Annotated in this window: 108 protein-coding genes and 1 pseudogene (2 of these 109 cut by a window edge); 52 read left to right on the forward strand and 57 right to left on the reverse strand. The window is 62.1% G+C overall.

The annotated features are described in order from the left end of the window. Nucleotides 1-302 carry the final stretch of a polysaccharide deacetylase family protein gene (locus V1273_RS24990; protein ID WP_334411224.1) on the forward strand. The gene continues 574 nt to the left of window position 1, outside the view, so the window shows 302 of its 876 coding nt (coding positions 575-876); the start codon falls outside the window, past its left edge; its stop codon occupies nucleotides 300-302. Between the two features lie 52 nt (nucleotides 303-354). On the opposite strand, the gene V1273_RS24995 is transcribed toward V1273_RS24990, so the two are convergent. The 4 genes from V1273_RS24995 to V1273_RS25010 all read right to left on the reverse strand — a co-directional run bounded on the left by V1273_RS24995 (nucleotide 355) and on the right by V1273_RS25010 (nucleotide 3114). Beyond that, nucleotides 355-909 (reverse strand): flavin reductase family protein, encoded by a 555-nt coding sequence (locus V1273_RS24995; protein ID WP_334363917.1) that lies wholly within the window; start codon nucleotides 907-909, stop codon nucleotides 355-357. Nucleotides 910-919: 10 nt separating this feature from the next. Further along, a complete protein-coding gene (locus V1273_RS25000) occupies nucleotides 920-2146 on the reverse strand; it encodes an acyl-CoA dehydrogenase family protein (RefSeq protein WP_334363918.1) in 1227 nt (408 codons plus the stop codon). 189 nt (nucleotides 2147-2335) lie between these two features. Then, nucleotides 2336-2764 carry a GNAT family N-acetyltransferase gene (locus V1273_RS25005; RefSeq protein ID WP_334411226.1) on the reverse strand — a complete coding sequence of 143 codons (429 nt, stop codon included), beginning with the start codon at nucleotides 2762-2764 and terminating at the stop codon, nucleotides 2336-2338. A 47-nt stretch (nucleotides 2765-2811) separates the two neighbouring features. Next, complete coding sequence (locus V1273_RS25010; protein WP_442894110.1) at nucleotides 2812-3114, reverse strand: hypothetical protein; 303 nt, start codon at nucleotides 3112-3114, stop codon at nucleotides 2812-2814. Nucleotides 3115-3450: 336 nt separating this feature from the next. On the opposite strand from V1273_RS25010, the gene V1273_RS25015 reads away from it, so the two are divergent. Both V1273_RS25015 and V1273_RS25020 read left to right on the forward strand, forming a co-directional pair. Beyond that, nucleotides 3451-4074 (forward strand): hypothetical protein, encoded by a 624-nt coding sequence (locus tag V1273_RS25015; protein ID WP_334411227.1) that lies wholly within the window; start codon nucleotides 3451-3453, stop codon nucleotides 4072-4074. A gap of 29 nt (nucleotides 4075-4103) precedes the next feature. Beyond that, nucleotides 4104-4325 carry a hypothetical protein gene (locus tag V1273_RS25020; protein WP_334368965.1) on the forward strand — a complete coding sequence of 74 codons (222 nt, stop codon included), beginning with the start codon at nucleotides 4104-4106 and terminating at the stop codon, nucleotides 4323-4325. A gap of 8 nt (nucleotides 4326-4333) precedes the next feature. Here V1273_RS25020 and V1273_RS25025 read toward each other — a convergent pair whose 3' ends face one another. Beyond that, nucleotides 4334-4687, reverse strand: a complete 354-nt coding sequence (locus V1273_RS25025) for a phasin (protein ID WP_057844519.1) — start codon at nucleotides 4685-4687, stop codon at nucleotides 4334-4336. A 285-nt stretch (nucleotides 4688-4972) separates the two neighbouring features. Here V1273_RS25025 and V1273_RS25030 point away from each other — a divergent pair, with 285 nt between their 5' ends. Continuing rightward, nucleotides 4973-5158: a hypothetical protein gene (locus V1273_RS25030; RefSeq protein ID WP_334363923.1), complete on the forward strand. Its 186-nt coding sequence runs from the start codon at nucleotides 4973-4975 to the stop codon at nucleotides 5156-5158. Here V1273_RS25030 and V1273_RS25035 read toward each other — a convergent pair whose 3' ends face one another. From V1273_RS25035 to mddA, 5 genes are all read right to left on the reverse strand, one after another. Next, nucleotides 5159-5365, reverse strand: coding sequence for a hypothetical protein (locus V1273_RS25035; protein WP_334363924.1), 207 nt, complete (start codon nucleotides 5363-5365; stop codon nucleotides 5159-5161). It lies immediately after the preceding gene. Between the two features lie 152 nt (nucleotides 5366-5517). Then, nucleotides 5518-6651: an alpha-hydroxy acid oxidase gene (locus V1273_RS25040; RefSeq protein WP_334363925.1), complete on the reverse strand. Its 1134-nt coding sequence runs from the start codon at nucleotides 6649-6651 to the stop codon at nucleotides 5518-5520. Between the two features lie 143 nt (nucleotides 6652-6794). Then, nucleotides 6795-8057, reverse strand: a complete 1263-nt coding sequence (locus V1273_RS25045) for a CaiB/BaiF CoA transferase family protein (protein WP_334411228.1) — start codon at nucleotides 8055-8057, stop codon at nucleotides 6795-6797. A gap of 295 nt (nucleotides 8058-8352) precedes the next feature. After that, nucleotides 8353-8775 (reverse strand): GFA family protein, encoded by a 423-nt coding sequence (locus tag V1273_RS25050; protein WP_334412262.1) that lies wholly within the window; start codon nucleotides 8773-8775, stop codon nucleotides 8353-8355. A 36-nt stretch (nucleotides 8776-8811) separates the two neighbouring features. Then, entirely contained in the window at nucleotides 8812-9591 is a 780-nt protein-coding gene (gene mddA / locus V1273_RS25055; protein ID WP_334411229.1) for a methanethiol S-methyltransferase, read from the reverse strand. Between the two features lie 143 nt (nucleotides 9592-9734). Here mddA and V1273_RS25060 point away from each other — a divergent pair, with 143 nt between their 5' ends. Continuing rightward, on the forward strand, nucleotides 9735-11291 hold the full coding sequence (locus V1273_RS25060; protein WP_334363928.1) for a winged helix-turn-helix domain-containing tetratricopeptide repeat protein: 1557 nt from the start codon (nucleotides 9735-9737) through the stop codon (nucleotides 11289-11291). A 20-nt stretch (nucleotides 11292-11311) separates the two neighbouring features. On the opposite strand, the gene V1273_RS25065 is transcribed toward V1273_RS25060, so the two are convergent. Next, nucleotides 11312-12364 carry a hypothetical protein gene (locus tag V1273_RS25065; protein ID WP_442894111.1) on the reverse strand — a complete coding sequence of 351 codons (1053 nt, stop codon included), beginning with the start codon at nucleotides 12362-12364 and terminating at the stop codon, nucleotides 11312-11314. 237 nt (nucleotides 12365-12601) lie between these two features. On the opposite strand from V1273_RS25065, the gene bamA reads away from it, so the two are divergent. After that, nucleotides 12602-14947 (forward strand): outer membrane protein assembly factor BamA, encoded by a 2346-nt coding sequence (gene bamA / locus V1273_RS25070; RefSeq protein WP_334411230.1) that lies wholly within the window; start codon nucleotides 12602-12604, stop codon nucleotides 14945-14947. Here bamA and V1273_RS25075 read toward each other — a convergent pair. Then, entirely contained in the window at nucleotides 14928-15503 is a 576-nt protein-coding gene (locus V1273_RS25075; RefSeq protein WP_334411231.1) for a DUF6456 domain-containing protein, read from the reverse strand. The two genes, bamA and V1273_RS25075, sit on opposite strands and share 20 nt — an antisense overlap. Before the next feature lie 214 nt (nucleotides 15504-15717). Next, nucleotides 15718-16248 carry a GcrA family cell cycle regulator gene (locus V1273_RS25080; RefSeq protein WP_334411232.1) on the reverse strand — a complete coding sequence of 177 codons (531 nt, stop codon included), beginning with the start codon at nucleotides 16246-16248 and terminating at the stop codon, nucleotides 15718-15720. Nucleotides 16249-16379: 131 nt separating this feature from the next. Between V1273_RS25080 and V1273_RS25085 the strand changes: the two genes are divergently transcribed. The 3 genes from V1273_RS25085 to V1273_RS25095 all read left to right on the forward strand — a co-directional run bounded on the left by V1273_RS25085 (nucleotide 16380) and on the right by V1273_RS25095 (nucleotide 18814). Further along, entirely contained in the window at nucleotides 16380-17018 is a 639-nt protein-coding gene (locus tag V1273_RS25085) for a S24 family peptidase (protein ID WP_334381258.1), read from the forward strand. A 167-nt stretch (nucleotides 17019-17185) separates the two neighbouring features. After that, nucleotides 17186-17461, forward strand: coding sequence for a hypothetical protein (locus tag V1273_RS25090; RefSeq protein ID WP_057844512.1), 276 nt, complete (start codon nucleotides 17186-17188; stop codon nucleotides 17459-17461). 177 nt (nucleotides 17462-17638) lie between these two features. After that, nucleotides 17639-18814 (forward strand): OpgC domain-containing protein, encoded by a 1176-nt coding sequence (locus tag V1273_RS25095; protein WP_442893658.1) that lies wholly within the window; start codon nucleotides 17639-17641, stop codon nucleotides 18812-18814. A gap of 42 nt (nucleotides 18815-18856) precedes the next feature. Here the strand turns inward: V1273_RS25095 and V1273_RS25100 are convergent, their stop codons facing one another. Then, the gene (locus tag V1273_RS25100) at nucleotides 18857-20158 is read right to left on the reverse strand and encodes a glycoside hydrolase family 3 N-terminal domain-containing protein (RefSeq protein WP_334381256.1); all 1302 of its coding nucleotides are present in this window, start codon (nucleotides 20156-20158) and stop codon (nucleotides 18857-18859) included. Nucleotides 20159-20531: 373 nt separating this feature from the next. Here V1273_RS25100 and V1273_RS25105 point away from each other — a divergent pair, with 373 nt between their 5' ends. The 3 genes from V1273_RS25105 to V1273_RS25115 are packed head-to-tail and all read left to right on the forward strand — an operon-like array spanning nucleotide 20532 to nucleotide 24272. Continuing rightward, complete coding sequence (locus tag V1273_RS25105; RefSeq protein ID WP_334363936.1) at nucleotides 20532-21944, forward strand: DUF4153 domain-containing protein; 1413 nt, start codon at nucleotides 20532-20534, stop codon at nucleotides 21942-21944. 34 nt (nucleotides 21945-21978) lie between these two features. Further along, nucleotides 21979-22683, forward strand: a complete 705-nt coding sequence (locus V1273_RS25110; RefSeq protein ID WP_334411234.1) for a response regulator transcription factor — start codon at nucleotides 21979-21981, stop codon at nucleotides 22681-22683. Beyond that, nucleotides 22683-24272 carry an ATP-binding protein gene (locus V1273_RS25115; protein ID WP_334384178.1) on the forward strand — a complete coding sequence of 530 codons (1590 nt, stop codon included), beginning with the start codon at nucleotides 22683-22685 and terminating at the stop codon, nucleotides 24270-24272. The genes V1273_RS25110 and V1273_RS25115 overlap by 1 nt, the downstream gene beginning before the upstream one ends. A gap of 36 nt (nucleotides 24273-24308) precedes the next feature. Here V1273_RS25115 and V1273_RS25120 read toward each other — a convergent pair whose 3' ends face one another. The 9 genes and pseudogenes from V1273_RS25120 to urtA all read right to left on the reverse strand — a co-directional run bounded on the left by V1273_RS25120 (nucleotide 24309) and on the right by urtA (nucleotide 33223). Continuing rightward, nucleotides 24309-25151, reverse strand: a complete 843-nt coding sequence (locus V1273_RS25120; protein ID WP_334411235.1) for an aldo/keto reductase — start codon at nucleotides 25149-25151, stop codon at nucleotides 24309-24311. A gap of 236 nt (nucleotides 25152-25387) precedes the next feature. After that, nucleotides 25388-26428, reverse strand: a complete 1041-nt coding sequence (locus V1273_RS25125; RefSeq protein WP_334411236.1) for an aliphatic amidase — start codon at nucleotides 26426-26428, stop codon at nucleotides 25388-25390. Nucleotides 26429-26467: 39 nt separating this feature from the next. After that, nucleotides 26468-26815, reverse strand: a complete 348-nt coding sequence (locus V1273_RS25130) for an FmdB family zinc ribbon protein (RefSeq protein WP_334411237.1) — start codon at nucleotides 26813-26815, stop codon at nucleotides 26468-26470. A gap of 89 nt (nucleotides 26816-26904) precedes the next feature. Beyond that, on the reverse strand, nucleotides 26905-28134 hold the full coding sequence (fmdA, locus tag V1273_RS25135) for a formamidase (protein ID WP_334411238.1): 1230 nt from the start codon (nucleotides 28132-28134) through the stop codon (nucleotides 26905-26907). A gap of 37 nt (nucleotides 28135-28171) precedes the next feature. Further along, nucleotides 28172-28861: an urea ABC transporter ATP-binding subunit UrtE gene (urtE, locus tag V1273_RS25140; RefSeq protein WP_334381251.1), complete on the reverse strand. Its 690-nt coding sequence runs from the start codon at nucleotides 28859-28861 to the stop codon at nucleotides 28172-28174. A gap of 66 nt (nucleotides 28862-28927) precedes the next feature. Next, a complete protein-coding gene (gene urtD / locus V1273_RS25145) occupies nucleotides 28928-29683 on the reverse strand; it encodes an urea ABC transporter ATP-binding protein UrtD (RefSeq protein WP_334381250.1) in 756 nt (251 codons plus the stop codon). 67 nt (nucleotides 29684-29750) lie between these two features. Then, nucleotides 29751-30896 (reverse strand): urea ABC transporter permease subunit UrtC, encoded by a 1146-nt coding sequence (urtC, locus tag V1273_RS25150; protein WP_334363943.1) that lies wholly within the window; start codon nucleotides 30894-30896, stop codon nucleotides 29751-29753. An 18-nt stretch (nucleotides 30897-30914) separates the two neighbouring features. Beyond that, a pseudogene (urtB, locus tag V1273_RS25155) lies at nucleotides 30915-31843 on the reverse strand (urea ABC transporter permease subunit UrtB). Nucleotides 31844-31963: 120 nt separating this feature from the next. Continuing rightward, a complete protein-coding gene (gene urtA, locus V1273_RS25160; protein WP_334381246.1) occupies nucleotides 31964-33223 on the reverse strand; it encodes an urea ABC transporter substrate-binding protein in 1260 nt (419 codons plus the stop codon). Between the two features lie 170 nt (nucleotides 33224-33393). On the opposite strand from urtA, the gene V1273_RS25165 reads away from it, so the two are divergent. Further along, entirely contained in the window at nucleotides 33394-36765 is a 3372-nt protein-coding gene (locus V1273_RS25165) for a hybrid sensor histidine kinase/response regulator (RefSeq protein ID WP_334411239.1), read from the forward strand. Next, entirely contained in the window at nucleotides 36755-37684 is a 930-nt protein-coding gene (locus V1273_RS25170; RefSeq protein WP_334411240.1) for a response regulator transcription factor, read from the forward strand. The genes V1273_RS25165 and V1273_RS25170 overlap by 11 nt, the downstream gene beginning before the upstream one ends. Before the next feature lie 161 nt (nucleotides 37685-37845). On the opposite strand, the gene V1273_RS25175 is transcribed toward V1273_RS25170, so the two are convergent. The 6 genes from V1273_RS25175 to V1273_RS25200 all read right to left on the reverse strand — a co-directional run bounded on the left by V1273_RS25175 (nucleotide 37846) and on the right by V1273_RS25200 (nucleotide 46167). Beyond that, a complete protein-coding gene (locus tag V1273_RS25175) occupies nucleotides 37846-40551 on the reverse strand; it encodes a molybdopterin-dependent oxidoreductase (RefSeq protein WP_334411242.1) in 2706 nt (901 codons plus the stop codon). Nucleotides 40552-40564: 13 nt separating this feature from the next. Then, nucleotides 40565-41782 (reverse strand): NAD(P)/FAD-dependent oxidoreductase, encoded by a 1218-nt coding sequence (locus V1273_RS25180; protein WP_334411243.1) that lies wholly within the window; start codon nucleotides 41780-41782, stop codon nucleotides 40565-40567. 33 nt (nucleotides 41783-41815) lie between these two features. Further along, nucleotides 41816-42610 carry an ABC transporter ATP-binding protein gene (locus V1273_RS25185; RefSeq protein WP_334363950.1) on the reverse strand — a complete coding sequence of 265 codons (795 nt, stop codon included), beginning with the start codon at nucleotides 42608-42610 and terminating at the stop codon, nucleotides 41816-41818. Between the two features lie 13 nt (nucleotides 42611-42623). Beyond that, nucleotides 42624-43532 (reverse strand): nitrate ABC transporter permease, encoded by a 909-nt coding sequence (gene ntrB / locus V1273_RS25190; protein WP_334411244.1) that lies wholly within the window; start codon nucleotides 43530-43532, stop codon nucleotides 42624-42626. A 62-nt stretch (nucleotides 43533-43594) separates the two neighbouring features. Continuing rightward, the gene (locus V1273_RS25195) at nucleotides 43595-44914 is read right to left on the reverse strand and encodes a CmpA/NrtA family ABC transporter substrate-binding protein (RefSeq protein ID WP_057843169.1); all 1320 of its coding nucleotides are present in this window, start codon (nucleotides 44912-44914) and stop codon (nucleotides 43595-43597) included. Between the two features lie 338 nt (nucleotides 44915-45252). Then, a complete protein-coding gene (locus V1273_RS25200) occupies nucleotides 45253-46167 on the reverse strand; it encodes an intradiol ring-cleavage dioxygenase (RefSeq protein WP_334381239.1) in 915 nt (304 codons plus the stop codon). Between the two features lie 127 nt (nucleotides 46168-46294). Between V1273_RS25200 and V1273_RS25205 the strand changes: the two genes are divergently transcribed. Together V1273_RS25205 and V1273_RS25210 are read left to right on the forward strand one after the other, a co-directional pair. Then, complete coding sequence (locus tag V1273_RS25205) at nucleotides 46295-47569, forward strand: serine hydrolase domain-containing protein (RefSeq protein WP_442894112.1); 1275 nt, start codon at nucleotides 46295-46297, stop codon at nucleotides 47567-47569. 139 nt (nucleotides 47570-47708) lie between these two features. Continuing rightward, nucleotides 47709-49217 (forward strand): sensor histidine kinase, encoded by a 1509-nt coding sequence (locus tag V1273_RS25210; RefSeq protein WP_334384177.1) that lies wholly within the window; start codon nucleotides 47709-47711, stop codon nucleotides 49215-49217. On the opposite strand, the gene V1273_RS25215 is transcribed toward V1273_RS25210, so the two are convergent. From V1273_RS25215 to V1273_RS25225, 3 genes are all read right to left on the reverse strand, one after another. After that, nucleotides 49218-50537, reverse strand: a complete 1320-nt coding sequence (locus V1273_RS25215) for a TRAP transporter large permease (RefSeq protein WP_334411245.1) — start codon at nucleotides 50535-50537, stop codon at nucleotides 49218-49220. Next, nucleotides 50534-51049 (reverse strand): TRAP transporter small permease, encoded by a 516-nt coding sequence (locus V1273_RS25220; protein ID WP_334411246.1) that lies wholly within the window; start codon nucleotides 51047-51049, stop codon nucleotides 50534-50536. Before V1273_RS25220 ends, V1273_RS25215 begins: the two co-directional genes overlap by 4 nt. Before the next feature lie 81 nt (nucleotides 51050-51130). Next, complete coding sequence (locus V1273_RS25225; RefSeq protein ID WP_334363956.1) at nucleotides 51131-52129, reverse strand: TRAP transporter substrate-binding protein; 999 nt, start codon at nucleotides 52127-52129, stop codon at nucleotides 51131-51133. 903 nt (nucleotides 52130-53032) lie between these two features. On the opposite strand from V1273_RS25225, the gene V1273_RS25230 reads away from it, so the two are divergent. Together V1273_RS25230 and V1273_RS25235 are read left to right on the forward strand one after the other, a co-directional pair. After that, nucleotides 53033-53428, forward strand: a complete 396-nt coding sequence (locus tag V1273_RS25230) for a helix-turn-helix domain-containing protein (RefSeq protein ID WP_028347342.1) — start codon at nucleotides 53033-53035, stop codon at nucleotides 53426-53428. A gap of 281 nt (nucleotides 53429-53709) precedes the next feature. Beyond that, entirely contained in the window at nucleotides 53710-54531 is an 822-nt protein-coding gene (locus V1273_RS25235) for an enoyl-CoA hydratase (RefSeq protein ID WP_334411247.1), read from the forward strand. A 96-nt stretch (nucleotides 54532-54627) separates the two neighbouring features. Here the strand turns inward: V1273_RS25235 and V1273_RS25240 are convergent, their stop codons facing one another. The 8 genes from V1273_RS25240 to V1273_RS25275 form a co-directional block, all read right to left on the reverse strand. After that, entirely contained in the window at nucleotides 54628-55710 is a 1083-nt protein-coding gene (locus tag V1273_RS25240; RefSeq protein WP_334363958.1) for an isocitrate/isopropylmalate dehydrogenase family protein, read from the reverse strand. A gap of 129 nt (nucleotides 55711-55839) precedes the next feature. After that, the gene (locus V1273_RS25245) at nucleotides 55840-56910 is read right to left on the reverse strand and encodes an alcohol dehydrogenase (RefSeq protein ID WP_334384176.1); all 1071 of its coding nucleotides are present in this window, start codon (nucleotides 56908-56910) and stop codon (nucleotides 55840-55842) included. Nucleotides 56911-57029: 119 nt separating this feature from the next. Beyond that, nucleotides 57030-58010, reverse strand: a complete 981-nt coding sequence (locus tag V1273_RS25250; protein ID WP_334381234.1) for an ABC transporter ATP-binding protein — start codon at nucleotides 58008-58010, stop codon at nucleotides 57030-57032. Beyond that, a complete protein-coding gene (locus V1273_RS25255) occupies nucleotides 58007-58987 on the reverse strand; it encodes an ABC transporter ATP-binding protein (protein WP_334411248.1) in 981 nt (326 codons plus the stop codon). Before V1273_RS25255 ends, V1273_RS25250 begins: the two co-directional genes overlap by 4 nt. 11 nt (nucleotides 58988-58998) lie before the next feature. Then, entirely contained in the window at nucleotides 58999-59871 is an 873-nt protein-coding gene (locus V1273_RS25260) for an ABC transporter permease (RefSeq protein ID WP_334381231.1), read from the reverse strand. Next, nucleotides 59858-60808: an ABC transporter permease gene (locus V1273_RS25265; protein ID WP_334381230.1), complete on the reverse strand. Its 951-nt coding sequence runs from the start codon at nucleotides 60806-60808 to the stop codon at nucleotides 59858-59860. The genes V1273_RS25260 and V1273_RS25265 overlap by 14 nt, the downstream gene beginning before the upstream one ends. A 7-nt stretch (nucleotides 60809-60815) precedes the next feature. Beyond that, nucleotides 60816-62357, reverse strand: a complete 1542-nt coding sequence (locus V1273_RS25270) for an ABC transporter substrate-binding protein (RefSeq protein ID WP_334411249.1) — start codon at nucleotides 62355-62357, stop codon at nucleotides 60816-60818. Nucleotides 62358-62507: 150 nt separating this feature from the next. Beyond that, entirely contained in the window at nucleotides 62508-63713 is a 1206-nt protein-coding gene (locus V1273_RS25275) for a CaiB/BaiF CoA transferase family protein (RefSeq protein WP_334411252.1), read from the reverse strand. A 199-nt stretch (nucleotides 63714-63912) separates the two neighbouring features. Here V1273_RS25275 and glgA point away from each other — a divergent pair, with 199 nt between their 5' ends. Continuing rightward, nucleotides 63913-65340: a glycogen synthase GlgA gene (gene glgA, locus V1273_RS25280; protein WP_334411254.1), complete on the forward strand. Its 1428-nt coding sequence runs from the start codon at nucleotides 63913-63915 to the stop codon at nucleotides 65338-65340. 6 nt (nucleotides 65341-65346) lie between these two features. Here glgA and V1273_RS25285 read toward each other — a convergent pair whose 3' ends face one another. Both V1273_RS25285 and V1273_RS25290 read right to left on the reverse strand, forming a co-directional pair. Then, complete coding sequence (locus V1273_RS25285; RefSeq protein ID WP_334411255.1) at nucleotides 65347-66510, reverse strand: patatin-like phospholipase family protein; 1164 nt, start codon at nucleotides 66508-66510, stop codon at nucleotides 65347-65349. 28 nt (nucleotides 66511-66538) lie between these two features. Continuing rightward, nucleotides 66539-67363, reverse strand: a complete 825-nt coding sequence (locus V1273_RS25290; protein ID WP_334411256.1) for a 3-hydroxybutyrate dehydrogenase — start codon at nucleotides 67361-67363, stop codon at nucleotides 66539-66541. A gap of 188 nt (nucleotides 67364-67551) precedes the next feature. Between V1273_RS25290 and V1273_RS25295 the strand changes: the two genes are divergently transcribed. The 5 genes from V1273_RS25295 to V1273_RS25315 all read left to right on the forward strand — a co-directional run bounded on the left by V1273_RS25295 (nucleotide 67552) and on the right by V1273_RS25315 (nucleotide 70797). Further along, nucleotides 67552-68454 (forward strand): LysR family transcriptional regulator, encoded by a 903-nt coding sequence (locus V1273_RS25295; RefSeq protein WP_334411257.1) that lies wholly within the window; start codon nucleotides 67552-67554, stop codon nucleotides 68452-68454. A 118-nt stretch (nucleotides 68455-68572) separates the two neighbouring features. After that, complete coding sequence (locus V1273_RS25300; RefSeq protein WP_028347356.1) at nucleotides 68573-68758, forward strand: hypothetical protein; 186 nt, start codon at nucleotides 68573-68575, stop codon at nucleotides 68756-68758. A gap of 513 nt (nucleotides 68759-69271) precedes the next feature. Further along, nucleotides 69272-69598, forward strand: a complete 327-nt coding sequence (locus tag V1273_RS25305) for an antibiotic biosynthesis monooxygenase family protein (RefSeq protein ID WP_334363969.1) — start codon at nucleotides 69272-69274, stop codon at nucleotides 69596-69598. Nucleotides 69599-69628: 30 nt separating this feature from the next. Beyond that, nucleotides 69629-70198, forward strand: a complete 570-nt coding sequence (locus V1273_RS25310) for a NuoB/complex I 20 kDa subunit family protein (RefSeq protein WP_334363970.1) — start codon at nucleotides 69629-69631, stop codon at nucleotides 70196-70198. A gap of 80 nt (nucleotides 70199-70278) precedes the next feature. Continuing rightward, nucleotides 70279-70797, forward strand: coding sequence for a hypothetical protein (locus V1273_RS25315; protein ID WP_334381224.1), 519 nt, complete (start codon nucleotides 70279-70281; stop codon nucleotides 70795-70797). A 33-nt stretch (nucleotides 70798-70830) separates the two neighbouring features. On the opposite strand, the gene V1273_RS25320 is transcribed toward V1273_RS25315, so the two are convergent. Together V1273_RS25320 and V1273_RS25325 are read right to left on the reverse strand one after the other, a co-directional pair. Then, nucleotides 70831-71547, reverse strand: a complete 717-nt coding sequence (locus V1273_RS25320; protein WP_334381223.1) for a peroxiredoxin-like family protein — start codon at nucleotides 71545-71547, stop codon at nucleotides 70831-70833. An 80-nt stretch (nucleotides 71548-71627) separates the two neighbouring features. After that, nucleotides 71628-71912, reverse strand: a complete 285-nt coding sequence (locus V1273_RS25325; protein WP_334381222.1) for a hypothetical protein — start codon at nucleotides 71910-71912, stop codon at nucleotides 71628-71630. A gap of 239 nt (nucleotides 71913-72151) precedes the next feature. Between V1273_RS25325 and V1273_RS25330 the strand changes: the two genes are divergently transcribed. From V1273_RS25330 to V1273_RS25345, 4 genes are all read left to right on the forward strand, one after another. Continuing rightward, entirely contained in the window at nucleotides 72152-72643 is a 492-nt protein-coding gene (locus V1273_RS25330) for a DUF302 domain-containing protein (RefSeq protein WP_334411258.1), read from the forward strand. Nucleotides 72644-72733: 90 nt separating this feature from the next. Then, nucleotides 72734-74095 carry a dihydrolipoyl dehydrogenase family protein gene (locus tag V1273_RS25335; RefSeq protein ID WP_334411259.1) on the forward strand — a complete coding sequence of 454 codons (1362 nt, stop codon included), beginning with the start codon at nucleotides 72734-72736 and terminating at the stop codon, nucleotides 74093-74095. Between the two features lie 242 nt (nucleotides 74096-74337). Then, nucleotides 74338-74829 (forward strand): cupin domain-containing protein, encoded by a 492-nt coding sequence (locus tag V1273_RS25340; RefSeq protein ID WP_334363975.1) that lies wholly within the window; start codon nucleotides 74338-74340, stop codon nucleotides 74827-74829. Between the two features lie 120 nt (nucleotides 74830-74949). Next, on the forward strand, nucleotides 74950-76179 hold the full coding sequence (locus V1273_RS25345; RefSeq protein ID WP_334363976.1) for an MFS transporter: 1230 nt from the start codon (nucleotides 74950-74952) through the stop codon (nucleotides 76177-76179). Here the strand turns inward: V1273_RS25345 and V1273_RS25350 are convergent. The 4 genes from V1273_RS25350 to V1273_RS25365 all read right to left on the reverse strand — a co-directional run bounded on the left by V1273_RS25350 (nucleotide 76148) and on the right by V1273_RS25365 (nucleotide 82061). Beyond that, nucleotides 76148-77440, reverse strand: a complete 1293-nt coding sequence (locus tag V1273_RS25350; protein WP_334368971.1) for an MFS transporter — start codon at nucleotides 77438-77440, stop codon at nucleotides 76148-76150. The two genes, V1273_RS25345 and V1273_RS25350, sit on opposite strands and share 32 nt — an antisense overlap. A gap of 45 nt (nucleotides 77441-77485) precedes the next feature. Next, the gene (locus tag V1273_RS25355) at nucleotides 77486-77983 is read right to left on the reverse strand and encodes a PRC-barrel domain-containing protein (protein ID WP_334363977.1); all 498 of its coding nucleotides are present in this window, start codon (nucleotides 77981-77983) and stop codon (nucleotides 77486-77488) included. A gap of 47 nt (nucleotides 77984-78030) precedes the next feature. Beyond that, nucleotides 78031-80229, reverse strand: coding sequence for an amylo-alpha-1,6-glucosidase (locus V1273_RS25360; RefSeq protein ID WP_334363978.1), 2199 nt, complete (start codon nucleotides 80227-80229; stop codon nucleotides 78031-78033). 68 nt (nucleotides 80230-80297) lie between these two features. Beyond that, nucleotides 80298-82061 carry an ABC transporter ATP-binding protein gene (locus V1273_RS25365; protein ID WP_334363979.1) on the reverse strand — a complete coding sequence of 588 codons (1764 nt, stop codon included), beginning with the start codon at nucleotides 82059-82061 and terminating at the stop codon, nucleotides 80298-80300. Between the two features lie 303 nt (nucleotides 82062-82364). On the opposite strand from V1273_RS25365, the gene V1273_RS25370 reads away from it, so the two are divergent. Beyond that, nucleotides 82365-83432 (forward strand): glycosyltransferase family 4 protein, encoded by a 1068-nt coding sequence (locus V1273_RS25370; RefSeq protein ID WP_334363980.1) that lies wholly within the window; start codon nucleotides 82365-82367, stop codon nucleotides 83430-83432. A gap of 177 nt (nucleotides 83433-83609) precedes the next feature. Here the strand turns inward: V1273_RS25370 and V1273_RS25375 are convergent, their stop codons facing one another. Both V1273_RS25375 and V1273_RS25380 read right to left on the reverse strand, forming a co-directional pair. Continuing rightward, on the reverse strand, nucleotides 83610-85556 hold the full coding sequence (locus V1273_RS25375; protein ID WP_334411261.1) for an alkyl/aryl-sulfatase: 1947 nt from the start codon (nucleotides 85554-85556) through the stop codon (nucleotides 83610-83612). Nucleotides 85557-85656: 100 nt separating this feature from the next. After that, nucleotides 85657-86898, reverse strand: a complete 1242-nt coding sequence (locus V1273_RS25380) for an acyl-CoA dehydrogenase family protein (RefSeq protein ID WP_334411263.1) — start codon at nucleotides 86896-86898, stop codon at nucleotides 85657-85659. 101 nt (nucleotides 86899-86999) lie between these two features. On the opposite strand from V1273_RS25380, the gene V1273_RS25385 reads away from it, so the two are divergent. Both V1273_RS25385 and V1273_RS25390 read left to right on the forward strand, forming a co-directional pair. Next, nucleotides 87000-87812 (forward strand): IclR family transcriptional regulator, encoded by an 813-nt coding sequence (locus V1273_RS25385; protein WP_334411265.1) that lies wholly within the window; start codon nucleotides 87000-87002, stop codon nucleotides 87810-87812. 63 nt (nucleotides 87813-87875) lie between these two features. Beyond that, complete coding sequence (locus V1273_RS25390) at nucleotides 87876-88874, forward strand: Bug family tripartite tricarboxylate transporter substrate binding protein (protein ID WP_334411267.1); 999 nt, start codon at nucleotides 87876-87878, stop codon at nucleotides 88872-88874. Nucleotides 88875-88928: 54 nt separating this feature from the next. On the opposite strand, the gene V1273_RS25395 is transcribed toward V1273_RS25390, so the two are convergent. Then, complete coding sequence (locus tag V1273_RS25395; protein WP_334411268.1) at nucleotides 88929-89933, reverse strand: ABC transporter substrate-binding protein; 1005 nt, start codon at nucleotides 89931-89933, stop codon at nucleotides 88929-88931. Between the two features lie 98 nt (nucleotides 89934-90031). On the opposite strand from V1273_RS25395, the gene V1273_RS25400 reads away from it, so the two are divergent. The 7 genes from V1273_RS25400 to V1273_RS25430 all read left to right on the forward strand — a co-directional run bounded on the left by V1273_RS25400 (nucleotide 90032) and on the right by V1273_RS25430 (nucleotide 96772). After that, the gene (locus V1273_RS25400; RefSeq protein ID WP_334411269.1) at nucleotides 90032-90679 is read left to right on the forward strand and encodes a TetR/AcrR family transcriptional regulator; all 648 of its coding nucleotides are present in this window, start codon (nucleotides 90032-90034) and stop codon (nucleotides 90677-90679) included. Between the two features lie 89 nt (nucleotides 90680-90768). Beyond that, nucleotides 90769-91539, forward strand: coding sequence for an ABC transporter permease (locus V1273_RS25405; protein ID WP_334411271.1), 771 nt, complete (start codon nucleotides 90769-90771; stop codon nucleotides 91537-91539). A gap of 14 nt (nucleotides 91540-91553) precedes the next feature. Further along, a complete protein-coding gene (locus V1273_RS25410) occupies nucleotides 91554-92591 on the forward strand; it encodes an NAD-dependent epimerase/dehydratase family protein (protein WP_334412264.1) in 1038 nt (345 codons plus the stop codon). Further along, a complete protein-coding gene (locus V1273_RS25415; RefSeq protein ID WP_334381209.1) occupies nucleotides 92578-93402 on the forward strand; it encodes a GNAT family N-acetyltransferase in 825 nt (274 codons plus the stop codon). Before V1273_RS25410 ends, V1273_RS25415 begins: the two co-directional genes overlap by 14 nt. A gap of 11 nt (nucleotides 93403-93413) precedes the next feature. Beyond that, complete coding sequence (locus V1273_RS25420) at nucleotides 93414-94469, forward strand: dihydrodipicolinate synthase family protein (protein ID WP_334411272.1); 1056 nt, start codon at nucleotides 93414-93416, stop codon at nucleotides 94467-94469. Next, nucleotides 94457-95245 carry an ABC transporter ATP-binding protein gene (locus V1273_RS25425; protein ID WP_334381207.1) on the forward strand — a complete coding sequence of 263 codons (789 nt, stop codon included), beginning with the start codon at nucleotides 94457-94459 and terminating at the stop codon, nucleotides 95243-95245. Before V1273_RS25420 ends, V1273_RS25425 begins: the two co-directional genes overlap by 13 nt. Before the next feature lie 132 nt (nucleotides 95246-95377). Then, the gene (locus V1273_RS25430; RefSeq protein ID WP_334411273.1) at nucleotides 95378-96772 is read left to right on the forward strand and encodes an MFS transporter; all 1395 of its coding nucleotides are present in this window, start codon (nucleotides 95378-95380) and stop codon (nucleotides 96770-96772) included. Between the two features lie 114 nt (nucleotides 96773-96886). Here the strand turns inward: V1273_RS25430 and V1273_RS25435 are convergent, their stop codons facing one another. Beyond that, nucleotides 96887-97315: a DUF1772 domain-containing protein gene (locus tag V1273_RS25435; RefSeq protein WP_057843208.1), complete on the reverse strand. Its 429-nt coding sequence runs from the start codon at nucleotides 97313-97315 to the stop codon at nucleotides 96887-96889. A 63-nt stretch (nucleotides 97316-97378) separates the two neighbouring features. Here V1273_RS25435 and V1273_RS25440 point away from each other — a divergent pair, with 63 nt between their 5' ends. From V1273_RS25440 to soxA, 9 genes are all read left to right on the forward strand, one after another. After that, nucleotides 97379-97837 carry a MarR family winged helix-turn-helix transcriptional regulator gene (locus V1273_RS25440; protein ID WP_334411275.1) on the forward strand — a complete coding sequence of 153 codons (459 nt, stop codon included), beginning with the start codon at nucleotides 97379-97381 and terminating at the stop codon, nucleotides 97835-97837. A gap of 181 nt (nucleotides 97838-98018) precedes the next feature. Then, the gene (locus tag V1273_RS25445; RefSeq protein WP_334363992.1) at nucleotides 98019-98468 is read left to right on the forward strand and encodes a (2Fe-2S)-binding protein; all 450 of its coding nucleotides are present in this window, start codon (nucleotides 98019-98021) and stop codon (nucleotides 98466-98468) included. Nucleotides 98469-98478: 10 nt separating this feature from the next. After that, on the forward strand, nucleotides 98479-100665 hold the full coding sequence (locus V1273_RS25450) for a xanthine dehydrogenase family protein molybdopterin-binding subunit (protein WP_334363993.1): 2187 nt from the start codon (nucleotides 98479-98481) through the stop codon (nucleotides 100663-100665). Nucleotides 100666-100717: 52 nt separating this feature from the next. Next, nucleotides 100718-101011, forward strand: coding sequence for a c-type cytochrome (locus V1273_RS25455; protein WP_334363994.1), 294 nt, complete (start codon nucleotides 100718-100720; stop codon nucleotides 101009-101011). Nucleotides 101012-101023: 12 nt separating this feature from the next. Then, a complete protein-coding gene (locus tag V1273_RS25460; protein ID WP_334411277.1) occupies nucleotides 101024-102307 on the forward strand; it encodes an FCSD flavin-binding domain-containing protein in 1284 nt (427 codons plus the stop codon). A gap of 13 nt (nucleotides 102308-102320) precedes the next feature. Beyond that, nucleotides 102321-102758 (forward strand): sulfur oxidation c-type cytochrome SoxX, encoded by a 438-nt coding sequence (soxX, locus tag V1273_RS25465; RefSeq protein ID WP_334411279.1) that lies wholly within the window; start codon nucleotides 102321-102323, stop codon nucleotides 102756-102758. A gap of 9 nt (nucleotides 102759-102767) precedes the next feature. Beyond that, complete coding sequence (locus V1273_RS25470; protein ID WP_334411280.1) at nucleotides 102768-103247, forward strand: SoxY-related AACIE arm protein; 480 nt, start codon at nucleotides 102768-102770, stop codon at nucleotides 103245-103247. Then, nucleotides 103247-103567, forward strand: a complete 321-nt coding sequence (soxZ, locus tag V1273_RS25475) for a thiosulfate oxidation carrier complex protein SoxZ (RefSeq protein ID WP_334363998.1) — start codon at nucleotides 103247-103249, stop codon at nucleotides 103565-103567. Before V1273_RS25470 ends, soxZ begins: the two co-directional genes overlap by 1 nt. Then, nucleotides 103564-104337, forward strand: coding sequence for a sulfur oxidation c-type cytochrome SoxA (soxA, locus tag V1273_RS25480; protein WP_334363999.1), 774 nt, complete (start codon nucleotides 103564-103566; stop codon nucleotides 104335-104337). The genes soxZ and soxA overlap by 4 nt, the downstream gene beginning before the upstream one ends. 37 nt (nucleotides 104338-104374) lie before the next feature. Here soxA and V1273_RS25485 read toward each other — a convergent pair whose 3' ends face one another. Next, entirely contained in the window at nucleotides 104375-105148 is a 774-nt protein-coding gene (locus V1273_RS25485; protein ID WP_334364000.1) for a ferredoxin--NADP reductase, read from the reverse strand. Nucleotides 105149-105293: 145 nt separating this feature from the next. Between V1273_RS25485 and V1273_RS25490 the strand changes: the two genes are divergently transcribed. The 5 genes from V1273_RS25490 (at nucleotide 105294) to V1273_RS25510 (ending at nucleotide 110856) form a co-directional block, all read left to right on the forward strand. Then, complete coding sequence (locus tag V1273_RS25490) at nucleotides 105294-106493, forward strand: amidohydrolase family protein (protein ID WP_334364001.1); 1200 nt, start codon at nucleotides 105294-105296, stop codon at nucleotides 106491-106493. A 230-nt stretch (nucleotides 106494-106723) separates the two neighbouring features. Beyond that, on the forward strand, nucleotides 106724-108286 hold the full coding sequence (locus tag V1273_RS25495) for an SUMF1/EgtB/PvdO family nonheme iron enzyme (protein ID WP_334411281.1): 1563 nt from the start codon (nucleotides 106724-106726) through the stop codon (nucleotides 108284-108286). 19 nt (nucleotides 108287-108305) lie between these two features. Next, nucleotides 108306-108731 (forward strand): DUF4399 domain-containing protein, encoded by a 426-nt coding sequence (locus V1273_RS25500; RefSeq protein WP_334411282.1) that lies wholly within the window; start codon nucleotides 108306-108308, stop codon nucleotides 108729-108731. Between the two features lie 55 nt (nucleotides 108732-108786). Then, a complete protein-coding gene (locus V1273_RS25505; protein WP_334381202.1) occupies nucleotides 108787-110187 on the forward strand; it encodes a selenium-binding protein SBP56-related protein in 1401 nt (466 codons plus the stop codon). A gap of 3 nt (nucleotides 110188-110190) precedes the next feature. Further along, complete coding sequence (locus V1273_RS25510; RefSeq protein WP_334411284.1) at nucleotides 110191-110856, forward strand: hypothetical protein; 666 nt, start codon at nucleotides 110191-110193, stop codon at nucleotides 110854-110856. Nucleotides 110857-110869: 13 nt separating this feature from the next. Here the strand turns inward: V1273_RS25510 and V1273_RS25515 are convergent, their stop codons facing one another. The 4 genes in view from V1273_RS25515 to V1273_RS25530 are tightly spaced (at most 28 nt apart) and all read right to left on the reverse strand, a layout consistent with a single transcriptional unit that may run on beyond the window. Then, the gene (locus V1273_RS25515; protein WP_334364006.1) at nucleotides 110870-111325 is read right to left on the reverse strand and encodes a MarR family winged helix-turn-helix transcriptional regulator; all 456 of its coding nucleotides are present in this window, start codon (nucleotides 111323-111325) and stop codon (nucleotides 110870-110872) included. A 28-nt stretch (nucleotides 111326-111353) separates the two neighbouring features. Beyond that, nucleotides 111354-112058 carry an ABC transporter ATP-binding protein gene (locus tag V1273_RS25520; RefSeq protein WP_334411286.1) on the reverse strand — a complete coding sequence of 235 codons (705 nt, stop codon included), beginning with the start codon at nucleotides 112056-112058 and terminating at the stop codon, nucleotides 111354-111356. Beyond that, nucleotides 112055-112846: an ABC transporter ATP-binding protein gene (locus tag V1273_RS25525; protein ID WP_334411288.1), complete on the reverse strand. Its 792-nt coding sequence runs from the start codon at nucleotides 112844-112846 to the stop codon at nucleotides 112055-112057. Before V1273_RS25525 ends, V1273_RS25520 begins: the two co-directional genes overlap by 4 nt. Beyond that, nucleotides 112843-113648, reverse strand: partial view of an ABC transporter permease gene (locus tag V1273_RS25530; RefSeq protein WP_334411290.1) — the 3' end only. 1084 nt of this gene lie beyond the right edge of the window; 806 of the gene's 1890 nt are visible here — the last part of the coding sequence; its start codon lies beyond the right edge, outside the window; the stop codon is at nucleotides 112843-112845. The genes V1273_RS25525 and V1273_RS25530 overlap by 4 nt, the downstream gene beginning before the upstream one ends.

Raw genomic sequence — 113648 nt, forward strand, 5'->3', positions numbered from 1 at the left:
GCGCCATCACAACGATCCCCTATTCGGTCGAAACCAACGACATCGTCATCCACGCACTACAGCATCTTTCTTCCGAGCAATTCCTGAAACGCTGCACCGACCAGTTCGATCGGCTGTATCTAGAAGGCGCATCGAACGCGCGGATCATGGCGATCTCAGTTCACCCGTACATCACGGGCGTGCCGCATCGCATCAAGTATCTGGAGGCGTTGCTCGACTATGTTCTGGGTCACGATGGCGTGGCCCTGATGACAGCCAGCGAGATTGGCGACTGGTATCGCGCAGAGATGGCAAAGATCTAGATTTGATGTCTGCCGCAGGATCGTCGAAGGTCCAACGAGCTTCGGCCGTTGCTCATGAGGCCTTACTGTCATCTCCAGCAATGAACCGGCCGAAACTACCGCGCGCAAACAACAAGGGTTCCTGCCGATTATAGGCATAGGCCTCGACGGCGCCGAGGAAGATGATGTGGTCGCCGCCGTAATACCGATTGGCCGCGCGGCATTGGAAATTGGCGACGCAATCGGTCAACACCGGCGCGTTGCCAAGCCCCGGCGTCCAGTTCACGCCGGCGAACTTGTCATCCGACGACTTTGCGAACTGCGACGCCAGCGCCTGCTGGGAAGCTCCGAGAACGTTGACCGCAAAATGGCTGGCGTTCTGGAAGATCGTAAGCCCCTGCGAAAACATCCCGAGACTCCACAACACCAGCGGCGGATTGAGCGATACCGATGCAAAGGAGTTGCAGGTAACGCCATACGGCTTCCCGTCCACGGTCATTGCCGTGACAATGGTGACGCCAGTGGCGAATGTGCCGAGCGCATTGCGAAAATCCCGCGGGTCAATCGCCGAGTTGCCGCTGGCAAGTTCATTGGCCGGATCGGCCGGATGTTTGGGTGCATCAGACATCCGCCGGGCCTCAGAGCGTCAGATTTTCGGACGGCAGGCCAAGCGCCACGCGTCCATAGTTGGTTCCTGCCGCATCAAAATTGAATGCGAGGTGCGAATTCACGGCGTGAGCGTCGCGGAACTGCCGCTGCAACGCGCCTGACGTGAACAGGCTGCGCGCGCCACTTGCCGCGAACAAAAGCGAGACCGCTTCGGTGCAGAGGTTCACTGCGAAGGCGCCATCCCGCCGCAACCTCGTCTTGACCGCAAGGCCTGGAATATGGCCGCGCCTCGCGTCGGCCATCGCATCGATGCAGTTCGTACGCATCACGAGGCGAGCCGCATCGATCTTGGCGGACGCCTCCGCGATCTTGATTTGGGTAGTCTGCAGATCGCTGAGTTTGGCCCGATTGTAGGTCGAGGCCCGATGGCGCGCGAATTCGACGTAATCATCGAGACAGGCTTGCGCATTGCCCAAACCCACGCCCGACAATACGTAAGGAAACAGCGAGAATACCGGTAGCGCATAGAGCGCGTTTGGATTGACGGCGCTTCCGGGCGTCGGTCCGCCGGTCAGATCGCTGACTGCGATGGTCATGTTCTCCGCAACGAAGCAATCCTCGACCCATACATCGTTCGACCCGGTACCGCACAGGCCCGTCGCATTCCAGGTGTCGTTGATCCTGTATTCGCTCCGGTTGAGCAGGAATATCCGGTATTCGATACCCTCGGCCTCATCGTCAGAGGACACCACGCCTGCAAGCATGTTCCAGTCGCAGGATTCCACACCCGAGGAGAACGGCCAATGACCGCGCAAGACGTATCCCCCCTCTGCCTTTCTCGCGCGCCCGGCTGGAAAGATGAAGGACGAGGCAATCAACGCATCGGCATTCCTGCTCCAAACCGCGTCCTGCGCATGCTTGTCGAACATGCCCAGCATCCAGTGGTGGCTGGCAAGGTTGGCGAAGTTCCATGCTACTGAAGCATCCGCCTGCGCCAATGCGTCGGAGCAATCGACCAGAGCCACATAGTCAAGCTCGGCACCTCCGACGCGCCTGGGCTGCACGACCCGGAACAAGCCGGCGTCATGCAAATCACGTTCGGTCTCGGGCGGCAGGCGGCGGAGCTCCTCCGTCTTTGAAGCGCGACCGCGCAATTCCGGAATCAAGGCCTTGGCACGTGCAACCATGGCGGCATAGCTGTCCGAGCCCGGCCCCGCGGGTGAACCTGCATCCGGCTTGCGGCCGTGCTCCGCCATGTGTTTCCTCGCCTGCTCCGTTGCGATACGCCGCCCGCGCTTTGCCAGTCTACCGGCTGATGGCCAATGATCAAGGCGGGCGGAGCATGGCTCTCCGCCGCAAGAGGCTGCTCAAAAACGCAAAAAAGCCCGGCGGCCGATGGCCACCGGGCGAGTAGAGGCATTTTGAGGCATGAAAGTGCCAAGCAGCTATTTCATGTCCTTGCGCCAATAAAGCGTGTTCGGCCAGGCCCAGGGATGCGTTGGGCTGAACAGGCGGTAACCCGCGCGAATGAAGTTGTTGGCTGACGAAATGTTATCCGTAGTGTCAGATACGATCGAACACCACCCATTCAGACGTGCACGCGCCTCCATGGCTCGCATCAGGCGCAACTGAAGCCGACGTCCGCAATGCTTGCCCAGCACGCCAACGCGGCAAAAATAGCCCGCTTTGAAAACGTGCGTCGACGGAATGACACCGGCGAAAGCGACAGGACTGGTTCCGCTAAGCGCAAGCCACCAGTGCCCCTGATCGAATTGCGGAACGGGTGCGGTCTCAAGAAACGTCAACTGATGAAGTTCTGCAAGTGTGTCCGCAATATCGTCCTCGCTCGCGTCAACCTCACGAATTTGATACATATCGCACCTGCATCTGAGTTCGTTTATGTGTGCGGCAAGTCAACCGATCATTTTCCGAGCGTCGCCTTGATGCCGAGCCACACGGCACCGACGAATCCCGTTACGATCATCGTGACGACTGCCTTGAAGGTATAGCTCTGCGCCTGCTCGACGCTTCTGCGCCAGCGCCGCAGGTGCTGAAAATCAGCGCGAAGCTCTCTTCGATCGTCCTCGTCTATCCCAAACGAAGTCAGTGTCGTTGCGACGGCTTTGAGAACCACTGCGTCGATATCGTCGTGACGAATCCTTTGCTGTTCGGCCAGCGTCTCGATGACGATGGCCCTGACATTCGCCGCCTGCATCCCGGTCATCGCTTGATAATCCGCGCCACGTTCTCAAAACCTCGCTTGGCGAAATAGAACCGCATGCCGGCCAATTGTGATGGAAGGTTCGGACGGCGGCCGCGCTCGTGACGCCCGGGCGGGGCGTTGGGAGTTGCGGCGTCGATGTGCGGCCGCCGTCCGATTCGAGAATCCCAAACAAAAAGCCCGCGACGGATTTCTCCGTGCGGGCTTTGCTATTTTCGCGATGATGGCGTTATGCCGGTGATTTGCCCGACATGTCAAATCGATTTCGGCCGGTCAACGAATTGCAGAAAATTCGACAACACGGCCTCGATAGTTTGAAACCGCCCTGGCGGAAACTCGATGAAGCGAAAAGCCCGCCACCGTTTCCGGCGCGGGCTCTACGATATTGGCGATGATGTCATCGTGCACCTGATTTGCCCGACACGTCAAGTACCGGAGCCGCGTCAAATCGAACGCAGCAATATCGAAACGAAATCGTTGGCCGTAAATGGTGCAGCCGCGACTCACGCTTTATTGCGGCGCCCGATTAGCCGGGTGAACCGGCTTTGGTACGGGCGGTTCAGGCTCCACCTCAAGCTTCGGTTCGGTTGGCATGACCTGCGCACCGGCCGCCCGTGCAGCTTCGCCGGTCGTGCTGTAATTGGCGATCGTTGGGTGCTGTACTTTCGGCTTGTTCCACGGCCCATGGTCAACGATCAGCATGCCGAGCACGCCGAGAATGGCGACCCCAATCGCAACCTTCAATGGCGCGCCACCGCTTCTGATCAATTGATCTTCAGTCAATTCTTTCGCCATCGGAAAATCTGCGTTGCTTCCCTCTTACCGAATCAAATCCGGACGATGCCGAAAGTTCCCATCGATCTGCCAGAGGTGATTGGAACAAATGTATTGGCCCCGCATTGTCGGAAACGTCAGCCGTCGGTCGGCGAACGCCAAAGCGATCGAGTGAGTTGCAAATTGTGAATGAAATCTCAGGACCATCCCAGCCCGGCATGGCGGAACGCGCCGTTGATACCGCGACCGATGTGTCACGCACTCTGACAGAAGTGTCCGCCGCGCTGCAGGCCGCGGTCGGCCGGCTAAGCGATGCAGTCACGGCGGCACGGAAGCCGGGAATGCCGCTCTCGACCATCAGCGCGATCACTCGCGAAGCGCCGCTGGCCAGTCTGTTCGTCGCCTTTTTGTTCGGTGTCGCGATCGGACGTCGCCGCTAGCAGGCGCCTCAGAACTTGCCCTTCGTCGAATCCTTTGCGGCGGACATGACGCCGCCGGTTATCTGTCGCATATGTTCGCCGGCGTTGGTGAACTGGCTGCGCAGGAATTCAGACTGGATCTGCATCGCTTCCTGGAGATCGGTCGCATGGACCAGTTTGCGGGCATGCTCGAACGCAGCCTTCATATTCTGTTCGGTAAACGACAGCGCCTGCTTGGAAATTTCCGTACCCGCCCCCGGCATCGACGTCATGGACTTTCCGGCGGCATCGAAGAACATGCCGAACGCCTTTTCTGCCTGATCGATGGTTCTCTCGGCCAGCTCGCGCAGCTCGGCCGGGACTTCGAGTTTCGGTTCGGTCATGGTCGCTTCTCCAATGTCGACATTGGCAGGTTAGCATAATTCCCGGCTGCGTCTGCGCCGTATTGGACCGAGCTCCGATATATGCCAGGGCGGCGGGTATGCGGCCGGCCCAATTTCAGAGAGACCCCAAGGAATGATTTCCTCCCCTCGCGGCCCGTAGCCGTACGGGTGCGGTGCCCGATTCCAATGGTGGCAACAGTGTGGCATAGTGATTCGGGCTTAGGGATCGGCTGTCGGTGGCGTTGCGTCTCTGGTTTTAAGTCTCTCTTGGGACATGGAGATAAGATGCTGCAAACATTTCGACCGACGCCGACCTGCACGCGCTTTCAAACCAGCATAGAAATGCCGTGCATGAAATGCGGGGCACAGATGCGGCTCGCCGCGATCGAGCCACGCGACCAGAATTACGACGTGCTGACCTACCGCTGCACACCTTGCGATTCCGGCGAGAGCTTCCTGAAGGCGCGCTGATTACGACCTGTTCAGCGCGGCGATTCCCGCCTGCGTTAGCACGATCCCCTCGTCGCGCACTTCGACCAGGCCGAGACCCGTCAATGTTCGCAAGTCTTCGTCGCTGACCGGCGACAGTTTCAGTCGGCGAGCCTGAATGTCCCGCAACGTCCAGCGGAGATCGATAGCCTTCTCGAGGCTAAACTCAGCGAAAGGATCTTCTGCCATTCGCTTCGCTTCCAACTATTGGACCATTGATCTGTCGTGGCTGCGGCACCCTGGACGCGATAATGCGGCAATCGACGTCAGGTTCCCGACGATGCGAAGACAGCACCGACCAAAGGTATTCGCGCTCCGGACCGGCCGCAGCTTTCGGCTCCTCAATAGCGGTAGGGCTCGATGTCCAGCAATGGAAAAGCGCTGAACACACTGGGTGGATTGGTCGCCGTAGCTGCATGCAGATAGGACTTGTCGAGCTCGCCCAAGCGGGTGACGCCGAGCAGCCCGAGGCAGCGGATCACTTCGTCTTCCAGCAATTCAAGCATCCGCACGATGCCGACCTCGCCTGCGGCCGCGAGTGCCCAGCATTGCAGACGGCCGATGCCGACCAGATCGGCGCCGGAGGCAATCGCCTTTACTATGTCGGTACCGCGGCAGAACGACCCGTCAACCATGATCCTGGCGCGACCGGCAACCGCGTTGACGATTTCCGGCAAGACGTGCATCGCGCCGCGTCCGTGGTCGAGCTGGCGGCCGCCATGGTTCGACACATAGATCCAGTCCACGCCATGATCGAGCGCGATGGCTGCGTCTTCCGCGGTGGCGATGCCCTTGATCACCAGCGGAATTTTATACTTGTCCTTGATCAGCTTCACCGTGCGCCATTCCAGCCCTTTCTGGAAGTCGCCGCCGGTGGCCCGGATACGGCTTTCGCGAACATACCGTTTGGCGATATCGCGCTCGCGCCGGCTGTAATGGGCGGTGTCAACCGTCAGGCAAAAGGCGGCATAACCATTCTCGATAGAACGGCTGACAACGTCTTCGACAAAGGCGTCGTCGCCGCGGACATAGAGCTGATAGATACGCAATGCGCCGGGTGCGGCTTTGGCCGTCGCTTCCAGCCCCGGCTCGGACACCGAGCTCAACATGTGAGCGGCGCCGAACTGCCCTGCTCCGCGCGCGACCGCGGCGCCTGAATCGGGATCGAAAATCTCCAGCGCACCGACCGGCGCAATCATGACAGGCAAACGCAGACGGCGGCCGAAAACCTCGGTCGAGGGGTCGACTTCCACGACATTGCGCAATACCCGAGGCCGGAATGCAATCTCGTCGAGCGCCATGCGGTTGCGACGCATGGTGGTCTCCGTTTCGGAGGCCCCGACGATATAGTCCCATGCGTTCTGGTTGAGGCGAGCGCGCGCTTTCCGGACGAATTCGTGGAGATTCTGGAATTCTTCGCCGCTGGCGCCGAGCTCGACATTTCTCGCCGACCGTATGGGGGTCCCGTCGTTCATGATGTTTCTCTCCCGCTTTGGCAGCACATTAGCCGCAGAAGAACGGAAAAAGCTACCGCTTTGAATGGGTTAGGCGTGGTGCAAACGCAGAGATGTCATTCGTTTGCGAGATACGTCGGCATAGAACGAGGGATCAGCGCCGCTCAAGCCGCGTTATCCGTTTTCCCGAAAGCCCCCGCCTCGGCCAGAGCCGCAATACGTCGCTCATCGTATCCGAGCGTCTTTTGGAGCACCTCTTTGGTATGCTCACCCAGCAGCGGCGCCACCACGGGATCGACGGTTGGCGTCAAGCTCATCTGCAACGGCGTTTCAATATTGGGGACGACGCCCGCGGTCGGATGCGGGATCCGGCTGAGGCGATGACGGTCGCGCACTTCCGGCGCGTTGAATCCTTCCTCTACCGTGCGCAGATAGCCAACCGGTATGTTGGCCTTCTTCATCTTCGCCATCCAGTTCTCAAGACTGTCTGTCGCAAAGACACCGGCGATGATGGCACGCAACTTTTCTCTGTTGGCAGTTCGGTTTTTCCTGTGCGCGAACTCGGGATCCGTGACGAGATCCGGCCGTTCAAGCACGTCCACTACAAGCCGGCGGTAGAGCCGATCATTGGCGCAGGCCATGTAAAGCGGTCCATCGGATGCCTGATAGACGCCGACGGTGGGCGAGCCGTTCGGCGAATTTCCGAAGCGGCCCGGGTTCGCGCCACTGATGAGATAGGCCATGCCATAGAAACCGGTCATCGACACGGCGGTATCGATCAGCGCGATCTCGACCTGCTGGCCGCGGCCGAGCCGGTCGCGGGCGATCAGCGCCAGCAGGATCGCGTTGCATGCCGACATGCCCGTCGCCATGTCGACGATCGGCGGACCGGTCCGCACCGGTTCCCCATCCGGAAAGCCGTTCAGCGACATGAAGCCGCTTTCGGCCTGCGTGATCGGATCGAAGCCCGGACGCAACGCGAACTCACCCTTGCGGCCATAGGCCGAGATCGAGCAATAGATCAACCGCGGGTTGGTCGGCTCGACGGAGGCATAGTCGAGGCCGAACTTCTTCATCACGCCGCCGGAGAAATTCTCCACCACGACATCCGCTTTCGCGATCAGTTCGCGAGCGACCTCGAGCGCCGCAGGATTGTTGAAATCGAGCGTGATGCCGCGCTTGTTGCGATTGAGGCTGAGGAAGGCCGCGCTCTCGCCGCCGATTTCCGCATGTTCATAGTGGCGGGTATCGTCGCCGCCATCGGGGTTTTCGATCTTGATCACCTCGGCACCGAAATCGGCCAACGTTTGCGTACAGGCCGGACCGGCAACGACCCTGGTGAAGTCGACGACCAGTAGACCGTCCAGTGCGGTCGGTACGCCCTTTGCGCGCGGCGTTCGCTCCGGCAATTGCGGTCTGGCAGTCATTTCCGGCATTTCCTCTTGTTTATTTTGCCTGGCGAAATGAAGGTTTTCGCCGCGACTTCAAGGCTTTCTTACCGGAACCGGATGGGCAACGCCAAACCCCGATTTTGCAGGGCGGGACCTGCCGCTGACATAGCTCTCAGGGCGAAAGACAGACGTGCAGCGTTGCCCGACCGTGTGACGGGCACCCAAAGGCCGCCGCCCGCCCCCGGATCGGGTCCGGGAGACGGGCGGCGTCTTATCGATGAGAGGCGCAGCGAACAGCGTCCGCGGAGCCGTTACGAAAACGCCGCTTCGCCTACTCGGCAATCATTTCACCGGAGCCGCCAAACTCAGCCGGGAAATCTTTCAGTTTTGGCAACCCATCCCGCATTGGCAGCACCGTCTCGGCGTAGTTGATGTGCACGCCGGGCGTGAAAGGTAGCGTCGGAAGGGTTGCGGCAAAGACATCGACCAGCCCGAGCGTCGGGTGGTTTGTCATCAGATGACCGCCGCATTCCGCACAGTACTTGCGCTGGCTCATCGGCGTCTTCTCGAACGTCGAAACATGTTGCGCACCTGCCGTGATCCGTACTGAATCCGGCTTCCACAGCGTGAACGCATTCACGGGTCCTCCGGACCACGAACGACAGGAACGGCAATGACAATAGCCCATTCCTTCCGGCGCCCCCGTGACCTGGACTTCAACCACACCGCAAAAACAGCTTCCAGTATGCTTCATCATTCTCCGTCTCCTATCCAGCCATTTGAAAAGTGGTTAGGTTGGTTTGTGCCATGGAAACAGCATAGAAACGCGCTCTCGATAACGGCGATATTCGTCGCCGAACATGCCGACGAGGTCGCGTTCCTCAAGCATTATACCAATAAAGATGTAGGCTGTGGTCACCGCTGCGAACAGCAGATGCCCGGCGCTCATCGTCGGGGCCGCCCAGAACGCGATGATAAAGCCGAGATAGATCGGGTGCCGGACAAACCGGTAGAAGAACGGCGTCCGGAAGACTGGTGCCGGCATTTCGCGGCCGACGAGATTGTTGGCGACCTGATGCAATCCGAACAGTTCGAAATGATTGATCAGGAAGGTGCTCGTGAACACGATGATCCAACCCACGAATGACAGCGTCGCGATCACCATGGCCATTTCAGGCTCTTGGACATTCCAGATGACGGCCGGTATCGGACGCCATTGCCAGAACAGCAACAGAAGCGTCAGGCTTGCACACAGCACATAAGTGCTGCGCTCGACAGATCTCGGAATAAACCGCGTCCACCAGTGTTTGAACGATTGACGTGCCATGACGCTATGTTGAATGGCAAATAGCGACATCAGCCCGAGATTGACGACAATTGCCTCGAGTATCCCCGATTTCGCGCCGGTATCGATCGTCTTCGGCACCGCGAGGCCCGACACGAACCCGATGGCGTAGAGAATCGTGAACAGAAATGTGAGATAGGCCACACATCCGTATAGAAATGCAGTGAATCTTAGCACTCGATTACCCGGCATCGCCGGGCCGAGGGTGGTTTGAGTTTCCGTCATGAAATTGGCTCCGCTCCGGGCAATGGGATTGGAACTCCCGATTTTGGCAGGATGCGCGTAGAACGGCGACAGGTCTTTGCCTGACGCTTGATCTCTTCATGAGACGGACTTGATTGTTTCTTGAGAACAGATGCGACGGGCAAGTGAGATTCAACTTCGATAATCACATCCTGGACACTGATCGTCGCGAGCTGCACCGTGGCGGCGATCTGGTTGCGATGCAGCCGCAAGTATTCGACTTGCTGGTTCACCTGCTGAAGCACCGCGATCGCGTGGTCAGCCGGGATGATCTCATTGCACTGGTGTGGGGTGGGCGGATCGTCTCGGACTCCACGCTGGACAGCCGGATCAACGCTGCCCGCAATGCGATCGGCGACAACGGAAAGGAACAGAGACTCATCCGCACCATTCCCCGCAAAGGGGTTCGCTTCGTCGGCGACGTGAATGGGCCGTACAATGCACAGGTCACACTGCCAATAGAGGCAGAACAGCCACCTGCGGGACTCGCGCTGCCCGACCGGCCGGCGATAGCTGTGCTGCCGTTCGATAATATGAGCGGCGACCAGGAGCAGGAGTATTTCTCCGACGGAATTAGCGAGGACATCATCACTGCGTTGTCGAAATTGCGCTGGTTCTTCGTGATCGCGCGCAACTCGTCATTCACCTACAAAGGCAAGCCGGTGCATATGAGGCAGGTCGCTGCCGAGCTTGGCGTGCGCTACGTAGTCGAAGGCAGTGTGCGAAGAAGCGGCGACCGCGTACGCATCACCGCGCAGCTCAACGACACGGCAACCGGCAGCCACATCTGGGCGGAGCATTACGATCGGGACCTGACCGACGTATTCGCGGTACAGGACGAGATCACGGACGCCATTGTCACCGCGATCGAGCCGCAGATTTACGCCGCGGAGAATTTTCGCAGCCGGCGCAAGCCGCCCAACAGCATCGATGCATGGGACCTGGTGATGCGGGCGCTGTCGCATCACTGGCGTGTAACGCAACCCGACAGCCTCGCCGCGCGAGCGCTGCTGGAACGCGCCATTGCGCTCGATCCGGACTATGGCCAGGCGCTGGCGCTGTTCGCGACCAACCATATGTTCGGCGTGCATCTGGGCTGGACGGATCTTGCAACCGCAGCACCCGTCGCCGAGCAGGCAGCATTGGCGGCGATTGCCGCCGACAGCGAGGATGCCTGGGCCCATACGGCCCTCGGCAGCGTGTATTTCTCCACGCGCCGGCTCGACCATTCGCTGGCCGAATTCGAACTGGCGCTCCAGCTCAACCCGAACTTCTCCCTCGCGCAGGGATATTATGCGCTGGGGCTATCCTATACCGGGCGATGGATGGACGCTTATGCGGCGACACAACGCGCCATCCGCCAGAGTCCCCGCGATCCTTCTTCCGCGATTTATTACGGCGTTGCCGCCTACGCCCAGTTCGTGGGACGGAACTATCAGGAAGCCATTGCACTGGCGCGCGAGGCGACGCGTCAGCGTGGCGACCTCACCGGCGCCTATCGGGTGCTGACGGTCGCCGCCGGCATGACCGGCCAGATCGAACTCGCGCGCGCTGCGCTGCAGGAATTGCGCCGGACCCAGCCGAATATCTCGCTCGCCTGGATCGCAACGCAGTTACCCTGGAAGCTCGATGCCGATCGCGAGCACTATCTCGAAGGCTTTCGCCGCGCCGGCTTGGAATGAGCTTCCGCGACCGGCCTCGATTACTGCTGCTTTTCCCAGAACGACAGCAATCCCTGCGAGGCCGAGCCTCCGATCACGCAGGGAATGCCGACTGCGACTTGCCCTAACGCAGCCGCAGAGACGCAACCGAGCGCAACCGCGCCGACGCCGACCTGACCCCAGAAGCTGAGATCGCGGCGGGTATCGGAGCCCTTGGTCTTGAGTTCCTCCACGGCGGCCAGGGCATCCTTGCGGAGAGCAGCGATCTGCACTGTGTCCGCCGCCTCAACCACTTCGGTAAGCGGTGCCTTGACTGCCGCCGGTTGCCTTGCAAGTTCACTACGGAGATATTCGCGCAAACTTGCATCACGAATCGCGTAGCTTGCCAGCGTATAGCGCGCCATGCTTCCGACCGTCAGCTTGTCGATCGTGTCGCGGCTTTTGCTCCATGGCAGCATCTGGATAATGCGCTGGATCGGGGCATGCGAGCCGGTTGCAAAATAGTAGCCCCACAGCGTGTCCAGCAAATCCTGGTTGCTTGCCAACGTGAGCGTCGTGTTCAGCTTGCGCTCTTCCTTGGCAAACGGATTCTTGGTGAAGGCGCCGCGCAACTTGTCCATCATGCCGGGCTTTACTTCTTCCAGCGGGATGTCGGTCAAGGTCGGCAGCTTGCCCGCCAGATAGCTGTCGATCATGACCCGCCTGCCCGGCATTCGTGGCGCGACCCGGCGCAAAACGTTTCTCCAGTCGGGCAGCCCCGAATAGGCGATGGCGCGGACGATCACCCATTCGTCTTCCGGCCGAACGGGGAAGAAACTGGCAATGAGTTGCTCGGCCTTGGCGGGGTTGGAGCCAATCGCACCGGCGATAAAGCCCAGGTAAATGCCGGCGTTCTCCGGCTCCTTGAATGTTTGCGAGTGAAACAGCACCCGCACGGCTGCGGGGACATGTGCATAGTCTGGCTTGGCGCGGTAGTTATAGATCCACTGCTGGACTACCCCAAGCGAGGCGCGCGGATCGACCTCCGGCGCCTTCTCTGCGAGCGCGGGCTGAATCAGCATGAGCGCAGCGGCAATGAAGGCGACATATCGCATGTGATGCTCCTGCGAGCGTCGATGCCTGCGCGGTTCCTGCGCGAGCGTCCGAGGCTCTCTCGATGGCGAAGCATGAAGCGTGCATTGCGACAATTCTGAGAAAATCGGCATTAACAGAAGGCGTCTAAATTGTGGCGCATCGCGAAAAACTCGCCCGCAACTCACCTTATCCCAGACATTTTTTCGCCCCGCGCCGGCAATTCGATCTCAGCCGATTAACTGGGAGTCCGGCGGGACGTGGAGATCAGACGCATCACGCAGCGCAACCGACCGCTCCGATCGGGGGTGGCCGTTTGCCGGCTTGCCGGCGCCCTCGGCTTGATTTTCGTGACGCCGGTCGTCACCGAAGCCGCGCCGCCATCGCAAGATACGATAATCGTCGAAGGCACCCGCCGCGTCGACGCCGAGACCGTGCGCTCACACTTTCACGCAAGCCCTGATGGGCATTTCGATGACGCTGCGCGTGATGCGGCGCTGAAAGCACTGATCGCAACCGGCCTGTTCGAGAAAGTTTCCATCGAACGCGCCGGTGATCGGCTTGTCGTGCATGTGTCCGAAGCGCCTGTACTCGACCGCGTCGCATTCGAAGGCAACAGGAAAGTCAAGGACACCGACCTCGCCGCCGCCATCGAATCCAAGCCGCGCGGCTCGCTGCAACGCGCCACGGTGCAGTCGGACGTCGGCCGCATCATCGAGGCCTACCGGCGTGTCGGTCGCGCCGAGGTCAGCGTCGATCCGCAAATCATCGACCGCGGCAACGGCCGGGTCGACCTCATCTATGCCGTAACGGAGGGCGCAAAGACTCCGGTACGGCGGATCGATTTCACGGGCAACAAGGCCTTCGGCAAGCGACAGCTCAGCGCCGTAATCAAGACCTCCGCCACCCATATGCTGAGTTTTCTGACCGGCGGTAACGTCTACGATCCCGACCGCGTCGCGCAAGACCAGGAACAGCTACGGCTTTACTACCGCAGCAAAGGTTACGCCGATGTCAGCGTCTCATCGGCAAAGGCGGAGTATGATCCGGCGGCGAAGGGGTTCACGCTGAACTTCGCAATCGACGAAGGCCCGCTTTATCACTTCCGGGAAGTCAGCGTCGCCTGCAACGTTCCGGGAATGGACTGCGACAAGCTTCGTGGCCTTCCCACCGCCCATCCAGGCGCGGTGTTCGACGGCAACGCCCTGGACAAGACCACGGAGCTGCTGGCGATCGAAATGGCAAAGCTCGGCTATCCCTTTGCCCAGGCGACGCCGCAACTCACCCGTGATTCCGCAGCGCAACGCATCGACGTTACCTTCGTGATCGAACAGGGGCCTCGAGCCTATGTCGAGCGGATCGAAATTCACGGCAACACGCGGACCCGCGACTACGTGATCCGACGCGAATTCGATATCGCCGAAGGCGATCCATACAACAAGACATTGATAGATCGGGCCGAACGGCGCCTGAAAAACTTGAACTACTTCAAGACGGTGAAAATATCGAACCGGCCGGGCTCGGCGCCGGATCATGTCATCCTCGATGTCGAGGCGGTTGACCAGGCAACCGGTGATTTCAACATCGCTGGCGGCTACTCGACTGTCGATGGTGCGCTCGTCGAGGTCAAAGTGGGCGAGCGAAATTTCTACGGCACGGGCAAGAATGTGCAGGCCACCTTCACGTACGGCCAATATGCGCGCGGCATCAACCTGGCCGCGTCCGAACCGTATTTTCTCGGCACCAAGGTCGCCGCGGGAATCGAACTTTTCGGTCGCCAGAACGACGCCAATAGCTACCAATCCTACGGCAGCAACACCTACGGCGCGAGGCTGCAACTGGGCACGCCGATCAACGAGGAGCTCGGCATACAGTGGCGCTACTCGATCTACAATCAGAACATCACGCTATCGCCGAACAGCTCCGGCCTGACGCCCTCGTTGGCCGTCCGGCAGGCGGCCGCCGCCGGCCCGACCTGGGTCTCCGCCCCCGGCAGTACGACGACCTACAGTACGCTCGACAACACAAAGAGCCCGACCAGCGGAATCAGATCGCAGCTCAGCCAGGATCTGGCCGGACTGGGTGGAGACGTAAAATTCCTGAAGACCACGGAAGACGTGCGCTATTACAAATCGCTCAGTAGCGACCTGGTCGGCATGGTGCGCGCCCAGGGCGGCTACGTTACAGGTTGGGGCGGCCAGCAGGTGCCGCTGATGAACAATTTCTTCGGCGGCCCGACCATGGTGCGAGGCTTTGCCCCGAACGGATTCGGCCCACGCGATCTCACGCCCGGCACCACGATGGATAATGTCGGCGGCAGCGCCTATTGGGCAACGACCGCCGAACTGCAGAGCGCGATTCCCGGCGTACCCAACGAATACGGCCTCCGGGCCACGGCCTTCGTCGACGCCGGCAGCGTATTCCGCTACAGCGGGTCGACGGCATCGCTTCAGGTCGCCAACAAGAATGTCGTACGCTCGTCAGTCGGTGCCGGCCTGACCTGGGCCTCGCCATTCGGCGCCTTGACCGTCGACTATGCCGTACCGTTGACGAAGGCAGCTTATGACGTGGTGCAGCCTCTGCGCTTCAGCGCGGGAGGGTTTTGACCGGAACGGGATGCTCCGTCGCGAACCCGTACAACAGCGCCAACCGGTCGAGGCATTCGCGCAATCGCCTTGAAAAATAGTCATGCCATCGCTTGGTGCGCAGCCCCCTCCGCTCGCCGACCTGTTCCATGGTCATTCGCTGGACCAGGACGTCATGCACCAGCGCCGAGCCGTCCGCCCCAAGTTCGCGCTCGGCACGGTTCAACCGCAGCACGGCCTTGCGTTGACCCTCGGTGATCGGTTCGCGTCGCTGCCCGCCATCGACATATTCCCGGCTCGGATCGACCGCGCGCGGGCCGCGCTCCGCCTTCTCCCAATCGCTCTGGAACGCCCTCCCCGCCTGGTACTGCGCCTCGTCGATCTGGCGGTGGGAATGTAACCGAGCGAGGGGATCGTTGCGAATCGAACGCAAGGCAACAATCTTCTCGCCCGGCTCCAACGCCAGCGGGTTGTCGACCTCGACGGTTGCGACTTCGGCATTGCGTGACAAATCGCGCGACCTTCGGTCATGCGCCTTGGCGGGATTGTATGGCTTTCGGCGTTTGGCTCTCGGCATCTGATGGACTCCTTGAAAGCAGTAGAATTCGGTATCGACCGGAAGATCTATTCGTTTGATGCGCTCGATATCTCGTCGCGCAGCAATTCGGACAATGCATCCCGCCGGCCGCAGCCCTCCGGCTGAAGTCAGATCAGCGCACGCAGGTGAGCGATCCGGTGGCGACGCGGCAGCCGTTTCAACCTGTCGGCCACGCATGTGACTGCAGCGTTCGTCATGCTGTCTCCAACATCCGCAGCAAAGCGCTCACCGCGTGTTCGGACGGCACGACCGGGTTGCGACTCAGATGAAAATGCGGCGTGCAGTAGGCCGAACCCGGGCGGCGCGGATGACCGCAGAAAGTAATGACATCACTCTCCTCATCGCCGCCATAGGGATAACGGCAGTCACCACTCTCCAGCTCGGTCAGGGAGACATGCCGTGGCTCGATCGCCGCGCAGCGCAGCTTGAGCGGCTTGATCTCCTTAAACAACGGTACCGGCCAGACAAGGGCAGACACCCTGGATGCGCTGGCACGAGGTTCTCCGATGTCGTGCAGGTCCGCCGGCTTGGTGGGCATAGACGGTTGCAGGCGATCGTCAGCTCCTAGTCCGAGGCGCCGTGCGCGCCCGAGCGCTGCACTGCGAGTGTAGAAGGTACTGAATCGTGAATTGATCGCTCGCGCGGCCTCCGAATAGCTCATGCCTTTGGCAAGAAATTCCCGCAGCGCGTCCGAGTGCTCGGGCGCCCAGTTCGACAGTTCCATCTTGTTGTCCTTGCTCTTGTCAACGCCGCCCGACGCCGGCCAACTAATTTCTGATATTCCGAAATGAAAGTCAAGCTTGATTTCTGATAATCGGAATTGCTATTGTTTCTGAAATTCGGAAAGGTGTGATCATGCTGGACATCAGGTTGATCGAGCGAGGCCTGGAGAAGCCGGGCAAGACCAAGGGCGGATTGGCTGCCGCGATGGGCGTTCGTCCCGGCGCGGTTTCCGAAATCCTGTCCGGGATTCGGCTGATCAAGGCGTCTGAAATCGCGCCGATCATCGAATATCTCGAACTGAATTCGGTCCCGATCATGGGTCGGGTGGGTGCCGGCGCCTCGATCGAGCCGGAACATGAGCAGGTGCCGCCGGAGGGCCTCGGTGAAGTCGAATTGCCGTTTCCGATCGCGGAAGAAACCATTGCCTTCGAGGTGGCCGGCGATTCCATGCTGCCAAAGTACGAAAATGGCGACGTTATCGTCGTCTATCGCCAGCAGCGCCATCCGCTGTCGAGCTTCTACGGCGAGGAAGCCGCGGTCCGCCTGAAGACCGGCGAGCGATATCTGAAGACGATCGAGCGCGGAAAATCCCCAGCGTCGGTCAACCTGACGAGCTTCAATGCCAAGCCGATCACCGGCGTAAAGCTGGAATGGATCGGCGAGATCTGCGTCACCCTGCCGAGGGGCCAGATCGAACGATTGCGCAACAAGGCGGCGGCCCGCTCGCGCAAGGCAGCAAGGGCGACCGGCGGACGCACGCTGGAAAAGTAATCAAGGCAGCTTGCGACTTCCGAATCAACAAATCCTGCTAAGGTGTGACCGCCTCGCCGACCTCGCCCAATTTCTGTTTTTCGGAATTTTTGCTTGACTTATTTCCGATTTTCAGAAATACTCTTTCTCGTAGATTCCGGCGCGCGGGATAAGGTCAGATCGCCAACATGCAATATTTCGTCGTGATGATCGACTACGGCCGCCGCGGTCGCGAGGCCATCGTCGATCCGGAAATCACAAGGCGCGAGGTCATCTCCCGGGTGGCGTCGGGCGAGTATAAGAATATCAGCTTCATCCACGAAATCGCAGATTGCTCGGTCGAGGACATCACGGCCGATATTCTGAGCGAGGCGGCCCTTCCCGACATCGGCGCGACGGGCGCCGATCTGCAGGCCAGCCATTTCGATCACATCCGCGATCTGCGCAAGCACGAGAGAGCGTGATCACGTTCGGTCACGCTATTCCCTCAAAACATTGTGATTACCGGGCGGGCTTTAATCGCCGACAACTTGCTTAATTATTCTTCACGCAAAGTCTATTCCGACGGCGCGGACGATCGCACTAGATTCGCGATTCGATTCCTCCGACATGTAAAGTCTTAGCCAAAAATGCATCCGTCAATGAAGGCCGAGCTCGCCGCGCGCGACCGCGATTTCCGACTCTGTCTCCTGCTTGGTATTGCGGCCTGGTTTCTCTTTCTAGATCATGTCCCGCACAATGCGGTGAGCCTGCTGACCATGCGCAATTTCGGCTTCAGCGGCGCCACCGATCTGTTTGTATTCATCGGCGGCTACACGGCCGCGATCCTCTATGGAAAGATGATGCTGGAGCGCGGTTTCGTGGTGTCGGCGACCCGCATTTTCAAGCGCCTGTGGCAGCTTTACGCCGCTTACGTCGTTTTGTTCGTGATCTATATCGAACTGATCGGATATGTCGCGCGCAGATCCCGCGCCCCCGAACTCATCGGCGAGTTCAATGTTACGGGGATCGTCGACCACGCGATCCGGACGCTGATTCACGGCCTGCTGCTTCAGGCCAAGCCGCTCAATCTCGACGTGCTGCAACTGTTCATCGTGCTGATGGCGTTCTTTCCGATCGTGCTGTTCGGCGTGATGCGGCGACCGAACCTTACGCTCGCCGGATCGATTGGTCTCTACTTCGCATCCCGCCTGCTCGACTGGAATCTGTCTTCGTTTCCGGACGGACGCTGGCATCTCAACCCGTTCTCCTGGCAGCTCCTGTTCGTGCTCGGCGCCTGGTTTGCGCTAGGCGGTGCCAGACAGGTGCACGCCATACGCACCCTTCAGGGCCTCGCAATCCTGCGCACCGCGGCATGGCTGTACCTGCTCTTTGCGCTGGTCGTCACCGTTGCAGGGAAGTTTCCGCAAGCTGGAATTGTGCCGGATTTCCTGCGCGACGCCTTTCCTTCCAACGATGGGGAAAACCTTGCTCCCTACAGGGTGCTTCATTTCCTGGCGCTGGCCTTTCTCTTTACCTACATGGTGCCGCGTAGCTGGCGCGGATTCCGATGGCAGGCGTTACAGCCGATCATGAAGTGCGGCGAGGAATGGCTGGCCGTGTTTTGCGCCGGGGTGTTTCTCTCGTTTGCCGCGCATCTCGTCCTGATCACAGGCCCGGATTCGCTTGCCCTGCATGTCCTGGTCAGCTTCGCCGGGATTTCGATCATGACAGCCATCGCCTACTATGTGTCGTGGTCCAAGCAGCAGGATCACAAGCCCGCATTCCGGACCCGGGGAATGGCGGAGCTGCCCAAGGAAAGCCGGTTCGCGAAGTAGTTCGCGCCGGCATCTTGCCTTCCCGCTCTGCATCGCGGTCCCTCAATCCACAGGGAACGCCCCTTTCAGCCGCATCTCACTGTCGCCCAACATGGCGGCGTCGAGCCTGCCTTCGGCCGACGCCGCCATGGCGCAGGTGAAGATGCGATAGAACTGCGCCCCGTCGAAGGCGACCAGCAGCAGATCGACGCCGGCATTGAGCGCCTCGACCACTGCCGTGCAGACATTGCGTTGATAGATTGCTCCCATCACGAGGTCGTCAGTCATGATGACGCCCTGATAGCTCCATTTTTTGCGAATGATGCCGTCGACGACGCGTTTGGAATGTGACGCGGCGCGGTCCGGGTCGACCGACGTCAGCGTCACATGCCCGATCATCAGTTGCGCTTTCGTGCCGGCCAGCACCTTTCTGAACGGAATCCAGTCCGACGCTTCGAGTTCATCGAGCGGCGCATCCAAGCCGGCGCTGAAATGATGAGTATCGGATCGCACGCGGCCGAGCCCCGGAAAATGCTTGACGACCGCTCCAACACCGGACGCTTCGAGGCCATTCACATAAGCTCGTCCGATCTCGGCGACGACCGCCGGATCATCGGAAATCGCGCGGCGGCCGATCAGAGTGTTGAAGTCGAGCCGGTTGCGCTTCAGTTCGGGTCGCAAGTCCAGCACCGGCGCAAGATTCAGGGTAACACCGAGCGCCGCCAGCTCCCGCCCGTGAGCGCGCCCGAATGCCTGTGCTTTCCCGGCGCGCACATCCGGCGCCACGCTCGCAAGCGTCGATAGAGCCGGCAGCTTGGTCAAAGGCGGCGCCAGATGCGATACGATGCCGCCTTCCTGGTCGGCCGCCACGATCAAGGGCGGCAGGCCGGCAGCGCGCCGCTTTGCCTGCAGCGCCGAAATCTCCTCTTTCAGATGCGTCGCCGACGATCCCGCGACATTGTGCTTGGTGATGTAGACGCCGGAGATCAGGCCCTTCTCGGCGAGAACTGAAACCTCCGGGAATGACGAATACCCAACGATAAAATGTTTTCCAAGGCTGCGCACCTGTGCAGCATCGGTCCGCAGGACCCGTTGCTTGCGCCATTCAAATGCAGCATGCGCACCAAGCATCGACAGCGATGGCAGGCACCACAGCAGTATGAGCGCCCTTCCCGCGATGCCTCTTCTCCAATAGCCGCGGCGGATGAGCAATACGGCGACAACCACGCTCGCGGTAGCCAGAGCGATGTTTCCCCTTCCCCGCAGCGAAATCAGATAGGGATCGTTTTTGTTCGCAGCAGCGAAAACGAAGGCTATTCCAGCGAGCCAGACCAGGATCAGGCCGATACGTTTGAGACTTTGCATGAGAATGATGGGAGTTTGGACAAGGGGGATCAGACGAGACCATTGCCCGTATCAAACTTGTCTCGCCGGCGCGAGCGCATAACCGCACCTGCACGGAAACTGCAGAAAAATCCTGAACTCTTGCAGACGGCGGTCCAACCAATTGCACAACCACGCCAGATAGTCCGTCTTGCAACTCAGCGGCGGTCTTCGAATGCCTGTTCCCACAAGATTAGCTAGCGACGGGTGGTGGCTATGCGAGCGACCCGCGACGGCGCTGATTTGCAATTCTCCCCTCCAGACAGGTAGCGGACCAATGACCGACCTCTCCACGCCGGCATCCGATGCAGGCTCCGCTCAGGCGAGCCCGATCCCGGTCAAACCCGCGATTGCCGTGGCGCTGGCGGCTCTGGCCGACTGGTTGTTCTACGGCCAACAAATCGGGATTTCTACGATCGTCTTTGCGCTCGCGCTGGCTCTGGGGTCACTCACCGCCAATTTCGCAACGTTGAACAGAAGTCGGATGCTGCTGGCCGGCGTGCTCGTGTTGGCCGGACTTGTACCGGCTGTCGAGGAATTCAACGCGGCTTCTCTGGCCTTCATGATTCTGGCGCTCGGCGTTGGTCTGTTGCTGACCACCAATCTGCAAAGCTACAAGCTCGGTGAACAGGCGGCGGCGCTATGCGATCTATTTCTGGTCGGCCCCTTCAGGTTTTTTCGGGACGCCATCGGCTTGTTCAATCTGCCGACACTGAAGACCGGTCTTACGATTTGGTTCATTCCCGTCGCCTTCGGCGGCATCTTCGTTATTCTGCTCGTCTCGGCAAATCCATTGTTGGAGAAGTGGATCCGGCTGATGAGCCCGGGCGACGCCGCCTCTTATCTGAGCCTGAGTCGGATATTGTTCTGGGCTACGGCTCTGTCGATCATATGGCCCTTCATCCATGTCTGGTGGCGTAGCAAGATGGCGGTTTCGTCCGCCTTGGTCGAACCGGCGGTTCTGGACCAGACGCCACGATCGGACCGAATGGAGCTTTTCGGCGTCGCGACGATCCTGCGTTCGCTGGTCCTGTTCAACGTGTTGTTCGCCGTTCAAACCATCCTCGATGCGATCTATCTCTGGGGCAACGTCGCCTTGCCCGCCGATATCAGCTACGCCACCTACGCCCATCGAGGCGCCTATCCTCTCATTGTCACGGCGCTTCTGGCGGCAGGCTTCGTTCTGGCCGCGATGAGACCAGGTGGGCCGGCCGGGCAGTCGAAAGTGATTCGGCCGCTGGTCTATCTATGGGTGGCGCAGAATGTTCTGCTGGTGATGTCGTCGATCCTGCGCCTCGATCTTTATGTCCAAATCTATCTGCTGACCTGGTGGCGCGTCGCGGCCTTCATCTGGATGGTACTGGTCGCGTTGGGCCTCGTGCTCATCGTCGCCCGCATCGTGCTGAACCGCTCGAATGATTGGCTGATCCGCGCCAACCTCATCACCCTGACGGCGACCCTCTACATCTGTTCACTGGTGAATTTCGCCGCCATCATCGCTGACTATAATGTCAGCCATAGCCGCGAAGCAGGCGGCAAAGGAGTGTGGATCGATATGAACTATCTGCTATCCCTCGGGCCGCAGGCATTGCCTGCCATCGACCGGGCCATCGCCCTTCGCGGGTTCGAACCGGCCCTTGTTTCCCGCCGTAGTTGCCTTGTAGAACAGCAAGCGAAAGAGACCGCTTCCTGGCGCTCCTGGGGTTTTCGGAGTTGGCGCCTCCAGCGTGCCCTGGAAGCCCAACCGAAGAGTTCGACCACAGGTTAGTTCGACTGCAAGCCGATTGCGCCGGGAGAGACGTTTGACGCACCGCATTCTCATCGTTGACGATGACCTTCATATACGCGAGGTCATCCGTGTTGCACTAAAGAAAGCCGGAATGACCGTCTTTGAAGCGCGCGACGGCAAGGAGGCTTTGACCCGCTTTGCTGCCGACAAGCCGGATCTGATCATTCTGGATATCGGCATGCCGGAATTCGACGGCCTGAACGTCTGCCGCGAAATAAGAAAAACCTCAGACGTTCCGATCCTGTTTCTCTCCGCGCGCGACGACGAGATCGATCGCGTACTGGGCCTGGAGATCGGCGGTGACGACTATGTCACCAAGCCCTTCAGCCCGCGCGAACTCGTAGCGAGGGTAAACGTCATCCTGCGCCGCATCACCTCGCGCGGGCAGGACGCAAAGGCGTCCTCGGCCACGCTGTCGCAGGGCAAGTTGCTCGTCGATCCCGGCCAGCATATTGCCGAGTTTGCGGGCAAGCCGCTGCGCCTGACGGCCATCGAGTTTGGAATCCTCAGGGCATTCCTGACACGGCCTACGCTCGTTTTCAGCCGCGAGCAGATCATGAGCGCCGCCTATCAGCTCAACATCCAGGTGTCGGACCGCACCATCGACAGCCATATCCGCAATATCCGCGCCAAGCTGTCCGCCGTGAACTGCGACAACGTCATCGAAACCATTCACGGTGTCGGCTTCAAGCTCGGGCGATGCGAGCTCCAGGCATGATGCCTCACAAGGCTCAAAAATGGCGGCCGTCGGTGGGACAGGTCATTTTTGCCGCGCTCGCCGCTGCGGCGACACTGCCGCTGGTCGGGCTATTCTTCTTCCGCCTCTATGACAATCAGCTCATTCACCAAACCCAGGCCGAACTGATCGCGCAAAGCCGGGTGCTTGCCGCGGTCTATGCCCGGGAAGTGGAAACCCGCCTTAACGCCGGCATTGCGCTCGGCGCCGAAATTCCGCCCGAGGCGCGCCTGGCCCGGGAAGACCAGCTTACGCCGATCCGACCCGCGCTCGATCTCGCTGCCGGCGCAGACCTGCTTCGGCGGCGGCCTGACGCACTTCCAGCAAGCGCGCCCGCATCGCAACCCTATGTCGAGATCGGCTCGCGGCTGACGCCGATTATCCGGGAAACCCAGAAAGTCACGCTGGCCGGCTTCCGCATCCTCGATCCCCAGGGTGTCGTGATTGCCGGCCGCGACGAGGTCGGCCAATCGCTCGCCCATATCGAGGAGATAGCCACAGCGCTCAAGGGACAATACCGGGCGGCCCTGCGGATTCGCAAACCCGACAAGCCTCCTCCTCCGATCTACTCGATCAGCCGCGGCGTCGGCGTCCACGTGTTCTCGGCAATGCCTGTTGTCGTCAACAACCGCGTCGCAGGGGTGATCTATACGTCGAGGACCCCGAGCAACATCTTCGACCACCTCTATCAGGAACGCGGCAAGTTCATTCTGGCGGCGCTTGCGGTTGTTTTCGCGACCATCGTTATCGGCCTGGTATTCTCCCGAACCATCACCCGCCCGATGCGCGAGCTGGTCGATCGCGCCGCGCGCATCGGGCGGGGCGATCGCGATGCATTTCGGCCCCTCGCCCATTACGGCACGCGCGAGTTTGCGCAGTTGTCGCACAGTTTTCTCGACATGGCCGAACAATTGTCGCGGCGGTCGGATTACATCGCGACCTTCTCAGCGCACCTTACCCACGAATTGAAGTCGCCGCTGACATCGATCAAGGGTGCCGCCGAACTACTGCTGGATTCCCTGCAGAGCAAGACAGACACCCTCACCCGGATGGAGCAGAAGAATTTCATATCGAACATTCTGGGGGACACCGGGCGCCTGGAAGCCATGACCCAGCGCTTACGCGAGCTGGCGCGCGCCGAGGCCGCGCCGCAGAATGAGCAGACCGGGCTTTCGCAGGTGATTGGCGGGTTGAAGAGCCGGTTTCCGGCACGCGCGATCGACGCAACGGGGTGCCTGGACCGCTCGATCGGCATGTCCAGCGAAAAGGCGCTGATCGTGTTGTCGCATCTGACCGACAACGCCATCCGTCATAACGCCAAGGCCGTGCGGCTCGAAGCGGCCGAGGAAAACGGATCCGTCAGGATGATAGTCAGCAATGATGGCGATCCGATATCCGAAGCGAACCGGGAGAAGATCTTCGACGCTTTCTTCACCACGCGCCGCGACACCGGCGGCACGGGAATGGGACTCTCGATCGTCCAGGCTATCATGACCAGCCACGGCGGATCGATCCTGCTCCTGCCGTCCGACAAGGGCGTCGCGTTCGAACTGCAGTTTCCGGCCGCCTGAAGTCCGTCAGACGCGCGAAGCGCGGGAAGAGAGAGGCTACAGCATCGGCAAACCCCGCGGCTTGGGGCCGCGCGGAAAAGCCTTGTCGAGCGCGCCAATCTCGACCTCGCTCAACCTCAAGTCCCCCGCCCGCGCATTCTCGGCCGCGTGTTCCGCGCTGGAGGCTTTTGGAATCGCGAGCACCGATGCCGTGCGCGTGAGAAACGCCAGCGCGATCTGGCGTGGGGTTGCCTTGTGTGCATCGGCGATCGCCTGCAGCACCTCACCGCCCTTGCTGCGCGGCGATGGAAAGTCATTGTGGCCGAACGGCGAATAGGCGACGACGGCGACGCCATGCCTCTCGCACCACGGGATCACGGCGTGCTCGATCGCGCGCTCCTGCAGATGATAGAGCACCTGGTTGCAGGCGATCTTGCCCTCGCCTGCGATATCGACGAGTTCATCGAGATCATCTGAATCAAAATTGCTGACGCCCCAAGAACGGATCTTTCCGCTCGCCACCAGCTCCTCGAACGCCGCCACCGTCTCCTCGAACGGATAGGAACCGCGCCAGTGCAGCAGGTAGCAGTCGAGATAATCGACCTTCAGCCGCTTCAGCGAGCGCTCGCAGGCGGTGATGGTGCCGCGGCGCGAGGCGTTGCTCGGCAACACCTTTGAGACCAGGAAGAGCATTTCCCTCGGCAGCTCCGCGATCGCGTCGGCAATCACCGGCTCAGCATCGCCATACATCTCGGCGGTGTCGATATGGGTCATGCCGGTTGCGATGCCACGGCGCAGGGCGGCAATCGCGGCCTTGCGGTCGCCGTGGTCGAGATACCAGGTGCCCTGCCCGATCACGGAGACGTCGGGGCCGTTGGTGCCGAATTTTCTTGTTTGCAAGGTCGCCTCGCTCGTCAAAAGTCGCAGGCGCGGATTTTAGACGAAACGGGCTATGATGTCTCCACAACGTCGTCCCTGCGAAAGCAGGGATCCATAACCACGAAGGTCAGATATGAAGGAAACTGCGGCCGCAGCGCCGCGCCACAACCCACATTTGTGATTATGGGTCCCGGCTCCTGATGCGCAATTGCGCATGAGGGCCGGGACGACATTCGAATGTGTGGCACGCTGACCGGCTAGTAATTACTCGCCGTCGCCTCGTTCGGAATCCCCTCGATCGGGCATTCGTCGGTGCCGACGGTCGAACGCGTCATCGCCTCGACCATCTCACGCGTCCCTTCGGGGTCGGCGATCCATTTCGCATAGAAATCGTAGGGACAGGCCGCGACGCCGCGCGCGCCTTCGCCGGAATTGATCATGCCGGTATAGCCGCGGTGCAGCAGCTTGAAGAGATGGTTCTGCGACTGGCCGTTGCGGCGCGCGTCGCGGATCAGGCTCTTCGACAATCCCGCGTATTGGATGCCGTACTCCTCCTCGCCGGTCTCGCCGAGTGTGCGGCCGTCGAAGCCGATGATCGCGGAATGGCCGAAATAGGAGTAGACGCCGTCGAAGCCGGCGGCATTAGCAACCGCGACATAGACATTGTTGGCCCAGGCCATCGCCTTGGAAATCAAGACCTGCTGTTCCTTGGCCGGGTACATGTAGCCCTGGCAACGCACGATCAGCTCGGCGCCCTTCATGGCGCAGTCGCGCCAGATCTCCGGATAGTTGCCGTCGTCGCAGATGATCAGGCTGACCTTCAACCCTTTCGGTCCTTCGGAGACGTAGGTGCACTTGCCGGGATACCAGCCTTCGATTGGCACCCACGGCATGATCTTGCGGTACTTCTGAACGATCTCGCCCTTGTCGTTCATCAGGATCAGGGTGTTGTAAGGGGCCTTGTGCGGATGCTCTTCGTGGCGCTCGCCAGTCAGCGAGAACACGCCCCAGACTTTTGCCTTGCGGCAGGCTTCGGCAAAGATCTCAGTCTCATCACCCGGGACCTGCGAGGCGGTCTCGTACATCTCCTTGGAGTCGTACATGATGCCGTGGGTGGAATATTCCGGGAAGATCACGAGATCCATGCCCGGCAGACCGAGCTTCATGCCGACGATCATGTCGGCGATCTTGCGGGCGTTGTCGAGCACCTCAGCCCTGGTGTGCAGACGCGGCATTTTGTAATTGACGACGGCGACGCCGACCGTGTCATTGCTGGAAGAAATGTCACCGTGGAGCATTGGGATCGCCTCTCTGGTTTGAGTTGGAAGGATCGAGCCTCAGTGGCTGATCATCCAGGGGCGCGCCGTTGGAAAGCCCTTGGCGCCGCCTCTGGTCTTGGTGATGAGCCGGGCCGGCTTCTTCTTGCCGGGTGAACAGCAGCCACAGCCGGGACCGTGCGAAGCCTTGTATTCCGCTGATGTCTTCGGCGCATGGGCACTGCGCTCGTTAGTGGCGATCGCCTTGCGCTTCTCTGATGGCATGCAGAAGAACGCCGGTGCAGTCAGGATCACGCGCGGTGATTCATTTTCGCAGTTCGGACAGTCCTGCGGGTCGTCGCATTCGGCCATCGGCCGCATGTCCGTGAACGAGCCGCAGTCGTTACAGAGATATTCGTAGACGGGCATCTGGTTTCCTCGCGATGTTTCCTCGTAGCTCCGCGACGGATGCGGCGCGACGTGACACGGCGCCGTCCCGCACCCTCCTCGCGCGGGAATCACTTGTCCGGCGAGATCGGCATCTGGATGTCGCCCTTGATGTGTTTGATCGGTCCGGCCGACGACGGCATGATGTCGAAGTCGAATATCTCGGTCGGCAGCCACAGCGTAGCGCAGGCGTTCGGCACGTCGACGACGCCTGAGATGTGGCCCTGGCACGGCGCGGTGCCGAGGATCGAATAGGCCTGCGCGCCGGAATAGCCGAACTTCTTAAGATACTCGATCGCGTTCAAACACGCCTGGCGATAGGCGATGTGGACGTCGAGGTAATGCTGCTTGCCGGCCTCGTCGACCGAGATGCCCTCGAAGATCAGATAATCCTTGTAGTTCGGCGTGATCGGCGATGGCTTGAACACGGGATTCTTGATGCCGTATTTGGCAACGCCATCCTTGATGACATCGACCTTCAGATGCAGCCAGCCGGCCATTTCGATTGCGCCGCAGAAAGTGATCTCACCGTCGCCCTGGCTGAAGTGCAAATCGCCCATCGAGAGTCCACCACCCGGCACATAGACCGGGAAGAAGATCTTCGAGCCGCGCGACAGATCCTTGATGTCGCAATTGCCGCCATGCTCGCGCGGCGGCACGGTGCGGGCGCCTTCGGCGCCGACCTTGGCCTTGGCATCGCCTTTGGCGCGGCCGGCATGCGCGGTCGCGGCGAACGGCGGATTGGCAAGGCCCGGCACGCGCGTCGGATTGGTCGCGATCAGCGCGGTCTCGCGCTCGTTCCAGGTCGCCAGCAATTTCGGATCGGGCAGGCAGCCGATCAGGCCGGGATGGATTAAGCCAGCAAAATTCACACCGGGCACGTGGCGCGACGAGGTGTAGAGACCCTTGATGTCCCAAATCGATTTCTGGGCCAGCGGGAAATGGTCGGTCAGGAAGCCGCCGCCGTTCTGCTTGGAGAAGAAGCCGTTAAAGCCCCACAGGCTTTCCTTCAACGGACCGACATCGAGCAGGTCGACCACAAGGAGATCGCCAGGCTCGGCGCCCTTGACGCCGATCGGGCCGGACAGGAAGTGCACGATCGAGAGGTCGATGTCGCGCACATCATCGGCGGAATCGTTGTTCTTGATGAAACCGCCGGTCCAGTCATAGGTCTCGATGATGAAATCGTCGCCTGGATTGACCCACGCCACGATCGGAATATCGGGATGCCAGCGGTTGTGGACCATGTCGTTCTCGTAGGCCGATTTCGAAAGATCGACCTTGATCAGTGTCTCTGGCATCGATAGCTCCCCTTTTTTGACAGCACGGTTTGCGGGTTTACACGGACAGGAATTTCGAGACTTGCGCGGCATCGACGCTGTCGCGCGGCTCGTCGCGGACGATCTCGCCGTTCTCGATGACCAACACGCGGTCGGCGATGTCGAGCGCAAAGCTCAACACCTGTTCGGAGACGACGATCGACAGGCCGCGCTCGTCGCGAATGCGCTTCAGGGTGCGCGCCATGTCCTTGATGATCGACGGCTGGATACCCTCGGTCGGCTCGTCCAGCAGCAGCACTTTTGGCTTGGTGACGAGCGCGCGGGCGATAGCGAGCTGCTGCTGCTGTCCGCCGGAAAGATTGCCGCCGCGCCGGCCTTTCATCTCCAGCAGCACCGGGAATAATTCGTAGATGTCCTCAGGCACCTCCGAGCCGCCCGACACCACGAGGCCGGTCTCGATGTTCTCCTTCACCGTCATGGTGGAAAAGATCATGCGGCCCTGCGGCACGTAGGCGAGGCCCCTGGCGACACGCTCGTAGCTCGGCAGCGTGCTGAGCTCTGCGCCTGCCATGCTCACCGAGCCACTCTTGGTCGGCACGATGCCCATCAGCGACTTCATCAGCGTGGTCTTGCCCATGCCGTTACGGCCCATGATCGCGACGATCTCGTTGGGCGCGACCGAGACGTTGAGGCCGTGCAGAACTTCGCTCTGACCGTAGGCGACGTGAAGATCCGAAATAGCCAGCATGAGCGCTCCTTATTTGTTGCGCATGATCTTGTCCGGAAACCGGACGCCACTTTCCGGGATCATGCGCTAGTGCCCGAGATAAACTTCGATCACTTTCGGATCGTTCTTGACCTTCTCCATCGTTCCCTCCGACAGGATCTGGCCCTGGTGCAGCACCGTGACCTTGTGAGCGATGTCCTCGACGAATTTCATGTCGTGCTCGATGACGAGCACTGAGCGGTCCTTGATGATGCGGTTCAACAGTTCGGCGGTCTTCGCGCGCTCGCTGACGCTCATGCCGGCGACGGGCTCGTCGAGCATCAGGAGTTCCGGATCCTGGATCAGCAGCATGCCGATCTCGAGCCATTGCTTCTGGCCATGGCTGAGCTGATCGGCATAAGTGTCGAGACGATCCTTCAGGAAGATCATCTCGGCGACTTCCTCGATGCGCTGCTTGACAGCATCATCGCGCTGGAAGACGAGCGAGCCGAACACAGTGCGGCCGCGCGGATAGGAAATCTCCAGATTCTCGAACACGGTCAGATCCTCGAACACCGACGGGGTCTGGAACTTGCGCCCGACGCCGGTCTGTACGATCTGGTTCTCCTTCAGCTTTGTCAGTTCCTTGCCGCGAAACTGGATCGAGCCTGAGGTCGCCTTGGTCTTTCCGCAGATCAGGTCGAGCACGGTGGTCTTGCCGGCGCCGTTGGGGCCGATGATGACGCGGATCTCGTTCTCCTCGACATAAAAGGAAAGATTGTTCACCGCCTTGAAGCCGTCGAACGACACCGTGAGCGCTTCGACCGCGAGCAGGAAGGGTTTAGGCTGGTGACCGATGAGCATGATCTATCTCCTCATTTCGCCAGTGTGGCATCGGCAACCGATATGACGGACGAGCATGATGTCCTCCTCACTCTGCCGGCGCACCGTCGGCGACCGAATTACTGGTCCAGTCGCCGGACTTCTTCTTGATCGAGCTGATCAGGCGATCGATGCGCGACTGGACGTGATCCGCCCAGATGCCCGACAAGCCGTTCGGGAAGGCCAGCACGACCGCGATGAACAGCGCGCCGAGGCCGAACAACCAGAGCTGCGGGAAGGATTCCGAAAGGCCGGTCTTGGCAAAATTGACCAGCAGCGCCCCCCACACCGCGCCGAAGATCGACGTCCGTCCGCCGACGGCAGTGTAGATCACCATTTCGATCGACGGCACGATGCCCACAAAGGACGGCGACATGAAACCGACATTGAGTGCGAACATGGCGCCCCCTATCGCTGCGAAGATCGCAGCCATGCAGAAGGCGAAGATCTTGAAATTGGCGACGCTGTAGCCGGAGAAGCGGACACGATCTTCCTGCTCGCGCATCGCCACCAGGATGCGGCCAAGCTTTGTCAGCCGGATGAACTGCGCGATCAGGATGCAGCCGAACAGCAGGAACACTTCAAAGAAGTATAGAACGACCTTGGCGTGGTCCGGCCTGATGTCCCATCCCTTCAGTGTACGCAGGTCGGTCATGCCGTTGATGCCGCCGGTATAACCCTGCTGCCCGACGATCAGAATGGTGAGGATGGCGGCGACGGCCTGGGTGATGATCGCGAAATAGGTGCCGCCGACGCGGCGCTTGAACATTGCCGTGCCGATGATCAGGGCGAAGAGGCCTGGGACCAGGATGATGGCGAGAACGGTGAAGGTGAGACTGTGGAACGGCTGCCAGAACAGCGGCAGCGCGGTGATCTGATTCCAATCCATGAAATCCGGAATGCCGGGCGTGGACTGGATCTTGGTGTTCTCGACGCTGGATGCCTCCAGCTTGAGGAACATCGCCATGCAGTAGCCGCCGAGGCCGAAGAACACGCCCTGCCCCAAGCTCAGGATGCCGCCATATCCCCAGCACAGCACGAGGCCGATCGCGACAAAGGCGTAAGTCAAATATTTCGCGACCAGATTGAGACGGAACACATCCAGCGACAGCGGCAGGATCACGAGCAGAACCAGGCCCAGTGCAACGAAGCCAATGAGCTCGGATCGATTGAAGAAGCGCGAGTTGATGATCATGATCGTGCTTTCTTGTTCTTACTTGCGAACCTTGAGGCTGAAGAGACCCTGCGGCCGCAACATCAGGATTCCGACGACGGCGAGCAACGTGAGAACCTTGGCCATCGAGCCCGACATGAAGAATTCGAGCGTCGATTGTGTTTGCGAAATCGAGAAGGCCGACGCGATGGTGCCGAGCAGGCTCGCGGCGCCGCCAAACACGACAACCAGGAACGTGTCGACAATGTAGAGTTGCCCCGAGGTCGGACCGGTCGAGCCGATCATGGTAAAAGCGCTTCCCGCTATCCCGGCGATCCCGCAACCGAGGCCGTAGGTGTAGCGATCGACTCTTTCGGTATTGATGCCGACGGCGCCGGCCATGATCCGGTTCTGCACGACAGCGCGGACCTGCCGGCCCCAGCGCGACTTGTAAATGACGTAGGCAACCGCGCACGTGATCGAAACGGTGAGACCCATCACGAAGATGCCGTTGATCGGCACCTCGATGCTGTCGGTCACCTTGAGCGATCCCAGCATCCACTGCGGCAGGTCGACGCCGACCTCGCGCGCGCGCCGAAGACGGAGCGATAGGCCTGCTGCAGTATGAGGCTGAGGCCCCATGTGGCGAGTAGCGTGTCGAGCGGGCGCTTGTAGAGGTGCCGAATCAGCCCCCACTCCACCAGCATTCCGAGCGCGCCGGAGGCGAGGAAAGCCAGCATCATCGCGAGAAAGAAATAGCCGCTGAAAAGACCTGGCAGATAGCTCTGGAACAGATTCGACGTCATCCAGGTGACGTAGGCCCCCAAGATCATGAACTCGCCATGCGCCATGTTGATGACGCCCATCTGGCCGAAGATGATGGCAAGGCCGAGCGCCATCAGCACGTAGACGGAGAACAGGATCAGGCCCGCAAAACCCTGCATGACGAAGATGGAGCCCAGATCGCCAATCGAATAGTCGCCGAACATCTGACTTCTCCGCCGGAGGAAGGTCCCGCGTCGCGAGCGAATTCGCGACGCGGGGTCGTGAAGCGCGGATTGACGGTCCACGCCAGGGAGCGGTTGGAACGTTGCGGGAAGGCTCCGGGCTTATTGGTAGCCCTTCGGGAACGGATCGGGCTCGATCAGATCCGCGGTCTCGAAGATCAGCTCGAACTGACCATCGAGCTTGGCGCGCCCGACGCGGGTCTTCGACCAGAGGTGATGGTTTTCGTGGATGCGCACGTAGCCTTCGGGCGCCTCCTTGAATTCCACGCCGGGCGAAGCGGCTGCGATCTTGTCGACGTCGAAGCTACCGGCCTTCTCGCAGGTCAGCTTCCACAGCCACGGGCCGAGATAGCCGGCTTGCGTCACGTCGCCGATCACGGTCTTCTCGCCCCACAACTTCTTGAACGCCGGAACGAACGCCTTGTTGTTGGCATTGTCGAGCGACTGGAAGTACTTCATGCAGGCATAGGCGCCCGCGATGTTCTCGCCGCCGATGCCGTCGATTTCATCTTCGGTCACCGAAATCGTCAGCAGCGCCTGCTTCGACAGGTCGACGCCGGCCGCCTTGAGCTGCTTGTAGAAGGCGACGTTCGAGCCGCCGACCACGTCGGTGAAGATGACGTCGGGCTTGGTCAGCTTGATCTTGTTGATCACCGAATTGAACTGGGTGCTGCCGAGCGCGTAATATTCCTCGCCGACGACCTTGCCCTTCAGTACGTTCTCGACGTGCTTGCGCGCGATCTTGTTCGAGGTGCGCGGCCAGATGTAGTCCGAGCCGATGAAGAAGAACGATTTGGCGCCCTTCTCCTTGGCGATCCAGTTCAGGCCGGCGAGGATCTGCTGGGTCGCTTCCTGACCAGTATAGATGACGTTCTTGGACTGCTCGAGACCTTCATAGAAGGTCGGATAGTACAGCATGCCGTTGTACTGCTCGACGACCGGCAGCACCGCCTTGCGCGATGCCGAGGTCCAGCAACCCATGATCGCTGCGACCTTGTCGTTGACGAGAAGCTTCTTGGCCTTTTCCGCAAAGGTCGGCCAGTCGCTGGCGCCGTCTTCCTGGATGAACCTGATCTTGCGCCCGAGCACGCCGCCGGCGGCGTTGATCTGTTCGATCGCGAGCTTTTCGGCTTGGATTGAGCCCGTCTCCGAGATCGCCATCGTGCCGGTGGCCGAGTGCAGGATGCCGACGGTGACCTCCGTATCGGTGACCGCGAGCCCCGTGGTGTTGACGGTGGCGGTTGCGGGACCTGCCCCGAATGAGGGCCGAGGAAGAATCGAGACGAGCGGCAGTGCCGCCGCGCCCATCAGCAGTTTGCGGCGAAGCGGAGACTGCAAGCCCTTGTTTGGTTCGTCTGACATGAGCACCCCATTTTTGTTCGAAACGCTTATCGGTCAGGCGAGGATTGCCCAGAATTGTGCACTGCACAGATACGTGGGATTGCGTATATTGCACCGCAAAATAGCGACGTAGTTTTTGGTACGGAGTTTGCTGGGCCAAGCGGGTCGGTCGAACTGGGCAGGAGCAGCAAGTGGCAGGGCGGCAGCGGATAGACCGCGTCAGGCGCCAATATAACCAATGGGTCGCCAACCAGACGCTGGAAGACTACGCGCTGCGCTTCACCGCCAAGAGCGCGCGGCGGTGGTCTGCCGCACGCGTCGCCAATACCGCGCTTGGCGCGATCTCCTTTCTGGCGCTGGAGGCGATCGGCGGCACCATTACGCTTAATTACGGCGCGGCCAACGCCACATCAGCCATTCTTGTCGTCAGCGTCATCATCTTCCTCTGCGGCCTGCCGATCGCCTATCATGCCGCAAAATGCGGCATCGATATCGATCTGCTGACCCGCGGCGCCGGATTCGGCTATATCGGCTCCACCATCACCTCGCTGATCTACGCCTCCTTCACCTTCATCTTCTTCGCGATCGAGGCTGTTATCATGGCCGCGGCGCTCGAGATGTGCTTCGGCATCCCGCGCCCGATCGGCTATCTCATCAGCGCCGTCGTCATCATTCCCTTGGTGACCTACGGCATCACCCTGATCAGTCGCTTTCAATTGTGGACGCAGCCGCTCTGGATCGTGCTTCACATCCTGCCCTTCGTGGCGATCGCCTACGCCAACCCGCAGTCGTTCACGGAGTGGCGCAAATTCGCGGGCGAACATGGCGACGCCGGCGGCCATCTCGATCTGCTGCTGTTCGGCACCGCCGCGTCGGTGGTGTTTTCGCTGGTTGCGCAGATCGGCGAGCAGGTCGACTTCCTGCGGTTTCTGCCCCGCGATCGTCGCACCTCGCGAACGTCGTGGTGGATCGCGCTGCTCAGCGCCGGCCCCGGCTGGATCATTTTCGGCGCGCTTAAGTTGCTCCTGGGCTCGTTTCTCGCCTACTTCGCGGTGAGCCATGGCGTCTCCAGCGAGCAGGCCGCCGAGCCGGCGCACATGTATCTCGAGGCCTTCCGCTACGTGTTGTCGCAGCCGGACATGGCGCTGGCGCTGACCGGCACCTTCGTCATTCTCTCGCAGATCAAGATCAACGTGACCAACGCCTATGCCGGCTCGATCGCCTGGTCGAACTTCTTCTCGCGGCTGACCCACAGCCATCCCGGCCGTGTGGTGTGGCTCGTCTTCAACGTTCTGGTGGCGCTGCTGTTGATGGAAATCGGCGTCTACAAGGCGCTCGAGCAGACATTGGCGCTTTATTCCAACGTGGCGATTGCCTGGGTCGGCGCGCTGGTTGCCGATCTCATCGTCAACAAGCCGCTCGGCTTGCGCCCGCAGCACATCGAGTTCAAGCGCGCGCATCTCTGCGATATCAACCCGGTCGGCGTCGGCGCGATGACGATCGCGACCATCGTGTCGATCTCTGCCTTTTACGGCCTGTTCGGGCCGACGGCGAAGGCGCTCTCCGCCTTCGTGGCGCTCGCGGTTGCCTTCGTCACCGCGCCCCTGATCGCCTGGGCGACCGAGGGCAAGTATTACATCGCGCGCAAGCCGAAGCGGAGCTGGCAGAACCTCGAATCGATCCAGTGCTGCATCTGCGAGCACTCGTTCGAGCCGGAGGACATGGCCTCCTGCCCGGCCTATGCCGGCCCGATCTGCTCGCTGTGCTGCTCGCTCGATGCGCGCTGCCATGATCTCTGCAAGCCGCACGCGCGCGCCGGCGCTCAGGTCTCGGACATGCTCGGGAAACTGTTGCCGGAGGCGATCTACGCGCGGATCAATTCGCAGTTCGGGCACTATCTAGGCGTGTTCGCGGTCTCCGCGGGTCTGGTCGGGCTGACGCTGGGGCTGATCTACCTGCAGACCTCGGCGGCAATGCCCGTCGAAAATTTTGCGCTGTCGGACGTACTGTGGAAGGTGTTCTTCGCGCTCACCATCATCATCGGCGTGGTGACATGGTTGTTCGTACTGGCGCAACAGAGTCGCCGCGCGGCGGAAGCGGAGACGCGGCGGCAGACCGCGCTCCTGATCCAGGAGATCGATGCGCATAAGCGCACCGACGCCGAACTGCAACGCGCCAAGGAAGTCGCGGAATCGGCAAACCTCGCCAAGAGCCGCTATGTGGTGGGGCTGAGCCATGAACTGCGCTCACCGCTGAACGCCATCAGCGGCTATGCGCAATTGCTGGAGCAGGATTTCAACCTCCCCGCAAAGCCTCGCGACCAAGTGCGCGTGGTCCGGCGCAGCGCCGACCATTTGTCGGGACTGATCGACGGCATCCTCGATATCTCCAAAATCGAAGCGGGCCGGCTTTATCTGTCGCGCGACGAGGTCCGCCTGAGCGAGTTTCTCGATCAGCTCGTCGGCATGTTTCGCGTTCAGGCCGCCGCCAAGGGTATCGACTTCATCTTCAAGCGGCCTTCGGTGCTGCCGCTCGTCGTCTATGCCGATGAGAAGCGGCTGCGGCAGGTTCTGATCAACCTGCTGTCGAATGCACTGAAGTTCACGCAGACCGGAAACGTGCAGTTCGTCGTGCACTACCGCAGCCCCGTTGCGGAGTTCGAGGTGATCGATACTGGGCCCGGCATCCAGCCCGACGACCTCGAACGTATCTTCGCACCCTTTGAACGCGGCGCGCTCGGCGTCTCGCAGCCGCAGACCGGCACCGGGCTTGGGCTGACCATCAGCCGCCTCCTGGCGGGCGTAATGGGCGGCGACATCAAGGTGACCAGCCAAGTCGGCAATGGCAGCACGTTTCGAGTAAAAATCCTGCTGTCGGAAGTCACGAATCCGACGCGCATCGCGCCGGTGGAGGCGCCGATCTTCGGCTATCACGGCCCCCGCAAGACGATCCTGATCACCGACGACGACCCGACCCACCGCGATCTTCTGCGCGAGGTGCTGACGCCGCTCGGCTTCATTTTGCTCAGCGCGCCCGATGGACCCGGCTGCCTCGCGCTGGCGCAGCATTGCCGGCCGGATTTGTTCCTGCTCGACATCTCGATGGCCGGGATGGATGGCTGGACGGTGGCGGAAACGCTGCGCGCAAGCGGCCATCACCAGGCGCGTATCCTGATGGTATCGGCGAGCGCGCTTGAAGCGCATGGCGCGCCGCTGGCGCAGCCGTTCCACGACGGCTACCTGATGAAGCCGATCGATATTCCCAAGCTGCTCGAAACCATCCGACAATTGCTCAAGATCGAATGGCAGTATGAGGCAGGCGATGTCCCTGCCCCGCATTGGAGGCCGGAGACCGGCTCGCGGCCGCCAGTGAAACATGTCGAGGAACTGATCGGGCTCGGGCAACTGGGCTACGTCCGCGCGATCCAGGTCAAGCTCGACGAGATCGGAAATGACTACCCCGAACATGCCGACTTCGTGTCGCAAATGCGCGCCTTGATCGACCGCTTCGATCTCGATCAGTACATGGCGACCCTGAAAGCCCTGCACAGCTATGATCACTGAACCAAAAAAGCGCGACGTCGCCCTCGTCGTCGACGACTCGCCCGAGACGCTGCGGCTACTGACCGATGCGCTCGACGGCGCGGGCATGACCGTCGTGGTCGCGCTCGATGGTGCTTCCGCCATGCGGATCGTCGACCAGATCACGCCCGACATCGTGCTGCTCGACGCTGTGATGCCGGGGATGGATGGGTTCGAGACCTGCCGGCGGCTGAAGCGCGACGCCGGGCTCGACCATGTTCCGATCATCTTCATGACGGGGCTGGCCGAAACCGAACACATCGTGCGCGGGCTCGAGGCCGGCGGCGTCGACTATGTGACAAAACCAATCGCGGTCGAGGAGATGCTGGCGCGCATCCGCGTCCATCTCGCCAATGCCCGCCTGACCCAGAGCGCGCGCGCCGCGCTCGATGTCTCCGGCCGCTATCTGCTCGCCGTGAATGCTGCAGGCAAGATCATGTGGGCAACACCGCAGGCGCAGAAGCTGCTCTCCGACTCGCTCGCCGCCGACGGTGACGATGACGTCGTGCTGCCCGAGCCGATTCCGCGATGGCTCGATGAGGCGCGCAAGGGTAAAGCCGCGGCAAAGGCCGCGGCCATGCCGACGCGTCACGGCACCGAGCAGCTTCGCCTGCAATATATGGGGAAGCTCGGCACGAACGAATTCCTGCTGCGGCTGGCGAAAGATTCCGGCGCGGAGGCGCCAGTGGAATTCTCCAGCGAGTTGGGGCTGACGACGCGCGAGGGCGAAGTGCTGTCATGGCTGTCCAAGGGCAAGACCAACCGCGACATCGCGCAGATCCTGGGACTCTCCCCGCGCACCGTCGACAAGCACCTCGAGCAGATCTACTCCAAGCTCGGCGTCGAGAACCGCACCGCCGCGGCGGCGATCGCGGTGAATGCGAAGAACAGGAGGGGGTGAAGGGGCTGGCTGCCGCTCCCTCTCCCCGCAAGAGCAGGGCGAAGGAGAAGAGCCGGCGCGTCCAATGTCCGTCATTGCGAGCGCAGCGAAGCAATCCATCGCTCCACAAGCGGAGGCATGGATTGCTTCGTCGCTTCCCTCCTCGCAATGACGCGGAGAAGTCAATGCGTCGCCGCTAGCTTCCGCCGTTCGGCATCGCTCGGCGCCATCTGCGTAATCAACCGCTTCAACTCCGGAATGCAGGAGCCGCAATTGGTGCCGGCTTTCAGCTTCGTCCCGATATCGGCCGCCGAACGCGCACCCGCTGCGATAGTGTCGCAAATCGTGTTGCGGCCGACGCCGAAGCAGGCGCAGACGATCGGGCCGGCGTTGGCGAGGCCGTCGATCGATTTTCCCGACAGCAGCATGCGGCGCTGGTCGTGGTTCAGCGTATCCGCGGCAAACAGGTCCTTGACCACGTTCCAGTCGCCGGCGTCGCGCGCCGGGCCGATGAACAGGCTGGTGTCGATACGGTCGCCGTCAAAGGATGCGGCGCGATAGACGCCGCCGCCAAAGTCCTTGTATTCCGCGAGGTCATCGTGCGCGATGGATTTCAGCCAGGATTGCCAGCCTGCGACATCGGCATTGTCGGCGAACAGGTAGCCATGGCCGCCTTTGACGGCAACGCGCGCCACCCAAGCATGCGCGGGCAGTTCGAGTGGCTTGCGCGACAACGCAAAGCCGCGGAAGACATATTCGTACGGCACGATCGAGGCCGGCGTCGCCTTGTTCTCGGGCTGGCCCGAGAACGGATCGGTGACGGGCGCCACCAGCGAGCCGACGCGTGCGCCGGTCGCATTGGCCTCGCTCCAGTGGATCGGCGCGAACAGCATGCCGCGCTGCTGGCGTTCGCTGACGATGACGCGGAGCGTGCATTGCCCATAGTCGGTGGTGACGCGTGCGAAGTCGCCGTCGGCGACGCCGTATTTTGCGGCATCGTCAGGATGCACTTCGACGAACGGCTCGGGCAGATGCTGGCCGAGCCGCGGGCTTTCCCCCGTGCGGGTCATGGTGTGCCACTGGTCGCGGATGCGCCCGGTGTTGAGCCGCAACGGCCGCGCCGCGCTGGTCTCGGTCCGCAGCGCCGGAATTTCCGGCGCGATGAAACGGGCTCTGAAATCGTTGGCGAAGAAACCGCCTTCGGCGAAGAAGCGCGCTTGCGGCTCGGTCCCCTGCCGGACCGGCCATTGCACCGGCGCCATTGCGTCGAAATCGCTGTCCGACAGCGACTGCAGCGCGCCGATATCGAAGTCGCGCGCGCCCGCGTTCTCGAAGGCCGAGAGCGCGGCGTGCTCGCGAAAAATATCCGCCGCCGAGGTGAAGCTGAAGGCCGCGCCGAAGCCGAGGCGCCTGGCGACTTCGCCCATGATCCACCAATCGGGCTTGGCCTCTCCTGGCGAGGGAAGAAACGCGCGCTGCCGCGAGATGCGCCGTTCCGAGTTGGTCACCGTGCCGGATTTCTCGCCCCAGGCCTGCGCCGGCAGCAGCACATGCGCGCCCGCGTCCACCGTGTCGTTCGAGATCACGTTCTCGGAAATCACGAACAGCTCGAGCTTCTTGAGGGCTTCGCGAACACCGTCCGCGTTCGGCAGCGACACCGCCGGATTGGTGCCCATCACCCACAACGCCTTGATCTCGCCGCGCGCAATCGCCTCGAACATCTGCACCGCCTTCAGGCCCTCATGGGTGGCGATGCGCGGCGCCTTCCAGAACCGCCGCACGCGATCGATATCCGGCGGCGTGAATCCCATATGGGCGGCGAGCTGGTTGGCGAGCCCGCCGACCTCGCGGCCGCCCATCGCGTTGGGCTGCCCGGTCAGCGAGAGCGGCGACGCGCCCGGCAGGCCGATCCGCCCGGTCGCGAGGTGGCAATTGAGGATGGCGTTGACCTTGTCGGTGCCCTGCGCCGATTGATTGACGCCCTGGGAATAGAGGGTGACCACGCGCGGCGTATTGGCAAACATCTGGAAGAATGTTGCGACGTCCTGCTCGGACAGGCCTGTCGCCAGCGCCGTCGCGCCGACGCTGCCGGTGATGCTGCGCGCGCGGGCGATGGCATCGTCGAAACCGGTGGTGTGGAGTTCGATGTAGTCGCGGTCGAGTACGCCGTTGCCCGCGAGGTAAACCAGCAACCCGCTGAACAGCGCCGTATCCGTGCCCGGCCTCAATCCCAGGAACAGATCGTCGTCGCCGACGGTGTCGGTCCGGCGCGGGTCAATCACGACGATGCGCGCGCCGCGCTTCTGCTTGTTGGCGATCATGCGCTGGTACAGCACCGGATGGCACCAGGCCGCGTTGGAGCCGACCAACACCAAGAGGTCGGCCTCGTCGAGGTCCTCGTAACACCCCGGCACGGTGTCGGCGCCAAAAGCGCGGCGGTGGCCGGCGACGGAAGAGGCCATGCACAGCCGCGAATTGGTGTCGACATTGGCGCTGCCGACAAAGCCCTTCATCAGCTTGTTGGCGACGTAGTAGTCTTCCGTCAGCAACTGGCCGGAAAGATAGAACGCGACCGCGCCCGGACCGTCGCGCGCGATGATGTGCTGAAACCTGTGCGCGACATGGTCGAGCGCGTCGCTCCAGGCGACCCGCTCCATGGTTCCTTTGCCGCAGCGGATCATCGGATAGAGCAGCCGGTTCGTCAGCCCGAGCGTCTCGCCAAGCGCCGAGCCCTTCGAGCACAGCCGGCCGAAATTGGCGGGATGATCGGGGTCGCCCGAGATCGCCGCCCCGCCCCGCCCGTCCGGCGTCGCCAATATGCCGCAGCCGACGCCGCAATAGGCGCAGGTGGTTTTGACAGCGCGGAGATCGGGATCGACAACCGTCATGTAAGCAATCCGATCATGCCGCCTCGGAACGGATCGCGAGCGAGCGGCCGAACATCATGTCGGCGCGAATTCGGGCCGTCGGTTGACGGGTGCGGATCAATTCGAGATACCAGAGCGCGTCGGCGACATCGCCGATCAGCACCGCGCCGGTCAATCGCCCATCCGCGATCACGAGCTTCTTGTAAGTGCCGTGGTTGATGTCGGAGAGCACGATGGCCTCGCTGCCGTCGCAGCCCATAAAATCACCGGCGGAGAACACGCTGACGCCGGAAACTTTCAGATTGGTCGCAACGATGCTTCCGCTGTACGACGCTACACGCCCGGCGAGATGCCGCGCCAGCACCCTCGCCTGTTCATAGGCCGGCTCGACCAGGCCGTAGCAGAGGCCGCGATGCTCGGCGCACTCGCCGATGGCGAAAATACCGGAGGCGCCGGTTTGCAGATGATCGTCGACCACGATGCCGCGGTTGACAGAGATACCGGCTTCCCTGGCGAGCGCGATGTTCGGACGAATGCCTGCGGCAAAGATCACGGCGTCGGCCTTAAGCAGGCGTCCGTCCGCCAGTTCGACGCCTTCAACCTGCGTCTCGCCATGAATTCTCGCCGTGTTGGCGTTGAGAAGAATTTCGATGCCCTTGCTCTCGACGAGGGACTTCAATAGCGCCGCCGCAGGCGCGTCGAGCTGTCGCTCCATCAGGCGGTCCATGAGATGCACCAGCGTCACCGGCGCGCCGGCCTTGGCGAGGCCATAGGCCGCCTCTAGGCCCAATAGTCCCCCGCCAACCACCACCACGCGCTTTTTCTGCGCGGCCAGCGTCAGCAGCAAGTCAACGTCGCGGCTGTCGCGGAACGTATGCACGCCGGCGAGATCGGCGCCGGGTACATTCAACCGCAGCGGCGACGAGCCTGTGGTCAGCACCAGTTTCGAGAACGGAATGCTCTCGTCGTTCTCGATCTTGAGCTCGCGGCGACCGACATCAATCTCGGTCGCCACGCAGCCATACTTCAGGGTGACGCCGCGGTCGCGCCACCAGGACGCCGGCCGCAGCTCGATGTCCTGCGAGGTGGTCTCGCCGGCCAGCACTGACGACAGCAGCACGCGATTGTACGCAAGCCGTGGTTCGTCGCCGATCACGGCGACGGCGTAGCGGCCCAAGGCCACCTTGGCGAGTTCATCGACCAGACGGGCAGCGGCCATGCCGTTGCCGACGATGACAAGCGGTTCGCTCATGGCACGTCCTCACCTAGCCGCTTTCGTACGGACCTACGCCGCCTCGACGAAGCGATGCCGCTCGTAGAGGAATTCGAGCACGCGTTGCCGGCACTTGAGGTAGCCGGGGTTGGTCGCGAGCTCGAGTCGCTTGCGCGGACGAGCCAAAGGCACTTCCAGCACCTCGCCGATCCGCGCGCTCGGGCCGTTGGTCATCATCACGATGCGGTCCGACAGCAGCACGGCCTCGTCGACGTCGTGCGTGATCATCACGATGGTGTTGCCAAGCTTCTGGTGCAGCGCCATCACCGAGTCCTGCAGGTGCGCACGTGTCAACGCGTCAAGCGCACCGAACGGCTCGTCGAGCAAAAGCACTTTCGGCTCCATCGCCAGCGCACGGGCAATGCCGACGCGCTGCTTCATGCCACCTGAAATTTCCGACGGGCGCTTGTCCTTGGCGTGCGCCATCTGCACCAAATTGAGATTGTGCATCACCCAGGCGTCGCGCTCCGTGCGGCTCTTGGTCGACGAAAACACCTTGTCGACGCCGAGCTTGACGTTTTCGTACACCGTCAGCCACGGCAGCAGGCTGTGGTTCTGGAACACCACCGCGCGATCCGGTCCCGGCGAATTGACCTCGCGGTTCTCCAGCAGCACGCCACCATTTGTGGCGCCGGTGAGGCCGGCGACGATATTGAGCAGCGTTGACTTGCCGCAGCCGGAATGGCCGATGATCGAGACGTACTCGCCCTTCTCGATCGTCAGGCTGATGTCCTTCAGCACCTCGGTCGTGGCATTACCGCGAGTGAAGGTCTTGTCGATGTGGTCGAGCTTCAAATAGGCCTGCATGACATGTTTTCCTTCAATTCGCCGCGGTACCGTGGGTCACGAACTTGGCTAGTCCCGCGATCATGCGGTCGAGCACGAAGCCGATGATGCCGACATAGAACAGCGCCAGGATGATTTCGCTGATGTGCGAGGAATTCCAGGCGTCCCAGATGAAGAAGCCGATGCCGACGCCGCCGATCAGCATTTCCGCCGCGACGATCGCAAGCCACGACAGGCCGATGCCGATGCGCAGGCCGGTGAAGATGTAAGGCGCCGCCGCCGGGATCATGATCTTCCAGAAAAATTCCAGCGGATTGAGCTGCACCACCGCCGCGACGTTGCGGTAGTCCTGCGGGATGTTGCGGATGCCGACCGCGGTGTTGATGATGATCGGCCAGACCGAGGTGATAAAGATGACGAAGATCGCCGACGGCTGTCCATCACGGAACGCGGCCAGCGACAGCGGCAGCCAGGCCAGTGGCGGAATGGTGCGCAGCACCTGGAACAGCGGATCGAGTCCGCGCATCGCCCACACCGATTGTCCGACCAGCGTACCCAGCGCGATGCCGACGATGGCGGCGATCGAATAGCCATACGCGACGCGCTGCAGCGAGGCGGACAGATGCCAGAACAGGCCCTTGTCGATGCCGCCATTGTCGAAGAACGGATCGAAGATCAGTTCCTTAGTGTCTTTGAAGACGCGCGACGGCGGCGGCAGGGTCGAGCCGGTGCGACGGCAGACCAGCTCCCAGAACAACATCAGGAGCGCTAGCACGATCAGCGGCGGCACGACGCGTACCGCGATCTCCTTGCCCACCTTGACGTATTTTTCGGCACGCGGCGCCGGCTTCGGCGTCATCGTCACCACCGGCGCCGCAGAGGTCGGCGAAGCGGTCGGAATGGCCACCGCGGTGGCTTCAGCTTTGATCGCAGGCATCGTCATTGAAAATGCATCTCCGTGTTCAATGAGCGGGCCGCCCGCAACCGCGCGCAGCCCGGGCTTGATCAGACTTCAACGCGCTTAATCGAAAGGGACTTCAGGTACGCAGCCGGGTTTTCCGGATCGAACACCTTGCCGTCGAAGAAGGTCTCCTTGCCGCGCGAGGTCGAAGTCGGAATCTCTGCGGCGGGGACGCCCAGCGTCTTGGCGGCTTCTTTCCAGAGATCCTCACGGTTGACCTTGGCGACCAGCGCCTTGCTGTCGAAGCCCGCTTCGTATTTGCCCCAACGGATATCTTCCGTCATGAACCAGAGATCGTGGCTCTGGAACGGATAGGAAGCGAAGTCGCGCCAGTACTTCATGATGTGCGGCGAATTCTCGACGACCTTGCCGGGGATGCCGTAGTCGAACTTGCCCGCCGAACGGTCATAAACGTCGTCGACAGGACAATTCATCCACTGCCGCTTGCCCATGATGGTGGCGAGCTCTTTCTTGTTCTCAGCCTTGTCGGCCCATTGCTGCGCCTCCATCACAGCCATCAGGATCGCCTTGGCGGCCTTTGGATACTTGTCGACCCAGGCTGCGCGCATGCCGAGCGACTTCTCCGGATGCTTGTTCCAGAGCTCGCCGGTGTTGACCGCGGTGTAGCCGATGCCCTGGTTGATGAGCTGCAGATTCCAGGGTTCGCCAACGCAGAAGGCATCCATCGTGCCCACTTTCATGTTGGCAACCATCTGCGGCGGCGGCACCACGATGGTCTCGACGTCCTTGTCGGGATCGATGCCACCGGCGGCGAGCCAGTAACGGATCCACAGATCGTGCGTGCCGCCCGGGAAGGTCATCGCAATCTTGGCCGACTTGCCGGCGGCCTTCTTCTGCTCGAACACGGCTTTGAGCGGTGAAGAGTCAGTCCCGATCTTGAGGTTGGCATACTCCTTGGCAATCGAGATGCACTGCGCATCGAGATTGAGCCGAGCCAGAATGTACATCGGCGTCGGCACGTTGTTTTGCGTCACCTTGCCGGCCGAAATCAGATAGGGCATCGGCGTCAGGATGTGCGCGCCATCGATGCCGTTGCCTTCCGAGCCGAGCACGAGGTTGTCGCGGGTGGTGCCCCACGATGCCTGCTTGGCGACCTCGACGTCGGGCATGCCGTGCTTGGCGAAGAATCCCTTGTCCTTGGCGACGAACAGCGGCCCGGCGTCGCTGAGCGCAATGAACCCGAGCGTCGCCTTGGTCACTTCCGGACCCGCGCCTTGCGCAAACGCGCCGGCCGGGAAATTCAGCTTCGCCGCGGCGAGTAACGCCGCCGTGCCGCCGGTGGCCTTGAGGAGCTGGCGGCGGCTGAAACCGCGGCGTGAGGTCGGATGGGTAGGCTTCGTCATGGGCGTCGTTGTCCTTTGCGTCGGTGCGTTGAACGGGGCCGTCCGATTGGTGTCACCGCGCCAGGCGCAGAAGGGCGCGTTCCAGGGAGGCCCCGGAATGGCGGCGTCACAATTCGGATGAGTGGTCTCGAGGGACGGCTTCAATGGCGTCGACACAAGCTATTCAAGCTTCGTGCCAAGCCTCCCGCAGCGCAAAAATTATAATTATATCAATGTATTATTCATCTACCGCCGCTAAATCCGGCAACCAAAGAGAAACCGGTTCCGCATCCAAAATTTGCGATTCGCCCAATTCTTGTGCGGCGCACAAGAATTGGGCAAGCACAGAAACAGACGGCTTACGCGTCCTCTGAGGTCTTCGCCATCATCGGTTTCGGCGCGCTTCCCTCGCCTGGCTTCATGCGGAATTCGTAGCTCATCAGGTGCCACGGCTCGCCCGCGGGCTTGCCGTCCGGCATCGTCGGATCGGTACGCTTTTCGATTCTGGCGACCAGCTCGTCCTTGACCCCGAACACCACGTCGGAATCGAGATATTTGTCGCCGTCGATGAAGACGTGGGTGATCAGCGGCTGATAGCCGGGCGCATCGACCAGGAAATGCACGTGCGCCGGCCGCATCGGGTGACGGCCGGTCTGCACGATCATCTCGCCTACCGGACCGTCGGTCGGAATCGGGTAGCTGCACGGCAGGATGGTGCGGAAGAAGAACCTTCCATCGGCATCGGTAATGAAACGCGCCCGCGACGACGGCCCTTCAGTCGCATAAGCCGGCTTCTGGGAATCATAGAAGCCGTCATCGTCGGCATGCCAGATGTCCACCGGCACGCCGGCCAGCGGCTTGCCCTCGAGGTCGGTGACGCGGCTCTGCACGAACATCCGCTCGCCGGGTAGCGTCGCCGAAATATCGGTGCCGTGTGGCATCACCTTGTGCTCGCCGACATAGAACGGGCCGAGCACCGTGGTCTCGGTGGCGCCCTCGCGCTCCCGGTGGTTCACGGCATCGACCAGCATCGATACGCCGAGCACGTCGGACAGCAGAATGAACTCCTGCCGGATCGGGGTGCACTTCTGGCCGGTCCGCGTTAGAAAATCGATCGCATATTCCCATTCCTCGAAGGTGAGGTCGGTCTTGCGGACATAGTCGTGGAGTGATTTCACCAGTTCCTGAAGCAGGAATTTGGCGCGCGTATCCGGCGTATTGTCGAAGCTGCGGATGACGGCGGCGGTCAGTTCGGTCTCGCTGAATTGGCGCATTTTTGCTGTCCTGCGGAGATATGCGATGGCTGGAGTCAGCCTATATCACCCTTCCAGCCCACAGAAGCACGGGCCGTTGGAACACGGGACACTTTTCGGCTATCAAGGCCGCAGTCGCCAGCCGGAGATGCCGATGTTAGCCCCCGCCTCGCCCGAATCCGCCGGAATGTCCAAGGCGGCCCTCGATCGCCTCGAAAATCATCTGAAGCAGCGTTACATCGATGCCGGCCGCTTCCCGGGGACTCAGCTCCTGATCTATCGCCGCGGCAAGGTCGTCCATTCGTCCGCGCAGGGCTTTGCCGATCTCGAGCGCAAGGTGCCGGTCAAGGACGACACGATCTTCCGCATCTATTCGATGACCAAGCCGCTCACCTCCGTCGCCTTCATGATGCTGGTCGAGGAAGGCCACGTCGCGCTCGATGAGCCCGTGCACAAATACATTCCGGCATGGAAGAACCTCGGCGTGTTCGTGGCCGGTACGCACCCGGCCTTCCTGACCCGACCGCCGTCACGGCCGATGCTGATCGTGGATCTGTTGCGGCACACCTCCGGCCTGACATACGGCTTCCAACAACGCAGCAACGTCGATGCGGCCTATCGCGAGAACAAGATCGGCGAAGTCATCAAGGCCGGCACGCTGCAAAGCATGATCGACGACCTTGCAAAAATTCCGCTGGAATTTTCGCCGGGCGAGGCCTGGAATTATTCCGTCGCCACGGACGTGATCGGCTATCTCATCGGTTTGATCAGCGGCAAGCCGTTCGAGCAGTTTCTGAAAGAGCGCATCCTCGATCCGCTCGGGATGAATGATACCGACTTCTTCGTGCCCAAGGACAAGGCGCATCGGTTCGCGGCGTGTTACTCGGCCGATCCGCAAGGCGGCTTCAACCCGCTCGCCGCAGAGCGCAAGGGCACGTTGACGCTGCAGGACGACCCGGCGACGAGTTCATTCCTGTCGCCGCCCTCCTTCATCTCCGGCGGCGGCGGCCTGTGCTCGACCACGGCCGACTATCTCACTTTCTGCCGGGCGCTGCTCAATGGCGGCGAGCTCGGCGGTATCAGATTGTTAGGTCCGAAGACGCTGAAGCTGATGACGTCCAACCATTTGCCCGGCGGGGTCGACCTGCCGACGATGTCGCGCTCGCTGTTCTCGGAAGCGGCCTATAACGGCATCGGCTTCGGGCTCGGCTTCGCCGTCACCATGAACCCGGCGCAGACCTTGATTGCCGGCAGTCCCGGCGAGTTCAACTGGGGCGGTGCGGCGACAACGTCGTTCTTCATCGACCCGGTGGAAGAACTGATCACGATCTTCATGACTCAGGTGCTGCCGTCGAGCGCCTATCCCTTGCGGCGCGAGCTGCGCACCATGGTGTATGCGGCGATCACCGACAGCAATCTTTGAGGTCGGCGGCCGGGCCACACGGCGGAACCCGGCCGCTTCTCCAGTCGGCTGAATATCTTACGTATCCTCTTATTATTCTTGGCGAAGTTCGGCGGCTTCTCCTATGCTTGCCCCGATTGGCGCCGATCCGGGGCTTGCGTTGCCGAAACTCTCACTGCCAGTGCGTCTTGTTCTTCTGGTCGCGGGAACAACGCTGCCGTTGATTATTTTCGCCGCCGGCATCGTCTTCAACCATTACAAGCAGGACCGCCAGAACGCGACGCAACGGGTCCTTGAAACGGTTCGCAGCATTCGCCTCGTGCTCGACTCGGAGATGCAGCGGATCACCGGCGCACTCCAGGTGCTATCGCTGACAAACGCACTGCGCGACGGGGATTTCGAGGCATTCCGCCGCATCTGCCAAGGCTTCCTCGACCAGTATGGCGAAGGCGGCGTCGTGCTGGTTGCGAACCGCGAAGGCCGTCAGGTGTTCTCTTCGCTGACGACTGATACGGCAAACCTGCCGTTGCGCAACAACCTCGCCCTGGTCGGGAGGGTCTTTGCGGAGAAGAAGCCGGTCTATTCCAACCTGTTCTTTGGGTCGGTGAAGAAGCGGCTGATCGTAACGGTCGAAGTGCCCGTCATCGTCGATGGCGAAGTACTCTACGACATTTCCTTCAGTCCACCGATCGAGATTTTCCAGGCGATGGTCGAGCAGCAGCGGCCGAGCAAGGACTGGACGATCTCGATCTTCGACGGCGAAGGCACCAATTTCGCGCGCGTGCCTAACCCACAGGATACTGTCGGCAAGCGTGCATCGCCCTCGCTCTATACGGAGATGTTCAACAATCCGGAAACCACCCTGCCGACGGTATCGCTCGAGGGCGTGCGGCTGATTACGAGCTTTACCCGCTCCTCGCTCACCGGCTGGACCGTTGCCGCCGGCGTGGCCGAAAGCTCGCTGGTCGCGCCGCTCTGGCGCAACCTCGCGATCACGAGCGTAATGGGTGCCATACTGCTGATGGTTGGGCTCGCGTTCGCGGTGCGGATGGCAACCCAGATTGCCCGCGGCGAGATGCTCCACAATCTCCTGATCGAGGAGCTCAACCATCGCGTCAAGAATACGCTCGCGGTCCTGCAGTCGATCGCCACCCAGACCTTCCGCAGCGCGAGCCGGGCGGAGCGCGAGAAGTTCGAGGGAAGGCTCGGCGCGCTGGCGGAGGCACATAATTTGCTCAGCCAGGAGAAGTGGCAGGGCGCGGAGCTGCGGGAAGTGATTGCGCGGGTGCTGCAGCCCTACCTGCTCAACAATCCGGAGCGGGTGCGGATGTTCGGACCGCGGGTCCCGCTGTCGCCGCGGCTCGCCGTCGTGCTGTCGATGATCGTGCACGAGATCGCAACCAATGCAGCTAAATACGGCGCGCTATCGAACGACACCGGAACCCTCGCGGTGGACTGGGAAATCCTCGAAGAAAGCGACGGGCGCAAGTTGCGGTTGATCTGGACCGAGGCAGGCGGCCCACCCGTCACGGCACCGGTGCAGCGTGGCTTCGGCTCGCGGCTGATCGAGCGCAGCGCACGCGACCAGCTCGGCGGCGAAGCAACCGTCGACTTCCTGCCGCGCGGCGTCGTCTACACCGTAAGCTGCGCGCTCGACAGGGAAGAATAGCTACTTAAGCATCTCCGGCACGATCAGGCGCGGCAGGAACAGCGATACGCTTGGCCAGATAATGACGGCGGCCAAGACCAGCAGCATCGGTATCAGCATGATCACAGTGTCTTTCAGCGCGTAGCGCAGCCGCACGCCGGCGATCGAGCACGCGATCATCAAGCACAGGCCATAGGGTGGCGTCACCAGTCCGAACGCCAGCGACACGATCGAGATGATCGCAAACTGAACGGGGTGCAGGTCGACCGACTTCGCTAAGGGCTCCAGCACGGTGCCGACAATTACGATCGCCGGAATGGCGTCGAGGAAACAGCCTACGACCAGGAAGCAGAACGCGATGAAGAAGCCGGCCGCGACCGCGCCCATGCCCCAGGTCGAAACGTTGGCCAAGAGCTCCTGCGGTATCTTGTAATAGGCCAATAGCCAGCCGAACGCGCTCGCGGTGCCGACGCAGAACAGCGCAACACCTGCCAGGCGCCCGGTGTCGAGTAGCGCCTTGTAGAGTTCGCGCGGTCCGGTTTCGCGGTAAAAGAACGCCGACAGCACCACGGAATAGAGCACGGCGACGCAGGCGGATTCGGTGGCGGTAAACCACCCGAGCAGGATGCCGCCGACGATGATGAACGGCGTCATCAGCGCCGGTATCGATCGCCAGATGGCGTAGCCGATGTCGGCCCAGCTCGATTTCGGGTAGGTCGGATAGCCGCGGCGCACCGCGTAGACATGGACGGTGGCCATCTGCGCGCCCGCGATCAACAGGCCCGGGACGATGCCGGCCAGATACATCGCTGCGATCGAGGTCGAGATCAATCCGCCCCAGACGATCATCAGGATCGAGGGTGGGATGATGACAGCGAGCACCGCCGATACCGCCGTGATGGCGATCGAAAACGAAAGGTCGTAACCTTCCTTGGTCTGGGCATCGATGAAGATCTTGGACTGGCTTGCGGCATCCGCAGTGGAAGAGCCGGAAATGCCGGCAAAGAATACCGACAGCACGACATTGATCTGCGCCAGCGAGCCCGGCCAATGCCCGACCATCGAGCGCGACAACGCCACCAGGCGGTCGGTGATGCCGCCGATGCCCATCAGGTTGGCGGTCAAGAGGAAGAAGGGCACGGCGAGCAGGATGAACGAGTTGTAGGCGTTGAAGGTCTCCTGCGCGAGCGACATCATCGACAGGCGGGGTTCGATCAGCAGGATCGGTACGCAGGCAAGACCGAGCGCAAACGCCACCGGCACGCGCACGATGAGCAAGCCAACGAAAACGCCAAACAGGACCAGTGCGGCCTCTCCGGCGGAAAGTACATTACCGTTCATCGGCTCGCCCCGACCAGAATTTTCAATTCGTCGATGATCTGTTCGCCTGCAAAGACGATCCACGTCACACCCGCCACGGGCCATGCGACATGAATCATCCAGAGCGGTAGATCGGCCAGTTCCGACGTTCGGTTCCAGGCGAACCGCGTGAATTCCAGGCCAGCCCACACGAATACCAGCGCCATCGCCAGCACGCCGAGGCGCGCGACGATCCGCACCGCGGCTTCCGCCCGCCGCGACAAGGTGGGCCAGACGTCGACCTCGAAATGCTGCGCCTCCCTGATTCCGACCATGGCGCCGATCATAATGGTCCAGATGAACAGGAAACGCGCCATCTCCTCGGTCCAGATGTAGGACGGAATGAACGGCGTGTAGCGCGAGATGACCTGCAGGGTGACCGGAACGACCAGAATGCCGACACATGCCGCGAGCAGGATTTCGAGTAATTTCGCATAGGCCGCCGTCGCTCGTCGCCACAGCGACGGGTTCGGCGGCATCGACATTTCAGTCATCATGGCTCCGGAAGGTAACGATCACGGAATGGGGCAAGCCCCATGGCTTGCCCCACCTCCTGTCGCTCGGCGCGACAATTATCAGGCGACGTTGATCTTCTCGAAGATGGCCTCGGCGCCGATTTCCTTGGCATAGGTGGCCATCACGGGATCGGCCAGCTTCTTCATGGCGTCGCGCTCTTCGAACGGAACGCGCTTGAGCTTGCCGGCCTTTTCCAGCGTATCGAGCTTGACGACCTCCTCGCTCGACTCCAGTTGACGGCCATAATCGCCGGCTTCCTTGCCGGCCTTCATGATCGCGTCCTGCAAGTCCTTCGGCAGGGTCTTCAACGTCTTCACCGAGAAGCAGATCGGCCGGATCGATACTGCGTGCTGCGTCAGATTGAGGTGCGGGGCGACTTCGTAGAACTTCATCGCCTCGACGCCGGCGGCCTCGTTTTCGCCCGCCGAGATCACGCCGTTCTGGATGGCGTTGTAGACCTCGTTGTAGGCGATCACCGTCGGGCTCATGCCGACGGCTGCAAACGTCTTCGACCAGATCGGAGCGCCCTGCACGCGCACCTTGAGGCCTTTGAGATCGGCGAGGTTCTTGAGCGGCTTGTTGGCAAAGATGTTGCGAATGCCGCCGCCCGCATAGCCGATCAGGACGACCTCCGCCTTGGTCGCGATTTCGTCGGCCACAGGTGCCAGAATATTCTTTTCGACCACCTTATTCATGTGCTCGATGCCCTTGAACACAAAGGGTGCATCGATGAAGGGAGCCGCCTTGGCGAAGGTCGACATGTGGGCCGGCGAGACGATGCCGTAATCGACTGCCTTGCCCTGCGACATGTACTCGAAATACTGCTTCTCGAGACCGAGCGACGAATTCTTGTGCAGCGTGAAGTTGACCGGCTTGCCGTAGTACTTCTTTACCAGCTCTTCGAACCTGGTCAGCGCCTTGGTGAAGGCGTGATCGTCGTTGAACTGCACCGCCCCGTTGAGGGTAACGGGCGCCTGTGCCCTGACGATCGATGGCACGCCCAGGACGCCGGCCGCAGCCGTCGCACCAAGGCCCGCAAGTAGGGTTCTTCGTTTCATAGCTTCCTCCCCAGTAACGCCCGTCCCTTGTAAGCGGGACTTTGGCCTGGCCGACGACGCGGCCACTACCGCAAAGCGTATGCAAAACGGTGCGATGGTGGAAGCCAATTTAAGTAGTACCCCAGGCCAATAAGCCGCAGACGGCCAGGCCGATGATTGCAGCTATTTTGGGCAAATCCCGGCTCGAGCCGAGCCTTGCGTTCCCCAGCGCCAAGAGCCGTAAAGCGCCCGACACGGCATCGCGGTATGGGCGTCGCCGCGCGACATCGGTCTATCCGTGGATGCCGCCGGCACGGTGCAACCGACACGCCGCAAATATTGCGCGATGTCGGATCCGGCCCGTCCCGCGTGCAAGGCGTTCCCTTCGAATGAGGCTGCGCCATATCGATTTGCAGAATTCCGATAGCGTGGCGAGCGCGCGGCTTGCTGCTATTTCCCAGCACGACAGATCCGAAAGCGGAGCTGAACTCTGCTGCATTTTATCAGGCATCAGTGTCCGCGGAAACTTTTAGCAACACCGCCGATGCGCTGCGAACGACTGCACGATCAGCCCGCGCTCCCCGTAGAAATCCGGTACTTGATCGCGACACAGTAAGCATGCCGGCCAAAATCTGTGGCCATTGAACTCGCGGTGGTTGTGGTTTGTCGAATATTTTGCCAAATGTAATGGGCGGGGTTTTGTCAACACGCCCCGGGCGCCGACAGCTTTAGGTAGTTGGCGGCGCCGGTATCAGGATGCTTCCAATGCGCAAAAGCGTTTGGCTACCATCCCGCAATCTCTCAGGAATTCCGTGGTTCCCTATACCAACTCACGGACCGGACTGACTTTAACGCGGTACATATGGATGAGCCCCTGGCCTACTTTTGCCAGGGTTTCCCGAATTGAAGGACGGTAAAACCAGAATGAACAGATCAGCAGCGAAAAAGATGAAACAGCGCAGCGCCGGCAAACCCGATATCGAATTGGGCAAGCGGATTCGCCTGCGGCGTGTGGAACAGAAAATCTCGCAAGCGGAGCTTGGCGACAAGCTCGGCGTCAGCTTCCAGCAGGTTCAGAAGTACGAGAAGGGCGTCAATCGTGTCGGCGCTGCTCGTCTTCAGCAAATCGCTACCGCGCTCGACGTGCCGGTGACGTTCTTCTACGACGGCGACGGCAAGGCGCGGGAAGTCGAGAGCCTGCTCTTCCTGGACAGCGCGTTCAGCCTGAGGCTGCTTCGTGCCTACAGCAAGATCAAGGACCAGACTGTACAGCGTCAGTTGGTGTCGTTGATGGAATCGATCGCCGCCAACGAGGGCTAGGCATAATCTCGCCTGGATCGCAGCACCGCGGACCCGATCATTCGCGCGAGAAATCGCCGGGTAGCCTGTTGCTGCGCTGGGCCAAATCTTGAGCTGGCCGGGACCATACCCGTGCGACGCCATCAGGATGGGGATGGCGGAGTCCGGACGCACCGCAGCGAAAAGCCGACGCGGCAGGTCTCTGACGACTACCGCTGGTCGCACGTGCAAAGGCGGCAATTGACCTCGGCGCGACGCTTGTCCGACAATGGACGAAGCCTCACGCGTGAAAGCCGCAACCGATGCTCGACATCGCCAAAACTGCCGAAATATCCTATGCCGACGGCAAGATCCTGCAGAGCGTCAGCGATGGCGTCGGCGTCATCACCTTCAACAATCCCGACAAGCGCAATGCGATGTCGCTCGAAATGTGGGAAGGCCTGGGCCACGCGCTGACCGAGCTGCGCGACGACGCCGACGTGCGCGTCGTGATCCTGGTCGGCGCCGGCGACAAGGCCTTCGTCTCGGGCGCCGACATCAGCCAGTTCGAAAAGACTCGCCATAATGCGGCGGCGTCGGAAGAATATTCCAAGCGGAGCGAGGCGCAACGCGCGCTGCTCGCAAGTTACCCCAAGCCGACGATTGCCTGCATTCGGGGATTTTGCCTCGGCGGCGGCATGCAGGTCGCGATGCTCACGGACATCCGGATCGCCTCCGACAACAGCCAGTTCGGCATTCCAGCCGCCAAGCTCGGCATCGCCTATGGCTATGACGGCCTCAAACATTTGGTCTCGCTGGTCGGGCCGTCCTGTGCGCGGCTCATCATGTACACGGGCATGCGGATCGAGGCCGCCGAAGCCCTGCGGATCGGGCTGGTCGACCGCGTGCTGCCGGACGGCGAATTATGGGACGCCACCATGGAGATCGCGCGCACCATCTCCGGCAATGCGCCGCTGGCGATCAAGGCCGCCAAGATCACCATCGCCGAGGTGCTGAAGGACGAAAGCAAGCGCGATATGGATGCGATCAAAGAGATCGGCCGCGCTTGTATGGATAGCGAAGATTTTCGCGAGGGCCGAACGGCTTTCATGGAAAAGCGCAAGCCGCAGTTCAAGGGGAAGTAACGCTCACAAAGGGCGAATGAGCGAAATCCTATCCGCGTCATTGCGAGCGAAGCGAAGCAATCCACTTCTCCGCTCCAACAACGGTGGGGCCGCCTTTTACAACGCAGCCAGCACCGCCTTCGTGATATCCGCCGTGCCGTTGTTGCCGCCGAACTCCATCGGCCTGATTCCTCCCGCATAGGCCTTGTCGACCGCGCGTTCGATGCGTTCACCGGCCTCAGTGGCGCTTTCCAGCCCGTGCTTGTCGGCGAGCCAGTCCAGCATCATCGCGGCCGACAAGATCATCGCGGTAGGATTGGCCTTGCCCTGCCCCATGATGTCGGGCGCGGTGCCGTGGCACGGCTGGAACACGGCGTAGCGGTCGCCGATATCGGCCGAGGGCGCCATGCCTAGCCCACCGATCAGGCCGGCGGCGAGGTCGGAGAGAATGTCGCCGAACATGTTCTCGGTCACCATCACGTCGAAATCCCAGGGCCGCTTCACCATCATCAGCGAGCAGGCATCGACATAGAGCCGGTCGGCCTTGACGTCCGGATGGCGCTTGGCGGCTTCATCGAACATCTCGCGAAAGAACGCGAACGCCCTGAACACGTTGGCCTTGTCGACGCAGGTCAGGCCGCCATTTGCCTTCCCGCGCGCCTTGCGGCGTTCGGCGAGGCGGAACGAGAATTCGAACAGCCGCTCCGAGGTCTTGCGGGTGATGACGAGCGTCTCGCGCGCCTCCGCGTCCGTGACGACGCCCTTGCCCATCGAGGCGAACAGGCCTTCGGTCGATTCCCGGATCAGCACGAGGTCGATGCCGCGCTGATCGGCGCCGACGATCGGGCTCGGCACGCCCGGGATCAGCCGCGCCGGGCGCACGCCGGCATAGAGATCGAAATGGAAGCGCAGTTCGATCTGCGGGGCGATCTCGGTGTTGTCAGGGTAGCGTACCGACGGCAGGCCGCAGGCGCCGAGCAGGATGGCGTCCGCCTCTTCGCACAGCCGCACGGTGCTGTCGGGCATGGATTTTCCGGTCGCGAGATAATTGTTGGCGCCGGCCGGTGCCTCGGTGAAGCGAAACTTCAGCTCGCTCGTCGCCTCGATCTTGCGCAGAACTTCCAGCGCCGGCGCCATCACTTCAGGGCCGATGCCATCGCCGCCGAGCACGGCGATGTGGAGTGCGTTATTCGCGGACATGGGGGTTCCTTAGAGTGTTCGGACAGAGGTATTCCCGTCATTGCGAGCGAAGCGAAGCAATCCATCTCGCGGTATCACGGATCGATGGATTGCTTCGTCGCTTCGCTCCTCGCAATGACGGCGGGGCTTCTACGGCGTCAGCACCGCGCGGCCGACCAGTTTGCCCTTCTGCAAATCGGCGAGCGCTTCGTTGGCTTTCGCGAGCGGCATCGTCGTCACTGGAATCGGCGCGATCATCTTGTTTCGAACGAGCTCGAGCAATTCCTTGGTCTCGCGTAGGTTGCCGACATAGCTGCCCTGGATCGTGATCGCCTTGATCGGGATCAGCGGCAACGCAAAGGTCGCGCCGCCGCCGAACAGGCCGACGATGACGAGCTTGCCGCCCTTGGTGAGGCAATCGAATCCAAGCTGCGTGGTCTGCGCGTTGCCGACGAGATCGATCACGGCGCGAATGGGTTCGCCGGCCTTTTTCGCGAGCTGCTCCAGCGCGTCCGGCGCCTTGCCGTCGACGGTTGCAAGCGCACCGGCGGCCTCGGCCGCTTCGCGCTTGCGCGCATCGATGTCGACGACGATGGCGCCCTTGCCGCCCATCGCCTTTAGCAGCGACAGCGCCATCAGGCCGAGGCCGCCGGCGCCGAAGATGACGATCGGCGAGTTGAACGCGAATTCGACCTTCTTCAGCGCGCTATAGGTGGTGACGCCGGAACAGGCATAGGGCGCGGCGGTGACGGGATCGAGTCCCTTCAGGTTCAACAGATATTTCGGGTTCGGCACCGTCATGTGGTCGGCATAGCCGCCGTCGCAATAGACGCCGAGCGAGTTCGGCTTGACGATGCACATGTTCTCGTCGCCGCCCACGCAGGTAGCGCATTTGCCGCAGCCGAGCCAGGGATAGACCAGCGCGACGTCACCGACCTTGAGATCGCCTTTGTCGGCAGCGGTAACGTCGGGCCCGAACGCCACGACCTCGCCGACCGTCTCGTGGCCCATCGTGCGCGGCAGCGATACGCCGCGGTCCTTCAGCGACAGCGGCTTGCGGCCATGGCCGAGATCGTAACCGCCTTCCCAGATGTGGAGATCGCTATGGCAGACGCCGGCGGCCTTCACCTTGATCAGCACCTGCGTATCCGTGGGCTGCGGCGTCTCCTGATCCACCTCTTTCAGCGGTGCGTTGAACTCAGCGACCTGAAAACTCTTCATCGCTTCTCTCCCGTCATTCTTGTTCTTGAACCATTTCTTGGGCGCTAGATACTTCTTGAGAACGGACATTGCCACGTCCGTCCCATCGAGACAAACGCGGACGGCGCTCCCCGGGGTATTCAGATCAGCGGGTGATGGCAAGCCACGAACTGGCCCGGCGCCACAGTGCGCAGTTCCGGCATCTCGTCGCTGCATCGTTGATCCGCGCGGGGACAGCGGGTGCGAAACCGGCAGCCGGACGGCGGCGCGATCGGCGACGGCGGCTCCCCCACGGGTACGGTCTCGGCGGGGCGCACATCCGGGTCGGGCATCGGAATTGCCTCGATCAGGAGGCCGGTATAGGGATGCGCCGGCCTGGCGAAGAGCTGCTCGGAGGGACCAACCTCGCAGAGACGCCCCAGATACATTACCGCGACGCGGTCGCTCACGGCTTTCACCACCGCGAGATCGTGCGCAATGAACAGCAACGTCAGCCCGAACCGGACCTTCATCTCCTCGAGCAGATTGAGGATCTGGGCGCGTATCGATACATCGAGCGCCGAGACCGGCTCGTCGCAGACGATGAACTCGGGATTGAGAATGAGCGCGCGCGCGATGCAGATGCGCTGGCACTGGCCGCCGGAAAATTCATGCGGCAGCCGTCCGACGACGAGCGTCGGGTCAAGCCCGACCGCGCTCAGCACCTCGTAGACAAGCCGCTTGCGCTTCTCCGGATCCTTCACACCCGCGATCACCAGCGGCTCGGCGACGATATCGCCGATCTTGCGGCGCGGGTTGAGCGAGGCGATCGGATCCTGGAAGATCAACTGCACGCGCCGGCGCATCAGCCGCAAGGCATCGCCTTGCATCGTCGTGAGATCGTGGCCATCGAACAGCACACGCCCGGCGGTTGGGCGGCGCAGTTGCAGGACGGCGCGGCCGAGCGTCGATTTCCCGCAACCGGATTCGCCGACCAGACCCAGCGTTTCGCCGCGGGCGATCTGCAAGGAGACGCCGGACACGGCGTGAACGATCCTGGAACCGACCGGATATTCGACGACGAGATTGTCGACTTCGAGCAACGCGTCAGACGAAATCGATGGAGCGGATTGCGGCATCATGCGTTGGCATCCGCGTGGGCTTCTATCGGGTGGAAACAGGCGAACTGATGGACCTTCGTCTCTGCCGCCTCGAGCTCCGGTTTCTCGTTCTGGCAGCGGGCCACCGCGTAGCGACAGCGCGGCGAGAACGAGCAGCCCTTCAGCGGCCGCGTCGGATCTGGCGGACGTCCCGATATCGCCGGCAGCGGCGTGTGAGGCGCGGCATCGAGTTTGGGGAGCGCCGCCAGAAGCGCTTCGGTATAGGGCATCCGCATCTTCTTGAACAAGGCAGGCGTCGGCGCGCGCTCGACCACGCGGCCGGCATACATCACCGCGACCTCGTCGCTACGCCCGGCGACGACGCCGAGATCGTGGGTGATGATGATCATCGCCATGTGCCGGCGGCGCTGCTCCCGCGCCAAGAGATCGAGGATCTGCGCCTGGATCGTGACGTCGAGCGCGGTGGTCGGCTCGTCGGCGATCAGGAGTTTTGGTTCGCACGACAGCGCGATCGCTATAGCAACGCGCTGCCGCATCCCGCCGGAGAGCTGATGCGGATACTGCGCCAGCCGCTGCTCCGGCGCGGGGATGCCGACCGCCGCGAGTAGTTCGACGCTGCGTCTGGTGGCGGCGGCGTCGTCCAGTTCGAGGTGCTCCTGCAATGTCTCGATCAACTGCGTCCCGATCGTGAGCACCGGGTTGAGCGAGGTCATCGGATCCTGAAATACCACCGCCAGCGACCGGCCGCGCAGCTTGCGCAGTTTCTCCGGCGGAAGCTGCAGCAGGTCCTGCCCGTCGAACATCACCCGGCCGGAGAGCTTTGCCTTCTTCGGCAGCAATTGCAGGACCGCCCGCGACAGCATGGTTTTGCCGCAGCCGGATTCGCCGACGATACCGAGCGTGCGCCCGGCGCCGACGGTGAGGTCGACATGATCCACCGCGCGCAGATTGCCGCGCGGGGTCGGAAGGTCGACGACGACATCTTCGACAGAAAGCAACACGTTGTCCGTCACAGCGCGCCCTGCCGTGGATCGGTAAGCGCACGCAGCGCGTCGCCGATGAGATTGAATGACAATACGGTCAGGAACATCGCAATCGCCGGAAAGAAGGCGAGCCGTGGCGCGACTTCGAGGCTCTCGCGCCCCTCCCCGATCATACTGCCCCAGCTCGAGATCGGCGGTGGCACGCCCAGCCCGAGGAAAGACAAGGCGCCTTCGACCACGATGAGGACTGCAACGCCGAGCAGGAAGAAAGCCAACAGCGGCAACATGACATTGGGCAAGAGTTCGCGCAGCAGGATGCGCGCATGTGTTGCCCCCAACGCCTGGGCCGCGATCACGAATTCGCGCCGCGCCAGCGTGAGAGTCGCCGCCCGCGCCACGCGCATAAAGGCGGGAACGCTGAGCACACCGAGAATGCAGGTCAGATAGAAGATCGATTGCCCGAGAAAGGCGGTCACGGCCAGCGCCAGGATCAAAGGCGGAAACGCCAGCAGCACATCCATGCTGCCGACCACCATCGTTTCGAACCGTCCACGGAAGTAGCCTGCGAGCATGCCCAGTGCGCCGCCGATGATGAGCCCAATCACCGACGCGCATATCCCGACCACCAGCGAAATCCGCGCCCCGTAAATCAATCTTGATAGCTCGTCGCGGCCAAGGCCGTCGGTCCCCAACCAATGCTCAGCAGAGATTGGCGCACGCCGCTCCAGCATGTCCATGTCGGTTGGGCTCGGCAGCGGCAGCACGGGCGCAAGGATCGCGACCGCGAACATAAAGACCACCCAGCCGATTGCGATCCAGAACAGCGCTCCCAGCCGGCGTCCCCGCTTTGCCGGTTGCGCAGCCGCGCCTTCGTCGATCGTGAGTTCAAGCGTGGCCATGGCGAATCCTGGGATCGAGAACGGCGTAGAGCAGATCGACGATGAAGTTCACGATGACGAAGCCGGCAGCGACCATCAGCACCACGCCCTGCAGGATGATGAGGTCGCGGGTATAGATGGCGCCGACCAGCAGCCGGCCAATTCCCGGAAGCGCGAAGATCGTCTCGACGATGACGGCGCCGCCGATCAGCCGCCCGATATTGATGCCGGTGATCGTAACCAGCGTAAGCGACGAAGGTTTCAACGCATGCACAAACAGGATGCGCGAGGCCTTCAAGCCCTTGGCCTTCGCCAGCGCGATATAGTCTTCCTGCAGGGTTGCGATCATGTCGGACCGCAGCACGCGCATGATGCCGGGCCATTCGGCGAGCGCCAGCGTCAGCGCGGGCAGCACCATGAAGCGTAGGTTTGCGGCCGGGTCTTCGGCAAACGGCACGTAGCCCGTCGCAGGCAGCCAACGCAGCTCCACCGCAAACAGATAGATCAGCAGGATCGCGGAGAGGAAAGCCGGCACCGAAAGCATGGCAAAGGCGCTGCCGGTCATGAAGCGGTCGAACGCGCTGCCGCTGCGGGCGGCGCACACGATCGCCAGGGGAACGCCGATGACGAGGCCCATGATCTCGGCCAGGATCATCAGTTCGAGCGACACAGGCAATCGTTCGGCGACGGCCTGCAACACGGTTTGCCCGGTGCGGAACGACCGCCCGAAATCGCCCTGCAGGATGTTACCGAGCCAGCCGAAGTAACGTATCCAGATCGGCTGATCGAGTCCCATGTCCTTGCGAAGCGCCGCAACATTCTCCGGCGTCGCCTGATCGCCGAGGATCGTATAGGCGAGATCCCCCGGCAGCAACGAGGCAATCAAGAACGTCAACAGCGATACAGCGATCAGGACCGGTATTAGGTACAGAAGCCTGCGCGCCACAAAGAGCAGCATGGAAAGATTATTCCAGCCAGGTGTTAGATACGTCGATCACTCCGCTGTACATTTTTGGCAAGCCCTTAAGCTTGGCGCTCGACAGCGCGTAATAGGTGTTCTGGAAGGTCCAGAACCAGATCGCTTCTTTGTTGATGATACGGCTGATAGCGCAATAGTCCTCGATGCGCTTGTTCGTATCGGCCGTGGTGCGTGCGCGCTCGAGCAGTTTGTCGAGTTCTGGATTCGAATAGTTGGCAAGCGCAACCGGGCTGCCGGTGCGGAAATTGGCATACATCTGGATGTCAGGATCGGCGAGATCGATGATTCGCCAAGGAGTCAGTTGAAACTGGCGCATGAACGCACGCGGCGGGATGGTGGCCTGATCGACCTGTTCTATCTCCATGTTCGCGCCAGCCCGCTTCCAGAACTGTTGCAACACCTGGCCAACGGTTCGCCCCCGTGGCGTCGCCGTAACGAGCATCTTGAAATCGACGGGCTTGCCATACTCCTTGATCAGCGCCTTGGCCTTCTCAAGGTCTTCGGGAAGTGCACCATCCTCTTTGCATTTCACCCAGGAGCCGTCGCCGTAGGGGTTGCTGGCAGGTTTTGCGAGGCCATTGGTGATCGCCTGCGACATCTTCTTGCGGTCGAGTGCCATCACCAGCGCCTGGCGCACGCGCACGTCGTCGAACGGTGCGACCTTGGTGTTGAAGGCGTAGACCTGCGCGCCGGAGCCGACATAGGTGTGCACGGTAAGCTTCGGATCCTTCTGCGCCTTCATGATGTTGTCGGCATCGTATTCGTCGTCCCAGATGATATCAGCTTCGCCGGATTGCAGGCTGGCAAAGCGTGACTGCGCGTCCGGCAGCGGCTTGAGGACGATGCGGTCGAGATAGGGGCGGCCCTTGTTCCAGTAGTCCGGATTTTTCTCAAGCACCATGCGGTCGCCCGCGCTCCATGACTTCAGGATATAAGGACCGGTGCCGACGGGATTGCGGTTGTAGTCATCGCCCTTGGTCTTCCACGCGGTTGGCGATTGCACCGAATTGTTGACGCTGGCAAAGCTCACAAGTGCCGGCATGTTCACCTGTGGGTCGTTCAGATTATAGACCAGCGTCAGCTCATCGGGCGCCTGCACGTTGTTGACGTAGGCGATGTAAAAGGCACAGCGGCACTTGTTGGCAGGGTCTTTCTGCCGATCGAAATTTTCCTTAACCGCTTGGGCGTTGAAGGGTGTGCCGTCGTGGAATTTAACGCCAGGTCGCAGCTTGAAGGTCCAGGTCTTGAAGTCCTCGGAAGGAGTCCAGGACAGCGCGAGTTTCGGTTGCACAGCGCCCTTATCGTCCAGAGTCGTTAGCGTGTCGAAAATCGCCGCTGCTGCAGCTCCGGCCGAGGTATCGAATACGCCGACTTTCAGGGGATCGAAACCGGGGATATCAAGCTCGAGGCCGAAGGTAATGCTTCCGCCCTTTTTCTGCGCGCTGGCAGGCATTGCTGACAACGCCACAGCAAATCCCGCCACAAGAAATATTCGCGCGAGCGCGCTCGAACGGATCGCCGCTTTCATGGATGTTCCCTCCGATATGCCGTTCGTCCGGTATTCCGGATCGTCGATGTCTATCGGAGATTGTCCGGAAACGCCGTCGCGGGCAAGGGCGTTTGCAAGCCGCGGATGAAAAGCCGCAGCATCGACACCCTTGCGTCGCGACGCGCGCCGTCAGACGTTCGCAGACACCTGCGCCTTTCCGGCGAAGGATGCGATTTCATCCTCCGACAGACCGGTCTCTTTCAAGTAGGCACGCGTGTGCTCGCCGAGCGTCGACATGCGCTTCGCCGCCGACACGTTGGCGCCCGACATGCGGAACGGCAGATTGAGGACCTTGAAGGTGCCGCCACCGTCCTCGACCTCCGCCAACGCACCGCGATGGGAGATCTGCGGATCGCGGAGCGCCTCGGCGACCGTGCGATAGGCCGACGAAGGCACGCCGTACTCATTGAGCGCAGCAAGGCACTGGTCGGTCGTCACCGTGCGCGACCATGCCTCCACGCCTTCTATCAGGCTCGTCCAGTTTTCCCGGCGGTCGGAATATTTCGCAAAGCGCGGATCGCTCACCCACTCCGGATGACCGATCACCTGCATCAGGCTCTGGAAGGTTTTCTCGCTAGCGATCGCCATCATCACATAGCCGTCGGTCGTCTCGATCGGGCCGAACATCGGCCGTTGCGTCGGCTTCACCTCGAATTGCGACCATTGCAGTTCGTTCAACGTCAGGCTCAGCATGGATTCCAGCATCGAGACGTCGATATGCTGGCCCTGCCCGGTTGCCGTGCGCTGATACAGCGCCGCCGAGACCGCGCCGAATGCGTAGACTCCGGTGAGCACGTCGGCGTGATAGATGCCGCAATAGTCCGGCCGGCTTCGTCCCGGCTGGTAGGCCAGATGCGCCATCTCATAGCCTGATGCCGCGTGAATCACCGGCGCATAGGCCGGCAGCTCCGCCGACGGCCCGGTCTGGCCGTATCCGGAGATCGAGCAATAGACCAGTTTCGGGTTGAGGCCGTGCAGCGAGGCATAATCGAGCTTCAATCGCCGCATCACGCCGGGGCGAAAATTCTCCACCAGCACGTCAGCGGTCGCGACCAATCGGCGAACGGCCTCGACGCCCCTGGGCGATTTCAGATCGAGCACCAGGCTGTTCTTGCCGACGTTGAGCTGACCGAAGGCGGTCGAACAATTATTCCGCACCGGCGGACGAGTCCGCATCGTCTCGCCATCCTCGGTTTCAATCTTGATGACCTCGGCGCCCATATCGGCTAGCATGCGCGTGCAGTGAGGCCCGGCAATCGTGGTTGAGAAATCGAGGACGCGCAGGCCTGCGAAGCTGCCTGTCACATTCCTCTGCTCGTTACCGGCTATCGTCATTCTCGTGTAGCTCCTTGGGCCTAACGGCACTTGTTGTTGGCGCGGCGTGACCCTAATGGGCGCCGCCGCGGCAGGAAAGCCTTTCGCATTAGGAACCGATAGCTAGGGCCCGGCATTATCGACAGTAGACTGGACCCTTAGAGTAAACTGGACCCTTTCTTGCATTTCCTCTCATCAGAGGCGGGTAGAGGGCATTCCTTTGAGAGTCTTATTCATCACTACGGAAATGGATGATTTCGTCAGGGTAGGCGGGCTTGCCGCCGTGTCCGCCGCCCTGCCCCGGGCGCTTCGCCGACGAAGCGACGTCAGGGTCATGCTGCCCGGTTACCGGGACGTCGTCGAGCAGCTCTCCCACGTTGATATTGTTGGACAATGTGACGCGCTGGCGGAGATGCCGGCCTGCTCGGTCGGGCGGGCAGCGACCAAGGACGGCCTGCCGGTCTACGTCCTGCTCTGCCCGCAATTGTATGACCGGCCCGGCAACCCCTACGGCGATGAATCCGGCCGCGACTGGCCCGACAACGACATTCGCTTTGGGCGGTTTGCATCCGCTGCCGCCGAACTTGCCTTGGGCAAGGTGGACAAGAATTGGGCAGCGGATCTGGTGCACGCCAATGACTGGCAGGCTGCATTGACGCCGGCCTACCTGGCCTGGAAGGATGCAAAAGTTCCTTCGATCCTGACCATCCACAACCTCGCCTATCAGGGACTGTTTCCAGCGGACTCGCTGCGCCGCATCGGGGCGCCCGAAAGCTCCTTCCACATCGACGGGCTCGAATTCTACGACCACGTGTCGTTCCTCAAAGGCGGTCTCGTCTATGCCTCGCATCTGACCACCGTCAGCGCGACCTACGCAAAGGAGATCACGACGCGCGAGCTCGGCTGCGGGCTCGAAGGCCTGCTGAAGCGCCGCTCGGACGCCAACCAACTGACCGGCATCCTGAACGGCATCGACGAAAGCTGGGATCCGCGCGCTTGCGCACAATTGGCGCAGACCTTTGGCGCCGGCGATTGGGAGGGCAAGCAGGCCAACGCGAACTATGTCCGCAAGCAGTTTGGCCTGGCGGTGTCACGCGGGCCGATTTTTGCGCTTGTCGCCCGCCTCGTCCACCAGAAGGGCGTCGACCTCGTATTGTCAGCCGCCGACAAAATCATCGATGCCGGCGGCCAGATCGTCGTGACCGGCAGCGGCGAACCCCACATCGAGAAGGCGCTGGTCGAGGCACATCTGCGCCGGCCGGACGCGATCGGTGTCGTCATCGGCTTCAACGATGGACAGGCGCGGCGGATGTTTGCCGGCAGCGATTTCACGCTGATGCCGTCACGGTTCGAGCCGTGCGGGCTGAGCCAGATGTATGCGCAGCGGTTCGGATCGCTGCCGATCGGTCATCAGACCGGCGGGCTGGCGGAGACCATCAAGGACGGCGAAACCGGATTCCTGTTTGCGAAGCCGTCGCCGGAGTCGTTTCTCGGCGGCGTGCGGCGGGCGTTCGAAGCCTTCCGCGCCAAGGACCGGCTCGACACGATGCGACGCAACGCAATGGCACGATCGTTTAGCTGGGACCTTTCGGCCGCCTGCTACAACGCGCTCTACCACAAGACGGTCGCGCCTTCGATCGCCGCGTAACTCGATCTACTCCGCCGCTTCCGGCATCGCCTCCGTCTGCTCATGGAGGATGACGCCGGATAGCGGATCGAACTCGCCGAGCCAGGGCTGCTTCTCGAGCACCGCTTTGGTATGGCGGTAACCGGCGTCCCAGCGCTGCATGATGCCGGATGGGCTGAAATCGATGTCCTTGGTGTGGTCCTCCCGGCTGAGCTGCGGAGCGAGCAGCCGCACCACATGCATCCGGGTCGGGCAGCCATAGCCCGCGAGTTCCCTCACCGCCTCGCTGTTGCGCTCGGCCTCAGGCAGGCGCGCGGCGAGCTGGTTGATGACGTGGCGCAGGCGATGCGCCTGCTGCTGGCGGGCGATGTGGCTGGCGATCCGGCTTGAATACTGCACGTCCTTGTGCCGGTTCAGCACCTCCGCCATCGTGGTCGGCTCGGCGCCGGACGGATTCCAAAGATGCACGGCGAAGATCAGCGAATTCTTGCGCGGATTATCGTCGAAGACAGCCTCCGTCGGCGTATTCGATAAGATGCCACCATCCCAGTAAAGCTCGCCGTCGATGCGGATCGCCGGGAATGCCGGCGGCAGCGCGCCCGACGCCATGATGTGCCTGATGCCAAGCTCGCAGTCCCGGCTGTCGAAATAGCGCATCTGGCTGGTGCGGACATGGGCGGCGCCGACCGTCAGGCGTGGCGAGCATTGATTGACCAGCTTGAAATCGACCAGGTCGCTCAAGGTTCGCTCCAGCGGCGCGGTCGAGTAGTAGCCGGCATTGTCGGCGCCGAGCGGATAGGAATCGCCGGCATGGGCCAACGGGTTTGGCCGAAAGAAGCCGGGAATGCCGTTGGTCACGGTCGACCAGTAGGAGAGCTTTTCGTTGAAACCTGGAAAGATGTCGCGAAAGGTCCAGACCGGACTCTGTTCCATCTTCTTCCAGAACTCGCGAAGGCGCGACAATCGGTTCTGCGGCGCGTTGCCGGCGATCAGGCCGGCATTGATCGCGCCGATTGAGGTGCCGATGATCCAGTCCGGTTCGATTCCGGCCTCATGCAGCGCTTGATAGACGCCGGCCTGATAAGAGCCAAGTGCGCCGCCGCCCTGCAGCACCAGGACGATCTGACCCGACTCGGACCTGGCCAGCGATCGCAAGTTCGGCGAAGAACCGAAATCCTGAACGTCCTTCATGTCACGCTCCCTCGGATTGTTTGTCGCGCTAGTGCGCGGTCCAGCCGCCGTCGACCGGCAGCGCGATGCCGGTGATCGACGCCGCCGCGTCGCTGGCAAGAAACACCGTCAGCGCGCCGAGCTCTTCGACAGTGGCAAAACGCTTGTTCGGTTGCTGCGCCAGCAACACGTCGTGGATGACCTGCTCGCGGGAAATACCGTGCGCCCTGGCCTGGCCGTCGATCTGCGCCTCGACCAGCGGCGTGTAGACGTAACCCGGGCAGATCGCGTTGCAGGTGATGCCCTCTTCCGCGGTCTCCAGCGCCGCCACCTTGGTCAGGCCGACGATGCCGTGCTTGGCGGCAACATAGGCCGCCTTGAAAGGCGAAGCGACCAGGCCGTGCGCCGAGGCGATGTTGATGATGCGGCCGAACCTGTTCTGGCGCATCGCGGGCAATGCGAGCCGCATGGTGTGAAATGCCGATGACAGATTGATAGACAGGATCGCATCCCACTTCTCAACCGGAAACTGATCGAGCGGCGCGACGTGTTGAATGCCGGCATTGTTGACCAGAATATCGAGCCGGCCGTGACTGGCGATCGTGCCCGCGATCATCTCGGCGATTGCTTCCCGGCTCGTCATATCGGCCGCGGAATAGCTGACTTCGACGCCGAAATCAGCGGTAAGCTGATCGCGGGTCTTGGCAATCTCAGCCGCGGGGCCGAAACCGTTCAGCACCACGGCCGAGCCGGCTTCCGCCAACGCCCGGGCGATCCCGAGCCCGATACCGCTGGTCGAGCCCGTGACCAGCGAGACCTTGCCTGTCAGTGACCGCAAGGCCGAAGCACCCTGTGTCTTGAGCTGAATATTCATGGGCCGCCCTTTCGTGTGGCTGGTCAACGTCGTAACGAAACCATTTCCGCCGCAGTCTGCACGCTTGGCACGGCTTCAAGGAAATGCCCTTTGGCTTCCAAAACCATACGCCCGCGCTATGGCGGTTTGGGTAGTCATCGGGGGGCGCCATCGGGTAGCTTTCCTGCACGACAGACCGAGGCACGATCATGGAGATGCATCAGGTTCGCTACTTCCTTGCGGTCGCGCGCGTGCTCAACTTCACGCGCGCCGCCGACGAATGCAACGTCACGCAGCCGTCGCTGACGCGGGCGATCAAGCAGCTCGAAGCCGAACTCGGCGGCGATCTGTTTCGCCGCGAGCGTCCGGCAGCGCAATTGACCGAGCTCGGCCAGCGCATGCATCCGCTGCTCAAGCAATGCTATGAGGCGGCGACCGGCGCGCGCGAACTTGCCTCATCCTTCAAGAGCGGTGAAGTCGGCGCGCTCCGGATCGCGCTGACCCATTCGGTCGATCTGTCGCTGTTGATTCCGCATCTCGACCAGATCAAGCGGATGTTCAATCGTCTGGAGTTTCGTTTCTTGCGCGGCAACGCCCGCGAAGTCGCTGAATATCTCAAGAAGGGCGAAGCCGAACTCGGCATTGCCGCCGAAATCAGCGAAGAGTGGGACCGGCTCGATACCTGGCCGCTGTTTACCGAAAACTTTCAGCTCGTCATCAACCGGAAGCATCCGCTGGCAGAGCGCGATAAACTCGACTTCGGCGATCTTCGCGCCGAACAATTGCTATCGCGGAACTACTGCGAGCATGCGGCGCGGGTGAACTCTTCGCTTCGCGAACACGGCCTCGACGTCGATCGCAGCCACGAGATCGCATCCGAGCGCGATCTGATCGAGCTGTTGGAGGCCGATATCGGCGTCGCCGTGGTGCCCGATACAGCGTCGATCCCGCCGACGCTGAAGCGCGCCAGCATCGAAGGGCTGGATGCGCGGCGAACGGTAAATCTTTACGGCGTGGCCGGACGTGAACGGACTGCGGTGGCATCCGCCGTGATGCGGATGCTGCGCAGCACCAACTGGCAGCAAATCATCGACAGGAATGGAACTCCTTGAGGGCTCCGGCTGGATCGGTTCCCCTCGCTTTCCGTCGCATTTCCGCTGGGTACGGATCCCCTTAAAATCCAGGACGGCCGCCCCATATTAGGGATCTGGCTGGGAGTTGGAGGGACCGATGAAATCTCATCCGCGCCCGAACCGCAAAGATTGGGAGCAGATCGCCGAGGATTTACAGGAGACAGCGGATAAGCTGCCGCCCGGCGATGATAAGGAAGCCGCCAAACGCAAGGCGTTGCAAATGAGGAAGGCAGTCGAGATCAGAAATTGGCTGACTTCCCCAGGCATGCAACCACCCCGCTGATGCAGTGCTCCGCCCGGTGGAACCGCGGCGCATGCCTGCAGCTAGGGTGAATGTCTGCTCGACAAAGAGCGACCCCGCCATTTGAAATCGTAAAATGACGGGGCCGTCGGAGCATTTCATCTTCTATGAAGAAGATTACTTGCTCCTTAGGAACATAACCTTCGACGCGCGATCACGTTCCGGGTTTCTTCGAGATTTTTCTTTCCCGGAGATTTCTCTTCCCCGAAGTTTCTCCACCGGTTCCACTACCTGCGCTTTGCATCCGGTCGGCCGGCCACCGGCCTTGTGCGGCAGCGATCCTGTTCGCGCGAGCTGCACGCCCTCAGGCAACTCTCGGAACCGCTTCCCCTTCCCGGAATTTCTGTAGCTGAGGCGAGGTCGCCATGACTGGACTGCTCGCCGGCGTCGTCGAGCTCGCGGATACCGGCCTGGGCCAGCCACGCTGGGGGACCTGCGCCAGGCGCGGCACCACGAAGCTGCGCTGAATTCGGTCTCGATCAAGGGAGATCAGCCATGCCGCAGATCCACGCCGATAAACAACCCGTTACCCAGATCACGATCGTCGAGTCGGAGCCCGAGAAGCAGGCGGAGGCGTTGTCGGTCATGACCGAGCGCGCCCGCTTCATGGCGCGCCAGCCGGGCTTCATATCGATCAGCCTGCATCGCAGTCTGGATGGGCGCCGCATCGTCAACTACGTGCAATGGCAGAACAGCGATCTGCTGCGATCGGCCCATCAATCGCCGGAGTTTCGCAGGCAGTGGGGCCACCTCGACGAAATCACCAGCGAGATCGATCCACATCTGTATGAAGTTTCTGTAGTCATGGACGGAAAAGCGTAAGCCTCGCAAACAACCCGTGGGAGCAGCCCGATGTCGGACTCCCGACCATTGATCACGCCCTCCGGAACGGGAATCTTGGACCCGGGGACCGGCGCTCCCATGCGTGACGAGTACTTTTTTGCTGGATTGAACAATGAACTCAGCGACAAGGGCTTCTTCGTTACCGCGGCCGATGACTTGATCACGTGGGCCCGCGGCGGTTCGTTGATGTGGATGACATTCGGCCTCGCTTGCTGCGCAATCGAAATGATGCAGATGGCGATGCCCCGCTACGACGCCGAACGGTTCGGATTTGCACCGCGTGCCAGTCCACGGCAGGCCGATGTAATGATCGTCTCCGGTACAGTGTGCAACAAGATGGCCCCCGCGCTGCGCAAGGTCTACGATCAGATGCCGGAGCCGCGATATGTGATTTCGATGGGTTCGTGCGCCAACGGCGGCGGCTATTATCACTATTCGTACTCGGTCGTGCGCGGCTGCGACCGCATCATTCCTGTCGACATCTATGTTCCGGGCTGCCCGCCGACCGCCGAAGCGCTGCTGTACGGCGTGATGCTATTGCAGAAGAAGATTCGGCGTTCGGGCACCATTGAACGTTGACATCGATCGCCCGGAAAACGGGAACCTTGCCAGAATCCTCGTGTTGACAATATGTCGGAACCAACAGTGAGGAGTTCACGATGGCAACGGCAAAGCAAAAGGCCGCAGCGAAGAAGAACATTCGCAAGGCGCGCACAGCATGGCGCGGCATGTCGGCGCAAGCCCATGCGAGGGCTCAGCCCGAGGGGCGCCGCCGCGCCAAGCCCGGAGCCCGCAGCAGCGGTGGTTTCTTCCATATCGAAGTGCGGCCGCGGCGCGAATTCAAGACGTTCCGGACCCAGGATATCGGAAAGAAAGGCGGGATCGAACGAGTCGCCGGTAAGCGCGTCAGCGGTTCCTGGGATACTCAGAAATGGCTGATCAGCAAGGAGCATGCCCATCGCGTCGGCGCCCGTCTGGTGCCGGATACCGCGGATGCGCGAAAGATTCTGAAAACGCTCGGCGCACCGCCCCGCCATCTTTCCGGCGACCGCTTCAAGGCGACGGATCGGCCCAACGTACCCGAACGCTCCAAGCCGACGCCGGCCATGCGGCGCGCGCGGACCCGCAATATACGCAAGGCTCAGGCGACGAAGCGCAAAAAAAGCTCCTCCCGCTAGGCGCAATGCGAAGACGGCCAGGATGGGCTCGGGCTATCGCTCCTCGCCTGCACTCCTCAACGCGGCGATCAGGTCGTCGATCTCCATGCGCTTGCGGAAATCGGGATCGACGAAGCGGGCTTTTACCAATCCATCGCGGCCAACCACGAAGGTAGCCGGGATCGGCAGCACCCAGCCGTCATTGCCCTGAAAACTCGCCATATCCTGATACGAAAGCAGCCGCTGGATTTCGGTGCCGAGCCAGATCGCGAGGTTGAGCGACAGCGCGTAGCCGTTGTCGAGATCGGTCAGCACCGGGAACGGCGCTGCGGCTTCGGATTTGAATTTCTCGGCATAGGTCTGCGTCTCCGGCATGATCGCAACTGTCTGCGCGCCCAATGCCCTGATCCGGTCCTGGGCCTGGATCACCGCCCTCACGTTCAGCCGGCAGTAAGGACACCAATGGCCGCGGTAGAACATCACGGCGACGGGCCCCTGATCGAGGAGCGAATTCAGGCTGACCAGCCGGCCGGTCTCGTCCGGCAACAGGAACGGCGGCATCACCTCGCCCGGCCTCGGTGCGTTTTCGCCGCCGCCGTTCGCATTGAGCCGCGCCACCAGCCGGTCGACCGCTTCGCCATAGGCCGGAAAGATCTCCCGCCCAGCCTCGGCGTAGGCCTCGAGCTGCTCGCGCAAGGTACCCTCCATGTCGCGGCATTGCTGGAACGCCTCCTTGAGGCGTTCGGCGTTCGCTGGCGATAGCGTCGTCATGGCTTGCTCCGGCATATCCGTATTATTTTCCGACTCGGGCCGCCCCGCAAGGGCGGCCCGAACGCTGCAGCGCTCCCGCTTCAGGGCAAGTAGAAATTGCCGGTCGGGTCGAGCATGCCCGAGGTCGAATAGAGCTGGCCCTTGTCCATGAAGAACACGGTGTTGTTCGGCACCTTCTTGGCGTTCTTCATCATTGCGTCGTGATTCTTGGGCGTCGCCGCCATGGCCATCGCCGACATCTTCCCCGGACCGGCATACATGTAGGCCATGCCCGGATTGAATTCCCAGGGAACCTGCGAGAAGGCGGTCGTTGCGACGGCAGCAAAGGCCGCGGCGGCAATCAGGGTCTTGGAAAGGGTGGTCATGGGAAATTCCTCAAGATTGACATCGCGCCCGCCAATCGGACGCTGGCCCATCAGAGGATGGACTTCCCTTGATTTGAAATGCCGTTGCACAATCGGTTCGATAGCCATGGCCTATTGAGGGGCACCGATAGTCCGCCGCTATCGACTTGAGAGCGGATGCGCATTTCATATCGGCCCGCCGAACGTTCATCCTGTCCTCGAAGGCATGCGGAGGGTGCGCCACCGACAGGAGGTTTTCCATGACACGCCATCTGACGAACCGCTTTGCAAATTTCCTTGCCACACTGGTGCTGGCGGTGCTCGTGCTTTCCGTCGTCTCGGCAGCACGGGCGGACAGCGACGATGGTATCGTTCGCGTCAAGAGCACGGTGCCGATGCCGGAGGCGATCAGCCGCATCAAGGCGGATATCGCAGCCAAGGGCATCCAATTCTTCAGCGAGATCGACCAGTCGAAACTCGCGGCCGACGCCGGCATCAAGCTGCGTCCCTCGACGCTATTGGTGTTCGGTAATCCGCCGCTCGGGACGCAGTTCATCACCTCGAATCCGAACGCCGGGCTTGACTGGCCGGTCCGGCTATTGCTGACGCAGGACGACAATGGCGACGTCTGGGCAGTCTGGACCGATTTCGGATGGATCGCCAGGCGTCACAATATCAGGGACCGTGTGGCGCAGTTCGAGATGGCGACCAAGGTAGTGGGCTCGATCATTTCGACCATCACAACCAAGTAACCGTGTCGCCCCGCTTGCCGTAAGCTCATCAGGCTGCGCCGCCGGCGCGGCCTCATCGCATCCGGCGTTGCCAACAGAGGAGTTCGTCCGATGACACCGGAGAAATTTGACGTTGTCATTCTCGGCGGCGGCAATGCCGGCATCGGTGTCACCGGACCGGTCCGGCGCGCGGGAATGTCGGTCGCGATGATCGAGGCCGATCTTCTCGGCGGCACCTGCCCGAACCGCGGCTGCACGCCGAAGAAGGTGCTGGTCGCCGCCGGTCACGCGCTGCACGAAATCGAACGCGCACCCATCCATCACATAGCTGTCGGCAAGCCGAAACTCGACTGGGCCGCGCTGATCGACCGCGAGAAGGACATGATCAAGGACATCCCTGCCAATCTCGCCCGCGCAATGGCCAAGCGCAATGTCGAGGTCATCAAGGGCCACGGCGCGTTCACAGGCTCCAATACAATCCGCGTCGGAAGCCGGACACTCGAGGCCAGGCATATCGTGATTGCGACGGGATCGAAGCCGCGGCCGCTGCCTATTCCGGGAGCCGAACTCATGATCACCTCGGACGAAATGCTGAGCGAGCGCGAACTGCCGGTTTCCGTGATCTTCATCGGTGGCGGCGTCATCTCGCTCGAGTTTGGCCACATCTATGCGCGCGCCGGTGCTGCGGTCACTATTCTCGAAGCGCTGCCGCAGCTATTGCCTGCCATGGACGCCGACGCCGTCGCGCGCTTGCAGGCCGAGAGCGAGCGCATCGGCATTCGCATCAGAACTGCAGTGAGCGTCAAGCAAATTGAAAGGGCGAAGGACCGCCTGCGCGTCGTCTTCAGCCATAACGGCGCCGAGCACACAGCCGAGGCCGACCGTGTCGTCAACGGCGCCGGACGCGTCGCCAATGTCGATACGCTGGATCTTGCCGCGGGCCAGGTCGAGCAAGCCAATGGCCGCGTCGCGATCGACCGCCATTTGCGATCGACCTCCAATCCCAACGTATTTGTCTGCGGTGACGCGGTTCCGACCTCGCCGCAACTGTCGCCGATCGCGACCTATGAGGGCGACATCGTCGGCCGAAACATCGTCGAAGGCGCCAAATACAGCCCGGACTACGCGAGCATGGCGACATCGGTCTACACGGTGCCGCCACTCGCCTCGGTTGGCCTGACGGAAGCCGCCGCCAGGCAGAACGGTCTTGCGATCGACGTCCACGTCAACGACATGCTCTACTGGTTCTCCGCGAAAACCTATGCCGAAACGGTGGCGTGGTCGAAAGTAATCGTCGATCAGGCCACGGACCGCATCCTTGGTGCTCATTTCGTCGGGCACTCGGGGCAGGAACTGGTGAACATCTTCGGATTGGCAATGCGGTTCGGCATTACCGCGAGCCAGATCCGGGAAAACGTCTACGCCTATCCGACCTTCTCCTCCGACATCAGACACATGCTCGGCCACGGCTAGAGCCCTTTTCGTTTGAGTCAGAACCAGGCTCTTGCTTTGACGCATCTTCGTGACGCGAACCGGTGTCCACCCCGGATCAAGTCCGGGGCAGGCTTTCGCTTGAAAAGGCTCCAGCCGCATAGCAGGGAGCTATCGAGTCAAAAGCCAACCGGCATTTCCTCTCGTGCGCCATTTCCACGATGGTGGTGACGTAGCCGGCCGGACCATCCGGGGCCAAGGCAAAAACCAGAGGAGACCACGACATGTCCAAGTCCAACGTCACGTCGCGCATAGTCTGGCAGAGTCTCGCGCTCGCCGGAATGATCGCAGGTTCGGTTGCGACCGCCTCGAGCGCCGTGGCCGGCGAATGCCCGGCCGGGAAGATGCAGGCAAATGTCCGCCCGATGGTCGACCACAAGCCGGTCGGCGTCACCGACGTCACGCTCGGCTCGATCAACCTCGAAAAGCAGCCGGCCAACATCAGGGATCGCGAGCTGCGCTTCCGCAAGCTGACCATCGAGCCCGGCGGTATCGTGCCCTGGCACAGCCATGACGACCGGCCTGCGCTGATCTACATCCAGCAGGGCGAGATCGTCGAATACGCCAGCAACTGCTCGGAGCCGATCGTGCACAAGGCCGGCGAGATCAGGCCGGAAGTCGCCGGCACCTCGCACTGGTGGAAGAATCTCGGCAAGGAGACCGTCATTCTCTATGTCGGCGACGTCCGCAAGGATCCGCACGACCACAATATGTAAGGAGCTGTAACGAGCGCTACCCGACGTCTCGTTGCCGGATGTGACGGCCTGGGGTCCCCGTGTCGCCCCACACGCCCAGGCGTCACATCCTTCTTTCTCGATAAGACATTGAGAAGCGCCATGACCGGCATGTCCGCGCCGATGAAATCCCAAGCGATGGAAATGCATGGTCACTCACCGGGCGTAGCCCTGCGATCCCTGATCATTGGCCTCACGGCGTTTCTGACCGTGGTGGATCTGTTCGCGACGCAGGCGATCCTTCCCTCGCTGACTCGGCACTACAATGTAACACCGGCCGCCATGGGTATTGCAGTCAATGCCAGCACCATCGGCATGGCCGTTGCCGGCCTCGTTGTCGGCTTCCTGAGCCCGCATATCGATCGCCGGCTCGGCATTCTCGTCAGCCTGGTCGTGCTCGCAGTCCCCACCACGTTGCTGGCGATCGCGCCTGATCTCACGACGTTTACGGCGCTTCGCATCGCCCAGGGCCTTTGCATGGCCTCGGCATTCGCGTTGACGTTGGCCCATCTCGGCGAGCAATGCAGTTCGATGGATGCGGGCGGCGCGTTCGCGGCCTATATCACCGGCAACGTCGCAAGCAATCTGATCGGCCGGCTGGTGTCGGCAGCGGTGGTCGACACGCTCGGGCTGGCCTCGAATTTCTATTTCTTCGCGCTGCTCAATCTCGCCGGTGCGGTGCTGGTTTATTTCACCATCCATCGGGTCAAGCCGATGCACGCGGTGCACGCAGCACGATCGCCGCTCGCGGCAACAATCGAGCATTGGTGTAACCCGGCGCTGCGTTCGGCTTTCGCTATCGGCTTCTGCATCCTGTTTGCCTTTATCGGCACCTTCACCTTTGTCAATTTTGTGCTGGTCCGTGCGCCGCTCTCGCTCGGACGGATGGACCTCGGCCTTGTGTATTTCGTCTTCGCGCCTTCCGTGGTCACGACGCTGTTTGCCGGCAGGGCTGTCGCCCGGTTTGGTACGCGGCAAGCGATCTGGGGAGCGCTGGCGGTGGCAGCCAGTGGATTGCCTTTGATGCTGTCTTCCCACCTGCCGCAAGTATTGGCCGGCATGGTACTGGTCGGCGTCGGCACGTTCTTTGCGCAGGCCTGCGCCACCGGCTTCGTCGGCCAGGCCGCCAGCGACCACCGCGGCATTGCCAGCGGAACCTATCTTGCCTGCTATTTCCTCGGTGGTCTCGTCGGCAGCGCCGTGCTGGGCCAGTTGTTCGACCGCTTCGGATGGAGTGCCTGCATCGCCGGCGTCGGCGCGTCGCTGGCCATCGCGGCGCTATTGACCGTGGGCCTCACGCTTAAACCTCGGTCCGCCGGGTCTCCGGCATGAACGCCCAGATCACCGTCAAGCCAAGGGCTGCGATCCCTGCCAGCCCGATGAACGCGACGCTGCTGCCGAAGATATCGCTGATATAGCCCGCCAATACCGTGCTCAGCGAAGCACCAATGCCGGTCGCGGTTCCGACGATCCCCTGCGCCAGGTTGAAGTGGCCGCTGCCGTAGGCGACATCGGCCACGATCAGCGGCACCATCACGCTGAGCACGGCCGCGGTAATGCCGTCGAACACTTGCACCAGGACCAGAACATAGGGATCGCGAACCACCGCAAACAGCAAACCACGGATCGCCAGCGCAGCGAACGCCAAGAGCAGCAGCGGTCGCCTCCCCCACGCTTGAGCCTTGCGCCCGACCGAGGGTGAGGTCAACGCGACGATCGCTTGAGGCACGATGATGCAGGCCGCAATCAGCACCGGCGCCCATTGAGCCGATCGCGTCGTGACCACGCCGGCCATCAGCGGCAGCATGGCGGCATTGGCGAGTTGAAACAGCAACACTCCGCCGGCGAAGATCAGCAGCGGGCGCTGCCGAAGGAGATGAAGCACACTGGTCGCCTCCTTGTCGGCGGCCTTGGCATCATCGCCGTCCTCGCTCAAGGCACCGTGCGCCTGCGCCACGTTGATTTCCTGGCCACGAATCCGGGCAAGCGCCAACAGGGTCGGGATTGTAAGAAAGAAGGTGACGAAGAAGACCGACTGGCTTGACAACAGATAGCCGGATGCGCCCATCAGTGCCGCCGCTGAACCATTACCCAGGGACGCGAAACGGGCATTGCGCCCGAGCCGCTCCCCGATCGCAAACGGCCCGACCAGGCCGAGGCTGATCGCGGCGATTGCCGGACCCAGCACGCAGCTCGCAAGCGCATGCAAGATGGCGGCCGCAGTCACGACCGGGAAGATCGGCCATAAGGCGTAGGCCAGCGCGGCGCAGCCGATGGTGGCGACAGCGAGCCCCGCCACCAGCCGCTCGGAACGGGCGGCATCGACAACGGCTCCGCCCGGCATCTGCCCGAGCAGGCCGATGATCCCGCCGATCGACAGCACGAAGCCAATCTCAACCTGCGTCCATTTCTGCGTGGTGAGGTAAACCGCGATAAACGGACCGAATCCGGTCTGCACGTCGGCGAGAAAGAAGATGAACCAGTCGAGGCCGCGCTGGCTCTCGCGCGACGGTTTGGGCCGCTTGGTGGGCGCGGGCGGCGCCGGCACAACATTACCCTCGCCGGCGGATCGCCGATGGCGATCGTCGTTCATCGGATCGAGCGACTGGGACGGACGCACGATCAGACCGTTTCTCCTTTATTTGTCGAAATCCCACGGCTGTAAGCGGCCGGCCGCACCGAGCACGATGACCGGCGCGTCCTGCTTGTATTCCGGCGCCGCCGTCACCTGTTCCTTGGTCAGCTCGAGCGTGATGCTGTCACTCTTGTTGGCAACACGGCCAAAATGCAGCGCGCTCCAGTCGACGACGATCTTTCGACTGCCGACACCGAGAAAGCCGCCGAAATCGATGACAGCGGCGCGTACAGCGCCTTCACGGTCTACGATCACGTCGACGATGCGTCCCATATTTTCGTTGGCCGCACTGCGGACCTCTCGGCCCAGAATGCCGAGCGCGTCGCGGGCGCCGATCACAGTGACCGACGGCGGAGGCGCCGGTTCCTTTTTCTGGGCATCTTTCGCGGTATCAGCCGGAGCGGCACGGCCTCCCGGCGGTCCATTATCTTCCGCTGCCGAAACCGGGAGGCTCATCGCTAGCCCGCCGATCAGCGATATGATGACAATACCGGCGCGCATATGGCCTCCTGAGCTCCGAAGACGCATGGATAGGGAATGCACGACCGCTAGTGCGTCAACACGATCGACACCTGAATCTGTCCGCGCGTGCGCAATACTTCGAGCGACACAACCTCGCCGTGGCGGCGGACCCTCAAGTCGACGCTGGAGGGCCCGATCCGCAGATCGCGCAATACCACCTCGTTGAGGAATTCCGGCAGGCGCGGATCACGAAGACGGATCTCGCCGCCCGCTGCATCGAATTCGAGACCGAGCGTCGCCTCCAGCAGGGTAAAGGGCGTCGCGCTGGCCCAGGCCTGCGGCGCACAGGCGACCGGATAAAGCACCGGTCCGCGCCGCTTCTCCCGCCGGAATCCGCAGAACAATTCCGGCAGCCGCCGCAAGTCCATGTAGCTCGCAGCGTCGAACAGGCCCTTGAACAGATGCGCCGCCGAATGCTTCAGGCCGTAGCGCGCAAAACCGAGCGCGATCAGCGCGTTGTCGTGCGGCCAGATCGACCCGTCGTGATAGGACATCGGGTTGTAGCGAACCTCGCCATAGGCAACGGTGCGGATGCCCCATCCCGAAAAGAATTTCTGGCTCATCAGATCGGCCGCGACAAGGCGGGCACGATCGGTCCGAACGATGCCGGTGAAGAGAAGCTGGCCGGCATTGGAAGTTCGGACCTTGCACGGCCGCTTGGCGCCATCAAGCGCCAGCGCATAGGTGCCGAGCTCCTCGCACCAGAACGCCTCCTCGAAGCGCTCGGCCAGCAGCAGGGCGGCGGATTCGAGTTCTGCCGCCTGGTCGATCAATCCCAACCGCCGGGCGCAGCGCGCCGCCAGCCGCTTGGCGGCAAATACATATCCCTGAACTTCCGCCAGCGCGATGTAGCCCTCGGCGAGCTGTCCATCGGCGTGGAAGATCGCGTCGAAGGAATCCTTCCAGCCCTGGTTGGCAAGCCCCTGCTCGGTGGCGCGCTGGTACTCGACGAAGCCGTCGCGATCAGGGTCGCCGGGGCCATCGATCCATTGCAACGCCGCCTCGATCGCGGGCCACAGTTCGGCCAGCGTTTCCTCGTCGCCGGTGCGCTCGACATAGAGGCCGGCCAGCAGCACGAACAACGACGTCGAGTCGACGCTGCCGTAATATTGCGCGAACGGCACTTCGCGCAGCGCCGCCATCTCGCCGCCGCGCATTTCGTGCAGGATCTTGCCAGGTTCCGCATCGGCAAGCGGATCGACCTCCTTGGCCTGAAAATGAGCCAGCCGCCGCAGCACGCCCCTGGCAATGCGCGGATCGACCCACAACATCTGCAGCGCGGTTATCAGCCCGTCACGGCCGAACGTCGTTGAGTACCAGGGGATGCCGGCATAGGGATATCTGCCCTGCGGCGTATCCGTCATCAGCATGTTGAGATCGGCCATCGCCTGGCACAGCACCTCGTTGAAGATATTGTTCGACGTCTCGATGCTGGCTGCGCCGGCCGTCGACCGCCGCATCTCGCGGCGATGCGCCAGCAGGCCGCGATAGAACGGTACCGGCTTCTGCATGGCCGGCTTGTTGCAGGATACCGCGACGAACAATGCGATCACTTGCCTGGGTGCCAGCTCGAAATGATAGGTTGCACAATTGACCGCGAGCCGCGTCGGCCGCGGCTCGAAATGCAACGCTGTAATGCGGGTCTTGCCGTCGAGCCCGCTGTATTCCAGCATGACATCGGCGGGACCGAGCAACCGGCTGGAGCCTATGCCCCTGCGCGACCGGCGCTCGCCACGCACCTCGAACAAATCGGCGAAATCATTGTCGAACAGCAGCGTCAGGTCGAAGCTCGCCGGCCGATCGCCGTGATTTTGCAGCGCGATGCGCTGGTAGGCGGTGCCGCGCCACAGGAAAATCGAGCGAACGATGTGCAGCGTGTCCTTCTGTAACGCCAGCCTGCCGTTGCGGTACACGTCGGAATTGGTGAGATCGACGGTCAGCGCCGAATTATCGTCGCGCAGATTGGAGCCGAGCAACAGCGGCTGGACTTCGTCGAGCACCATCTCCAGCCGGGCGAGGTAACGCGTGTCGGCGTTGAACAGACCGTCGGGCCCGCCGGCGGAGGCGCCGATATCGCCATGGCTGTCCAGCACGATAAAGGTATCATCATGCTTGAGCGAGCAGCGCGGCCGCGTCGCCGGGCCCGTCATCGGAATGTAGAATGGCGATTCCGCTACGTGCTCGGCAGCCTGAACGGTGATCAGTTGGCTGACTTCGGCTGTCATTTTGACCCCTCAAGCGATTTCCTTGCGTTGTGATGGACGCATCGGGACGCAAACGCTACTGCCGCAGATCAGGCCGCGTGGGTCGCGAGACGGCCCATTTCGCGCGCGACCAAGTCGCGGTAAGGGCCCCTTCCCTGCAGAAGAATATCCGGCGGCCCGTCTTCGATGATCCGCCCGCCCTGTAATACCACCACACGATCAAAATTGCGCAAGGTGGCGAGACGGTGGGCGATGGCAATCACGGTGCGCCCTCGCATCAACCGTGACAACGCCTCGCGGATCGCCTCTTCGGATTCGCTGTCGAGCGCAGCGGTTGCCTCGTCCAGCAACAGGATCGGCGCGTCTTTCAGGAAGGCGCGCGCGATAGCGATCCGCTGCCGCTGCCCGCCGGAAACCTTGATGCCGCGATCGCCAACCATCGTCGCCATGCCTTCGGGGAGATTCTCGATGAAATCGCAGCGCGCCGCGATCGCCGCGCGCAGCACCTCGTCGTCGGTCGCGTTCGGACGTCCGTAGCGGATATTTTCCATGATCGAGCGGTGGAACAGCGAGATGTCCTGCGGCACGACCGAGATCGCCTCGCGCAGGCTCTGCTGCGTCACCCGCGAGATGTCCTGGCCGTCGATCATGATGCTGCCGTGCTGGACGTCGTAGAACCGCTGCAACAGCACAAACAGACTGGATTTCCCGCCGCCGGAATGGCCGACCAGCCCGACCCGTTGTCCCGGCTGAATGCGCAAGGAGAACTTCTCGAACACCTGAACGCCGCCGGGATAGTGGAACGAGACGTTGTTGAAGGCGACGGCGGCGCCGCTGCGGATCAACGGCTCGGCCTCGGGATGATCCTTCAATTCGTGCGGCAGCAGCAAGGTGGCGATCGCCTCCGTCAGGCGGGCGACGTGCTGGGTCACGTCGACCAGTGCCACCGCAAGGTCGCGCGTCGCGCTCAGGATCGAGAGCCCGAGCGTACATACCAGAACGACATCGCCGGTGGTCGCCGCGCCCCGCTGCCAGAGCGTGATGACCCACGCCAGCAGCGCGATCGTCAGCAGAATGGTCACAACGGCGTGAAGCAGCCGCAGCTTCTCGAGATAACGAAGGCTGCGCCCACGGGCATCGAGTTCCCGTTCGACAGTGGCGTCGAAGCGGTCGTGTTCGTAGCTGAGGCCACAGAACGCACGGACCAGCGGCAGATTGCTGATGACGTCGACCATCTCGCCGTCCACTGCAGCCGCCTTGTCGGCAAAATCATCATGCAGCGGCTTGCCCGCCGCGGCGAGGTGAAACATCGCCATCAGCATGATACCCGCGATGATGATCAAGCCCGCAGACATCGCAAGACTGACGGTTCCTATGAGGAGTATCGCCGAAACGGTCGCGATGCACGGCGGTAACACGTTCCAGACGAACATGTTTTCGACGGTGAAGACGGCATTGGATGTCGCGGTGATACGACTGGTCAGCATGCCTGGCAATCGGTCAGAGAAATAGCTGGGGGCGTGACCGGTCAGGTGGCGGAACATGTCGCGGCGGAGATCGCCGGTGACGCCGACGAAAGTGAAGCTCGCCGTCCAGCTCGCGACCCGCCATAGCAGATTATCCGCCGCGATCAGCGACATGAGAAAAGCGAATGCCAGCCATACGCTGCTCGCGTGCGACGAACCGGCCGTCAGGCTGTCGACCAGACTCTTCACGCCATATTGCGTGCCCACCGAGCAGGCAACCGCTGCAACGACGGCAGATACGATGACCACATGGGCTCCGCGGCGCCGGCGCAGATAGCGCAAGACAAATGGAAGCGGCCGCCGCACATACCCTGAAAGATTGTCCATGTTGTCTGCAAACCTGTTGAGAGTGAAAGGGAATCCCTAACGCACATCGCGCACGAGGTCGTGAACGGTGCCGCTTCGGATTTGCTGGCGCGCAGCCATCACCACGCAACAATTCTGCAGCATCGAAGTCGCCTTAAATCTGTTGGTGTCAGATGGCATCAGCAAGACAGTCGTGTGGAAGAACCAAGATGCGCCGATGATTGGAACTTCGCAGATGCAAGAACGTTCCAGCTTCCGGCACGCCGGTGCCGATCTGCGGGCTGAGGGATTTATCCAACCAACATTCGAAACAGGAGACGAAAGATGCGCATCGCGCAGGTCGCCCCGCTGACGGAGGCTGTTCCCCCCAAACTGTACGGCGGCACCGAGCGGGTGGTGCACTGGCTGACTGAAGAACTGGTAACGTTAGGGCACGAAGTCACTTTGTTCGCCAGCGGGGATTCCCGCACCTCGGCGAAACTCGATGCGACATGGCCGAAGGCGTTGCGCCTCGACGGCTCCGTCCGCGACCCCAACGCGCTGCACATGGTGATGCTGGAACGCGTTCGGCAGAAATGCGACGATGAGGAGTTCGATTTTCTGCACTTTCATCTCGACTACTATCCGTTTTCGCTGTTCTACCGACAGCCGACGCCGTTCGTGACCACCCTGCACGGCAGGCTCGACCTGCCGGAGCATCAGCCGGTATTCAATACCTTCTCCAAGGTCCCGGTGATCTCGATTTCCAACGCGCAGCGTCGGCCGGTGCCGCAGGCCAATTGGGTGCGCACCATTCACCACGGACTACCGCAGAATCTGCTGACACCGCAGCCGGTGCAGCCGTCCTATTTGGCGGTGCTCGGGCGGATCGCGCCGGAAAAGGGCGTCGATCGCGCCATCAGCATCGCCACCCGATGCGGCATCCCGCTGAAAATCGCGGCCAAGGTCGATCGCGCCGACCAGGACTACTACGACGAACTGATTTCCCCACTGATCAAGGCCAATCCGCTGGTTGAATACATCGGTGAGATCACCGACCGCGAAAAGCCCGACTTCCTCAGCGGCGCCATCGGGCTGCTGGTGCCGATCGACTGGCCGGAGCCCTTCGGCCTCGTCATGATCGAGGCCATGGCCTGCGGCACACCGGTGGTCGCCTACAACCGTGGCTCGGTGCCGGAGATCATCGACCCTGGTCTCACAGGTTTCGTGGTGGAAGATGAAACCAGCGCAGTGGCCGTGGTCGATCGACTATCCATGCTGGATCGTGGCGCCATCCGCCGGCAGTTCGAAGCCCGATTCACGGCGCGCCGCATGGCGCTCGACTATCTTGCTGCGTATCGCGGCCTGATGGAGGAAGAGCCACGCATCAAGCTCGTGAGCAGCGCAGAGTAGCGAAACGATAACGCCTCCCCTTGTCGTCGCAAGACGACCCCAGGGGCCAACGGTCGCGCGAATGCGCGCCCGTTGACAGGCTCCGCGTGCCCACCATCGAGCAACAATCCGGACGGATGGTGGGCACGGCGCTGAAGCGCCTTTGCCCACTCTGTAATCTACAACGTCACGATCGCGTCAGGAGACCATCGTCCGTTTCGGTTCGACGATCTCGAACATCCGCGGGAATTCGTCCATCAGCATCATCAACTCGCCGAGCCGCGCCGGATTACCGCTGACCTGGATCTTGCCGGAGCCGACTGCTTCCGGAATTGTCGTCAGCTTTGCGATCACTTCGTCGAGCACGCTGCGCGGCAACGTGAAGCTGGCGTCGGCATCAGCGGCTCGTGCGCCGGCGACATAGGTCAACGCGCAATTCTCCAGATTGAGGATGAAGGTCTCGCCGGTATCGGTGAAATTCCAGTTCAGGACGATGTGCTTGCCTTCGGCCTTGGGACCGTTGAGGCGCACGCCGAGCACGTCCCAGAGCTGTTCGGTGCGGAGCGCAGCCAGCGTTTCACGCGGCATCGCGGCGCGTGGCGGCGTCTTGGGCATGCCCTGCCGCAGTTCCTGCGCGCCGAACAGATAGGCATTGCGCCAGGTCGAACTTTCGGAGGCATAGCCGAGCTGTTCGAACGTATCGGCGAGCAACGCGCGCGCCGCCTGGTTGTCGGGATTGGCGAACACCAGATGGCTCACGGCCTGCGCGACGAAGCGGAATTCGCCCTTGGCGAAATCCTCGCGCGCGCGCGTCAGGACGGCGTCGGCGCCGCCCATATACTCGACATATTTTTTGCCCGATTCGACCGGCGGCAGCGGATCGAGGTTGACGGGATTGGCGTCGTACCAGCCGAGATATTTTTGGTAGATCGCTTTCACGTTATGCCTGATGTGACCGTAATAGCCACGGCCATGCCAGGCGCCCTCAAGGCTCGCCGGCAGACGGATGGTTTCAGCGATTTCCGCCGCGGTTAGCCCATGGTTCATCAGGCGGATGGTCTGGTCATGCGCAAATTTATAGAGATCGCGCTGCTGGCGGATCATGGCGTCGATCCGCTCCTGCCCCCACACCGGCCAATGGTGCTGGCCGCACATCGCATCCGCCTTGCCGGCCCACATCTGCAAGGCCTCGCCGAGATATTTCGACCAGGCCAGTGCGTCGCGTACGTCGGCGCCGCGGAACGGCAGCAGGTTATGAAAATTATGCGTGCAGTTTTCTGCAAGGTTGAGAAGCTTGTAGCGCGGGATGAAGAAGTGCATCTCTGCCGGCGCTTCGCTGTTCGGCGCCATCTGGAATTCGAATTCTACCCCGTCGATGGTGCGCCGGTCGCCGGTCGCCATGATCAGATCGGTCGGACGGACAAGTGCAACCGCCCCGGCCGCCATGGTCTTCCCCAGCCCGCAATCGACCTGCCCGCGCACACCTTTCGCAAGAAACGGCCCGAACTGATATTGCGCGCGCCGCAACATGGCCGGTCCGGCAATGATGTTTTCCGAAACCGCATGCTCCATGAACAGATTGGGCGCAATGATCGGCACGCTGCCGCCGGTAGGTGTTGCGTCATCGAGTACGCCGCGCGCGCCGCCCCAATGATCGGTGTGGGTATGGGTGAAGATCACGGCCGCAACGGGCCGCTTGCCGCGGTGCTGGAAGTAGAGCTCCATCGCTGCCCGCGCGCCCTCGATCGAGGTCAGCGTATCCACCACGATCACGCCGCTATCGCTCTCGATCAGCGTCATATTGGCGATGTCGAGCCCGCGCACCTGATAGACGCCGGGCACGACCTCGAACAGGCCGTGATGCATGTTGAGGCGCGACTGCCGCCACAGGCTGGGATCGACCGTCGGCGGCGCTTCTTCCGTGGACAGGAAACCGTAAGGCTCCAGGCTCCAGACCACCCTGCCCTGAGGCGACGTAATCTTCGCATTCTCGATCGTGCCGAGGAAGCCGCGCGCGGCGTCATCGAAATCACGCCTGTCGGAGAAGGGCAGCGCCTTCAGCGTCGCCGCATGCTGCGCGATGACGGAGGCGGACGCTTCCTTTGGAGACTCCTTGCGCGCTTCGATCGTGGCTGGTTGGCTCATTGTTGTGTGCTCCCTTACGCAGAAGAAACAGGGGTCGAAATTCGAACGGCGTCAGCGCGAGACCCTCGAACCGGCCGCCGTTACGTTATATTGCCGCCACTCAGGACGGATGTGCGGACAGATATGGCGAGTTGGCAATCGACCAGGGCGCCATCGGCTCCATGCGAAATATCTGCCGCAGATGGACTTCATCGGGCCCGTCACCGATCCGCAGCAGGCGCCCCCAGGCCAGCGCCTGATGGATCGGCGTATCGTCGGAGCCGCCCATGGCGCCGAACACCTGCATGGCGCGGTCGGCGATCTTCTGCAGCATCGCGGGCACCGCAACCTTGATCAAGGACACATCGCGCCAGGCGCCGTGATGGCCGGCCTGATCGAGGCGCCATGCGCAACGATAGGTCAACAGGCGCGCCTGCTCGAGCTCGACGCGGGACTCGGCGATCCAGCGCTGCACGGTGTCGTATTGCATTACGGTACGTCCGAACGCGGACCGCTCGGATGACCGCACCATCATCAATTCGATCAGCAGTTCGCACAGCCCGATCGAGCGCATACAATGATGGATGCGTGCCGGCCCCAAACGAATCTGCGCGACCTTGAAGCCCTCGCCTTCCGCGGCGAGCAGGTTCGCGCGGGGCACGCGCACGTTTTCGAACGAAAGCTCACCGATCGGCGCGACGTGATCTTCGCATCCCATCCAGCGCAGCCGGCGCACCAGCCGAAGGCCTGGCGTATCCATCGGCACGATGATGCAGGAATGGCGCCCCGTCCGGTCGGCGTCGGAATCGGTCACGCCCATCACGATCAGGAAGCTGCATTTCGGATGCGCCGCGCCGGTGATGAACCATTTTCGCCCGTTGATGACGTAGTCATCGCCATCCCTGACCATGCGGGTGGCGATGTTGGTCGCATCGGATGAAGCCACGTCGGGCTCGGTCATGCCGAACGCCGAGCGAGTCCTGGCTTCCAGCAGCGGCTGCAGCCAGCGCGCCTTCTGCTCGGGCGTCGCGCAATTCTGCAACGCGATCATGTTGGGCACGTCGGGCGCCTGGCAATTGAAGACTTCAGGCGCCCAGAACAGCCGGCCCATGATCTCAGCCAATGGCGCATATTCGAGGTTGGAAAGACGCGTGCCGGGCTCCTCTTCCCCGAGTTCAGGAAGCCCGAGATTCCATAGCCCCGCCGCACGCGCCTTGCGCTGCAGGTCCTCCATGAAGGGCGCGGGCTCGCCTTTGGCCGTGTGATCGAGCCAGCCGCGATGGCGCGGCAGTACTTCGCCGTCGAAAAACGCCTGAAGTTTCTCCCGCCACTCTTCCGATCGCCCGGAAAGGTCGAAATCCATGCCGCCTCCCGATTCTTCGGAACCTAAGCGTATATCGACACAATATGCAAATTGATTTCGATATATTGACAGATTTGGGGAACCATGGCCAATTTTCGGCCATGACGGCGATTTCCAATACCGATCGATCGGTACCCCAGGCTGCGGAGGATCAGGCCGATCCCTCCTTCGCGACCACGCTGGCGCATGGGCTCGACATACTGGCGGCATTCCGCAACCGCGCGGGCTCGCTGTCGAACGCGGAGCTTGCGCTCCATACCGGCCTGTCGCGGCCGACGGTGTCGCGGTTGACCTACACGCTGGCGCAACTCGGCTATCTCAAGCGCGACGCGAAGGGACGCTTCCAGCTCGGGCTCGGCATTCTGGCCGCGGCCTACCCGGTGCTGTCGGCGCTAAAGGTGCGGCAGTTGGCACGCCCGCTGATGCGCGATTTCGCGGCCTACACCGGCGGCACGGTCTCGATCGCGATGCCGTTCGGGCTCGACTTCATCTATGTCGAAACGCTGCGCACCACCGACGCCGTGGCGCATCTGCCCGATGTCGGCTTTGCCAGTTCGCTGGCGCCCACCGCCGTCGGCCGCGCGCTGCTCTCGCTCTTCACCGGGGAAGAACTCGACACATACGTGGCGAAGGTGAAGGCCGAGCGCCCGGAAGAGGCCGATTATGTCGAGAGGCGGACGCTGCCGGACGTCGAGCTCTGCAAGGAGCGCGGCTTTGCGATTTCGCTCGGCGAATGGCGGCGCGAGATTTTTGGCGTCGCCGCGCCGCTGTACCGCACGCCGTCGGGCGATTGCCTGTCGGTCAATTGCGGCATTCCCTCGTTTCGCTTCAACGCCGAACAGATCGAGCGTGAATGCGGGCCGCGCATGCTGGGCTTGGCGCGCAGCATTCGCTCGCTGGTGGCCAACGACTGAATGCCCCCGTCAGAGGGGCACGGCGCATCGCGGGAACGATGCGGCAAACATGGGGAGGGAAGAATGAGCCGGATCAAAACCGTGCTGGGCTTTGCCATGAATCCTGCCTTGGGTTTTGCTTTGGGCGCAATCATGCTGCTCGGCAACGCGGCGCACGCGCAGAGCAATTATCCGAACCGTCCGATCCGCGTCATCGTGCCCTACCCCGCCGGCGGCATCGTCGACATCGTCGCGCGCGCGGTGACCGAGCAAGTCGGCCGCGACTGGAAACAGACGGTGGTCATCGAAGCAAGGCCGGGCGGCAACAGCAACATCGCCACCGCGTCAGTGGCGCGCAGCGAACCCGACGGCTACACTTGGCTGGTTACCGGCCCCGCGGCTTTGGTCAACCCGAAGCTTTACAAGGACGCCGGCTGGGACGCGCTGAAGGATCTCAAATGCGTCGGTCTTGCGGTCTGGAATCAGAGCGTGGCGCTGGTCCACCCGTCGATGCCGGCCAGCACCATCAAGGAATTCGTCGAGATCGCGCGCAAGAAGCCGGGCGAACTCAATTTCGGCAATCCCGGCACCGGCTCCTCCATCGATCTGAGCGCGCAAAAGCTGTTTCAGGCCGCTGATATCAAGCTGACCAATGTCGGCTACAAGGGCCAGCCGCAGGCCTTGATCGACCTGATGACCAATCTGATGCATTTCGAGATCGTCTCGCTCGAGCTGGCGCTGCCGCACATCAGGGCCGGCAGCGTAAAGCCGCTTGCTGTCATGACCGACAAACGTGTCGCCGATCTTCCCGATGTGCCGACGATTGCGGAAGCCGGATTTCCGGAAGCCACCTACCTGCCCTGGTATGGCATCTACGTCCAGGCGGGAACGCCCGATGCCATCGTCGCGAAAATCAACGAGGCCATCAACAAGGCACTGCAGAACCCGGAAGTGCAGCGCCAGCTCGCGATTGCCAACATCCCAGGCAAGCCGATGCCGCTCGCCGACCTCGCCGCACTGATGAAGGCCGATTACGAGAAGCTGACGAAGGTGATCGCGACGTCAGGCATGGCGCTGCAGTGAGAGACGACGCCTGAACAGCTCCACCGTCATTGCGACGGGGCGAGGGTTGAAGCCCTACTTCTTCACCTTGCTGGCATCCATCTTGATGCCCGTATCCAGCATCTTGGTCGAGAACGCAGTATTCACGTCGAACGGCCTTTCCATGCCGAGATAGGTCTGCACCAGCTCGTAATCCTTCTTCATCCGCTCGGCATCGATCCAGCCGAGCGCCTTGGTCGTCGTGAATTCGTCTGTCATCAGGAACTTGATGCGCTCCCACTGCCGCTGCTGGTTTTCCTTGTCGAGACCTGAGGCCTGGTCGAGCAGCGCCTTGAGGCAGGGCGCGACGTCGGCGACGCAGGCGGCGTAGGCCTTCTGGCTGATCTTGACGAATTCCTCGACCAGCTTTGGATTCTTTTGCAGATAGGCGCCGTTGACGATCAGCGAATTGCCGTAAGGGTTCAGCCCGATATCCTTCCAGTTGACGTAACCGAGATCGGCGCCGAACTCGATCACCTTCAGATCGTGCTCATTGTAGAAATCGCTGATGATATCGACGGTATGGCTCTTCAGCGCCGCGATCTTGGCGGTCGGGCCGACATTGACGAAGCTCACTGAATCTGGTGCGATGCCCGCGGCCTTGGCAAAGGCCGGCCACATCACTCGTGACGCGTCGCCCGGCGGATTGCCGATCTTGTGGTTCGGAAAGTCTTTCGGCCCATTCACGCCATAGCTCTTCAGCCAGTAGAAGGTCTGTCCGGTGTTGGCGTAGATACTCATCAGCGCCACCACGTCGGCGCCCTTGCTCTTGGCCACCAGCGCGGTCGCGAGATCTGCGATGCCGAACGGCGAGCCGCCGGAGCCGACCTTCAGCGAGGAGACGCCGGAGCCCTTGCCGACCTCGATCGTGAGATCGATGCCGGCCTTCTCGTACCAGCCTTGGGACTTGGCGTAATAGAACGGCGAATGATCGGCCGTCGGCGTCCAGTTCAGGATCAGGTTGACGGACTCGGCGGCCACACAGGGCGCAGCCGGCACCGCAAGCGCAAGCGCCAATACTGCAATTCGCAAAGCCTTCATTGCACCCTCCTCGTTCTGCAACCGATCTTGTAGTCGCGCATCCGTGACGCTACCAATGCAACAAGGGACCAGACGACTTGTCAACTATTTGGTTGGAAATGCCCAAAAAACGTTCTGACGATACCAGGCCGCAGCGGCGCGATCCGGCCGCGACCCGCAAAAAGCTGCTGACGGCGGCACGGCGCGAATTCGCCAGCAGTGGGCTCGCCGGCGCCCGGGTCGACGAGATCGCCGCGCGGGCAGGCGTCAACAAGCAGCTCGTCTATCACTATTTCGGCGACAAGGACGCGCTGTATCTGGCGGTGCTGGAATGGGTCTATGAGGAAATCCGCGCCCAGGAGCGCAAGCTCAATCTCGAGGGACTGCCGCCTGAAAAAGCGATCAAGAAGCTGATCGAAAGTTCCTTCGATCACCTTGCCGCGCATCCGGACTTCATCGTGCTGCTGAACGACGAAAACCGCGGCGGCGCCCGGCATGTGCGCGGATCGCAAAAACTGGAAGCGATGCATTCGCCGCTGGTCAGCCTGCTTTCGACCATTCTCGGCGAAGGCGTGAAGGCCGGCATATTCCGTAAAGGTATCAACCCCGTGCACCTCTATATCTCGATCGCGGGGCTCAGCTATTTTTACTTCTCGAACACGCCGACCCTGTCGGCGATCTTCGGCAAGGACCTGTCGAGCCGGGCCGCGCGGCAGGCGCGCCGCAGGCACGTGGTCGACCTGGTGATGCACTCGCTGCGTCCCTAATCAACCGGATGGTTGATTACTGGCAGGGGCCGCGGTAGATTGCCGCCGCGCGGCGGGGAACCGGCCACGCATCCAAAGGGAGCGCACGGGTGTTCAGCGGTGACGGCGGATCGGCACGGTCTTTAGCGATCATCCTGATCGTGCATCTGGCTGTGATCGTGCTCTGGCAGGTTCTGGTCGATGCCTTCCAGGTGCCGAAATTCATTCTGCCCTCGCCACTCGCGACGGTCGCGACGCTGGGTTCTCCGAGCTATGCGTGGCCCTCCAATCTGGCGGTGACCGCCATCGAAATTCTCGGCGGGTTCTGCCTCGGCGCGCTGGTCGGTATCATGCTGGCCGTGCTGTTCACCTGGTCGCCGCTGGTCAGCCTATTGCTGCTGCCGCTGTTCGTGACGCTGAACATGATCCCGAAAGTGGCGCTGGGACCGCTGTTCATCGTCTGGTTTTCCTACGGCATCCTTCCGAACATCCTGATCGCGTTTTCCATTTGCTTTTTTCCGATCCTGCTCACCACTGCGCGTGGATTGAGTGAGGTCGAGCCTGATCTCTTGGATCTCGTGAAGTCGCTGCGCGGTTCGCGGTGGACGCTGTTTCGAAAGATCCAGTTGCCGGGTGCGTTGCCTTACGTGTTTTCCGGAATGAAAGTCGGCGCCATCCTGGCGGTTGCCGGCGCGATTGTCGGTGAGTTCATCGCCTCCGAGCGGGGGCTCGGCTACCTCATGATCCAGGTGCAGTCTTCGCTCGATACGCCGGCGATGGTGATGGCGGTGGTGCTCCTGACATTGCTCGGTGTGGCGCTGTATGGGCTCGTGCTCGGCTTAGAGCGGATGTTCGTCGTCCGTGACATCCGGCTGCAATAAGACGGGGAATGAAGATGCTGCTGACGCGCAAAAATCTGCCGCAGATGATCGCCGATATCACCGCACTCGATGAGCTGCTGTGCCGCCCGACCCAGGCATTGATCGACGATCTGCGCAAGGTCGACGGCGACATCATGATCCTGGGTGTTGCCGGCAAGATGGGGCCGACGCTGGCCGGCCTTGCCAAGGCGGCCGCGCCGGAGCGCCGCGTGATCGGCGTGGCCCGGTTCAGCGATCCCGCCGTCAAGGACTGGCTGCAGGCGCGCGGCGTCGAGACCATCAATTGCGACCTGCTCGACGAGACCGCCATCAAGGCGCTCCCGAAGATTCCGAATATCATCTTCATGGCCGGACGCAAGTTCGGCGCCGAGGGCGACCTCTCGCTGACCTGGGCGATGAATTCGCACGTCCCAGCCCTGGTCGCGCAGGCCTTTGCGACCTCGAGTATCGTCGCGTTCTCGACCGGCTGCGTTTATCCGTTCGTGCCGGTCAACGGCAAGGGCTCGACCGAGGATATGGCGCCCGATCCGCCGGGCGAATATGCGCAATCCTGCGTCGGGCGCGAGCGCATGTTCGAGTATTTCTCACGCAAGCATGGAACGCCTGGACGGCTGTTCCGGCTGAACTACGCGATCGACATGCGTTACGGCGTGCTGCACGATATCGCGAGCAAGGTGCTGCAGGGCCAGCCGATCGACGTCAGCCTCGGCCATGTCAATTTCATCTGGCAAGGCGACGCTTCTTCGCAGGCGCTGCGCTGTCTGGCGCATTGCGATACGCCGACCTCGCCGATCAATGTCAGTGGCCACGAGATCCTGGCGGTGCGCGATCTCGCCGCGAAATTCGGCCAGCGCTTTGGCCGCGCGCCCGTGATTGTCGGCAAAGAGGAGCCGACGGCGTGGCTCACCGACACGTCGCAGGCGGTGAAACTATTCGGCTTGCCGATCGTCGATACCGAGCAGCTCATCAGTTGGACCGCCGATTGGGTGTCGCGCTCGATGCCGAGCCTCGGCAAGCCCACCAAATACGAGGTGCGCGATGGCCGCTATTGAGCCCATCGACATCGTCGAACTCGATGTCAGCGATGCGAAGGCCGGGCTCGTGCTGTCGACCGAAGCCGGCTGGAACCAGAACGAAGCCGACTGGCGCTTCTTCTTGAGCCAAGGGGTCGTATTCGGCGCGCGCGACGGCAACCAGTTGGTGGCGACGGCGGCGCTGCTGCCCTACTCGGCCGGCAATGCCTGGATCAGCATGGTGCTGGTGACCGCCAACTTTCGCCGCCGCGGCCTCGCGACCAGGCTCGTCGATACCTGCCTGGAAGCGGCCGCGCGGCGCCGGCTCACAACCTGGCTTGATGCCACGCCGGCTGGCGCGACCGTCTATGGTCCGCTCGGTTTTGCGCCGACGCTGCAACTGCGGCGGTTGCGGTTGGAAAAGCCGCAAGGCACCACAGCGACAAGGCCGCTCGCGGCCGGCAACCTCGAAGCCCTGGCCGCGCGCGATGCCGGCGCCATGGGATTCGACCGCAGCACATTGCTGTCGGAATTTGCTGCGCGCCCGCGTTCTCGCATCGTATCGGATGCTCGAGCCATGGCCCTGATCCGCGATGGACGCACCGCACGGCACATCGGTCCAGTCCTGGCCGACCACGCCGATCAGGCGTTGGCATTGGTCGACGCCATCACTAGCTCCGAGACCGGCTCCTGGCTGATCGACGCCGTTCATTCTCAGGACGCGTTTCTGAACGGTCTCGTTCGCTCGGGCTGGAATATCGAGCGACCATTTCAGCGCATGCGCTTTGGTTCCGCGACTGCCTCACCCGCGCAACCGCCGCTTGCCGTCGCCGGCCCGGAATTCGGATAGGAACAGCCGCCATGCATCATAGCGAAATCAAGGCCGAGGTACGAAAGCTGATCGCCGACGGCACCGTGCTTCCGGCGCATCCGCTCGCGCTCGACGCCAAGCGCGCACTCGATGTACGGCATCAGCGGGCGCTGACGCGCTATTACCTCGATGCTGGCGCCGGAGGATTGGCCGTGGGCGTGCACACCACGCAATTCGCGATCCGCGACGTCGGAATGTACCGTCCGGTGCTGGAGCTGGCGGCCGAGACCGCCGCTTCATGGACCAAACGGCCGGTCGCGATGGTCGCAGGCCTGGCCGGTCCAACGCAGCAAGCCATCGCAGAAGCGCAGACCGCGCGTAGCATCGGCTATCACGCCGGCCTGCTCAGCCTGGCTGCGATGAAATCGGCATCCGAGGACGACATCATTGCGCATTGCGAGGCAGTGGCACGCGAGATCCCGCTGGTCGGCTTCTATTTGCAGCCGGCCGTCGGCGGCGTGATCCTCAGCGCCGATTTCTGGAAGCGCTTTGCGGCCATCGATAACGTCATCGCGATCAAGATCGCTCCGTTCAACCGCTATCGGACGCTGGACGTGCTGCGTGGGGTGGCTGCAGCGAACGCACTTGACCGCGTCGCGCTCTATACCGGCAACGACGATCACATCCTGCTTGACCTCACTTTGCCGTTCGACCTCCGCGACAAGGGCGTCACCACGCGAGCGTACTTCAAGGGCGGCCTGCTCGGGCACTGGTCGGTATGGACCGCGAGCGCGATCAAGCAGTTCGAGATGTGCAAGGCGGCACGCGGCAAGGATACCGTGCCGGCCGACCTGCTGGCGCTCGACGCGCGTGTCACCGACTGCAACAGCGCGTTCTTCGATGTTGCCAACAATTTTCACGGCTGCATCGCAGGTTGCCACGAAATCCTGCGGCGGCAAGGATTGATGCAAGGTCTCTGGTGTCTCGACCCCGCAGAAGGGCTGAGCCCGGGCCAGATGCAGGAGATCGACCGCGTCTGCCGCGAGCATGCCGATCTCTCCGACGACGGCTTCGTGAAGGCGAACCTGCAGAAATGGCTGGCATGACGGCGGACGAGCCCTTCATCAGCCTGCGCAACGTCCGCAAGGTCTATCGGTCGAGGGCTACGGAATTCCTCGCCGTCTCCGACGTCACCATGGACGTCAAGGAAGGCGAACTGGTGTCGCTGGTCGGCCCGTCCGGCTGCGGCAAGACAACCGTGCTCAAGATCCTGGCCGGATTGCATGACGCCGACGGCGGCACGATCAAGATCGGTAGCGCGAAGACGCCGTTTGATCCGGCGCGCGACATCGGCATGGTGTTCCAGCAGGCCCTGCTGCTGAAATGGCGAACCATTTTGGACAACGTGCTGCTGCCGGCCGAAATCGTCGGCCTGCCGATGAAGGCCGCGCGGAGCCGCGCCCGCGATCTGCTCAACCTGGTCGGACTGGCTGGCTACGAGGATAAATATCCGCAGCAATTGTCCGGCGGCATGCAGCAGCGCACGGCGATTGCGCGCGCCTTCATCCACGATCCCAAGCTGATCCTGATGGACGAGCCGTTCGGCGCGCTAGACGCGCTGACCCGCGAGCAGATGAATCTCGAAATGCTGCGGATCTGGCGCGAAAGCGGCAAGACCATCCTGTTCGTGACGCACTCGATCCAGGAAGCGGTGTTCCTCGCCTCGCATTGCGCCGTGCTCACCGCAGGTCCGGCGCGAATGGCGGAATATTTCCCGATCGAGCTGCCATTTCCCCGCGCATTGCCGATCAAGACCACGGATGAGTTCGGTGCCTATGCGCGGCGAATCTACGCGAGTCTGGGATTGAGCCCGAGCGCATAGCCCTGCAGGCGCCAGGACTTCGGCGGCTCGCCTCGCATACGCATCATGCAACTGAGAGCCTGTGGCCGGCGCCGCGTCCGTAGTACACGCCACCCCAGGGCACGTCCGCCCCGGCGTGGAGAGCCCGACAGAATGTCCGCAGACTTAGCCCCCAAATCATCCCCCACGCCCATCGATGGCTTGCCGCCGGAACTCAGGCGGCGCTGGGCGGTGGCGGCGATCTTCACCGCGCTGGCACTGGCCTCGCTGGATACCGCGATCGCCAATATCGCGCTGCCCGCCATCGCGGCCGACCTCCATGTCAGCCCGGCCGACGTGGTCTGGGTCGTCAATATCTACCAGATCGCCTTGGTCGCGACGCTGCTGCCGCTCGGCGCACTCGGCGAAATCGTCGGTCATCAGCGGATCTATATCGGCGGCCTCGTGCTGTTCACGCTGGCCTCGCTCGGCTGCGCCTTGGCATGGTCGCTGCCGAGCCTGACGGCGGCGCGGGCGCTGCAGGGGCTGGGCGCCAGCGGCATCATGAGCGTGAACGCGGCGCTGGTCCGTTTCGTCTATCCGACCCACATGCTGGGGCGCGGCTTCGGCCATAACGCGCTCGTGGTCGGAACGGCATTCACTTTCGGTCCGACGATTGCGTCCGCGATCCTTGCGATCGGAACGTGGCCGTGGCTGTTCGCGATCAACCTTCCCTTCGGCCTGATCGCAATCTGGATCGGCCTGAAGACGTTGCCCAGAACGCCGCGCGCGAAACACGCGTTCGATTTTGCGAGCGCAGCGCTGACCGCAAGCTGTCTCGGGCTATTCATCATCGGCATCGGAAGCGCGGCACATCAGGCGCCGCCCTTCCTTGTCGGAGTGGCGCTTGGCGCAGCATTGCTGCTCGGCTGGATCATGACCCGACGGGATGCGGATCATCCGGCGCCGATGTTGCCGATCGACCTGTTCCGGCGGCCGATGTTCGCGTTGTCGGCCGCCACGTCGGTCTGCACATTCGCGGTGCAGGGACTGGCCTTCGTTTCGCTGCCCTTCTACTTCGAGGACGTGCTGCACCGGTCCCAGGTCGAAACCGGCTTCTTCATGACGCCCTGGCCATTGGTGGTGGCGATCATGGCGCCGATCGGGGGCCGGCTCTCCGATCGCTATCCTGTCGGCATTCTCGGCGGCCTCGGGCTGGTATTGCTCGGCATCGGCATGGCCCTGCTCGCAACGCTGCCTTCGGACCCTAGCGTTGCCAACATCGTCTGGCGCACGGTGATTTGCGGAATCGGATTCGGCTTCTTTCAAACGCCGAATTTGCGGGCGCTGATGTCGAGCGCGCCGCCGCACCGCAGCGGCAGCGCGAGCGGCATCGTCGCAACCGCTCGTCTGACCGGGCAGACACTCGGCGCCGCGCTCGCGGCCCTTTGCTTTGCGCTGGCCGGTCACGAGGGTGCGACGGTTGCGTTGATGCTCGGGGCCGGATTCGCCACGCTCGGAAGCCTGATGAGTTTCCTGCGTCTGACGGTGGGCACCGAAAAGACATGATGCAACGCAGGGACACGCCCCGTTCGCTGCGCCTCGAACCCGGTTCTGATTGAATCAGAACCGGGCTCTTTTGACGCGTTTTCTTGATGCGAACCGGTGTCGCTTGAAAACGCTCTAATTGAGCGCCCAAAGATAAGCCAGGGTTGCCGCGATCCCAAGACCCGTTCTGACCGCGTGCAACCCTCCCCACTTCACGATCAGCGCACGTGACTGCGGGCCGGCGTCCTTCTCGTCGATAGCGTTCAGCAGGCGGTTGGTCGGCATGATGCCGATCAGCGTATAGGGCCAGTTGGCGAGAATGAGCACCGCGCCGACGATCCAGCGCCAATCCCGCGTCAGCCAGGCAGCGGTCAGGCCGAGCACGCCGGAAATGACTGCGCAACTCGCCTGCATCGCAAAGCCGCGCGCGTAGCTTGGTTTCCACTGCCTCAAGAGGCCCCGGTCATCGAGGCCGAGACGCGCCGGCTGTTCGGCGAAATTGATGAAGAAGGCGGCACCGGCGAACGCCGCCGCGACGACCATTGCAAGCTGTCCTGCAAACATTATTCACTCCACACTCGTTTTGCCTATTGACAATATATTGTCATTTTGGATACTAATTGTCAAATGACAACGAAACGACATACGCCCGGCGGTCGGGCCCTGACCGAGCTGGTTCTCGCCGTGTTCCGCCTCAATGGACGCCTGCTCGCGGCCGGTGACCGGCTTGTTTCGGACCTCGGCCTCACCAGCGCGCGCTGGCAGGTGCTGGGCGCAATCGCGCTTGCGCCAAGTCCGCAACCGGTGGCCTGGCTTGCGCGCAGCATGGGACTCAATCGACAGGGAGTTCAGCGCATTGTGAACGAGATGGCAGAGGATGGCCTCGTGGAGCTGCGGCCCAATCCAAATCACCGCCGGGCGCACCTCGTCGCGCTAACCAGGCGTGGGCAGGATGCCTTCGAAACCGCCAGCGCGCTCCAGGTTCCGTGGGCAAATGCCCTTGCGAAGGGGTTTAGTCCCGATGAGCTCGCCGCGATGACCCGTATCGCGAAGCTGCTGAGCGAGCGCCTTGATAAGTCCGCCTAGCCTCTATCCCCCGAACGAAGGACACCCGATCGGCCAGGTTGCGGAAACCTGGCGTAACACCGGCGAATCGACTTTCTTCCCGTTCGTCAAGTGCGCGTTTTCTTGATTTGAACTGTTCTATTTTCTCGGATCACATCGCGCCCGGTTCAATTGGCGAATTGGACTCAAAAAGGGACATGCGATGGCAAACCTCACAATCAACGGCAAAACAATCAATGTGGACGTCGAAGACGACACGCCACTGCTCTGGGCTATCAGGGAGAATGTCGGGCTGACCGGCACCAAATATGGGTGCGGTATTGCACTGTGCGGCGCCTGCACAGTTCACGTCGACGGGGTCGCGATGCGCTCCTGCGGCATGACGGTCAGCGAGGCCGTCGGCAAGCAGATCACCACGATCGAAGGTCTCGCCTCAGAAGGCGCGTTGCACAAGGTGCAGCAGGCATGGGTAGCTAACGACGTTCCGCAATGCGGCTTTTGCCAGAGCGGCATGATCATGGCGGTCGCAGCCCTTCTCAAGGAAAAGCCGAAGCCGACCGACCAGGATATCAACGAGGCCATCACCAATATCTGCCGATGCGGGACCTTCCAGCAGGTCCGCGAGGCGATCCACGCCGCCGCGAACGCTTGAGGGGGACGCCATGAACAAGCACGTCATGCCCAAACTCAATCGCCGCAGCTTTGTGATCGGCACGGCTGCCGCCGGCGCCGGCCTCGCACTCGGTCTTGATATTCCCTTTGGCGGACCGAACGTGGTTCGCGCCGCCGACGGCTCGCCCGAGATCAATGCCTGGGTGGTGATCCGTCCCGATGACACCGTCGTGATCCGCATCGCCCGCTCGGAGATGGGACAGGGCTCGCTCACCGGCCTCGCGCAACTCGTCGCGGAAGAGCTTGAATGCGACTGGTCGAAGGTCACCACCGAATATCCCACGCCGGGTCAAAGTGTCGCACGCAAGCGCACCTGGGGCGACTTCTCGACCGGCGGCAGCCGCGGCATCCGCGCCAGTCATGAATATGTCCGCAAGGGCGGCGCCACCGCGCGCATGATGCTGGTGCAGGCCGCCGCGAACGAATGGAAGGTGCCGGCCTCGGAATGCACTGCCGCCAACAGCGTGATCACCCACACGCGGTCAGGCAGAACCACGACCTATGGCAAGGTGGTGGAAGCGGCAGCCAAGCTCGAGCCGCCGGCGGACGTGAAGTTGAAAGATCCCAAGGACTGGAAGCTCGCCGGCAAGTCCCTGAAGCGGCTTGATACGGTGGAGAAGACCACCGGCGCGATGATCTACAGCATCGATGTCAAGCTGCCGGGCATGCTCAACGCCGCGATCAAGGATTGTCCCGTCTTCGGCGGCAAGCTGAAGAGCTACGACGAAGCCAAGGTCGCGGGCATGAAGGGCGTCAAAAAGGTCGTCCGTGTCGGCGACACCGCCGTCGCCGTCATTGCCGATACCTGGTGGCACGCCAAGACCGCGCTGGATGCGTTGCCGGTCGTCTGGGACGAAGGCGAGAACGCCAAAGTCTCCAGTGACTCGATCGCCAAATGGCTGGCCGAAGGCCTCGACAACGCCCAGCCGGCTTACATCGGCAACCAGAACGGCGACGCCAAGGCCACGATTGCCTCGGCCGCCAAGAAGGTCGAGGCGGTCTACAACTATCCCTACCAGAACCACGCCACGATGGAGCCGCTCAATGCCACGGCGATCTATACGCCTGACAAATGCGAGGTCTGGTGCGGTACGCAGAACGGCGAAGCGGCATTAGCCGCTGTGCTGGAAGCATCGGGATTGCCGGCCGAAAAATGCGATGTGCACAAGCATATGGTCGGCGGCGGCTTCGGCCGCCGCGGCATGACCGATTATGTCCGGCAGGCGGTTCTGATCGCCAAGCAGATGCCGGGCACACCGGTCAAGCTGTTGTGGTCGCGCGAAGAGGACATGCTGCACGGGAAATATCATCCGGTCACGCAATGCAAACTCACCGGCGCCTTCGACGCCAATAACAATCTGACGGCGCTGCATGTCAGAATATCAGGACAGTCGATCCTGTCCTCGGCGCGTCCGGCAGCATTGGAAAACGGCAAGGACCCGGTGGTGTTCCAAGGACTCAATGCCACGGGCGAGGCAGCGATCGGCTACAGCGTACCGAATTTGCTGATCGAGCACGCGATGCGCAATCCGCATGTCCCGCCCGGCTTCTGGCGCGGCGTCAACCTCAATCACAACGCGATCTACCTGGAATGCTTCATGGATGAGCTCGCCAATGCAGTGGGCCAGGATCCCCTGGAATTCCGCCGCAAGCTGATGAGCAAGCATCCGAAGCACCTCGCCGTGCTCAATGCGGTGGCCGAGAAGATCGGCTGGGGCAAACCTGCGCCGCAAGGCGTCCATCGCGGCATCGCGCAGGTGATGGGCTTCGGCAGCTATGTCGCAGGTGCCGCGGAAATCTCAGTCACCGACGACGGCAAGATCAAGGTGCATCGCATCGTCGCCTCGACCGATCCGGGCTATATCGTCAACCCGGCGCAGGTCGAGCGGCAGATTGCCGGCTCCTTCGTCTATGGCCTGTCCGCCCTGTTCTATGGCGGCTGCACGGTGAAGGACGGCAAGATCGAGCAGACCAACTTCGACACCTACGATTCAATGCGCATTGCCGCGATGCCGAAGGTGGAAAGCGTCATGCTGCCGAGCGGCGGCTTCTGGGGCGGCGTCGGCGAGCCGACCATCGGCGTCGCCGCACCCGCGGTGCTCAACGCCTACTTCGCCGCAACCGGCAAGCGGATCCGTTCGGTCCCGCTGAAGGACCAGAACATCACGTTTGCCTGACAATAACAGCGGCGGCCTCTCCGGCCGCCGCTCGCTCATCGAGAGATTTCTGATGAATGCCTTGCGTGTCGTCATCGGGCTGGCAACGGTCATGGCGTCGAGCCTGCCGGTGCTTGCGGCTTCCGACCCCCCGCCCGGTGCGGCGTCCTGCTCCGGCTGCCACTCCGGTGGGGTGACCGGTTCGTCCGTTTCGCGGCTGAACGGCCGCGACGCCGGCGAGATCGCGACCGCGATGGCTGGATTTCGCGACGGCTCGCTTCCCGCTACGGTAATGAACCGCATCGCCAAGGGCTTTTCCGACGATGAGTTGCGCGCGATGGCGGCGTGGCTCGCTGCACAAAAGTAAGGGGCCGCCAGCATGGGCGTTAGCCGTCGCATCAGCCGCCGGAAGTTCTGTAGCACGAGCGCGGCCGCCGCAGTGACGGCCTTGGCGTCTCCACTGCCCGCGTTGGCGCAATCCGCGGCGCGCATCGTCGTGATCGGCGGCGGTTTCGGTGGTGCGAGTTGTGCGCGCACGCTGAAACAGATTGATCCGAAATTGCAGGTCACACTGGTCGAGCCGAACCGGACCTTCACCGCCTGCCCGTTCAGCAACAATGTCATCGCCGGACTGCGTTCGATCGAGGAACAAAAATTCGGTTACGACAAGATCGCCGCCAGCGGCATCACCGTGGTGGCGCTGGAAGCAACGACCATCAATGCAGCCGCGCGGACCGTGGGGCTCGCCGACGGCACCTCGCTCGCCTACGACCGGCTGGTGCTGTCTCCCGGAATCGAACTGCGTTTCGACGCCCTGCCGGGCTACGACGAAGCCGCCGCGGCGAAGATGCCGCATGCCTGGAAAGCCGGCGAGCAAACGCTGTTGCTGCGCAAGCAACTCGAGGCCATGGACGATGGCGGCCTGGTGGTGATCACAGCTCCCGCCAACCCTTTCCGTTGCCCGCCGGGACCTTACGAACGGGCCTGCCTGATTGCGCACTATCTGAAGACCAAGAAGCCGCGTTCGAAGCTGATCATCCTTGACGCAAAGGACGCGTTCTCCAAGCAGCGTCTGTTTCAGAACGCCTGGAAGGAGCTTTACCCGGGGATGGTCGAATGGATATCGCTATCGCAGGGCGGCAAGGTGAATGCCGTCGATCCGGCGACCAACACTCTGATCACCGATTTCGGCAATCACACCGCCCAGGTGGCCAACGTTATTCCGCCGCAACGGGCCGGCCGCATCGCGGCTATTGCGGGCGCGACCGATAACACGGGCTGGTGCGCGATCGATCCTGTCACTTTCGAATCCAGATCGGCGCCGAACATCCATGTCATCGGCGACGCCTGTCTCGCCGGCGCGATGCCAAAATCCGCATTCTCGGCGAATGCGCAGGCCAAGACTTGCGCAAACGCGATTGCCACACTGGTCGCCGGCGGATCGCCAGCCGCGCCGAAGCTGATCAATACGTGCTACAGTCTGGCAGCCCCGGACTATGGCATCTCGATTGCCGGTGTATACCATCCGAAGAACGGATTGCTTGCCGACGTTGAAGGCGCCGGCGGCGTTAGTCCGCTGGAGGCGTCACGCGATTTCCGCGCCCGCGAGGCCGACTATGCGCAATCCTGGTTCGCGACCATTACGGCGGAAGTCTTTGGCTAGACGCACCTATCGCATGTTGGATCCGGTTCTTGCTGGAGTTCTCCTCGTGCTGCCCGGCTGCGCCGCCGCAACGGAACTTCGCGGCTATACCGTCACTGACGATGCCATTCCGCAGTCGCTGACGGGCACGGCCGGCGATGCGACGCGCGGCCGCGCCCTCGTCGTCGAACGTTCCAGCACTTGCATCCTGTGCCACAACGGCCCATTTCCCGAACAGAAATTCCAGGGCGACCTGGCGCCTGATCTTTCCGGTTCCGGCAGCCGCTGGTCCGAAGGTCAGCTTCGGCTTCGGCTGGTGGATGCCTCTCGTCTCAATGCCGCGACGATCATGCCGTCCTATTACCGCGTTGACGGCCTCACTCGCGTCGGGACGCTGTGGCGCGGCAAGCCGATCCTGTCGGCCGAACAGATCGAGGATATCGTGGCGTATCTCGCAAGCTTACGCGAATAGGAAGGTCCGATGCATCCACCACCGAATTCGACACGCCGCCAGTTTCTCGGCCTCGCCGGAGCGGCAGCCGTGCTTGGCACGGCCCCCGTCGTCACGCCTCGGCCTGCCGAGGCGACGCCCGAGATGCTCGCTTCCGCCATCCGCAATGTCACCGGCGGCGCTGCGGTGAAAACCGGCAAGGTCAAGCTCGACGTGCCGCCCTTGGTCGAGAACGGCAACACCGTGCCGCTGACTGTGAGTGTCGCCCACCCGATGGCGCCGGAGGACCACGTCAGCAGCATCCACGTTTTCAACGAGAAGAACCCGCAGCCGAACGTCGCCAACTTCCACCTCGGCCCTCATGCCGGCCGCGCGCAGGTTTCGACCCGCATTCGCCTCACCGACAGCCAGAAGGTCGTCGCGATCGCCAAGCTCTCGGACGGGTCGTTCTGGTCGGCCAGCGTCGACGTCGTGGTGACACTGGCGGCCTGCACCGAGGAGGTGATCTGATGGCTTCCGCGCTGATCAACGTTCCGGCCAAAGCCAAACGCGGCGACATTATCGAGATCAAGACGCTGATGTCGCACATCATGGAGTCAGGCTATCGCCATAAGGCGTCAGGTGAATCTGTGCCGCGCGACATCATCACGAGCTTTACCTGCCGCTTCAACGGCGCTGAAATCTTCCGCGCCGATTTGTTCCCGGCGATTGCTGCCAACCCGTTCTTCTCCTTCTTCACGACCGTGACCGAAAGCGGCAAGTTCGAGTTCGAATGGATCGGCGACAAGGGTTTTTCCGAGACCGCTTCCGCCTCGATCTCGGTCGAATGAGATTTTTGGGCGCCATAGCCGCCGCACTGCTGGTGGTGGGCGCCGTCGGAGCTGCCGAGATCCCGCAAGCCGACCGCCGTTCCGGCTACAGCTTCATGAAGCCGGACACAAAAACGATGCAGGACGACGACACCGCCAATCCCGGCATGCTCTGGGTGCTCAATGGCGAGACATTGTGGAACCGCAAGACAGGCGCCGCCGACAAAGCGTGCGCCGATTGCCATGGCAATGCACGCGCAAGCATGAAGGGCGTGGCCGCCCGCTACCCCGCGTTCGACAAGGCAACCGGCCGCCCGATCGATCTGGAACAGCGCATCAATTCGTGCCGCACCAACCACCAACAGGCGACGCCGCTGCCGTTCGAGAGCCGCGAGTTGCTGGCGCTGACAGCCTTTGTCGCAAGGCAATCACAGGGCGCTCCGATCGAAACCGGAGCCGACCCGCAGCTCGCGCCGTTCGTCGCCAAAGGACGCGAGCTCTACATGCAACGGCAGGGCCAGCTCAATCTCGGCTGTACCCATTGCCATGACGACAATTGGGACAAGCGACTCGCCGGCGCCGCGATCACACAAGGACACCCGACCGGTTACCCGCTCTACCGGCTGGAATGGCAATCGCTGGGCTCGCTGCAGCGACGCCTGCGCGCCTGCATCACCGGCATCCGCGCGCAGGCCTATGATTACGGCGCGCCGGAACTGGTTGAACTGGAATTATACCTGATGTCGCGGGCGCGCGGGATGGCGATGGAAGCGCCGGCGGTGCGGCCTTAGGGAGGTGCGGCGCGGCACCATATGTCCCTCATTCTCGTTACCGCTCCGCGAACGCCTTCTCGACCACGAACTGTGCCGGCTCGCCGTGATTGCCCTCGGCAAAACCCTTGCCGATGAGCAGCGCGCGCGTGTCCGTCACCAGCGCCGGGCTGCCGCAGATCATGACGCGGTCATGCGCTGGATCGAGCGTGGCCAGCCCGATGTCGGCGAACAGTTTTCCTGAAGTGATCAAATCGGTGATGCGGCCGCGGTTGCGGAAGGGATCGCGGGTCACGGTCGGATAATAGATCAGCTGGTTGCGAACATATTCGCCGATCAGCTCGTCGTTCGGCAGCTTTTCGGTGATCATCTCGCCATAGGCGAGTTCGGCGACGCGGCGGCAGCCGTGCAGCAGCACCACCTTCTCGAACCGCTCATAGGTCTCGGGGTCCTTGATCACGGAAAGGAACGGCGCCAGCCCGGTGCCGGTCCCGATCAGATAGAGGTTGCGGCCGTCCTCGAGGTTATCGATGACCAGCGTACCGGTCGCCTTGCGGCTGACGATGATTTCGTCGCCCTGCTTCAGGTGTTGGAGGCGCGAGGTGAGCGGGCCATCCGGCACCTTGATCGAGAAGAATTCGAGCCGGTCCTCGTAATTGGCGCTGGCGACCGAGTAGGCGCGGAGCAGCGGCTTCTCGCCGACCTTCAGGCCGATCATCGTGAACTCGCCATTGCGGAAACGGAACGAGGGATCGCGTGTGGTGGTGAAGCTGAACAGCGTATCGGTCCAGTGATGAACGCTCAGCACGCTTTCCTGGTTGAAATTGCTCATCGCACCGTTCCCTGACTTGCAAGCCGGATTGACCGGTTAAATCATTCGTATACGATCATTCGTATACAAACGAATAATCCAGCTTGATCCGATCGTCAAGCCGGGCAGAATGTCCGGCGAAGGCATTGAAGCAAAAGGAAAAACCATGGCCCACGACGCACCCCAGGCGACCGGTCCGAACAAGCTGGTGATCCGCAATATCGGGCTCGTGCTGTCGGGGGCTTTGGAAAAGCCGATCCTGGATGCCGACACGATCGTGGCCGAGAGCGGCAAGATCACAGCCGTCGGCCGCTTCAAGGACTGCAATACAGAGGGCGCCACCACGACAGTCGATGCCAACGGCACCACCGTCGCGCCCGGATTGATCGACAGCCACGTCCATCCCGTCGCCGGCGACTGGACGCCGCGGCAGAACCAGGTCAACTGGATCGACAGCTATCTCCATGGCGGCGTGACCACCATGATCTCGGCCGGCGAGGTCCACATGCCCGGCCGCCCGCGCGACGTCGTAGGCCTGAAGGCGATGGCGATCTTTGCGCAGCGCGCGTTTTGGACGCTGCGGCCAGGCGGGGTGAAGGTGCATGCCGGCGCGCCGGTGATCGAATGCGAAATGGTGGAGGACGATTTCAAGGAGATGGCCGCGGCCGGCGTCAAGCTGCTCGGCGAGGTCGGCCTCGGCGGCGTCAAGGACGGCCCGACCGCGCGCAAAATGGTCGGCTGGGCGCGCAAATACGGCATCCAAAGCACGATCCATACCGGCGGACCTTCAATTCCCGGCTCCGGCCTGATCGACAAGGATGTGGTGCTGGAAGCCGACACCGACGTGGTCGGTCATATCAATGGCGGCCATACCGCGCTGCCCGACGACCAGATCCGCTGCATCTGCGAGGGCTGCAAACGCGGGTTGGAGCTGGTTCACAACGGCAACGAGCGCTCGGCGCTGTTCACGTTGCGCACCGCGCGCGAGATGGGTGACCTCCATCGCGTCATCCTCGGCACCGACGCGCCGGCCGGCTCCGGCGTGCAGCCGCTCGGCATTTTGCGAATGGTCTCGATGCTGTCGTCACTCGGCGAACTGCCGGCCGAACTCGCCTTCTGCCTTGCGACCGGCAATACCGCGCGCATGCGCGAACTCGACTGCGGAATCATCGAAATCGGCCGCTCCGCGGACTTCGTCCTGATGGACAAGGCCCAGCATTCCCCCGGCAAGAACATTCTGGAGAGTGTGCAACTCGGCGACCTCCCCGGCATCGGCATGACCATCATCGATGGCATCGTCCGCACCCAGCGCAGCCGCAACACGCCGCCCGCCGGCAAGGTGCCGGAGATCGTCAGCGGACATTGATGCCGGTCGCCCTGCGAGTGCGCCGGGCGACTATACCCTCGGACGTGATGAGCGAACTGCCGGTCAGGCCTCATTTTTTGTGAGATCACTCACACTTAGCCCCTACGAACCGCGTGGAACCCGCGCACGGCTGCTTGCGGCGAACAGCCACCATGGTACGCTGTAGGTGCTGGAAAGATTGCTTGCCTCATACTGTATTTGTATTTGACAGTTGGGAGCCAATCCAAGCCATGGCCCAAATTCGTGACATCAAGTCAGGCCGACCGGGTGAGCGATCGCCCGAGCCAATGCCACGCCGCCTTGCGGCCATCGTGGCAGGCGACATCTCCGGTTACAGCCGCCTGATGCAGATCGACGAGGAAGGGACGCACAATCGCGTCAAGAGGATCGAGCGCGACCTCATCGAACCCAGCATCAGGGAACATCACGGCAGGCTGGTCAAAACCACGGGCGACGGCTTCATCGCCATTTTCGACAGCCCGGTCGAAGCCGTCCGATCGAGCATCGTGATCCAGCAAAATCTGGTTGGCCGCAATGCATCACTGCCCAAGCATCATTGGATCGAATATCGGATTGGCGTCAATCTTGGCGACGTGATTATAGAAACCGACGACGTCTATGGCGACGGCGTCAATATTGCCACGCGGCTTGAGGGCATAGCCCATCCCGGCGAAGTCTATATCTCCGGCGGCATTTATGAGCAGATAAAGCATAAGCTGGTTTGCGGATACGAGTCGCTCGGTGATCGAAAGGTCAAGAACATCACCGATCCCGTTCGGGTCTACCGCGTGCTTCCCGACCCCTCCGCCCTTAACGCATATCGGAACCGGCGCGAACGCGTTCTGATCCTCTTGCTCTGCATTGCGATGCTGACCATTGCGATCGGCACTCTCTGGTACATGTTCGCACCGCCCCGCAAGGCTATAAATCAGGCGTCGGCTCCCGTTTCATCTCCGGCGGAAGCGCCGAAGGCGCCTGCGCCTGCCGCGAAACAACCAGCGCCGGCGCCCCAACCTTCTCCTTCGCCACCTCAACAACAGGCAGCGCCGCTACCGCCGCCGGCGCCTCCCGCCGCACCCGAGACTCCGCCGACGACGCAAGCGGCCGCGCCGGTTCGAGAACCCGAGATGATTTCGCTTCGGGGCGGCAGCTTCGCGATGGGCAGCAACGAAGACGTTTCGGAAAGGCCGGTCCGTCAGGTAACGGTCAAGCCGTTTGCGATGGGGAAATTTCCCGTCACCGTGCAGGAATGGAACGCATGCGCCGCCGCAAAGGCATGCGGATTCACGGCAGCCGGAAAGGACGATGCGCCTGTTACAAACGTGAGTTGGAGCGATGCCAAGCAATATGTCGCATGGCTTGCGGAAACCACCGGAAAACCATATCGACTGCCGAGCGAAGCCGAATGGGAATATGCGGCGCGCGGCGGCACGCAGACCCGCTACTGGTGGGGCGATCAGTTTCAGCCCGGTATGGTCAATTGCAAGAACTGCAGCGACATTCCAGCGACCGACCAGCCGGTGAAGGTCGGCAGCCTCAAGCAAAATCCTTTTGGGCTGTTTGATATGGGCGGCGGCGTCGATCAATGGGTCGAAGATTGCTGGCACAGAAATTATCAGGGCGCGCCAGGAGACGGGTCAGCATGGGTCGAGAATGCATGTTCCTCGCATGTCATCCGCTCCGGCTCCTGGAGGAAGGACTCAGCCTATGCCCGCGTATCAAACCGCGGCAGCTATGATACCAACGTGCGATATCCCACTCACGGCTTCCGCGTCGCGCTATCTCTCAAGTAGTAGCCTTAAGAGGGCGGTCATGAAGTTCATGCAGTGGATCGCTCTCTCAGCAGCGCTCACTTGCCTGCCGTTCGCCGCGTATGCTCAAGGGAAGCCCTCACACAAGGATGCCCTTCTCTATTTCGTGTGGCCGCAGGACGGCGCCGTCATCAAGGGCGGATTTTGGTGCCGCTTTGGTCTGCGCAACATGGGCGTAACCCACGCCGGCGACAACTACCCAAACAGCGGCCACCATCACCTGCTGATCGATGTGAATGAACCGCTCAATCCCAATGAAGAGATTCCGCAGGACAAATCGCACCTTCATTTTGGCGCGGGCCAGACCGAAGCCCGGATCGAGCTTCCGCCCGGCAAGCACACGCTTCAGCTCGTGCTGGGCGACGCCGGCCACTATCCGCACAATCCTCCGGTAGTCTCGAAGAAAATTACCATCACGGTCAAATAGAGCGGAGCCCCCTCCGCCGACTTTGATCATTCCAGGCAAACAGGGAGGCAGTACGATGAACATTCGGCCCGATCCCACGTTTCACGCTTCGCCAAAGCTTGCCATGGAAGCTCCGCCGGAGAGCTTCGCCTATACCGTGCTGCTCAGTCCGGACGCCTCAAAGCCGGACGCACTGGCGGTGATCGACGTCAAGCCGGGCTCCTCGAGCTACAGCCAGGTCGTTCACACCGTGACTATGCCCAACAAGGGCGACGAGTTTCACCATTTCGGCTGGAACGCCTGCTCGTCGGCGCTGTCGCCGCTCACCGGGCATGCCTTCCTCGAGCGCCGCTATCTCATCATCCCCGGCATGCGATCGTCCCGCATCTATATTGTCGACACCAAACCCGACCCCACCAAGGCGGCCATACACAAGATCATCGAGCCTGAAGAGATCTTCAGGAAGACCGGATATTCGCGGCCCCACACCGTTCATTGCGGGCCTGAAGGCATTTACGTCTCTACGCTCGGCGGCAGCGGCAAGGACGGCACCGATGGACCGCCCGGCGTCTTTATCATGGACTGCGAGACCTTCGAGGTGCTCGGACGGTGGGAGATCGATCGCGGCCCCCAGACAATGCACTATGATTTCTGGTGGAATCTGCCACGCGACTACATGGTGACGAGCGAGTGGGGGTTGCCGCCGCAGTTCGAGAACGGAATCGTGCCGGAGGATCTGCTCTCGAACAAGTACGGTCACCATATTCACTTCTGGGATCTGCGGGCCCGGCGAAATGTGCAGACGATCGATCTCGGGGCCAATCACCAGATGGGGCTGGAAGTGCGTCCCGCGCATGATCCAGTTCGCGAATACGGCTTTCTGGGCACCGTGGTCGACACCACTAACCTCGAAGGCTCGATCTGGACCTGGTGGCGCGAGGGCGGCAAGTTTCACGTCGAGAAGACGGCGACGATTCCACCCGAGCCGGCGGCGAAGGAACAATTGCCGCCGCTGCTGCAGGGCTTTGGCGCCGTGCCGCCGCTGGTGACTGACATCGACCTGTCGATGGATGACAAATTCCTCTACGTCGCCTGCTGGGGCACCGGCGAGATGCGTCAATACGATGTCAGGGAGCCGCGAAAGCCGAAGCTTGCCGGCTCGGTTCACATCGGCGGCATCGCGCGCCGCACGCCGCACCCGAACGGCAAGGCGTTTGCAGGCGGCCCGCAGATGGTCGAGATCAGCCGCGACGGCAAGCGGGTCTACTGGACCAACTCGCTGTACTCGACATGGGACGACCAGTTTTATCCCGATGGCGTCCCGGGAGCCATGGTGATGGCCAATGCGAAGCCGGACGGTGGTCTCGAACTGGCGAGCAATTACTGGGTCAACTTCCCCGACGGCTACCGCGCGCACCAGATCCGGCTCGACGGCGGCGACTGTTCGACGGATTCGTTCTGCTATCCGTCGGCTTGAGATTTGAGCGCAGCCGACTGGACACCGGCCTGGCTCTGGCTGGCTGTCATCGCGAGCGGCCTTTACCACGGCGTCAACCCGGGCATGGGCTGGCCGCTCGCTGTTTCAGTTGGACTGATGGAGCGGAGCCCGCGTGCCCTGGTGGCCGCGCTTGGGCCGCTCACGGCCGGCCATCTGCTCGCGATGCTGCTCGTACTCCTTCCCTTCGCGCTGCTCGTTGCCATCGTCGAGTGGCAGCGCACGATACAGATCGGCGCCAGCGTCCTCGTTATCGCCTTCGGCCTTTTCCGGCTTGCCAACCGCCGCCATCCAAGAGTTTTAGCGCGGATATCACCGGCGCAACTGGGGCTTTGGTCGTTTGCCGTGGCGCTCGCGCATGGCGCCGCGCTGATGCTGGTGCCGATCTACCTCGGGCTCTGCCGGCAAGCCGAGCTCGACGGCGGCCACGCGGCCGCCGGTACTCTCATCAACGCCAATCTCGGAATGGCCGTGCTGGTTGCGGCCGTCCACGCCATCGCGATGGTCGCCGCCGGCGGAGTTTGCGCGTGGCTCGCCTACCGCTATCTCGGCCTCCAGTTCATATCGCAGAGCTGGTTCAACCTGGATACGACCTGGGCGTTCAGCCTCATTCTCGTGGGCGCGATCGCGCTGGTGCTGAACCTGAGCTGACGCCAACTACGCCCTAACGCAGCTTGTCGAGCAGCGCGATCAGCGTCTCGCGCTCTCTTGCGTCGAGCGGCGCCAGCGTCTCGCGGCTGATCGCCAGCGCATTCGGCGCGGCCTTCTCGGCCAGTTGCTGGCCGGCGCGCGTCAGACTCACGAGCAGGCGGCGGCCGTCCTCGGGATCCGGGCTGGTCTCGGTCAGGCCGCGCGCGGTGAGACGGTCGATCACGCCCTTGATGGTGGCGACATCCATCGCCGTCAGCCGCCCGAGCAGGTTCTGCGAGCACGGTCCGGTCTCGGTCAGCTTGGCGAGCGCCGCCCATTGTGTCGGCGTCAGGTTGATGCCGATCTCGCGGGCGAAGATGGTGGCATGGCGCTGCCAGACCTGACGCAGGATGAAGCCGATCTGTTCGTCGAGAATGTAGGACGGGCGCGGCGGCTTGACGCTCCGTTTCGGCGAAACACTCCTTCCCATCTGCGTTACCCGCCCTTCCCCTAGCCGATCACAGCGACAAATGCGCGTCCCGGATATCCGGCCGCGCGTCGAGCTCGGCCATCGTGCCGCCGAAACAAATCTTGCCACGCTCGATGATGTAGGCGCGGTCCGAAATCAGCCGCGCGAAATGCAGGTTCTGCTCCGAGACCACGATGCTGACGCCTTCCTTCTTCATCGCCAGGATGGCGTCGACCATCTGTTCGACGATTTTTGGCGACAGCCCTTCCGATGGCTCGTCGAGCAGCACCAGCGAAGGATTTCCCATCAGGGTTCGCGCAATCGTCAGCATCTGCTGCTCGCCGCCGCTCATCCGCCCGCCGGGACGGTTGCGCATCTCGCCGAGATTGGGAAACAGCGTGAACAGTTTTTCGCGCGTCCAGTGCGGCGCGTTCGGCCGTTTTGGCTGGCGGCCGACTTCGAGATTTTCCTCCACCGTCAGGTCGGTGAAGATACGCCGCTCTTCGGGCACGTAGCCGAGCCCGCCTCGCACGATCGCATGCGTCGGCTCGCGGGAGACATCCTTGCCCTCGAAGACGATCCGTCCCGAACGGTTCTCGACCAGGCCGACGATGGAGCGGAAGGTGGTCGACTTGCCGGCCCCGTTGCGGCCGAGCAGAGCCACCACTTCGCCCTCGCCGACTTCCAGCGCGATATCGAACAGGATATGCGCGGGGCCGTAGAAGCTGTTGAGATCGGCGACTTGCAGCTTCATGCGCCGGCTCCCCCGCGATGACGCGCATCGTAGACCAGTCCTTCGCCGAGGTAGATCGCGCGCACCTGCGGATTGCCACGGACTTCCTCGGGCGAGCCTTCGGCGATCAGGCTGCCGCGATTCAAGACGAGGATGCGGTCGGCATGTTCGAACACCACATCCATATCATGCTCGGTGAAGAGCACGCCGATCGACTGTTCGCGGGCGATGCTTGCGGTCAGCCGCATCAGCTCGATCCGCTCGCGCGGCGCCATGCCTGCGGTGGGCTCATCCATCAGCAACAGCCTGGGCTGGTTGGCGAGCGCGATCGCAAGCTCCAGTCGCTTGAGGTCGCCATAGGCAAGCTCACCGCACGGACGCTCGGCATAGGCGCCCATGCCGACGAGGTCGAGCAGCCGGCCCGCCTCGTCGCGGGCGTAAGCCGCGGTCGAGCCCCAGAGGTTGAACAATTGCCTGCCATACGACACCAGTGCGACCTGCACGTTCTCGCGCACGGTCATGGTCGGAAATGTCGCCGTGATCTGGAATGTGCGCCCGACGCCGAGCCGCCAGATCGCGCGCGGCTTTCGGCCGACCGTATCCTCGCCGAGCAGATGGATCCGTCCGCTATCCGGCATGCTCTGGCCGTTGAGCATATCGAAGCAGGTGCTTTTTCCCGCGCCGTTGGGTCCGATCAGCGCCAGGATTTCGCCCGCACGCAGTTCGAACGACACGCTGCGCACCGCGTGCACGCCGCCATAGGATTTGCTTAAGCCTTCGACCTTCAGCAATGTCGGAACCATGCTCATTCAGCGGCCTCGATCCGGGAGGTGACGAGCGCAGATTTTTTGGCTTCGGCGGAGCGCCGGCGATTCCGGATCGTCTCCAGCGTCCCGACGATGCCCTTGGGGAACGCCACCACCATCAGCACGATGAAGCCGCCCAGCACCAGCTTGGAAAGATCGGTCTGGCTGACCAACCAGATGTTGGCCGCCTTGAACACGATGGCGCCGATCACCGCGCCGGAAACCGTCTCGACGCCGCCGAGCAGAACCATGACCAGCGCATCCACAGAGAGCGAGATGCCGACGCTGTCCGGGAAGACGCTTCCCTTCAGATAGGCGAACAACGCGCCGCCGATGCCCGCCACCGTTCCTGATATGACGAAAGCCGTCCACTGCACGCGCTTGCCATTGATGCCGATCGCCTCGCTACGCAGCGGCGAGTCCCGCGTTGCGCGCAGCGCAAAGCCGAACGGCGAGAACACCATCACCCGGAGCACAGTGACCACGAGCGCCGTGATGCCGAGCGACAACCAATAGAAGTTAGCGGGGCTCGCCGCCCACCTCTCCGGCCACACACCCAAAATGCCGTTATCGCCGCCGGTTACCTCGACCCACTGGAACGCGATCGACCAGACGATCTGCGCAAAGGCCAGCGTCAGCATCGCGAAATAAACTCCGGAGAGTTGCACGGCGAAGAAGCCGAACACCGCCGCACCCAAGAGGCCTAGTACCGGGCCGAGCAGCAACGAAACGATCATCGGCAATCCCGCCGCCTTGGCGAGGAATGCGACGCCATAGGCGCCAAGCCCGAAATAGGCGGCATGGC

Source organism: Bradyrhizobium sp. AZCC 1721 (genome assembly GCF_036924715.1).
GTDB lineage: Bacteria > Pseudomonadota > Alphaproteobacteria > Rhizobiales > Xanthobacteraceae > Bradyrhizobium.

Excerpts from the sequence above, each read along its gene's own strand:
- V1273_RS24995 (WP_334363917.1), bottom strand. The coding sequence starts at position 909 with ATGTCTGATGCACCCAAACATCCGGCCGATCCGGCCAATGAACTTGCC.
- V1273_RS25000 (WP_334363918.1), bottom strand. The coding sequence starts at position 2,146 with ATGGCGGAGCACGGCCGCAAGCCGGATGCAGGTTCACCCGCGGGGCCG.
- V1273_RS25005 (WP_334411226.1), bottom strand. The coding sequence starts at position 2,764 with ATGTATCAAATTCGTGAGGTTGACGCGAGCGAGGACGATATTGCGGAC.
- V1273_RS25010 (WP_442894110.1), bottom strand. The coding sequence starts at position 3,114 with ATGACCGGGATGCAGGCGGCGAATGTCAGGGCCATCGTCATCGAGACG.
- V1273_RS25015 (WP_334411227.1), top strand. The coding sequence starts at position 3,451 with ATGAAGCGAAAAGCCCGCCACCGTTTCCGGCGCGGGCTCTACGATATT.
- V1273_RS25020 (WP_334368965.1), top strand. The coding sequence starts at position 4,104 with ATGGCGGAACGCGCCGTTGATACCGCGACCGATGTGTCACGCACTCTG.
- V1273_RS25025 (WP_057844519.1), bottom strand. The coding sequence starts at position 4,687 with ATGACCGAACCGAAACTCGAAGTCCCGGCCGAGCTGCGCGAGCTGGCC.
- V1273_RS25030 (WP_334363923.1), top strand. The coding sequence starts at position 4,973 with ATGCTGCAAACATTTCGACCGACGCCGACCTGCACGCGCTTTCAAACC.
- V1273_RS25035 (WP_334363924.1), bottom strand. The coding sequence starts at position 5,365 with ATGGCAGAAGATCCTTTCGCTGAGTTTAGCCTCGAGAAGGCTATCGAT.
- V1273_RS25040 (WP_334363925.1), bottom strand. The coding sequence starts at position 6,651 with ATGAACGACGGGACCCCCATACGGTCGGCGAGAAATGTCGAGCTCGGC.
- V1273_RS25045 (WP_334411228.1), bottom strand. The coding sequence starts at position 8,057 with ATGACTGCCAGACCGCAATTGCCGGAGCGAACGCCGCGCGCAAAGGGC.
- V1273_RS25050 (WP_334412262.1), bottom strand. The coding sequence starts at position 8,775 with ATGAAGCATACTGGAAGCTGTTTTTGCGGTGTGGTTGAAGTCCAGGTC.
- mddA (WP_334411229.1), bottom strand. The coding sequence starts at position 9,591 with ATGACGGAAACTCAAACCACCCTCGGCCCGGCGATGCCGGGTAATCGA.
- V1273_RS25065 (WP_442894111.1), bottom strand. The coding sequence starts at position 12,364 with ATGCGATATGTCGCCTTCATTGCCGCTGCGCTCATGCTGATTCAGCCC.
- V1273_RS25075 (WP_334411231.1), bottom strand. The coding sequence starts at position 15,503 with ATGCCGAGAGCCAAACGCCGAAAGCCATACAATCCCGCCAAGGCGCAT.
- V1273_RS25080 (WP_334411232.1), bottom strand. The coding sequence starts at position 16,248 with ATGGAACTGTCGAACTGGGCGCCCGAGCACTCGGACGCGCTGCGGGAA.
- V1273_RS25085 (WP_334381258.1), top strand. The coding sequence starts at position 16,380 with ATGCTGGACATCAGGTTGATCGAGCGAGGCCTGGAGAAGCCGGGCAAG.
- V1273_RS25090 (WP_057844512.1), top strand. The coding sequence starts at position 17,186 with ATGCAATATTTCGTCGTGATGATCGACTACGGCCGCCGCGGTCGCGAG.
- V1273_RS25095 (WP_442893658.1), top strand. The coding sequence starts at position 17,639 with ATGAAGGCCGAGCTCGCCGCGCGCGACCGCGATTTCCGACTCTGTCTC.
- V1273_RS25100 (WP_334381256.1), bottom strand. The coding sequence starts at position 20,158 with ATGCAAAGTCTCAAACGTATCGGCCTGATCCTGGTCTGGCTCGCTGGA.
- V1273_RS25115 (WP_334384178.1), top strand. The coding sequence starts at position 22,683 with ATGCCTCACAAGGCTCAAAAATGGCGGCCGTCGGTGGGACAGGTCATT.
- V1273_RS25125 (WP_334411236.1), bottom strand. The coding sequence starts at position 26,428 with ATGCTCCACGGTGACATTTCTTCCAGCAATGACACGGTCGGCGTCGCC.
- V1273_RS25130 (WP_334411237.1), bottom strand. The coding sequence starts at position 26,815 with ATGCCCGTCTACGAATATCTCTGTAACGACTGCGGCTCGTTCACGGAC.
- fmdA (WP_334411238.1), bottom strand. The coding sequence starts at position 28,134 with ATGCCAGAGACACTGATCAAGGTCGATCTTTCGAAATCGGCCTACGAG.
- urtE (WP_334381251.1), bottom strand. The coding sequence starts at position 28,861 with ATGCTGGCTATTTCGGATCTTCACGTCGCCTACGGTCAGAGCGAAGTT.
- urtD (WP_334381250.1), bottom strand. The coding sequence starts at position 29,683 with ATGCTCATCGGTCACCAGCCTAAACCCTTCCTGCTCGCGGTCGAAGCG.
- urtC (WP_334363943.1), bottom strand. The coding sequence starts at position 30,896 with ATGATCATCAACTCGCGCTTCTTCAATCGATCCGAGCTCATTGGCTTC.
- urtA (WP_334381246.1), bottom strand. The coding sequence starts at position 33,223 with ATGTCAGACGAACCAAACAAGGGCTTGCAGTCTCCGCTTCGCCGCAAA.
- V1273_RS25170 (WP_334411240.1), top strand. The coding sequence starts at position 36,755 with ATGATCACTGAACCAAAAAAGCGCGACGTCGCCCTCGTCGTCGACGAC.
- V1273_RS25175 (WP_334411242.1), bottom strand. The coding sequence starts at position 40,551 with ATGACGGTTGTCGATCCCGATCTCCGCGCTGTCAAAACCACCTGCGCC.
- V1273_RS25180 (WP_334411243.1), bottom strand. The coding sequence starts at position 41,782 with ATGAGCGAACCGCTTGTCATCGTCGGCAACGGCATGGCCGCTGCCCGT.
- V1273_RS25185 (WP_334363950.1), bottom strand. The coding sequence starts at position 42,610 with ATGCAGGCCTATTTGAAGCTCGACCACATCGACAAGACCTTCACTCGC.
- ntrB (WP_334411244.1), bottom strand. The coding sequence starts at position 43,532 with ATGACGATGCCTGCGATCAAAGCTGAAGCCACCGCGGTGGCCATTCCG.
- V1273_RS25195 (WP_057843169.1), bottom strand. The coding sequence starts at position 44,914 with ATGACGAAGCCTACCCATCCGACCTCACGCCGCGGTTTCAGCCGCCGC.
- V1273_RS25200 (WP_334381239.1), bottom strand. The coding sequence starts at position 46,167 with ATGCGCCAATTCAGCGAGACCGAACTGACCGCCGCCGTCATCCGCAGC.
- V1273_RS25205 (WP_442894112.1), top strand. The coding sequence starts at position 46,295 with ATGCCGATGTTAGCCCCCGCCTCGCCCGAATCCGCCGGAATGTCCAAG.
- V1273_RS25215 (WP_334411245.1), bottom strand. The coding sequence starts at position 50,537 with ATGAACGGTAATGTACTTTCCGCCGGAGAGGCCGCACTGGTCCTGTTT.
- V1273_RS25220 (WP_334411246.1), bottom strand. The coding sequence starts at position 51,049 with ATGACTGAAATGTCGATGCCGCCGAACCCGTCGCTGTGGCGACGAGCG.
- V1273_RS25225 (WP_334363956.1), bottom strand. The coding sequence starts at position 52,129 with ATGAAACGAAGAACCCTACTTGCGGGCCTTGGTGCGACGGCTGCGGCC.
- V1273_RS25230 (WP_028347342.1), top strand. The coding sequence starts at position 53,033 with ATGAACAGATCAGCAGCGAAAAAGATGAAACAGCGCAGCGCCGGCAAA.
- V1273_RS25235 (WP_334411247.1), top strand. The coding sequence starts at position 53,710 with ATGCTCGACATCGCCAAAACTGCCGAAATATCCTATGCCGACGGCAAG.
- V1273_RS25240 (WP_334363958.1), bottom strand. The coding sequence starts at position 55,710 with ATGTCCGCGAATAACGCACTCCACATCGCCGTGCTCGGCGGCGATGGC.
- V1273_RS25245 (WP_334384176.1), bottom strand. The coding sequence starts at position 56,910 with ATGAAGAGTTTTCAGGTCGCTGAGTTCAACGCACCGCTGAAAGAGGTG.
- V1273_RS25250 (WP_334381234.1), bottom strand. The coding sequence starts at position 58,010 with ATGATGCCGCAATCCGCTCCATCGATTTCGTCTGACGCGTTGCTCGAA.
- V1273_RS25260 (WP_334381231.1), bottom strand. The coding sequence starts at position 59,871 with ATGGCCACGCTTGAACTCACGATCGACGAAGGCGCGGCTGCGCAACCG.
- V1273_RS25265 (WP_334381230.1), bottom strand. The coding sequence starts at position 60,808 with ATGCTGCTCTTTGTGGCGCGCAGGCTTCTGTACCTAATACCGGTCCTG.
- V1273_RS25270 (WP_334411249.1), bottom strand. The coding sequence starts at position 62,357 with ATGAAAGCGGCGATCCGTTCGAGCGCGCTCGCGCGAATATTTCTTGTG.
- V1273_RS25275 (WP_334411252.1), bottom strand. The coding sequence starts at position 63,713 with ATGACGATAGCCGGTAACGAGCAGAGGAATGTGACAGGCAGCTTCGCA.
- V1273_RS25285 (WP_334411255.1), bottom strand. The coding sequence starts at position 66,510 with ATGAAGGACGTTCAGGATTTCGGTTCTTCGCCGAACTTGCGATCGCTG.
- V1273_RS25290 (WP_334411256.1), bottom strand. The coding sequence starts at position 67,363 with ATGAATATTCAGCTCAAGACACAGGGTGCTTCGGCCTTGCGGTCACTG.
- V1273_RS25295 (WP_334411257.1), top strand. The coding sequence starts at position 67,552 with ATGGAGATGCATCAGGTTCGCTACTTCCTTGCGGTCGCGCGCGTGCTC.
- V1273_RS25300 (WP_028347356.1), top strand. The coding sequence starts at position 68,573 with ATGAAATCTCATCCGCGCCCGAACCGCAAAGATTGGGAGCAGATCGCC.
- V1273_RS25305 (WP_334363969.1), top strand. The coding sequence starts at position 69,272 with ATGCCGCAGATCCACGCCGATAAACAACCCGTTACCCAGATCACGATC.
- V1273_RS25310 (WP_334363970.1), top strand. The coding sequence starts at position 69,629 with ATGTCGGACTCCCGACCATTGATCACGCCCTCCGGAACGGGAATCTTG.
- V1273_RS25315 (WP_334381224.1), top strand. The coding sequence starts at position 70,279 with ATGGCAACGGCAAAGCAAAAGGCCGCAGCGAAGAAGAACATTCGCAAG.
- V1273_RS25320 (WP_334381223.1), bottom strand. The coding sequence starts at position 71,547 with ATGACGACGCTATCGCCAGCGAACGCCGAACGCCTCAAGGAGGCGTTC.
- V1273_RS25325 (WP_334381222.1), bottom strand. The coding sequence starts at position 71,912 with ATGACCACCCTTTCCAAGACCCTGATTGCCGCCGCGGCCTTTGCTGCC.
- V1273_RS25330 (WP_334411258.1), top strand. The coding sequence starts at position 72,152 with ATGACACGCCATCTGACGAACCGCTTTGCAAATTTCCTTGCCACACTG.
- V1273_RS25335 (WP_334411259.1), top strand. The coding sequence starts at position 72,734 with ATGACACCGGAGAAATTTGACGTTGTCATTCTCGGCGGCGGCAATGCC.
- V1273_RS25340 (WP_334363975.1), top strand. The coding sequence starts at position 74,338 with ATGTCCAAGTCCAACGTCACGTCGCGCATAGTCTGGCAGAGTCTCGCG.
- V1273_RS25345 (WP_334363976.1), top strand. The coding sequence starts at position 74,950 with ATGACCGGCATGTCCGCGCCGATGAAATCCCAAGCGATGGAAATGCAT.
- V1273_RS25350 (WP_334368971.1), bottom strand. The coding sequence starts at position 77,440 with ATGAACGACGATCGCCATCGGCGATCCGCCGGCGAGGGTAATGTTGTG.
- V1273_RS25355 (WP_334363977.1), bottom strand. The coding sequence starts at position 77,983 with ATGCGCGCCGGTATTGTCATCATATCGCTGATCGGCGGGCTAGCGATG.
- V1273_RS25360 (WP_334363978.1), bottom strand. The coding sequence starts at position 80,229 with ATGACAGCCGAAGTCAGCCAACTGATCACCGTTCAGGCTGCCGAGCAC.
- V1273_RS25365 (WP_334363979.1), bottom strand. The coding sequence starts at position 82,061 with ATGGACAATCTTTCAGGGTATGTGCGGCGGCCGCTTCCATTTGTCTTG.
- V1273_RS25370 (WP_334363980.1), top strand. The coding sequence starts at position 82,365 with ATGCGCATCGCGCAGGTCGCCCCGCTGACGGAGGCTGTTCCCCCCAAA.
- V1273_RS25375 (WP_334411261.1), bottom strand. The coding sequence starts at position 85,556 with ATGAGCCAACCAGCCACGATCGAAGCGCGCAAGGAGTCTCCAAAGGAA.
- V1273_RS25380 (WP_334411263.1), bottom strand. The coding sequence starts at position 86,898 with ATGGATTTCGACCTTTCCGGGCGATCGGAAGAGTGGCGGGAGAAACTT.
- V1273_RS25385 (WP_334411265.1), top strand. The coding sequence starts at position 87,000 with ATGACGGCGATTTCCAATACCGATCGATCGGTACCCCAGGCTGCGGAG.
- V1273_RS25390 (WP_334411267.1), top strand. The coding sequence starts at position 87,876 with ATGAGCCGGATCAAAACCGTGCTGGGCTTTGCCATGAATCCTGCCTTG.
- V1273_RS25395 (WP_334411268.1), bottom strand. The coding sequence starts at position 89,933 with ATGAAGGCTTTGCGAATTGCAGTATTGGCGCTTGCGCTTGCGGTGCCG.
- V1273_RS25400 (WP_334411269.1), top strand. The coding sequence starts at position 90,032 with ATGCCCAAAAAACGTTCTGACGATACCAGGCCGCAGCGGCGCGATCCG.
- V1273_RS25410 (WP_334412264.1), top strand. The coding sequence starts at position 91,554 with ATGCTGCTGACGCGCAAAAATCTGCCGCAGATGATCGCCGATATCACC.
- V1273_RS25415 (WP_334381209.1), top strand. The coding sequence starts at position 92,578 with ATGGCCGCTATTGAGCCCATCGACATCGTCGAACTCGATGTCAGCGAT.
- V1273_RS25420 (WP_334411272.1), top strand. The coding sequence starts at position 93,414 with ATGCATCATAGCGAAATCAAGGCCGAGGTACGAAAGCTGATCGCCGAC.
- V1273_RS25425 (WP_334381207.1), top strand. The coding sequence starts at position 94,457 with ATGGCTGGCATGACGGCGGACGAGCCCTTCATCAGCCTGCGCAACGTC.
- V1273_RS25430 (WP_334411273.1), top strand. The coding sequence starts at position 95,378 with ATGTCCGCAGACTTAGCCCCCAAATCATCCCCCACGCCCATCGATGGC.
- V1273_RS25435 (WP_057843208.1), bottom strand. The coding sequence starts at position 97,315 with ATGTTTGCAGGACAGCTTGCAATGGTCGTCGCGGCGGCGTTCGCCGGT.
- V1273_RS25440 (WP_334411275.1), top strand. The coding sequence starts at position 97,379 with ATGACAACGAAACGACATACGCCCGGCGGTCGGGCCCTGACCGAGCTG.
- V1273_RS25445 (WP_334363992.1), top strand. The coding sequence starts at position 98,019 with ATGGCAAACCTCACAATCAACGGCAAAACAATCAATGTGGACGTCGAA.
- V1273_RS25450 (WP_334363993.1), top strand. The coding sequence starts at position 98,479 with ATGAACAAGCACGTCATGCCCAAACTCAATCGCCGCAGCTTTGTGATC.
- V1273_RS25455 (WP_334363994.1), top strand. The coding sequence starts at position 100,718 with ATGAATGCCTTGCGTGTCGTCATCGGGCTGGCAACGGTCATGGCGTCG.
- V1273_RS25460 (WP_334411277.1), top strand. The coding sequence starts at position 101,024 with ATGGGCGTTAGCCGTCGCATCAGCCGCCGGAAGTTCTGTAGCACGAGC.
- soxX (WP_334411279.1), top strand. The coding sequence starts at position 102,321 with ATGTTGGATCCGGTTCTTGCTGGAGTTCTCCTCGTGCTGCCCGGCTGC.
- V1273_RS25470 (WP_334411280.1), top strand. The coding sequence starts at position 102,768 with ATGCATCCACCACCGAATTCGACACGCCGCCAGTTTCTCGGCCTCGCC.
- soxZ (WP_334363998.1), top strand. The coding sequence starts at position 103,247 with ATGGCTTCCGCGCTGATCAACGTTCCGGCCAAAGCCAAACGCGGCGAC.
- soxA (WP_334363999.1), top strand. The coding sequence starts at position 103,564 with ATGAGATTTTTGGGCGCCATAGCCGCCGCACTGCTGGTGGTGGGCGCC.
- V1273_RS25485 (WP_334364000.1), bottom strand. The coding sequence starts at position 105,148 with ATGAGCAATTTCAACCAGGAAAGCGTGCTGAGCGTTCATCACTGGACC.
- V1273_RS25490 (WP_334364001.1), top strand. The coding sequence starts at position 105,294 with ATGGCCCACGACGCACCCCAGGCGACCGGTCCGAACAAGCTGGTGATC.
- V1273_RS25495 (WP_334411281.1), top strand. The coding sequence starts at position 106,724 with ATGGCCCAAATTCGTGACATCAAGTCAGGCCGACCGGGTGAGCGATCG.
- V1273_RS25500 (WP_334411282.1), top strand. The coding sequence starts at position 108,306 with ATGAAGTTCATGCAGTGGATCGCTCTCTCAGCAGCGCTCACTTGCCTG.
- V1273_RS25505 (WP_334381202.1), top strand. The coding sequence starts at position 108,787 with ATGAACATTCGGCCCGATCCCACGTTTCACGCTTCGCCAAAGCTTGCC.
- V1273_RS25515 (WP_334364006.1), bottom strand. The coding sequence starts at position 111,325 with ATGGGAAGGAGTGTTTCGCCGAAACGGAGCGTCAAGCCGCCGCGCCCG.
- V1273_RS25520 (WP_334411286.1), bottom strand. The coding sequence starts at position 112,058 with ATGAAGCTGCAAGTCGCCGATCTCAACAGCTTCTACGGCCCCGCGCAT.
- V1273_RS25525 (WP_334411288.1), bottom strand. The coding sequence starts at position 112,846 with ATGAGCATGGTTCCGACATTGCTGAAGGTCGAAGGCTTAAGCAAATCC.